Source organism: Modestobacter marinus, from assembly GCF_011758655.1.
Taxonomy (GTDB): Bacteria; Actinomycetota; Actinomycetes; order Mycobacteriales; family Geodermatophilaceae; genus Modestobacter; species Modestobacter marinus.
Window position 1 is genome coordinate 914252 of the sequence record NZ_JAAMPA010000002.1, and the last position, 114603, is coordinate 1028854.

At 75.2% G+C, this 114603-nt stretch carries 102 protein-coding genes and 1 pseudogene (2 of these 103 only partly in view); 49 read left to right on the top strand and 54 right to left on the bottom strand.

Annotated elements, in window-relative coordinates:
- Nucleotides 1–2137, top strand: partial view of an isoleucine--tRNA ligase gene (ileS, locus tag FB380_RS20290; protein ID WP_229682182.1) — the 3' portion only. The gene continues 1007 nt to the left of window position 1, outside the view; 2137 of the gene's 3144 nt are visible here — the last part of the coding sequence; the start codon falls outside the window, past its left edge; its stop codon occupies nt 2135–2137.
- Between the two features lie 106 nt (nt 2138–2243).
- On the opposite strand, the gene FB380_RS20295 is transcribed toward ileS, so the two are convergent.
- The 18 genes from FB380_RS20295 to mraZ form a co-directional block, all read right to left on the bottom strand.
- Nucleotides 2244–2960 carry a DivIVA domain-containing protein gene (locus tag FB380_RS20295; protein ID WP_166757061.1) on the bottom strand — a complete coding sequence of 239 codons (717 nt, stop codon included), beginning with the start codon at nt 2958–2960 and terminating at the stop codon, nt 2244–2246.
- A 97-nt stretch (nt 2961–3057) separates the two neighbouring features.
- Nucleotides 3058–3357, bottom strand: a complete 300-nt coding sequence (locus FB380_RS20300; protein ID WP_166757062.1) for a YggT family protein — start codon at nt 3355–3357, stop codon at nt 3058–3060.
- A 50-nt stretch (nt 3358–3407) separates the two neighbouring features.
- On the bottom strand, nt 3408–4223 hold the full coding sequence (locus FB380_RS25635; RefSeq protein ID WP_166757063.1) for a cell division protein SepF: 816 nt from the start codon (nt 4221–4223) through the stop codon (nt 3408–3410).
- A gap of 108 nt (nt 4224–4331) precedes the next feature.
- Nucleotides 4332–5051 carry a YggS family pyridoxal phosphate-dependent enzyme gene (locus FB380_RS20310; protein ID WP_166757064.1) on the bottom strand — a complete coding sequence of 240 codons (720 nt, stop codon included), beginning with the start codon at nt 5049–5051 and terminating at the stop codon, nt 4332–4334.
- 94 nt (nt 5052–5145) lie between these two features.
- Nucleotides 5146–5880, bottom strand: a complete 735-nt coding sequence (pgeF, locus tag FB380_RS20315; protein ID WP_229682183.1) for a peptidoglycan editing factor PgeF — start codon at nt 5878–5880, stop codon at nt 5146–5148.
- Between the two features lie 120 nt (nt 5881–6000).
- Nucleotides 6001–7302 (bottom strand): cell division protein FtsZ, encoded by a 1302-nt coding sequence (gene ftsZ / locus FB380_RS20320; protein WP_166757065.1) that lies wholly within the window; start codon nt 7300–7302, stop codon nt 6001–6003.
- Nucleotides 7303–7629: 327 nt separating this feature from the next.
- On the bottom strand, nt 7630–8298 hold the full coding sequence (locus FB380_RS20325; protein ID WP_229682184.1) for a cell division protein FtsQ/DivIB: 669 nt from the start codon (nt 8296–8298) through the stop codon (nt 7630–7632).
- Nucleotides 8299–8441: 143 nt separating this feature from the next.
- Nucleotides 8442–9902 carry a UDP-N-acetylmuramate--L-alanine ligase gene (murC, locus tag FB380_RS20330; protein ID WP_166757067.1) on the bottom strand — a complete coding sequence of 487 codons (1461 nt, stop codon included), beginning with the start codon at nt 9900–9902 and terminating at the stop codon, nt 8442–8444.
- Nucleotides 9899–11074 (bottom strand): undecaprenyldiphospho-muramoylpentapeptide beta-N-acetylglucosaminyltransferase, encoded by a 1176-nt coding sequence (gene murG, locus FB380_RS20335; RefSeq protein ID WP_229682185.1) that lies wholly within the window; start codon nt 11072–11074, stop codon nt 9899–9901. Before murG ends, murC begins: the two co-directional genes overlap by 4 nt.
- Nucleotides 11071–12732 (bottom strand): putative lipid II flippase FtsW, encoded by a 1662-nt coding sequence (ftsW, locus tag FB380_RS20340; RefSeq protein WP_166757068.1) that lies wholly within the window; start codon nt 12730–12732, stop codon nt 11071–11073. Before ftsW ends, murG begins: the two co-directional genes overlap by 4 nt.
- A gap of 7 nt (nt 12733–12739) precedes the next feature.
- Nucleotides 12740–14167: a UDP-N-acetylmuramoyl-L-alanine--D-glutamate ligase gene (murD, locus tag FB380_RS20345; protein ID WP_229682186.1), complete on the bottom strand. Its 1428-nt coding sequence runs from the start codon at nt 14165–14167 to the stop codon at nt 12740–12742.
- 2 nt (nt 14168–14169) lie between these two features.
- The gene (gene mraY, locus FB380_RS20350; protein ID WP_166757069.1) at nt 14170–15249 is read right to left on the bottom strand and encodes a phospho-N-acetylmuramoyl-pentapeptide-transferase; all 1080 of its coding nucleotides are present in this window, start codon (nt 15247–15249) and stop codon (nt 14170–14172) included.
- A complete protein-coding gene (locus FB380_RS20355; protein WP_166757070.1) occupies nt 15246–16676 on the bottom strand; it encodes a UDP-N-acetylmuramoyl-tripeptide--D-alanyl-D-alanine ligase in 1431 nt (476 codons plus the stop codon). The genes mraY and FB380_RS20355 overlap by 4 nt, the downstream gene beginning before the upstream one ends.
- A complete protein-coding gene (locus tag FB380_RS20360; protein WP_166757071.1) occupies nt 16673–18232 on the bottom strand; it encodes a UDP-N-acetylmuramoyl-L-alanyl-D-glutamate--2,6-diaminopimelate ligase in 1560 nt (519 codons plus the stop codon). Before FB380_RS20360 ends, FB380_RS20355 begins: the two co-directional genes overlap by 4 nt.
- 95 nt (nt 18233–18327) lie before the next feature.
- On the bottom strand, nt 18328–20052 hold the full coding sequence (locus FB380_RS20365; RefSeq protein WP_166757072.1) for a peptidoglycan D,D-transpeptidase FtsI family protein: 1725 nt from the start codon (nt 20050–20052) through the stop codon (nt 18328–18330).
- A 177-nt stretch (nt 20053–20229) separates the two neighbouring features.
- Nucleotides 20230–20997 (bottom strand): cell division protein FtsL, encoded by a 768-nt coding sequence (gene ftsL, locus FB380_RS20370; protein ID WP_166757073.1) that lies wholly within the window; start codon nt 20995–20997, stop codon nt 20230–20232.
- A complete protein-coding gene (gene rsmH / locus FB380_RS20375; RefSeq protein ID WP_166757074.1) occupies nt 20994–21971 on the bottom strand; it encodes a 16S rRNA (cytosine(1402)-N(4))-methyltransferase RsmH in 978 nt (325 codons plus the stop codon). Before rsmH ends, ftsL begins: the two co-directional genes overlap by 4 nt.
- A 400-nt stretch (nt 21972–22371) precedes the next feature.
- Nucleotides 22372–22806, bottom strand: coding sequence for a division/cell wall cluster transcriptional repressor MraZ (mraZ, locus tag FB380_RS20380; RefSeq protein ID WP_166757075.1), 435 nt, complete (start codon nt 22804–22806; stop codon nt 22372–22374).
- Between the two features lie 215 nt (nt 22807–23021).
- Here mraZ and FB380_RS20385 point away from each other — a divergent pair, with 215 nt between their 5' ends.
- The 4 genes from FB380_RS20385 (at nt 23022) to FB380_RS20400 (ending at nt 28838) form a co-directional block, all read left to right on the top strand.
- On the top strand, nt 23022–24071 hold the full coding sequence (locus FB380_RS20385; RefSeq protein WP_229682187.1) for an AAA family ATPase: 1050 nt from the start codon (nt 23022–23024) through the stop codon (nt 24069–24071).
- A 31-nt stretch (nt 24072–24102) separates the two neighbouring features.
- A complete protein-coding gene (locus tag FB380_RS20390; protein WP_166757076.1) occupies nt 24103–25455 on the top strand; it encodes a DUF58 domain-containing protein in 1353 nt (450 codons plus the stop codon).
- Nucleotides 25452–27806: a transglutaminase TgpA family protein gene (locus FB380_RS20395; protein WP_166757077.1), complete on the top strand. Its 2355-nt coding sequence runs from the start codon at nt 25452–25454 to the stop codon at nt 27804–27806. Before FB380_RS20390 ends, FB380_RS20395 begins: the two co-directional genes overlap by 4 nt.
- A 75-nt stretch (nt 27807–27881) precedes the next feature.
- Complete coding sequence (locus FB380_RS20400; protein ID WP_166757078.1) at nt 27882–28838, top strand: ribose-phosphate diphosphokinase; 957 nt, start codon at nt 27882–27884, stop codon at nt 28836–28838.
- A gap of 76 nt (nt 28839–28914) precedes the next feature.
- On the opposite strand, the gene FB380_RS20405 is transcribed toward FB380_RS20400, so the two are convergent.
- The 3 genes from FB380_RS20405 to FB380_RS20415 form a co-directional block, all read right to left on the bottom strand.
- Nucleotides 28915–29346 carry a DUF3040 domain-containing protein gene (locus FB380_RS20405; protein ID WP_229682188.1) on the bottom strand — a complete coding sequence of 144 codons (432 nt, stop codon included), beginning with the start codon at nt 29344–29346 and terminating at the stop codon, nt 28915–28917.
- 140 nt (nt 29347–29486) lie between these two features.
- Nucleotides 29487–30725, bottom strand: coding sequence for a DNA polymerase IV (locus tag FB380_RS20410; protein WP_229682189.1), 1239 nt, complete (start codon nt 30723–30725; stop codon nt 29487–29489).
- A 102-nt stretch (nt 30726–30827) separates the two neighbouring features.
- On the bottom strand, nt 30828–31547 hold the full coding sequence (locus FB380_RS20415; protein WP_166757079.1) for a permease: 720 nt from the start codon (nt 31545–31547) through the stop codon (nt 30828–30830).
- Between the two features lie 226 nt (nt 31548–31773).
- On the opposite strand from FB380_RS20415, the gene FB380_RS20420 reads away from it, so the two are divergent.
- Genes FB380_RS20420 through FB380_RS20430 form a run of 3 tightly spaced genes read left to right on the top strand, consistent with a single transcriptional unit; the run spans nt 31774 to nt 34383 of the window.
- Nucleotides 31774–32025, top strand: a complete 252-nt coding sequence (locus FB380_RS20420; protein WP_166757080.1) for a BatC protein — start codon at nt 31774–31776, stop codon at nt 32023–32025.
- A 2-nt stretch (nt 32026–32027) separates the two neighbouring features.
- The gene (locus FB380_RS20425) at nt 32028–33392 is read left to right on the top strand and encodes a cupin domain-containing protein (RefSeq protein ID WP_166757081.1); all 1365 of its coding nucleotides are present in this window, start codon (nt 32028–32030) and stop codon (nt 33390–33392) included.
- The gene (locus FB380_RS20430) at nt 33361–34383 is read left to right on the top strand and encodes a sucrase ferredoxin (protein ID WP_166757082.1); all 1023 of its coding nucleotides are present in this window, start codon (nt 33361–33363) and stop codon (nt 34381–34383) included. The genes FB380_RS20425 and FB380_RS20430 overlap by 32 nt, the downstream gene beginning before the upstream one ends.
- Before the next feature lie 18 nt (nt 34384–34401).
- Here FB380_RS20430 and FB380_RS20435 read toward each other — a convergent pair whose 3' ends face one another.
- Both FB380_RS20435 and FB380_RS20440 read right to left on the bottom strand, forming a co-directional pair.
- Nucleotides 34402–35595 carry an alkaline phosphatase family protein gene (locus FB380_RS20435; protein ID WP_166757083.1) on the bottom strand — a complete coding sequence of 398 codons (1194 nt, stop codon included), beginning with the start codon at nt 35593–35595 and terminating at the stop codon, nt 34402–34404.
- Nucleotides 35596–35615: 20 nt separating this feature from the next.
- Nucleotides 35616–36359, bottom strand: a complete 744-nt coding sequence (locus FB380_RS20440) for a class I SAM-dependent methyltransferase (protein WP_166757084.1) — start codon at nt 36357–36359, stop codon at nt 35616–35618.
- Between the two features lie 141 nt (nt 36360–36500).
- Here FB380_RS20440 and FB380_RS20445 point away from each other — a divergent pair, with 141 nt between their 5' ends.
- The gene (locus FB380_RS20445) at nt 36501–37262 is read left to right on the top strand and encodes a metallophosphoesterase family protein (RefSeq protein ID WP_166757085.1); all 762 of its coding nucleotides are present in this window, start codon (nt 36501–36503) and stop codon (nt 37260–37262) included.
- Nucleotides 37263–37600: 338 nt separating this feature from the next.
- Here the strand turns inward: FB380_RS20445 and FB380_RS20450 are convergent, their stop codons facing one another.
- From FB380_RS20450 to FB380_RS20460, 3 genes are read right to left on the bottom strand one after another with little or no spacing between them, the layout of a single operon-like run.
- Nucleotides 37601–41404, bottom strand: coding sequence for a DNA polymerase III subunit alpha (locus tag FB380_RS20450; RefSeq protein WP_166757086.1), 3804 nt, complete (start codon nt 41402–41404; stop codon nt 37601–37603).
- Nucleotides 41401–41916, bottom strand: a complete 516-nt coding sequence (locus FB380_RS20455) for an SAV_6107 family HEPN domain-containing protein (protein ID WP_166757087.1) — start codon at nt 41914–41916, stop codon at nt 41401–41403. The genes FB380_RS20450 and FB380_RS20455 overlap by 4 nt, the downstream gene beginning before the upstream one ends.
- Nucleotides 41916–42242: a DUF6504 family protein gene (locus FB380_RS20460; RefSeq protein ID WP_166757088.1), complete on the bottom strand. Its 327-nt coding sequence runs from the start codon at nt 42240–42242 to the stop codon at nt 41916–41918. Before FB380_RS20460 ends, FB380_RS20455 begins: the two co-directional genes overlap by 1 nt.
- Nucleotides 42243–42585: 343 nt before the next feature.
- Here FB380_RS20460 and FB380_RS20465 point away from each other — a divergent pair, with 343 nt between their 5' ends.
- The 7 genes and pseudogenes from FB380_RS20465 (at nt 42586) to FB380_RS20495 (ending at nt 48746) form a co-directional block, all read left to right on the top strand.
- Complete coding sequence (locus tag FB380_RS20465) at nt 42586–43113, top strand: YbaK/EbsC family protein (protein ID WP_166757089.1); 528 nt, start codon at nt 42586–42588, stop codon at nt 43111–43113.
- Nucleotides 43110–43703: a GNAT family N-acetyltransferase gene (locus tag FB380_RS20470; RefSeq protein ID WP_188959630.1), complete on the top strand. Its 594-nt coding sequence runs from the start codon at nt 43110–43112 to the stop codon at nt 43701–43703. The genes FB380_RS20465 and FB380_RS20470 overlap by 4 nt, the downstream gene beginning before the upstream one ends.
- Before the next feature lie 32 nt (nt 43704–43735).
- Nucleotides 43736–45361, top strand: a complete 1626-nt coding sequence (locus tag FB380_RS20475) for a phytoene desaturase family protein (RefSeq protein WP_229682211.1) — start codon at nt 43736–43738, stop codon at nt 45359–45361.
- Complete coding sequence (locus tag FB380_RS20480) at nt 45358–46176, top strand: carotenoid biosynthesis protein (RefSeq protein ID WP_166757090.1); 819 nt, start codon at nt 45358–45360, stop codon at nt 46174–46176. Before FB380_RS20475 ends, FB380_RS20480 begins: the two co-directional genes overlap by 4 nt.
- Nucleotides 46173–47393 carry a glycosyltransferase family 2 protein gene (locus FB380_RS20485; protein ID WP_166757091.1) on the top strand — a complete coding sequence of 407 codons (1221 nt, stop codon included), beginning with the start codon at nt 46173–46175 and terminating at the stop codon, nt 47391–47393. Before FB380_RS20480 ends, FB380_RS20485 begins: the two co-directional genes overlap by 4 nt.
- 89 nt (nt 47394–47482) lie before the next feature.
- Nucleotides 47483–48058: pseudogene (locus FB380_RS20490) on the top strand (peroxiredoxin family protein); the annotation flags it as partial.
- A 31-nt stretch (nt 48059–48089) separates the two neighbouring features.
- The gene (locus tag FB380_RS20495) at nt 48090–48746 is read left to right on the top strand and encodes a flavin reductase family protein (RefSeq protein ID WP_229682191.1); all 657 of its coding nucleotides are present in this window, start codon (nt 48090–48092) and stop codon (nt 48744–48746) included.
- A 70-nt stretch (nt 48747–48816) separates the two neighbouring features.
- On the opposite strand, the gene FB380_RS20500 is transcribed toward FB380_RS20495, so the two are convergent.
- Together FB380_RS20500 and FB380_RS20505 are read right to left on the bottom strand one after the other, a co-directional pair.
- Nucleotides 48817–49794 carry a carbohydrate kinase family protein gene (locus FB380_RS20500; protein ID WP_166757092.1) on the bottom strand — a complete coding sequence of 326 codons (978 nt, stop codon included), beginning with the start codon at nt 49792–49794 and terminating at the stop codon, nt 48817–48819.
- A 122-nt stretch (nt 49795–49916) separates the two neighbouring features.
- A complete protein-coding gene (locus tag FB380_RS20505) occupies nt 49917–50600 on the bottom strand; it encodes a CDP-alcohol phosphatidyltransferase family protein (RefSeq protein WP_166757093.1) in 684 nt (227 codons plus the stop codon).
- A 67-nt stretch (nt 50601–50667) separates the two neighbouring features.
- Between FB380_RS20505 and FB380_RS20510 the strand changes: the two genes are divergently transcribed.
- From FB380_RS20510 to FB380_RS20520, 3 genes are all read left to right on the top strand, one after another.
- Nucleotides 50668–51477 carry a lipase family alpha/beta hydrolase gene (locus tag FB380_RS20510; RefSeq protein WP_188959631.1) on the top strand — a complete coding sequence of 270 codons (810 nt, stop codon included), beginning with the start codon at nt 50668–50670 and terminating at the stop codon, nt 51475–51477.
- Between the two features lie 128 nt (nt 51478–51605).
- Nucleotides 51606–53207, top strand: coding sequence for a methyl-accepting chemotaxis protein (locus tag FB380_RS26095; protein WP_166757094.1), 1602 nt, complete (start codon nt 51606–51608; stop codon nt 53205–53207).
- Nucleotides 53208–53290: 83 nt separating this feature from the next.
- Complete coding sequence (locus FB380_RS20520; protein WP_166757095.1) at nt 53291–53905, top strand: hypothetical protein; 615 nt, start codon at nt 53291–53293, stop codon at nt 53903–53905.
- Here FB380_RS20520 and metF read toward each other — a convergent pair.
- Nucleotides 53898–54800: a methylenetetrahydrofolate reductase [NAD(P)H] gene (gene metF / locus FB380_RS20525; protein ID WP_166757096.1), complete on the bottom strand. Its 903-nt coding sequence runs from the start codon at nt 54798–54800 to the stop codon at nt 53898–53900. The genes FB380_RS20520 and metF overlap by 8 nt on opposite strands.
- Before the next feature lie 234 nt (nt 54801–55034).
- Between metF and FB380_RS20530 the strand changes: the two genes are divergently transcribed.
- From FB380_RS20530 to FB380_RS20540, 3 genes are read left to right on the top strand one after another with little or no spacing between them, the layout of a single operon-like run.
- A complete protein-coding gene (locus FB380_RS20530; RefSeq protein ID WP_229682192.1) occupies nt 55035–56165 on the top strand; it encodes a polyprenyl synthetase family protein in 1131 nt (376 codons plus the stop codon).
- Nucleotides 56166–56173: 8 nt separating this feature from the next.
- Complete coding sequence (crtI, locus tag FB380_RS20535) at nt 56174–57667, top strand: phytoene desaturase family protein (RefSeq protein ID WP_166757098.1); 1494 nt, start codon at nt 56174–56176, stop codon at nt 57665–57667.
- Nucleotides 57664–58614: a phytoene/squalene synthase family protein gene (locus tag FB380_RS20540; RefSeq protein ID WP_166757099.1), complete on the top strand. Its 951-nt coding sequence runs from the start codon at nt 57664–57666 to the stop codon at nt 58612–58614. Before crtI ends, FB380_RS20540 begins: the two co-directional genes overlap by 4 nt.
- A gap of 33 nt (nt 58615–58647) precedes the next feature.
- Here FB380_RS20540 and FB380_RS20545 read toward each other — a convergent pair whose 3' ends face one another.
- Nucleotides 58648–58971 (bottom strand): Rv2175c family DNA-binding protein, encoded by a 324-nt coding sequence (locus FB380_RS20545; protein WP_166757100.1) that lies wholly within the window; start codon nt 58969–58971, stop codon nt 58648–58650.
- 13 nt (nt 58972–58984) lie between these two features.
- Between FB380_RS20545 and FB380_RS20550 the strand changes: the two genes are divergently transcribed.
- From FB380_RS20550 to FB380_RS20565, 4 genes are all read left to right on the top strand, one after another.
- Nucleotides 58985–60139: an alpha-hydroxy acid oxidase gene (locus FB380_RS20550; RefSeq protein WP_166757101.1), complete on the top strand. Its 1155-nt coding sequence runs from the start codon at nt 58985–58987 to the stop codon at nt 60137–60139.
- Between the two features lie 181 nt (nt 60140–60320).
- A complete protein-coding gene (locus FB380_RS26100; RefSeq protein ID WP_166757102.1) occupies nt 60321–62342 on the top strand; it encodes a Stk1 family PASTA domain-containing Ser/Thr kinase in 2022 nt (673 codons plus the stop codon).
- A 10-nt stretch (nt 62343–62352) separates the two neighbouring features.
- A complete protein-coding gene (locus FB380_RS20560; RefSeq protein WP_229682193.1) occupies nt 62353–63252 on the top strand; it encodes a deoxyribonuclease IV in 900 nt (299 codons plus the stop codon).
- 213 nt (nt 63253–63465) lie between these two features.
- Entirely contained in the window at nt 63466–64605 is a 1140-nt protein-coding gene (locus tag FB380_RS20565; protein ID WP_166757103.1) for a S8 family peptidase, read from the top strand.
- Nucleotides 64606–64671: 66 nt separating this feature from the next.
- Here FB380_RS20565 and FB380_RS20570 read toward each other — a convergent pair whose 3' ends face one another.
- The 3 genes from FB380_RS20570 to FB380_RS20580 form a co-directional block, all read right to left on the bottom strand.
- Nucleotides 64672–66162, bottom strand: coding sequence for a GntP family permease (locus FB380_RS20570; protein WP_166757104.1), 1491 nt, complete (start codon nt 66160–66162; stop codon nt 64672–64674).
- 169 nt (nt 66163–66331) lie between these two features.
- Nucleotides 66332–67387 (bottom strand): threonine aldolase family protein, encoded by a 1056-nt coding sequence (locus FB380_RS20575; RefSeq protein WP_166757105.1) that lies wholly within the window; start codon nt 67385–67387, stop codon nt 66332–66334.
- Entirely contained in the window at nt 67387–68724 is a 1338-nt protein-coding gene (locus FB380_RS20580) for a class II 3-deoxy-7-phosphoheptulonate synthase (protein WP_188959632.1), read from the bottom strand. The genes FB380_RS20575 and FB380_RS20580 overlap by 1 nt, the downstream gene beginning before the upstream one ends.
- A 157-nt stretch (nt 68725–68881) precedes the next feature.
- Between FB380_RS20580 and FB380_RS20585 the strand changes: the two genes are divergently transcribed.
- Complete coding sequence (locus FB380_RS20585; RefSeq protein WP_166757106.1) at nt 68882–70999, top strand: methyl-accepting chemotaxis protein; 2118 nt, start codon at nt 68882–68884, stop codon at nt 70997–70999.
- Nucleotides 71000–71038: 39 nt separating this feature from the next.
- Here FB380_RS20585 and FB380_RS20590 read toward each other — a convergent pair whose 3' ends face one another.
- From FB380_RS20590 to FB380_RS20605, 4 genes are all read right to left on the bottom strand, one after another.
- Nucleotides 71039–71680: a hypothetical protein gene (locus tag FB380_RS20590; RefSeq protein ID WP_166757107.1), complete on the bottom strand. Its 642-nt coding sequence runs from the start codon at nt 71678–71680 to the stop codon at nt 71039–71041.
- A 179-nt stretch (nt 71681–71859) separates the two neighbouring features.
- The gene (locus FB380_RS20595; protein WP_166757108.1) at nt 71860–73071 is read right to left on the bottom strand and encodes a PucR family transcriptional regulator; all 1212 of its coding nucleotides are present in this window, start codon (nt 73069–73071) and stop codon (nt 71860–71862) included.
- Nucleotides 73072–73097: 26 nt separating this feature from the next.
- On the bottom strand, nt 73098–73604 hold the full coding sequence (locus FB380_RS20600) for a polyadenylate-specific 3'-exoribonuclease AS (RefSeq protein ID WP_229682194.1): 507 nt from the start codon (nt 73602–73604) through the stop codon (nt 73098–73100).
- A gap of 76 nt (nt 73605–73680) precedes the next feature.
- A complete protein-coding gene (locus FB380_RS20605) occupies nt 73681–74463 on the bottom strand; it encodes a lysophospholipid acyltransferase family protein (RefSeq protein WP_166757109.1) in 783 nt (260 codons plus the stop codon).
- 106 nt (nt 74464–74569) lie between these two features.
- Here FB380_RS20605 and FB380_RS20610 point away from each other — a divergent pair, with 106 nt between their 5' ends.
- From FB380_RS20610 to FB380_RS20620, 3 genes are all read left to right on the top strand, one after another.
- Entirely contained in the window at nt 74570–75349 is a 780-nt protein-coding gene (locus FB380_RS20610; protein ID WP_166757110.1) for an alpha/beta hydrolase, read from the top strand.
- A complete protein-coding gene (locus tag FB380_RS20615) occupies nt 75346–76038 on the top strand; it encodes a hypothetical protein (RefSeq protein ID WP_166757111.1) in 693 nt (230 codons plus the stop codon). Before FB380_RS20610 ends, FB380_RS20615 begins: the two co-directional genes overlap by 4 nt.
- A gap of 65 nt (nt 76039–76103) precedes the next feature.
- On the top strand, nt 76104–77348 hold the full coding sequence (locus FB380_RS20620; protein ID WP_166757112.1) for an ornithine cyclodeaminase, nickel-pincer nucleotide-dependent: 1245 nt from the start codon (nt 76104–76106) through the stop codon (nt 77346–77348).
- Nucleotides 77349–77402: 54 nt separating this feature from the next.
- On the opposite strand, the gene FB380_RS20625 is transcribed toward FB380_RS20620, so the two are convergent.
- From FB380_RS20625 to FB380_RS20640, 4 genes are read right to left on the bottom strand one after another with little or no spacing between them, the layout of a single operon-like run.
- Nucleotides 77403–78422, bottom strand: a complete 1020-nt coding sequence (locus FB380_RS20625) for an ROK family protein (RefSeq protein WP_166757113.1) — start codon at nt 78420–78422, stop codon at nt 77403–77405.
- Nucleotides 78419–79066, bottom strand: a complete 648-nt coding sequence (locus FB380_RS20630) for a hypothetical protein (RefSeq protein ID WP_166757114.1) — start codon at nt 79064–79066, stop codon at nt 78419–78421. The genes FB380_RS20625 and FB380_RS20630 overlap by 4 nt, the downstream gene beginning before the upstream one ends.
- Nucleotides 79063–80232 carry an ArsA family ATPase gene (locus FB380_RS20635; protein ID WP_208383714.1) on the bottom strand — a complete coding sequence of 390 codons (1170 nt, stop codon included), beginning with the start codon at nt 80230–80232 and terminating at the stop codon, nt 79063–79065. Before FB380_RS20635 ends, FB380_RS20630 begins: the two co-directional genes overlap by 4 nt.
- Complete coding sequence (locus FB380_RS20640; protein WP_166757115.1) at nt 80232–80663, bottom strand: SRPBCC family protein; 432 nt, start codon at nt 80661–80663, stop codon at nt 80232–80234. The genes FB380_RS20635 and FB380_RS20640 overlap by 1 nt, the downstream gene beginning before the upstream one ends.
- A 233-nt stretch (nt 80664–80896) precedes the next feature.
- Here FB380_RS20640 and FB380_RS20645 point away from each other — a divergent pair, with 233 nt between their 5' ends.
- Nucleotides 80897–82630 carry an AMP-dependent synthetase/ligase gene (locus tag FB380_RS20645; protein ID WP_208383715.1) on the top strand — a complete coding sequence of 578 codons (1734 nt, stop codon included), beginning with the start codon at nt 80897–80899 and terminating at the stop codon, nt 82628–82630.
- A gap of 21 nt (nt 82631–82651) precedes the next feature.
- Here the strand turns inward: FB380_RS20645 and FB380_RS20650 are convergent, their stop codons facing one another.
- The 4 genes from FB380_RS20650 to FB380_RS20665 all read right to left on the bottom strand — a co-directional run bounded on the left by FB380_RS20650 (nt 82652) and on the right by FB380_RS20665 (nt 86820).
- The gene (locus tag FB380_RS20650) at nt 82652–83785 is read right to left on the bottom strand and encodes a glycosyltransferase family 4 protein (protein ID WP_166757117.1); all 1134 of its coding nucleotides are present in this window, start codon (nt 83783–83785) and stop codon (nt 82652–82654) included.
- The gene (locus tag FB380_RS20655) at nt 83782–85065 is read right to left on the bottom strand and encodes a M48 family metalloprotease (RefSeq protein WP_166757118.1); all 1284 of its coding nucleotides are present in this window, start codon (nt 85063–85065) and stop codon (nt 83782–83784) included. Before FB380_RS20655 ends, FB380_RS20650 begins: the two co-directional genes overlap by 4 nt.
- 86 nt (nt 85066–85151) lie before the next feature.
- Complete coding sequence (locus tag FB380_RS20660; RefSeq protein WP_229682195.1) at nt 85152–86138, bottom strand: C40 family peptidase; 987 nt, start codon at nt 86136–86138, stop codon at nt 85152–85154.
- Between the two features lie 316 nt (nt 86139–86454).
- Nucleotides 86455–86820, bottom strand: a complete 366-nt coding sequence (locus FB380_RS20665) for a hypothetical protein (protein ID WP_166757120.1) — start codon at nt 86818–86820, stop codon at nt 86455–86457.
- Nucleotides 86821–87107: 287 nt separating this feature from the next.
- Here FB380_RS20665 and FB380_RS20670 point away from each other — a divergent pair, with 287 nt between their 5' ends.
- Both FB380_RS20670 and FB380_RS20675 read left to right on the top strand, forming a co-directional pair.
- Complete coding sequence (locus FB380_RS20670; RefSeq protein ID WP_229682196.1) at nt 87108–88970, top strand: DEDD exonuclease domain-containing protein; 1863 nt, start codon at nt 87108–87110, stop codon at nt 88968–88970.
- Nucleotides 88967–89257, top strand: coding sequence for an Lrp/AsnC family transcriptional regulator (locus tag FB380_RS20675; RefSeq protein WP_166757121.1), 291 nt, complete (start codon nt 88967–88969; stop codon nt 89255–89257). The genes FB380_RS20670 and FB380_RS20675 overlap by 4 nt, the downstream gene beginning before the upstream one ends.
- Nucleotides 89258–89335: 78 nt before the next feature.
- Here FB380_RS20675 and trpD read toward each other — a convergent pair whose 3' ends face one another.
- Nucleotides 89336–90382 carry an anthranilate phosphoribosyltransferase gene (gene trpD / locus FB380_RS20680; RefSeq protein ID WP_166757122.1) on the bottom strand — a complete coding sequence of 349 codons (1047 nt, stop codon included), beginning with the start codon at nt 90380–90382 and terminating at the stop codon, nt 89336–89338.
- Nucleotides 90383–90386: 4 nt separating this feature from the next.
- Entirely contained in the window at nt 90387–90809 is a 423-nt protein-coding gene (locus FB380_RS20685; RefSeq protein ID WP_166757123.1) for a hypothetical protein, read from the bottom strand.
- Between the two features lie 135 nt (nt 90810–90944).
- Here FB380_RS20685 and ctaE point away from each other — a divergent pair, with 135 nt between their 5' ends.
- From ctaE to qcrB, 4 genes are read left to right on the top strand one after another with little or no spacing between them, the layout of a single operon-like run.
- Nucleotides 90945–91559: an aa3-type cytochrome oxidase subunit III gene (gene ctaE / locus FB380_RS20690; RefSeq protein ID WP_166757124.1), complete on the top strand. Its 615-nt coding sequence runs from the start codon at nt 90945–90947 to the stop codon at nt 91557–91559.
- An 8-nt stretch (nt 91560–91567) separates the two neighbouring features.
- A complete protein-coding gene (gene qcrC / locus FB380_RS20695) occupies nt 91568–92449 on the top strand; it encodes a cytochrome bc1 complex diheme cytochrome c subunit (RefSeq protein ID WP_229682197.1) in 882 nt (293 codons plus the stop codon).
- Nucleotides 92446–93555, top strand: a complete 1110-nt coding sequence (qcrA, locus tag FB380_RS20700) for a cytochrome bc1 complex Rieske iron-sulfur subunit (RefSeq protein WP_188959633.1) — start codon at nt 92446–92448, stop codon at nt 93553–93555. Before qcrC ends, qcrA begins: the two co-directional genes overlap by 4 nt.
- On the top strand, nt 93555–95237 hold the full coding sequence (qcrB, locus tag FB380_RS20705) for a cytochrome bc1 complex cytochrome b subunit (RefSeq protein ID WP_166757125.1): 1683 nt from the start codon (nt 93555–93557) through the stop codon (nt 95235–95237). Before qcrA ends, qcrB begins: the two co-directional genes overlap by 1 nt.
- Nucleotides 95238–96595: 1358 nt before the next feature.
- Here qcrB and FB380_RS20710 read toward each other — a convergent pair.
- Nucleotides 96596–96997: a cytochrome c oxidase subunit 4 gene (locus FB380_RS20710; protein WP_166757126.1), complete on the bottom strand. Its 402-nt coding sequence runs from the start codon at nt 96995–96997 to the stop codon at nt 96596–96598.
- A 33-nt stretch (nt 96998–97030) separates the two neighbouring features.
- Nucleotides 97031–97903, bottom strand: coding sequence for an aa3-type cytochrome oxidase subunit II (ctaC, locus tag FB380_RS20715; RefSeq protein ID WP_229682198.1), 873 nt, complete (start codon nt 97901–97903; stop codon nt 97031–97033).
- 308 nt (nt 97904–98211) lie between these two features.
- On the opposite strand from ctaC, the gene FB380_RS20720 reads away from it, so the two are divergent.
- Genes FB380_RS20720 through FB380_RS20735 form a run of 4 tightly spaced genes read left to right on the top strand, consistent with a single transcriptional unit; the run spans nt 98212 to nt 101252 of the window.
- Nucleotides 98212–98577 carry a metalloprotease gene (locus FB380_RS20720; protein ID WP_166757127.1) on the top strand — a complete coding sequence of 122 codons (366 nt, stop codon included), beginning with the start codon at nt 98212–98214 and terminating at the stop codon, nt 98575–98577.
- Nucleotides 98567–98941: a DUF3817 domain-containing protein gene (locus FB380_RS20725; RefSeq protein WP_166757128.1), complete on the top strand. Its 375-nt coding sequence runs from the start codon at nt 98567–98569 to the stop codon at nt 98939–98941. Before FB380_RS20720 ends, FB380_RS20725 begins: the two co-directional genes overlap by 11 nt.
- 50 nt (nt 98942–98991) lie before the next feature.
- The gene (gene asnB, locus FB380_RS20730) at nt 98992–100926 is read left to right on the top strand and encodes an asparagine synthase (glutamine-hydrolyzing) (protein ID WP_166757129.1); all 1935 of its coding nucleotides are present in this window, start codon (nt 98992–98994) and stop codon (nt 100924–100926) included.
- Nucleotides 100923–101252, top strand: coding sequence for a hypothetical protein (locus FB380_RS20735; protein ID WP_166757130.1), 330 nt, complete (start codon nt 100923–100925; stop codon nt 101250–101252). Before asnB ends, FB380_RS20735 begins: the two co-directional genes overlap by 4 nt.
- Before the next feature lie 97 nt (nt 101253–101349).
- Here the strand turns inward: FB380_RS20735 and FB380_RS20740 are convergent, their stop codons facing one another.
- Entirely contained in the window at nt 101350–101706 is a 357-nt protein-coding gene (locus tag FB380_RS20740; RefSeq protein ID WP_036334939.1) for a HesB/IscA family protein, read from the bottom strand.
- Between the two features lie 204 nt (nt 101707–101910).
- Here FB380_RS20740 and FB380_RS20745 point away from each other — a divergent pair, with 204 nt between their 5' ends.
- Nucleotides 101911–102555 carry a DUF3043 domain-containing protein gene (locus tag FB380_RS20745; protein WP_166757131.1) on the top strand — a complete coding sequence of 215 codons (645 nt, stop codon included), beginning with the start codon at nt 101911–101913 and terminating at the stop codon, nt 102553–102555.
- Between the two features lie 101 nt (nt 102556–102656).
- Entirely contained in the window at nt 102657–103640 is a 984-nt protein-coding gene (locus FB380_RS20750) for an aldo/keto reductase family protein (RefSeq protein WP_166757132.1), read from the top strand.
- A 64-nt stretch (nt 103641–103704) separates the two neighbouring features.
- On the opposite strand, the gene FB380_RS20755 is transcribed toward FB380_RS20750, so the two are convergent.
- Nucleotides 103705–103917 (bottom strand): hypothetical protein, encoded by a 213-nt coding sequence (locus tag FB380_RS20755; protein WP_166757133.1) that lies wholly within the window; start codon nt 103915–103917, stop codon nt 103705–103707.
- Nucleotides 103918–104104: 187 nt separating this feature from the next.
- Here FB380_RS20755 and FB380_RS20760 point away from each other — a divergent pair, with 187 nt between their 5' ends.
- Both FB380_RS20760 and FB380_RS20765 read left to right on the top strand, forming a co-directional pair.
- On the top strand, nt 104105–104848 hold the full coding sequence (locus FB380_RS20760; RefSeq protein ID WP_166757134.1) for a DUF3618 domain-containing protein: 744 nt from the start codon (nt 104105–104107) through the stop codon (nt 104846–104848).
- A gap of 105 nt (nt 104849–104953) precedes the next feature.
- A complete protein-coding gene (locus FB380_RS20765) occupies nt 104954–106120 on the top strand; it encodes a YihY/virulence factor BrkB family protein (protein ID WP_166757135.1) in 1167 nt (388 codons plus the stop codon).
- Nucleotides 106121–106136: 16 nt separating this feature from the next.
- Here FB380_RS20765 and gcvT read toward each other — a convergent pair whose 3' ends face one another.
- Nucleotides 106137–107255, bottom strand: a complete 1119-nt coding sequence (gene gcvT / locus FB380_RS20770) for a glycine cleavage system aminomethyltransferase GcvT (RefSeq protein ID WP_166757136.1) — start codon at nt 107253–107255, stop codon at nt 106137–106139.
- A 68-nt stretch (nt 107256–107323) separates the two neighbouring features.
- Between gcvT and FB380_RS20775 the strand changes: the two genes are divergently transcribed.
- Nucleotides 107324–108841: a leucyl aminopeptidase gene (locus FB380_RS20775; protein WP_166757137.1), complete on the top strand. Its 1518-nt coding sequence runs from the start codon at nt 107324–107326 to the stop codon at nt 108839–108841.
- A gap of 68 nt (nt 108842–108909) precedes the next feature.
- Here the strand turns inward: FB380_RS20775 and FB380_RS20780 are convergent, their stop codons facing one another.
- Nucleotides 108910–109269 carry an oxidoreductase gene (locus FB380_RS20780; protein WP_188959634.1) on the bottom strand — a complete coding sequence of 120 codons (360 nt, stop codon included), beginning with the start codon at nt 109267–109269 and terminating at the stop codon, nt 108910–108912.
- A gap of 160 nt (nt 109270–109429) precedes the next feature.
- Here FB380_RS20780 and lpdA point away from each other — a divergent pair, with 160 nt between their 5' ends.
- The 3 genes from lpdA (at nt 109430) to FB380_RS20795 (ending at nt 113731) form a co-directional block, all read left to right on the top strand.
- Nucleotides 109430–110812: a dihydrolipoyl dehydrogenase gene (gene lpdA / locus FB380_RS20785; RefSeq protein WP_166757138.1), complete on the top strand. Its 1383-nt coding sequence runs from the start codon at nt 109430–109432 to the stop codon at nt 110810–110812.
- An 81-nt stretch (nt 110813–110893) separates the two neighbouring features.
- A complete protein-coding gene (gene sucB / locus FB380_RS20790; RefSeq protein ID WP_166757139.1) occupies nt 110894–112738 on the top strand; it encodes a 2-oxoglutarate dehydrogenase, E2 component, dihydrolipoamide succinyltransferase in 1845 nt (614 codons plus the stop codon).
- Nucleotides 112739–112825: 87 nt separating this feature from the next.
- Nucleotides 112826–113731, top strand: a complete 906-nt coding sequence (locus FB380_RS20795; RefSeq protein WP_166757140.1) for a TIGR01777 family oxidoreductase — start codon at nt 112826–112828, stop codon at nt 113729–113731.
- A gap of 357 nt (nt 113732–114088) precedes the next feature.
- Here the strand turns inward: FB380_RS20795 and FB380_RS20800 are convergent, their stop codons facing one another.
- On the bottom strand, nt 114089–114603 hold the final stretch of the coding sequence (locus FB380_RS20800) for a serine/threonine-protein kinase (RefSeq protein WP_166757141.1). The gene runs 1165 nt beyond the window's last position; only the last 515 of its 1680 coding nucleotides appear in the window; the start codon falls outside the window, past its right edge; the stop codon is at nt 114089–114091.

Here is a 114603-nt window from a genome sequence, read left to right on the forward strand (position 1 = left end):
CTTCACCGTCTGCCGGTCCTACGGCCTGCCGGTGGTCAACCCGATCGACTCGACCGGCCACTTCCTCGCCGACGTGCCGCTGGTCGGCGGGCACTTCTTCAAGGCCGCCGACCCGACCCTGGTGCAGGACCTCCAGGACCGGGGCGTGCTGTACCGGGAGCTGCGGTACGAGCACAGCTACCCGCACTGCTGGCGCTGCCACACGCCGCTGATGTACTACGCGCAGCCGTCCTGGTACATCCGCACCAGCCAGGTCAAGGACCAGCTGCTGGCGCAGAACGAGCAGACCAACTGGCACCCGGAGAACATCCAGTGGGGCCGCTACGGCGACTGGCTGAACAACAACGTCGACTGGGCGCTGTCCCGCGACCGGTACTGGGGCACCCCGCTGCCGATCTGGCGCAACGACGCCGACCCGAGCCGGATGGTCGTGATCGGGTCGCTCGCCGAGCTGTCCGAGCGCACCGGCCGCGACCTGTCCGACCTCGACCCGCACCGGCCGTTCATCGACGAGGTGACCTTCACCGTGCCGGGTGAGGAGGGCACCTACCGGCGGGTCCGGCAGGTCATCGACGCCTGGTACGACTCCGGGTCGATGCCGTTCGCCCAGTGGGGCGCACCGCACCGCAACGAGGCGGAGTTCGAGGCCGCGTACCCGGCGCAGTTCATCGCCGAGGCGATCGACCAGACCCGCGGCTGGTTCTACACGCTCATGGCCGTGGGCACGCTGGTGTTCGAGCAGAGCTCGTACGAGAACGTGCTCTGCCTGGGCCACATCCTGGCCGAGGACGGCCGGAAGATGAGCAAGCACCTGGGCAACATCCTGGAGCCCATGCCGCTGATGGACCGGCACGGCGCCGACGCCGTCCGCTGGTTCATGCTCGCCGGCGGCTCGCCCTGGTCGGCCCGGCGGGTCGGCCACGAGACGCTGTCGGAGGTGGTCCGCAAGGTCCTGCTGACCTACTGGAACACCGCCAGCTTCTTCACCCTCTACGCCGAGACCAACGGCTGGGACCCGACCGCCACCCCGGCCCCGCCGCGCGCCGAGCGGCCGCTGCTGGACCGCTGGGCGCTCGCCGAGCTGGCGTCGGTCACCGCGGGCGTCACCGACGCGCTGGAGCGGTTCGACACCCAGACCGCCGGGCGGCTGATCGCCGAGTTCGTCGACGACCTGTCCAACTGGTACGTCCGGCGCAGCCGGCGACGCTTCTGGGACGGCGACCCGGCGGCGCTGGGCACCCTGCACGAGGTGCTCGACGGTCTGACCCGGCTGATGGCGCCGTTCACCCCGTTCGTGACCGAGCGGGTGTGGCGGGACGCCGTGGTGCCCGGTGCGGCCGACGCCGTGGACTCGGTGCACCTGGCGAGCTGGCCCGCCGTCGACGAGGACGCCCGGGACGACGAGCTGGTGGCCCAGGTCGCGCTCGTCCGCCGCCTGGTCGAGCTGGGCCGGTCCGCCCGCACGGCCGGCAAGGCCCGGACCCGCCAGCCCCTGGCCCGGGCGCTGGTCGCCGCACCCGGGTGGGCGCAGCTGCCCCGCGACCTGGTCGCCGAGGTCGCCGAGGAGCTCAACGTCGCGGAGCTGACCGAGCTCGCCGCCGTCGACGGCTCGCTGGTCGACGTCTCGGTGAAGGTGGACTTCCGGGCGGTCGGGCGCCGGATGGGCAAGCAGGTGCAGGCCGTCGCGGCGGCCGTCGGCGCCGCGGACGCGGCCGAGCTGGTCGCCGCCTACCGGGCCGGCACGGCCACCGTGCCGGTCGACGGCGACGAGGTGCCGCTGCTCGAGGGCGACCTGGTGGTCACCGAGACCCCGCGCGAGGGCTGGACGGTGGCCTCGGCCGGGGGGCTCACCGTCGCCCTCGACTTGACCCTCACCCCGGAGCTGGAGCGGGCCGGGCTGGCGCGCGAGGTGGTCCGGCTGGTGCAGGACGCCCGCAAGTCCAGCGGGCTGGCGGTCAGCGACCGGATCGAGGTCCGGTGGACCGGTGAGGGCGCGGTCGCCCAGGCGCTCACCGAGCACGCCGCCCAGCTGGCCGCGGAGGTGCTGGCCACCGCCGTGCACGCCCAGCAGCCCGGCGACGGCGAGGGCCTCGAGGGCCCGGCGGGCGCCCGGGTCTGGATCTCACCGACCAGCTGACGCCGCTGGGGTGGGCCCGGTCGTCACCGGGCCCACCCAGGGGCACGACAGCACGAGGCCCCGCCGGACCAGGTCCGGCGGGGCCTCGTGCTCGCTACCAGGTGCGTCAGGCGCTGACGTGCTGGGTCTGGCGGCTGTTGGACGCCGGCTCGGCCGAGCCGCGGCTGTCCAGGTCGCGCAGGTGCGACTCCAGGTAGGAGCGCAGCCGGGTGCGGTACTCCCGCTCGAAGGTGCGCAGCTCGTCGACCTTGCGCTCGAGGCTGGCTTTCTTCTCCTCCAGGGAGCCCATCGCCTCCACGTGCTTGCGCTCGGCGTCCTGGGCCAGCGCGGTGGCCTTGGCCCGGGCCTCGCGCTCCATCGTGTCCGCCCGGGTGCGGGCGTCGCCCAGCATCGCGTCCGCGCGGCTCTTGGCCTCACCGACCATCTGCTCGCTCTTGGCCCGCGCCTCGGCCATCATGCGGTCGCTGCTGCTCTTGGCGGTGCCCACCATCTGGTCGGCCTGGGCCTTCGCCTCGTTGACGTGCCGCTCGGCCGTCTCGGTGGCCAGCGCCAGCATCCGGGAGGCGCGGATCGCGTCGTCCTCGCGGATCTGCGCCGCCTGGGCCGGCGGGGGCGGCGGGGCCGCGACCGTCATCGGCGCCGGCTCGGCCCGCTCCTCCCGCGCACCGGAGCCGCGCAGGTCGTTGTTCTCCTCGATCAGCCGCGCCAGCTCGGCCTCGACCACGTCGAGGAACGCATCGACCTCGTCCTCGTCGTAGCCACGCTTGCCGATCGGCGGCTTCTTGAAGACGACGTTGTGCACGTCGGCGGGAGTCAGTGGCATGCGGCTCACCTCAGGTCGGGCGGGAGGAACGGGAACGGAGCCGGATCGGCGGCGAACCGCTTCGGGTCCACACCCCGCTCGGGCACGGTACGACGGATCATGCGATGGAGTAGGCCAGGCTGCTCAGGATGTTGCGCAGGAGGATCACGCCGATCAGCAGCACCATAAACCCCAGGTCCAGCCGGATGGACCCGAGGTTCAACGGCGGGATGACCTTGCGCACCGCCTTGAGCGGCGGGTCTGTCGTCGCGTAGACGACCTCGAGCCCCGCGGCGACCAGACCCTGCGGGCGCCAGCTCCGGGCCAGCACCATCACCCAGTCCACGACGAACCGGGCGAAGAGGAGGATCAGGAAGACGAGCAGGATCGACGAGACGATCTGCAGAAGGAGAGCCACGGTCCTCGCTCGTTCGGGAGCACCTCGCGCCGGGGCGGAGGTGCGCGGGGTCAGGACTGGCTGAAGAAGCCGCCCTCACGGATGCGGGCCTTGTCCTCAGCCGTCACGTCGACGTCCTGCGGACTGAGCAGGAAGACCTTGGCCGTGACGCGCTCGATACTACCGTGCAGCCCGAACGTCAGACCGATGGCGAAGTCGACGAGCCGCTTCGCGTCGGCGTGCTCCATGTCGGTCAGGTTCATGATCACCGGCATGCCGTCCCGGAACCGCTCGCCGATGGTGCGCGCCTCGTTGTAGGAGGCCGGGTGCACCGTGGTGATGCGGTAGTTCTGCGGAGCGGGCGCCGACGCGGGGGCCGGGGCGGGCTCGGGAGCCGGGGCGGGCGTGACGGGCTCGCTCATGGCCAGGCCGGTCGCGGCCCCGGAGCCGCCGGCGGAAATCCGGCTGCGGCCCGCGGAGCCGGCCCCGGCGCTGCCGGCGGTGGACAGCCCGCCACCGGCCAGCCGCGCCGCGGTGCTGCCGCTGGACGGCGTGCCCGCCAGGCCGATCGTCCGGGGGGTGGCCGGCCGGCGCCCCAGGGAGACCTCGGGCTCGGGGGCGCGCTCCTCGACCGGCTCGTCGGCGAGGCGGACACCGGCGTACTCGGTGTCGTAGCCACCGCCGTACCCGCTGCCGTAGCCGTACCGCGACTCCTCCGCGACGGGGTCGGCGTCGTCGGCGGCATAGCGGTCGTACCCGCGGTCGTAGCCCCGGTCGTCCCGGTCGTAGTCGCTCTGACGTGCGGCGTAGCGGTCGTAGCCGCCGCGGGTGTCGTCGTCCTCGACGAGGCCGAGGTAGACCCCCATCCTCCGCATCGCTCCGGCCATCGGACGTCTCCCTCTGGTCTCGTCGGCGCTGGACGCCCCGCGCTGCAACAGGTGGCTGGGTGGTTCAGGTGGTGCTGGTGTGACTCGGGAGGGCGCACGGGTGGCGCGTCACTCCCCTGCATCGGAGGTTAGGGGGCGAGTCCCGAACAACGCAGTACCGACACGCACCACGGTGGCCCCAGCTGTCACAGCAGCCTCCAGGTCGCCGCTCATGCCTGCCGATGTCTCCGTGGCACCAGGATGATCGGCGCGCACCCGCGCGGACAGGGCGGCCAGCCGTTCGAACGCCGGGGCGGGCTCCTCGCCGCGCGGGGCCACCGCCATCAGGCCGCGCAGCCGGAGCTCCGGCGCCTCCGCGACCGCGTCCGCCAGGCTGGGGACGTCGACCGGCGCCGCGCCGCCCCGGCTGCCCAGCTCGCCCTCCGGCCCGCCCAGATCGACCTGGACGAAGACGTCCAGGACCCGCTGCTCGCGCTCGGCGGCGCGGGCCAGGGCCGTCACCAGCGGGGCCCGGTCGACCGAGTGCACCGTGGCGCCGAGGCGGACCACCGGGGCCACCTTGTTCCGCTGCAGCTGGCCGACCAGGTGCCAGCGCAGCCCGGGGACGGCGGGGTCCTCGGCCAGGGCCGCCGCCTTGCCGACCAGCTCCTGGACGCGGTTCTCGGCGAAGTGCCGCTGCCCCAGGGCGGCCAGGGCCCGGACGTCCTCGGCCGACCAGGTCTTGCTGACCGCCAGCAGCCGCACCTCGGCCGGGTCGCGTCCGGCCGCGCGGGCGGCGTCGTCGATCCGGGCACGGACGGCCCGCAGGTTGTCGGCGAGGGACGTCATGGCCCGATCCTGCCCGCCGGCCTGGCGGCCGTCCTCCTGCGAGGTCCGTCCAGCCCCGCCCCGGGCGCACCCGAGGCGGGGAGGACGGGTGCTCTCAGGAGCCGAGCCAGACGACGCCGGCCTGACGGCCGGTGACGCCGTCCCGGCGGTGGCTGAACAGGCGGGGGTCCTCGACGGTGCAGCGCGGGTCGTGCACGACCTGACCGACCCCGGCGCCGCGGAGCACCTCGGCCAGCCCGGCGCGCAGGTCCAGACCCGGCGTGCCGCGCCGGGTGCGGACCGCACTGGCCGGCGCGACCCGGGCCACGTCGGCCTGCATCTGTGCCGGCACCTCGTAGTCCAGGCCGCAGACGGCCGGGCCGAGCAGCGCCTCCACGTCGCCGGGGCGGGAACCCAGCCGGGTCATCGCCGCCAGCGTGGCCGGCACGACGCCGGCGCGCACCCCCTCCCGGCCGGCGTGCACCGCCGCGACCACGCCCGCGACGGGGTCGGCCAGCAGCACCGGCACGCAGTCGGCGACCAGCACGCACAGCACCAGCCCGGGGGTCGCGGTCACCAGCGCGTCGACGTCGGCCACCGGGTTCTCCTCGGCGTCCTCCACGATCGCGACGCCGGTGCCGTGCACCTGGGTCATCCACAGCAGCCGGTCGCCGGGCACGCCCAGCTCGCCGGCCAGCCGGGCCCGGTTGGCGGCCACGGCGTCCGGGTCGTCACCGACGTGGACGCCCAGGTTGAACGAGTCGTACGGCGCAGCAGAACGGCCGCCCCGCCGGTCGGTGACGACCCGTCGGGGCCGCACCGCCGAGAGGGCGGCCGAACTGTCACGCACGGTGACCTGCTGGAGCGGCCCCCGTGCAGGGGCCCGCCACGAGCGTGGTGACGTGCTGGAGCGGCCCCCCTGCAGGGACCCGGGGCGAGCCTGCGAGGCCCGGGGGGCAGGGGGGTCCTTTCACTGGCTGCGCAGGAACTCGGGGATGTCGAGTTCTTCCTCGAAGTCGTCGGTCGCGAGCGGCCGGCGGGCTCCGCCGGACTGCCCGGAGATCGGCGGCAGCGGGGGCACGGTGATCCCGCCACCCTGCGGTGCACTGCCGGGCTGCCCCGGTCGCGGCGCCGCGGGCGAGGAGGTCGCAGGTGCCGCCGCCGGGGCCTGCGGCGGTGCGGCCGGAGCCGGGGTGGCCGGCCGCTCAGCGGCCTGCGCCGGCGCCGGCGGCCGGGCCGCCGGAGGGGCACTGACCGGAGCCACCGGGGCGGCCGGCGCCGAGGTCGCCAGCGGCGTGCTGCCGGCGTCCTTGCGGGTGCCGGGCTTGCCGCCGTCGAACCCGGCCGCGATCACCGTGACCCGCACCTCGTCACCGAGGGCGTCGTCGATGACGGCGCCGAAGATGATGTTGGCGTCGGGGTGCGCGGCGTCGGAGACCAGTGAGGCCGCCTCGTTGATCTCGAACAGGCCCAGGTCCGACCCGCCGGAGATCGACAGCAGGACGCCGTGGGCGCCCTCCATCGAGGCCTCCAGCAGCGGCGAGGCGATCGCCTGCTCGGCGGCCAGCAGCGCGCGGTTGTCCCCGCGGGCACTGCCGATGCCCATCAGCGCCGACCCGGCCCCGGACATGACCGACTTGACGTCGGCGAAGTCCAGGTTGATCAGGCCGGGGGTGGTGATCAGGTCGGTGATGCCCTGGACACCGGAGAGCAGCACCTGGTCGGCGGTGCGGAAGGCGTCCATCACGCTGACGTTCCGGTCGCCCAGCTGCAGCAGCCGGTCGTTCGGGATCACGATGAGCGTGTCGCACTCGTTGCGCAGCTCCTCGATGCCCGACTCGGCCTGGACCGCCCGCCGCTTCCCCTCGAAGGAGAACGGGCGGGTGACCACGCCGATGGTCAGTGCGCCGAGCTTGCGGGCGATCGAGGCGACGACCGGCGCACCACCGGTGCCGGTGCCACCGCCCTCGCCCGCGGTCACGAAGACCATGTCGGCGCCCTTGAGCACCTCTTCGATCTCCTCGCGGTGGTCCTCGGCGGCCTGCCGGCCCACGTCGGGCTGGGCGCCGGCGCCCAGGCCGCGGGTGAGCTCGCGACCGACGTCGAGCTTGACGTCGGCGTCGCTCATCAGCAACGCCTGCGCGTCGGTGTTGATCGCGATGAACTCGACCCCCTTGAGGCCGACCTCGATCATGCGGTTGACCGCGTTCACCCCGCCGCCGCCGATGCCGACGACCTTGATGACCGCTAGGTAGTTGTGCGGAGGTGTCATGCCGCGCTCCCCAACTGGACCCTCATCCTTAGGTTAAGCCTTATAGTTATGTCAACTGAGTCGTTGTGTGGACGAAGTTAGGTGTGCCCATCCGGGGCAGCAAGCACCCTCCTCGGCTCGGCGTGTCCGTCGGGCGGGTTCTCACGAGGATCCCCCGGCACATCCGTCACTTCCCGCTCACTGGACGTGACGAACCGCCTGGTCAGCGTCTCCAGTTGTGCTCAAGACATCCCCGACCCCCGTCGGCACGCCCGGACGCAGGACGCGCACAGTCTTTTTCTCGACCGGGCGTGTCGGAGCGCCGCGGCAACCCGCCGGGACCCTCCCTCAGCGGAGGACGACGGCGTCGGGGGTGCTGACGTCGAGGGTGTCGGCCGGGTCGAGGGTGCCCTCCTCGATCTGGTCCAGCAGCGCACCCAGCACCTCGGCCTTGCGGTCGGTGCGCGCCGCGCTCCCCCAGCGCACCGACCGGCCGTCGGTCAGCGTCAGCGTGACGTCGTCGGCGGTGCGCGCGGAGACCCCGGTCACCTGGCGGCGGACGGCGTCCGGGAGGGCGGTGAGCGCGCCCAGCGCGGCGGTGGTGGCCGCGTCGTCCGGGCCGGGCTCGGGCACGTCGAGCGGGACGACGCCGTCCGGGGCCTCGCCGGTGATCGTGTCGAAGACCACGCCCTGGGCGTCGACCAGTCCCCGGGTGCCGCCCTGGTCCACGACGGCGACCGGCACCCGCTCCGCCAGGGTGACCACGACGGTCCCCGGCCAGCCGCGGGTCACCTCCACCGAGTCGACCTGGGGCAGCTGCGCCACCCTGGCGGTCGCCGCCTCGGTGTCCACCCGCACCAGCGGGGTGCCCTCCTCGATCCCGGCGACGGAGACGACCTGGGCGTCGGACAGCGCGACCGCCCCGTCGACCCGCACGGTGCGCACCGCCAGCAGCGGGCTGGCCAGCAGAACCCAGGCGACCAGCGCCACCACGAGGGCGGACCCGACCCCCAGCACGACCGACCGGCGGCGTCGCGACGCGGCGCGGCGGGCGCGACCGCGCCGGGCGCGCAGCGAGGTGACCGGTGCGGCAGCTCCCGCCGGGGTGGCGCCGCGCCGCGGTCTACGGGACCGGTCGCGGGTCGTCGACCCCGTACGGCTCACCGGAGGGGCTCCGGCCCGTCCTCCACCGCGTCCGCGAGCTCCGGCGGCGCCAGCGCCACCAGCACCTCGGGTCCGACCATCGACACGTCGCCGGCGCCCATCGTCACCACCAGGTCGCCCGGGCGGGCCCGCTCGGCCATCGCGCCGGCGGCCGCCGACCAGGACGGCTCGAAGGCGACGTGACCGGCGGGCAGCGGCACCGCGTCGGCGACCAGCGCGCCGGTGACCCCGGGCACCGGGTCTTCCCGGGCGCCGTAGACCTCCATGACCACGACCTCGTCGGCCAGGCCCAGCGCCTCGCCGAACCCGGCCGCGAACTGCGCCGTCCGGCTGTAGAGGTGCGGCTGGAAGAGCACCAGCAGCCGGCCCTCCCCCACCACCGCCCGGGCTGCCCGCAGCTGGGCGGCGACCTCGGTGGGGTGGTGGGCGTAGTCGTCGTACACCCGGACGCCGGCGGCGGTGCCCTTGAGCTCGAAGCGCCGGTGCACGCCGCCGAACCGGCCGAGTCCGTCGACCAGCCCGGCGGCCGGCAGCTCCAGCTCCAGCCCGGCGAGGAGTGCGGCCGCGCTGTTGAGCGCCATGTGCACCCCGGGCAGCCGGATGTGCACCGCGCCGATCTCCTGGTCGTCGAGGACGGCGGTGTACCGGGTGCCGTCCGGGCCGACCTCCAGGTCGACCAGCCGGAGGTCCGCACCGGCCGACTGGCCGTAGGTGCGGACCCGGGCCGGGGCGCCGATCGTGGCCAGCCGGGCAGCACCCGGGTCGTCGGCGCACAGCACCAGGAAGCCGTCGGCGGGGACGGTGCGCGCGAAGGTGTCGAACGCCGCCTCGACGGCGGCCAGGTCGCCGTAGTTGTCCAGGTGGTCGGCCTCGACGTTGGTGACGATGCCCCCGCGCGGGGCCAGCAGCAGGAAGGAGCGGTCGCTCTCGTCGGCCTCGGCGAGGAACACGTCGCCCTGACCGGCGTGCGCGTTGGAGCCGGACTCGTTCAGCGTGCCGCCGATGGCGAAGGACGGGTCGACGCCGCAGGCCTGGACGGCGACGGTCAGCATCGACGTCGTCGAGGTCTTCCCGTGCGTGCCCGCCACCGCGACGCTGCGCCGGCCGGCCATCACCGCCGCCAGCGCCACCGCCCGCGGCAGCACCCGCAGCCCGCGCTCCCGAGCGGCGACCAGCTCGGCGTTCTCGTCCCGGATCGCCGTGGAGACCACCACGGTCGCGGCCTCGCCCAGGTGCTCGGCGGCGTGACCGACCTCGATCCGCGCGCCGAGGGCGTCCAGCGCGCGCAGCGCCGGGGAGTCGCGCCGGTCGCTGCCGGACACCGGCACGCCGCGGGCGAGCATGATCCGGGCGATGCCGCTCATCCCGGCACCGCCGATGCCGATGAAGTGGACCGGGCCGAGCTCGTCCAGCGACGGGATGGGGCCGCGCCAGGCGGCGACGTCGTCGGCGCTCATCGGAGGGCCACCTCCCGGCCGGCGACCTGCAGCACGAGGTCGGCCAGCCGCTCGTCGGCGTCCGGGGTGCCTGCCGCGGCCGCGTGCTCGGCCAGCGCCGACAGCGCCTGCGGGTCGGTGAGCAACGGGAGGAGCTCCCGCTCGATCCAGGACGGCGACAGGTCGGCGTCGGCGACCAGCACCGACCCCCCGGCCTCGACCACGGGCAGCGCGTTGAGCCGCTGCTCGCCGTTGCCGATCGGCAGGGGCACGAACGCGGCCGGCAAGCCGACCGCGGAGAGCTCGGCGACGGTGACCGCGCCGGAGCGGCACAGCGCCAGGTCCGCCGCGGCGTAGGCCAGGTCCATCCGCTCCAGGTAGTCGACGACGACGTAGGGCGCCGACCCGGCCGGCCGGGCGGGAACCGTGACCTCGGTGTTCTTCGGCCCCCGGGCGTGCAGCACCTGCACCCCGGCGGCGGTCAGGGCGTCGGCCGCCGCGACCGCGGCCCGGTTCAGCGACGCGGCGCCCTGCGAGCCGCCGAACACCAGCAGGGTCGGGCGGTCGGGGTCCAGCCCGAACTCGGCGCGCGCCTCGCCCCGCCGGGCGGCCCGGTCCAGGCCGCTGATCGCCGTCCGCAGCGGCATCCCGACGTGCTCGGCGCCGCGCAGCGGCGTGCTCGGCACGGTGACCGCGACCCGGGCGGCGAGCCGGGCGCCGATCCGGTTGGCCAGGCCCGGCAGTGCGTTCTGCTCGTGCACCACGACCGGGACGCCGGCCCGGCGGGCGGCCAGGTAGGCGGGCAGGGCCACGTACCCGCCGAAGCCGACGACCACGTCGGCGCGGAGCTCGTCGAGCAGCTGCCGGGTCTCGGCGACGGCGCGCCACACCCGGCCGGGGACACGCAGCAGGTCTGGGGTGGGCTTGCGCGGCAGCGGCACCGGCGGGATGAGCCGCAGGTCGTAGCCGCGGGCCGGCACCAGCCGGGTCTCCATGCCGCGGGCGGTGCCCAGGCACGTGACCCTCGGGGTCCCTCCCCCGGCAGCGGTGCGGCGGGTGAGGGCGTCGGCGAGGGCGAGCATCGGCTCGATGTGGCCGCCGGTGCCGCCACCGGCGAGCACGACGTGCACCGGGTCGGCGCCGGACGGAGGCCCGGCCGGGCGGTCGCCGGGGGCGGGCTGGGATGAGGTCACTGCGGGCGTCCTGGCCGTTCGGTTCTCGGGGGGCGGGACCGCGGGACGGGCCGGCCCCGGGCAGCGGGCGGCTCCCCCGACCAGGGACGGTCGCGGAGCCCCTCGCGCAGGCCGGGCCCCGCAGCAGCCGGGGGCCGGCTGCGTCCGGTCGGGCGGTCACCGGGGTTCTGCCGGCGGTCGACAGTCTGCCGGTCCGCTCCGCCCCGGCGCGCGTCCGGGGTGGGCGCCGGCTGGTCGGGACGACGTCCCCGGGCCGGACCGACGGGCGAGGGGTCGCCCGGCACCCGGGCGACCGTCCGGCCGTTCCCGCGCCGGGGCGCCGCGGGCGGCGGGCCGGCGCGGCCCGCGGACCGGGCCTCCCGGCGCCGGCGGGAGGGCACCGGGTCGACCGCAGCCGAGGGCACGGGCGCCAGGAGGCGCGCCAACCGGCCGCGGCGCTGGCCCCGCTGGAAGGCGATCGCGGCCGGTTCGGCCCGGGCGAAGCGGACCAGCAGCCCGACGACGAAGAGGGTGAGGACCAGCGAGGTGCCACCGGCGGAGATCAACGGCAGCGTCACACCGGTCACCGGCAGCAGGCCCACCACGTAGCCCATGTTGATCACGGCCTGCCCGACCAGCCACACGATGATGGCGACGCTGGCCAGCTGGACGAAGCGGTCGGTGGACCGGCGGGCGATCCGGAAGCCGGCCCAGGCCAGGATGCCGTACAGGGTGACCACCACGAGGCAGCCGAGGAAGCCCAGCTCCTCGCCGATGATCGCGAAGATGTAGTCGGACTCCGCGTGCGGCAGGATGTTCCACTTCATCGCGCTGTTGCCCAGCCCGACGCCCCACACCCCGCCGGTGGCCAGCGCGTACAGCCCGCGGATCGCCTGGTAGCCGCCGTTCTCCGGATCGGCGAAGGGGTCCAGGAACGAGGTGATCCGGGCCATCCGGTAGCTGGCGAACGTGACCATCAGGACGACGGCCACGGCGGCGAGCGCGACGGCCCCGGCGATGTAGCGGCGGGACAGCCCACCGGCCCACATCAGCCCGGCCAGCACCAGCCCGAGGCTGACCACCGCACCCATGTCGGGCTCGGCGAGCAGCAGCAGCGAGACCAACCCGAAGACCGGCAGCACCGGCACGAGCAGCGACTGGACGGTCAGGTACTTCTCCCGCAGCGCGATCACGTGCGCGCCCCACAGGGCGAAGACCAGCTTGCCCAGCTCGGAGGGCTGGAAGTTGGTGAAGCCCAGGTCGAACCAGGCCCGCGAGCCGTTCAGCTTCAGCCCGATCCCCGGCACCAGGACCAGCAGCAGCAGCCCGAACACGCCGAGCAGCGCCCAGCCGGAGAACTGGCGGATGCGCCCGACCGGCAGGTGCATCGCCACCAGCATGGCGACCAGCCCGACCACGGCGAACGCGATCTGCCGGACGCCGGGCAGCCAGGCGGGCTGGCCGGCCTTGGCCGCCTCGATCGAGGAGGCGGAGAAGACCATCACCAGACCGATCGCCAGCAGCATGCCGGCCGCGCCGAGCACCAGGTGGGAGCTGGTCATCGGGCCGTCGACCCAGGCCGGGGCGCGCAGGCGCAGCCCCTCGCCGCGGGCCGCGGTGGGCTGCTCCTCCTCCCGGCCGGCACGGCGGGACGAGCGCTGCCCGGTGGTCGCCGTCACCGGCCGGTCACCCCAGCGCGCGGACCGCGTCGGCGAAGGCCCGGCCGCGGTGCGCGTAGTCGGTGAACACGTCCATCGAGGCCGCCGCCGGGGCGAGCAGCACGGTGTCCCCGGGGCGGGCCAGCCGGACGGCGGCCGCGACCACCTCACGCATCACACTGTCCCCATCCGTCACGGCGCCATCGTCGCCGCTGGGGACGACCGTGCGTGGGACCGACGGGGCGTGTCGCGCCAGCGACCGGGCCAGCACCTCCCGATCCCGGCCCAGCAGCACCACCCCGGCCAGCCGTGGGGCGACCGCGGCGACCAGCGGGTCGACGTCGGCGCCCTTGAGCAGGCCCCCGGCGATCCACACCACCCGCGGGTAGGCGGCCAGCGAGGCCCCGGCTGCGTGCGGGTTGGTCGCCTTGCTGTCGTCGACGAAGTCGATGCCGTCGACGCTGCCGACCAGCACGTTGCGGTGCGCGCCGCCGCGGAAGCCGGCCAGGCCCCGCCCGACGGCGGCCGCGTCGACCCCGGCGACCCGGGCGAGGGCCGCGGCGGCCAGCGCGTTGACCGTGTTGTGCGGCCCCCGCACCTGCAGGGCGTCCAGCTCGACCAGCACCTCACCGGCCGGCTCGGGGCTGAACGCGCGGTCGACGAGGGCACCGGCCCGGACGCCGAGCTGGCCGCGCGCGGGCTCGCCGAGGGTCACGGTGACCGGGTGCCGGTGGGCGGCGACCAGCGAGGACGCCACCGGGTCACCGGCGTCGGCGACCGCGACCGGCGCCAGCCGCAGCAGCTGGGCCTTGGCGTCGCGGTAGGCGTCGAACGAGCCGTGCCAGTCGACGTGGTCGTCGGCGACGTTCAACACGCAGGCACCGGCCGGGGCGATCGAGGAGGACCAGTGCAGCTGGAAGCTGGACAGCTCCACGGCGATCGCGTCATGGGCGGGGGCGCCGTCGGCGTCGCGGGCGGTGACCACCTCCACGAGCGGCCGGCCGACGTTGCCGGCCGCGACCGCCCGCCGCCCGCCGGCCTGCAGGACCGCCTCCAGCATCGTGACCGTCGTCGTCTTGCCGTTCGTGCCGGTGACGGCGTACCAGGGGGCCGGCTCCGCGCCGGGGGCCGCGATCCGCAACCGCCAGGCCAGCTCCGGCTCGCCGATGACCGCCACCCCGCGGGCGGCGGCGATCCGCAGCAGCGGGGAGTCCGGCCGCCAGCCCGGGGAGGTGACGACCAGGTCGACGCCCTCCGGGGGCTCACCGATCGCCCCGAGCCAGCGGGCGCCGGCCCCGACCAGCTCGGCCAGCACGGCGGGCTCGGCGGCGTCGGTGAGCAGGACGTCGTCCCCGCGGGCCAGCAGCACCCGGGCAGCTGCCGCGCCGGAAACGCCGAGCCCGGCGACCAGCACGGTGCCCAGCGGGCGCCCGGCCGTCTCGTTCGCAGGTGCCACGTCTACAGCCCCGCGACGGAGAGCCAGTCGGCGTAGAACAGCCCCAGCCCGAAGGCGACCGCCATCCCCGTGACCAGCCAGAACCGGACGATCACGGTGTTCTCCGCCCAGCCGGCCAGCTCGAAGTGGTGGTGCAGCGGGGCCATCCGGAAGACCCGCCGGCGGGTGGCCCGGAAGAAGCCGACCTGGATCACCACCGACAGCGTCACCGCGACGAACAGCCCGCCGAGCACGACCAGCAGCAGCTCGGTGCGGGTGACGATGGCCAGCCCGGCCATCAGCCCGCCCAGGGCCAGCGAGCCGGTGTCGCCCATGAAGATGCGGGCCGGCGAGGTGTTCCACCACAGGAAGCCCAGGCAGGCGCCCATCGCCGCGGCGGCCACCAGCGTGACGTCGAGCGGGTCGCGGACGGTGTAGCACCCGTCGACGACCCCTCCGGCGCAGTCGTTGCCGAACTGCCAGAACGAGATGACCACGTAGGAGCCGAACACCATCGCCGAGGCGCCGGCGGCCAGCCCGTCGAGGCCGTCGGTGAGGTTGACGGCGTTGGAGAACCCGGCGATGAACAGGTAGGCCAGCGCGACGAAGGCGACCGCCGGCAGGGTGAGCGGGGCGATGTCCCGGACGAAGGAGACCGTCGTGGTGGCCACCGCGGTGCCGTCCTCGCCGTCGGCGATCAGCGCGAGGACGGCGAAGGTGACCCCGATGACCAGCTGGCCGACCAGCTTCGCGGTCTTGTTCAGGCCGAGGCTGCGCCGGTACCGGATCTTGAGGTAGTCGTCGAGGAAGCCGACCGTGCCCAGACCGATGAGCAGGAACAGCAGCAGCAGGCCGGTGGCGGTGACGCCACGCCCCTCCTGGTTGATCACGAACAGGTGCGCCACCAAGTAGCCGACCACCGTGGCCAGCACCATCACGGTGCCGCCCATGGTGGGCGTGCCCTTCTTCGACAGGTGGCTCTCCGGGCCGTCGTCCCGGATCTCCTGGCCGAAGCCGTGCCGCCGGAAGGCCTTGATGGCCAGCGGGGTCAGCAGGATCGAGACCATCAGCCCGACGGCGGCGGCGACGAGGACGGACCTCATGCGACCACCTCCGGGCCGCCGTCGGCGATCAGGTCGGCGGCGAGCTCCTCGAGGCCGTAGCTGCGCGAGGCCTTGACCAGGACGACGTCGCCCGGCCCGACCACCTCGGCCAGCATCCGCCGGGCTGCTGCCCGGTCCGGCAGGTGCACGGACTCCTCCTGCTCTCCCCCACGGTCGGCTGCGCGACCCCGGGCGTCCAGTTCGGCCCGGGCGCCCGCGTGCACGCCGGCCGCGTCGGGACCGACGGCGACGACCAGGTCGACCCCGGCGCGCACGGCGTCCCGGCCCAGCTCCTCGTGCGCGGCCCCGGCGGTGTCGCCCAGCTCCCCCATCGCACCGAGGACGGCGATCCGGCGACGGCCGCGCAGCCGGCTGAGCGCGGCGAGCGCGGCACGCATGGACTCCGGGTTGGCGTTGTAGGCGTCGTTGACGACGGTCACGCCGTCGGCGCGGGTGGTGACCTCCATCCGCCAGCGGCTGCGGGGGGCGGCGGCCGACAGCGCGGCGGCGACCTGCGCGGGGGTCATCCCGGCGGCGAGTGCGGCGCCGGCGGCCGACAGCGCGTTGGCCACCTGGTGCAGCCCGACGACCTGGAGGGCGACGGGGTGCTCCTCGCCACCGGCGCGCAGGGTGAACCGCGGGCGGGCGGCGTCGTCCAGCGTCACGTCGGTGGCCCGGACGTCGGCGTCGGCCTCGACGCCGGTGGTCACCACGGTCGCCGCGGTGCGGGGCGCCATGCCGATCACCCGCGGGTCGTCGGCGTTGAGCACCGCGGTGCCCTCGACCGGCAGCGCCGCGACCAGCTCGCCCTTGCTGGTGGCGATCACCTCGGCGCTGCCGAACTCCCCGAGGTGGGCGGACCCGACGTTGAGCACGACGCCGATCGCCGGCCGGGCGATCCCGCACAGCCGGGCGATGTGGCCCGGGCCGCGCGAGCCCATCTCCAGCACCAGGAAGCGGGTGTCCGCGTCGGCGGAGAGCACGGTCAGCGGCAGGCCGATGTCGTTGTTGAACGACCCCTGGGGGCTGACGGTCGGGCCGGCCGCGGCCAGCACCTGGCCCAGCAGGTCCTTGGTCGAGGTCTTGCCGGAGGACCCGGTGATCCCGATGGTCACCAGCCCCGCCTCGACCAGGCGGCCGTGCACGGCCGCGGCCAGCCGGCCCAGGGCCGCGACCGGGTCGGCCACGACCACGCAGGGCAGCGCGGGGTCGGCCCGGGCGGTGAGCGCACCGACCGCGCCGGCCGCCGCGGCCGCAGGGAGGAAGTCGGCGCCGTCCACCCGTTCCCCGGGGAGGGCGACGAACAGGTCACCGGCGGCCACGGCGCGGGAGTCGACCAGCACCGCACCGGTGACCTCGGCCGCACCGTCCCCGACGAGCTCGCCGTCGACGGCCAGGGCCACCTCGGCCAGGGTCAACGAGATCACGCGTCCACCCCGGTGCGGGCGGCCAGCAGCTCGTGCAGCACCACGCGGTCGTCGAAGGGCAGCACCTGGCCCCCCACCTCCTGACCTCTCTCGTGGCCCTTGCCGGCCACCAGCAGCGTGTCACCCGGCCCGGCGAGCGCGACGGCGGCCGCGAGGGCCGCCCGCCGGTCGCCGATCTCCAGCACCTCGGCCCGCCGGTCGGCGGGGACGTCGTCGACACCGGCACGCATCGCCGACCGGATGACCGCGGGGTCCTCGGAGCGCGGGTTGTCGTCGGTGATCACGAGCACGTCGCTGGCGGCCGCCGCGGCGGCGCCCATCCCCGGCCGCTTGCCGGGGTCGCGGTCACCGCCGCAGCCCAGCACGGTGAGCAGCCGCCCGGGGGTCGCCGGGCGGAGCGCGGCCAGCGCGGTCCGCACCGCGTCGGGGGTGTGCGCGTAGTCGACGACGGCGACGAACGGCTGGCCGGCGTCCACCGGCTCCATCCGCCCGGGGACGACGGTGTCGGCGATCCCGGCCAGCGACGTCTCCGGCGGCACCCCGACGGCGTCGAGCAGCGCGACGGCGAGCACCGCGTTGGCCACGTTGAAGCTGCCCGGCAGCCGCAGCCGGGCCGGCCAGCTCCGCCCGCCGGGGCCGTGCAGCGTGAAGGTCGAGCCACCGGCGGGGACGGTGGCGACGTCGCCGGCCGACCAGTCCGCGCCGCCGGCGCCGAGCGCGGAGACGGTGACCGTGCCCGGGCGGACCAGCCGCCGTCCGGCCGGGTCGTCGACGTCGACCACCTCGACCGCGGCGCGGCCGTCGAACAGCAGCGCCTTGGCCTGGAAGTAGCTCTCCTGGTCGCCGTGGAAGTCCAGGTGGTCGCGGGAGAGGTTGGTGAACCCGGCGGCGGCGAAGCGCACCCCGCCGACGCGGCCCAGGACCAGCGCGTGGCTGGACACCTCCATGACCACCGCGCGCACCCCGGACTCGACCATCGTGGCCAGCAGCGCGTGCAGGTCGGCCGCCTCCGGGGTGGTGCGGACGCTGGGCAGCTCGGTGGTGACCGGTGCGCCGTCGGCGTCCCGGCCCCGGGTGCGGGTCTGCACCGTGCCGATCAGGCCGCTGGCCCAGCCGGCGGCGGCCAGGCCGGCCTCGACCAGGTAGCTCGTCGTCGTCTTGCCGTTGGTGCCGGTGATGCCGAGCACGGTCAGCTGCTCGCTGGGGCGCCCGTAGACCCGGGCGGCGACCGGGCCGAGCACGGCCCGTGGGTCGTCGGCCACGCAGACCGGCAGGCCGGCGGCCCGGGCCTGCTCCTCCCCCGCCGGGTCGGTGAGCACCGCGCGGGCGCCGCGCGCGGCGGCGTCGGCGGTGTACCGGGCGCCGTGCGTGCGGGCGCCGGGGAGGGCGGCGTAGAGGTCACCGGGGCGGACGTCGCCGGAGGCGTGGGTGACGCCGGTGACGGCCACGGCGGTCGCACCGGTGACCGGGGCGCCGACGAGGTCGGCGAGATCGGCGAGGGAGAGCGGGCGGTTCCCGGCTGGCCGGGACGCCGCCCCGGGCGCGGTCGGGGTCACGACGGTCCAATCTACCGGCGCGGAGGAGGACGGCCCGGTCACCCGCTGGCCCCGTGTCGCGCCGGTGGGCGGGCGACTCCCTGCGCCGGCGGGGTTCAGGGGACGGTGAGGGTGAAGTCCGGCCGCGGCGCGCCGGAGGGGACGACGCCGCCGGAGATCAGCGCGTACCGCATGACGTCGGCGAAGACGGGGGCGGCGACCTGGCCGCCCTCGGCGTCGCTGGTGGGCCGCTCGAGGTCGACGGCCACCACGTACTGCGGGTCGTCGGCGGGGGCGTAGCCGACGAAGGTGGTGAAGTAGCCGCCCCCGGCGTAGCTGCCCGTCTCCGGGTTGGCCCGCTGGGCCGTGCCGGTCTTGCCGGCGACCCGGAAGCCGTCGACCTCACCGAGGGGCGCGGTGCCCCCGGGCCCGACCACCGCCTCGAGCATGTAGGTCAGCTGGTCGGCGGTGGACTCGCTGACCACCCGCACGCCCTCGGGCTGCGGCACGTCGGTGACGGTGCCGTCCGCGGCGGTCACCGAGGAGACCACCCGCGGCTCGATCCGCACCCCGTCGTTGGCGAGGGCCTGGTACGCCGACGCCATCTGCAGGGTGGTCACCGAGACGCCCTGCCCGATCGGCACGTTGGCCGCGCGGCTCTCGGTCCACTCCGCGGAGTCCTGCAGGATGCCGGCGCTCTCCCCGGGGAGCTCGATGCCGGTGGTCGACCCGAGCCCGAAACGGCGGAGGTAGTCCTCGAGCGTGCTGTCGCCGATCTCCCGGGCCAGCATGATCGACCCGACGTTGCTGGACTTCGCGAGGATCCCGGTGACGGTGAAGTCGATCGGCTCGTGGTCGTGGGCGTCGGTGACCACGACGTCGCCGGCCTGGATGTGGCCGTCGACGTTGAGCACCGTGTCCTTGGTGGCCTTGCCCTCCTCGATCGCGGCGGCCAGGGTCACCGCCTTCAGCACCGAGCCGGGCTCGTAGACCTCGGAGACGACGGGGTTGCCCAGCAGGTCCGGGTCGGTGGTGTTGTAGCTGCCCGGGTCGTAGCCGGGGCAAGAGGCCATCGCCACCACCTCGCCGGTGTGCACGTCCTGCACGACGGCCGACGCGGTGGCGGTCGCCTCGTCGGCGCAGGCGGCGTCCAGCGTCTGCTGCACCACGAACTGCAGGTCCTGGTCCAGCGTCAGCTGCACGGTGCTGCCGTCGGTGGCCGGCTGGGTGTCGTCGATGCCCGAGGGGATCGGGTTGCCGACGCCGTCGACCTCGATCCGCTTCTCGCCGTCGATGCCGGCCAGCACGTCCTCGAAGGTCTGCTCGATCCCGGCGAGGCCGTTGTCCTCCTTGCCGACGAAGCCGACCAGCTGCCCGCCGACCGCCCCCGCCGGGTACAGCCGCACCGGGTCGTCCTGGAAGACCAGGCCGGCCTGGGTGGCCGCCGGCAGCTCGCGGATCTGGTCGGTGACGTCGGTGCTGACCTCGTCGGCCAGGACGACGTAGCGGCCCTCCCGGGAGAGCTTCTCGACCAGCTCGTCGACCGGGACGCCGAGCAGCGTGGTCAGCGCCAATGCCGTACGGGTGGGGTCGGTGACCAGCATCGGGTCGGCGGTCACCCGCTCGGCACCCACCGAGTAGGCGAGCACCTTGCCGTTCCGGTCGGTGATCTCCCCGCGGACGGCCTCGATCGGGTAGGTGCGCATCCGGTCGTTCTCGGCGGCCTGCGCGTAGGCGGCCCCGTCGACGCCCTGGAGCACCACGAGCTTGCCGACGACCACCACCAGCAGGGTGATCAGGAAGGCCAGCCCCCAGCGGTTGCGCTGGTCCCGCTGGGCCATCCCCAGCGGCTGGAGGCGGCGTGCCCCGGGCTCACGACGGGCGCCGGGCTCACGACGGGGTCCCGGCTCACGACGGGACAGCGGCACACCGCGCCCGGCCGGGCCGGTGGGCCGGACCGGGGTGCGACGGGCCCCGACCGGACGGTTCGGCGGGAGAGGACCTGCAGGCGGCACGGATCAGTCCCCGGGGGTCGGCGACGCGGGGTCGGTGGGCTCGGGGTCGGTGGGGGTGGTGGTGGACTCGGCGTCGGCGGGGGCGTCGGCGGCTGTCGACGGGGCCGTGCCGGTCCCGCCGGCCGCCGGGTCGGTGGCCTCCGGCTCGACGGGGGGCGTCGCCGGGGTGGCGCTGCCCAGCAGGACCGAGCTGCCGTCGGGCTGCAGCACCAGGTGCGCCGCGTCCCCCGGCGGGACCAGCCCGACCGCGGCCGCGGCGCGGGCCAGTTCGGCAGCAGTGTCGGCAGCGATCACCTGCTGCTCCAGCCGAGCCACGTCCTTGGCCTGCTCGGCCATCGCGACCCGCTGCTCGGTGGCCTGCAGGGAGTCCACGGCGATCGCGGTGTTCAGCAGCAGCAGGCCCAGCGTCGTGCCGACCAGCAGGGCGACGAGCACGACGACGAACGGCGCCCGGCGGCCGCGCAGCAGCGCCCGCCGGTTGCCGCGGGGCGCGCGGGCCGGGATGGGCCGGCTGGGCGGGACCAGCCGGAGCTGCGGGCCGCTCGGCACCGGCCCGCTGCGCCGGGGCAGGGCGGGGCGGGGCACGTGCACCGGGCCGGTGGTCGCCCGGCCGGTGGCCCGGGCGGTCCGCGCCGTCGTCGTCCGGGGGGTGCCGGCGCGGGTCGCCCCGGTGCGGGCGGTGCTGCCGTGCGGCGTGCGCGGGGTGGGCGTGCGCGGGGTGGACGAGCGGGGGCTGCTGCTCCGCGGCGCGGAGCGCGCCGGCTGGCTCATGCCGCCCGCCGGAGGCGCTCGGCGGCGCGCACCCGCGCCGACGCGGCCCGGGGGTTGGCGGCGACCTCGGCCTCCCCGGGTGCCTCACCGCCCCGGGTCACCAGCTTCAGCACCGGGGCGTGTTCGGGCATCGGGACCGGCATGCCGGGCGGCGTGCGGTCGGTGGCCTCTGCGGCGAGCGTCTGCTTCACGATGCGGTCCTCGAGGGAGTGGAAGCTGATCACGACCAGTCGGCCACCGATCGCGAGCGCGTCGATGGCGGCGGGCAGGGCCCGGGTGAGCACCCCGAGTTCGTCGTTGACCTCGATCCGGAGGGCCTGGAAGGTCCGCTTGGCCGGGTGGCCACCGGTGCGGCGCGTGGCCGCGGGGATCGAGGAGCGCACCAGCTCGGCCAGCCGGGCGGTGCCGGTGAACGGCTCCCGGGCGCGCTCCCGCTCGATGGCGGCAGCGATCCGGCCGGCGAAGCGCTCCTCGCCGTAGACCTTGAGCACCCGGGTCAGCTCGCCGCGGGAGTAGGTGTTGACGACGTCGGCCGCGGTGCGGGGCCCGGTGGGGTCCATCCGCATGTCCAGCGGCGCGTCGGTGGAGTAGCTGAACCCGCGGGTGGGGCGGTCCAGCTGCAGGGAGGAGACGCCGAGGTCGAACAGGACGCCCTGCACCTCGTCGACCCCCTGCTCGGCCAGCACGTCGGGCAGCTCGTCGAAGACCGCGGGCACCAGGGTGGCCCGGTCGGCGTGGCCGGCGGCGGCGATCCGGGCGGAGGCCTCGGCGCGGGCGTCGGGGTCCCGGTCCAGGCCGATCAGGCGGAGGCCCGGGTGGGCCGCCAACAGGGCCAGCGAGTGGCCGGCCAGCCCCAGCGTGCAGTCGACGAGGACGGCGCCCGGTGCGCTCAGCGCCGGGGCGAGCAGTTCGGTGACCCGGTCGAGGAGGACGGGGACGTGCAGCGCGGGCCCGGCGGCCTCGGGGCTGCTCATCGACTGCTCCTCTCGGGCGCGGGGGCGGACGGGACGGGGGCGGGCGGAGCTCACCGGTGGGCCGGGGGGAGGTGCGGCTCAACGGGTGGGTGGGCGGGTGGAACTCAGCGGGCGGGTGGAGCGCAGTGGGGAGTGTGGAGCGCAGTGGCGCGCGGGTGGGGAGCGGGCGGTGCGCTGCCCCGGCCCGCTGCCCCGCCGGGCTCGCCTGGCGCCGGGGAAGCGGTACCAGGTGGAGCCGGGCTGGGGCAGCCGGGCGGGGAGGGCGGTGGACGTCGAGCCGGGGGGAAGTCGGCTCGCTGTCCGGGTCCGGTCGAGCCGCGGGGAAGTCGGCTCGCCCGGGGTGGGGCGGGGTGGTGCGGTCGGGGTGCTGCGGTCCGGGTGGGGTGTGGTGGGGGTCGACTCAGGACAGGGTCGGCATCCCCTCGCTCTCCATGGCGGCGAAGACGGCCTCCTGCTCGGCCACGTAGGCGTCCCAGGTGGCGGAGTCCCAGATCTCGAAGCGGGTGTCCACGCCGACGACGACGACGTCGCGGTCGAGGCCGGCGTACTCCCGCAGGGTGGCCGGGATGGTGATCCGGCCGGTCTTGTCCGCCTCGACCTCGACCATCGAGCCGAAGCTCATCCGGGCGTGCATGCGGCCGGCGTTGGTGTCCGCCGGCGCCATGGACTTCAGCGCGGCGCTCTGCTCGGCGACCCGGGCCATGGTGAGGCCGTAAACGCAGCGCTCCTGGCCCTTCTTGATCACCATGCCGTCGGCCACCAGTTCGCGGTACCGGACCGGGAGGGCGAGCCGGCCCTTCTCGTCCAGACGCAGGGGGTAGCTGCCGACGAACACCGGATCACCCCCTGCATCAGTCCTCCTGTGGTCGTGCCGGGCACCATCCGTGGCCCCTGCCTCCCCATTGCGCGACACACTAACCCACTGGCCCCCACTGGACACCACTCCGCGCCGTGTCGCCCCCGCTCCTCCACCGGCCCCCACCGGGCTCCCCCAGCCACCGGAACCGGATCGGCCGCGCACCCCGCTGATCAGCACGTACCGTGAGCGGCGTGACCGAGGGCACGGCAGAGCTGCGGTCGGACCGGGGGGCGACGGAGCTGCGCTCCACCTCCCGGCTCGGCACCGGCCAGGACGCCGCAGCGATGCAGCCGGAGACCGATGTCGACGTGGCGGCCGAGGGGGCGCAGCTCGCCGAGGCGATCGGCCGGGTGGTCCAGGGCAAGCCCGACGTCGTCCGGCTGGCGCTGGTCGTGCTGCTCGCCGAGGGCCACCTGCTGATCGAGGACGTCCCCGGGGTCGGGAAGACCACCCTGGCCAAGGCGCTGGCCCGCACCATCGACGGCACGGTGCGCCGGATCCAGTTCACCCCCGACCTGCTGCCCAGCGACGTCACCGGCGTGGCCGTCTACGACCAGGAGTCCCGGGCGTTCGAGTTCAAGCCGGGCGCCGTCTTCGCCAACGTGGTCGTGGCCGACGAGATCAACCGCGCCTCCCCCAAGACCCAGTCGGCGCTGCTGGAGTGCATGGAGGAGCGGCAGGTCACCGTCGACGGGGTCACCTACGAGCTGGCCCGGCCGTTCATGGTGATCGCGACGCAGAACCCGCTGGAGATGGAGGGCACCTACCCCCTCCCGGAGGCGCAGCGCGACCGGTTCACCGCCCGGGTCTCGATGGGCTACCCGGACCGCGACGCCGAGCTGGCGATGCTCGGCGGGCGGGCCACCGTCGACCCGCTCACCGCGCTCGGCCCGGTGGTCGACGCCGGGCACGTGCGCACGCTGGTGGCCGCGGTGGGTCGCCTGCACGTCGCCGAGCCGCTGCGCCAGTACGTCGTCTCGCTGGTCGAGGCCACCCGCCGCTCCCCCGACCTGCGGCTGGGTGCCTCCCCCCGGGCGGGGCTGCAGCTGCTGCGGGCCGCCCGGGCCACCGCGGCGCTGGCCGGCCGCGACCACGTGCTCCCCGACGACGTCCAGGCCATGGCGGTGCCGGTGCTGGCGCACCGGCTGCTGCTGACCCCGGACGCGGCGCTGGCGCGCCGGGACGCCCAGCGGGTGGTCACCGACCTGCTCGCCACCGTGCCGGTCCACGGCGGCCGCTGACCCCGGCCGCCGCAGAGACGGACACCCGCCCATGGCCCGCACCCGGATCGCCGACGCCGCCTCCTCCCTCACCGTGCGCGGCCGCTGCCTGGTCGCCGCCGGCCTGACCCTGGCCGCGCTGGGCGCCCTGCTCGGCGAGCGGGCGCTGGTGCAGCTGGCCGTCTTCGTGCTCGCCCTGCCGGTGGTGTCGGCCGTCGGGATCGCCCGCCAGCGGTTCCGGGTCGCCACCCGGCGCACCGTCACCCCCGCCCGGCTGCCCCGCGGCGGGTCCGCCGACGTGCTGCTGGAGCTGGCCAACACCGACCGGCGCGCCGGTGGGCTGTGGCTGCTCACCGAGCACCTGCCGGTCGACCTGGGCGTCCGGCCGCGCTTCGTCGTGGAACGGCTGGCCAGCGGCAGCACCGCGCCGCTCCGGTACCGGCTGCACGGCTCCCGGCGCGGCCGGTACACCCTCGGGCCGCTGAGCCTGCGGCTGGTCGACCCCTTCGGCCTCGTGCTGCGCACCGCGACCGGCCACGACACCGCCGCGCTGCTGGTGCTCCCCCGGGTGGTGCCGCTGCACGGCGGCGGGACGCTGACCGGCGCCGGGGGCGACGGCGGCGAGGGCGCCCGCCGCTCCATCGCCGTGCACGGCGAGGACGACGTCAGCACCCGGGAGTACCGGCACGGCGACGACCTGCGCCTGGTGCACTGGCGCGCCACCGCCCGCACCGGCGAGCTGATGGTCCGGCTGGAGGAGCGACCGTGGCGCGCCGCGGCGACGGTGTTCGCCGACACCCGGTCGACCGTCCACCTGTTGGGGGGCCACGTCGACGGTCCCGCCGGTGACCCGGCCCCGCCGCAGGACACCCTGGAGTGGGTGGTGGAGGCCGCGGCCAGCATCGGCAGCCACCTGCTGCGCCGGGGCGCCGCGCTGCGGGTCGTGACCGACGGCGGCGAGCTCACCCCCGCCCTCGGCCGGGGACAGCTGGGCCCGGACGAGCTCCTCGAACGACTGGCCGGGCTGGGCGGTGCCCCCCAGCCCGGGCTGCAGCTGGGGGTGGAGGCGCTGCGCCGGTCGGGGGCCGACGGGCCGGCCATCTGCCTGCTGGGCCTCGTCGGCCCCGACGACGTCGCGGCGCTGGTCCGCGCCCGGTCGGGCCCGGGCCGGGACGTCGCCGTCCTGGTGGACGCGGCGGCCTGGCTGGACGGCGGGGCCACCCGGGGCCGGCGCCCGCTCAGCCCGGCCGCCCGGGCGGAGCTGTGCACCCGGCAGCAGCAGGCCGGCGACCTGTTCCGCGCGGCCGGCTGGCAGGTGGCCACGGTCGGCCCCGACCAGGGCGTGGCGCAGCTGTGGAGCCAGGTGGGCAGCCGGGCCGGCGCCGCGGGGGCGGTGCCGGCATGAGCGGGCAGGTCGACGAGCTGCCCCGGGCCACCCGCGGCGGGCCGGGCACCGGGATCGCCGTCGCGGTCGCCGTCGGACTCGGGGCGCTCGCGCTGGACCCGGTCTTCGCCGCCCGCACGTGGCTGCTGCCGGTGACGTTGGTCGTGGCGGCCGTCGGCCTGGGCGGGGTGGGGCTGCGGGCGCTGCTGGACCGGCTGGTCGACGCCGCCGCGGACGACTCCCCGTGGTGGTCCGGCCCGGCCCGGCTGGCGGTGCCGCTGGGCCAGGTGGCCCTGGTGCTCGTCGTCCTGACCGTCGTCTTCACGCCCGAGCGCGCCCGGGCGGGCGTGCTGCCGACCCTGGGCAGCCTCGCCGACCTGGCCGGGCTGCTCGCCGACGGCACCGCGGAGATCCAGGAGCAGACCACCCCGGCGCTGCCGCTGACCGGGCTGGTGGCGCTGACCACCGTCTTCGTCGCCCTGATCGCGCTGGCCGTCGACCTCCTCGCCGTCCCCGCCCGGCAGCCGGCCCTGGGCGGCCTCGGGCTGCTGGTCCTCTACTGCGTCCCGGTCAGCACCGTGATCGGGGAGGTCGCGCTGATCTCCTTCGCCGCTCCGGCCGCCGGGTTCGCCGTCCTGCTGTGGGCCGACCAGCGGGGGCGCCTGGTGGGGGACGGCCGGGGCGGCAGCGGGTCGCCGATGGGCACCGGCACCCTGCCGGCCCTGCGCACCGGCGTGGTGGCCCTGGTCGCCGGTCTGCTGGTGCCGGCGTTCGTGCCCATGCTGGCCGAGGGCTCGCTCGCGGCGGGGCTGGGCGGCGCGGGCACCGGCAACGGCGTGGGGACGGCGCTGGACCCGGTGGCGGAGATGGCCGGCCAGCTGTCCCTGCCCGAGCCGATCGACCTGCTGGCCCTCGACGCCTCGGTGGCCGACCCGGGGTACCTGCGCTCGGTGTCGCTGGACGAGTACAGCGGCGACGTCGGCTGGCGGATGAGCAACCTCGACGGCCAGGAGTCGATCGCGACCGAGGGGCCCCTGGCACCGCTCCCCGACGCGCGGTCCAGCCGTGCGGTGACGGGCCGGGTCACCGTGCTGGAGCACGACGACCGGTTCCTCCCGCTCCTGGACTCCCCGCTGTCGGTGCAGGTGCTGGGCTCCGAGGACGAGGACTGGCGCTTCGACCCCGCTGCCCGGACGGTCTTCGGCCGGGACGTGACCACCGGGGGGCTCTCCTACCGGTTCACCGCCCAGCAGCCACAGCCGAGCACCGCGGAGCTGGCCGCCGCGCCGCTGGACGCCGGCGACCCCCTGGTGCAGCGCTACACGGCCCTGCCGGACCTCGACCCCAGCGTCACGGCCCTGGCCGAGCAGCTGACCGACCCGGCGCAGTCGCCCTACGAGCGGGTCCGGGCGGTGCTCGGCCTGTTCACCGACCCGGCCAACGGCTTCACCTACAGCCTGTCCACCAGCCAGGGCACCACCGGCGACGACCTCGCCGACTTCCTCCGGCTCAAGCGGGGCTACTGCGAGCAGTACGCCGGTGCGATGGCCGTGCTGGTCCGGGCAGCGGGGGTGCCGGCCCGGGTGGTGCTCGGCTACACCCCCGGCCAGGCCGAGGAGGACGGCGAGCGGCTGGTCACCACCGACGACGCGCACGCCTGGGTCGAGGCCTGGTTCGCCGGCATCGGCTGGATCCCCTTCGACCCGACCCCGATCGCCGCCGACCGCGCCGTGGAGCTCCCCTGGGCGCCGCGCACCGACGCGGCCGACGACGACACCCCGGACTCGTTCACGCCGGGAGCCGACGTCCCGGTGCCGGCCGCGCCGACCGCCGAGCTGGACCGGGACGACCAGTACGTGCCCCCGCTGGCGCCCCAGGCAGCACCGCAGCAGGAGCTCACGCCGTGGCTGCTCGGGGCCACGGGCACCCTGGTCGTCCTCGCCCTGGCCGCGGTGCCGTTCCTCGTCCGCCGCCGGCAGCGCGCGGCCCGGCTGGCCGAGGGACGCCCGGGCGCCCTGTGGGACGAGCTGCTGGCGACCACCCTCGACCTCGGGGTCGAGCTGCCCGGCACCTCGACCGCCCGCCAGCTGGCCCGCGAGCTGGCCCATCGGCTCGCCGACACCGACCCGGCCGTGGTCGCGGCGGTGCGGACCCTCGCGCTGGCCCAGGAGCGGGCGGTGTACGGCCCGCCGGCGGGCCGGCCCGGCGCGGACCCGACGCTGCGCGGGGCGCTGACGACGGTGCGGCGGGCGTTGCTCCGCTCGGCCACCCGCGGCCAGCGGGTCCGGGCGGCGGTGTGGCCGGCCTCCACGCTGACGGCGGCCGCGGGCTGGGCGGCCGCCCGGGCCCCCCGGCGACCCCGCTCGGCCTGACCACGGGGCCGGAGCTGGTTACCGTGACCGGGTCGGTGTCGTCGTCACCGGCTCCCCCCAGCTGCGGAGTGCCCCTTGCGTGAGATCGCCGTCTTCGCCGGCAGTGCCCACCCCGAGCTCGCCGCGGAGATGTGCGCCCAGCTGGGCGTGCCGCTGCAGCCGGTGCGGATGACCCGGTTCGCCAACGACTGCCTCGAGGTGCAGCTGCAGGCCAACTGCCGCGAGCGCGACGTCTTCCTGGTGCAGCCGCTGGTCACCCCGGTGCAGGAGAACCTGGTCGAGCTGCTGCTGATGATCGACGCAGCCCGTGGTGCCTCGGCCGCCCGGATCACCGTGGTGATGCCGCACTACGCCTACGCGCGCTCGGACAAGAAGGACGCGCCGCGGATCTCCATCGGCGGCCGGCTGATCGCCGACCTCATGGTGGCGGCCGGCGCCAGCCGGGTGCTGGCCATGACGCTGCACTCCCCGCAGGTGCACGGCTTCTTCAGCGTGCCGGTCGACCACCTGCACGCCCTGCGGGAGCTGGCCGACCACTTCCGGGCCCTGGACCTCTCGCGCACCACCGTGGTCTCCCCCGACCTGGGGAACGCCAAGGAGGCCGCGGCCTTCGCCCGCCGGCTCGGGGTCCCGGTCGCGGCAGGGGCCAAGCAGCGGTACGCCGACGACCGGGTCAGCATCAGCGCGGTGATCGGGGACGTCGCCGACCGCGACGTCATCGTGCTGGACGACGAGATCGCCAAGGGCAGCACGGTGCTGGAGCTCATCGACCGGCTGCGGGAGGCCGGCGCCCGCACGATCCGGGTGGCCTGCACGCACGGCCTGTTCACCGCCGGTGCGCTGGAGCGGATCGGTGCCCAGTCCGACGTCGTGGAGATCGTCTGCACCAACACCGTGCCGGTGCCGGCCGACGCCTCGGAGAAGCTGACCGTGCTGTCGGTCGCGCCGGCACTGGCCCAGGCCGTGCAGCGGATCCACGACGGGGAGTCGGTCAGCGCGCTGTTCGACACGACGGCGACCCCGGAGGTCTGAGCCCGCCGGAGAGGCCAGCAGCCGCCGTCCCCGGACGGGACGGCGGCTGCTGGCTCAGCGGGTGGGCCGGCGTGCGCTACTGGTCGTAGCGGCGGCGGAAGCGCTCCTCGAGGCGGCCCTTCAGCGGCTGGCGGCGCGGCTTGGCGCTGCTGCTGCCACCGCGGCCGTTGCCCGCCGGGCGCCCGGCGGGGCCGGAGCCGGCCGGCACGACGCCGGTCGCGGCCTTGTAGTTCAGGACCCCGAGGACGGCGCCTCCGAAGGCCACCAGGAAGCCCAGCACGCCGAGGAAGACGTTGGGCACGGCCACACCGCCGACCACGACGGCCAGGCCGACGACCACCAGGACGGCGCCCAGCTGCAGCTTGCGGCGGGCCTTCTGCCGCCGGTCGCCCGTGCGGACGGTCGAGGCGAACTTCGGATCGTCATCGACGAGGGCGCGCTCGATCTGCTCCAGCAGACGCTGCTCGTGCTCGGAGAGCGGCACGTCGACCTCCAGGTACAAGTGCAAGAAACCACCGGCGGCAGTCCGCCCGCGGTGCCACCGAGGATACGAGCCGTTTGCGGCCTGCGAAAGGCGAGTCGCCGTCGACACACCCAGCTTGGTACCGGTCGCCGTCCCGCGGCGTCCTCGCCGGGCAGACGCCCAGCTCAGCGGGGCGGTCCCGGAGACGGGTCGCGCGCAACCCGTCCAGCGCCCGGCACCTGCCGGCGGCCGAGCAGGGTGGCCGGCCGGACGGCGCCGGCCCCGAAGCGCCGGGCGGCCCGGTCGGCGGCCAGCTCGGCGTCCCGGCGACCGTGCTCGCGCGCCCCCAGCTCGAGCTGGCGGGCGGTCGAACCGGCCTCCACCAGCCCCTCGGCCCGCACCCCGACCAGCCGGATCCGGGCCCGGTCCAGCCCCAGGGCGTCGAAGAGCGTGCGAGCGGTGTCGTAGAGCTCCTGGCCCACGTCGGTGGGGACCTTCAGCGTGCGGGAGCGGGTGATCGTGGTGAAGTCGGCGAACCGGATCTTCACGGTGACCGTGCGGGCGAGGTGACCGGTCGAGCGCAGCCGCCCCGCCGTCCGCTCGGCCAGGTGCAGCAGCTCCCGGTGGATCACCTGCGGATCGTCGACGTCGGTGCCGAAGGTCTCCTCGGCACCGGTGGACCGGTCGGGCTCGTCGGGGACCACCCGCCGGGAGTCACGGCCCCAGGCGAGCTCGTGCAGGTGGCTGCCGGCCGCCTGGCCCACCGCCCGCTGCAGGGTCCGGGCCGGCACGTGCGCCAGGTCGCCGACCGTGCGCAGGCCCAGCCGGAGCAGCACCTCCTCGGTCTTGGGACCGACCCCCCACAGGGCGCCGACCGGCAGCGGGTGCAGGAACTCCATGACCTCGGCCGGTGGCACGACCAGCAGCCCGTCGGGCTTGGCCCGGGTGGAGGCCAGCTTGGCCACGAACTTGCTGCCGGCCACCCCGACCGAGCAGGTGATCCCCTGCTCGTCGTAGACCCGGGCCCGGATGTACTCCCCGATCGCCACCGGGTCGCCCAGCCGGCGGCCGCTGCCGGAGACGTCGAGGAAGGCCTCGTCCAGGCTCAGCGGCTCGACCAGCGGGGTGAGGGAGCGGAACAGCGCCATCACCGACCGGGACACCTCGGCGTACAGGTCGAGGTCGCCGGGGAGCACGGTGGCCGTCGGACACAGGCGCAACGCCCGGGAGGTCGGCATGGCGCTGTGCACCCCGTACCGGCGGGCCTCGTAGGTGGCCGAGGTGACGACCCCGCGGTTGCCCACCCCGCCGACGATGACCGGCGTGCCCGCCAGCTCGGGGTGCCGACGCACCTCGACGCTGGCGAAGAAGGCGTCCATGTCGACGTGCAGCACCGTGCAGCCGGCAGCCCGGTCCCTGGTCACCGCACCCCCTGCGTCCCCGTGGATCGAACACCTGTTCGACCCACGGGGGACGATAGCGGGTCGGGCGCGGGGACCGTGGCAGGTCCCCGCGCCTGTCGCGGATCAGCGGGTGGTGGTCACCCGGTCGTCCGCGGTGTCCTTCTTCGACGGCCACATCTTGGCGCCGAGGACGCCACCGAGCGCCGACAGGAGGACGGCCACGCCCATCACCAGGACGGCCCAGCTGGCCACCGACTGGGCGTTGTCCACGACCGGGGCGAGCTGCGCGGCGGGGGCGTTGCTGTTCTGCTGCAGCACGCCGAGCTGGCCGACGACGTCACCGACGGCGCCCAGCACCGCGCCGCCGCCGAGCAGGCTGAGCACCAGGAACGTCGCCATGCCCAGCGCCCACACCAGGACGCCGTGCAGGATCCCGTCGCTCACGCCCCGCCAGATCGCCGAGGCCGCCGCGGTCAGCCCACCGAGGAAGAAGGCGCCCCACAGGATCGCCGTGCTGATCCAGTCGGCGTTGGAGCCGCCGGCGCCCTCGATGTCCCACCAGCCGAGGGCGAAGGTGATCAGGTTGAACAGGACGAAGGAGGAGACGGCCACGAGCAGGCCCGCCCACACCGGACCCCACCGGACCCGGTCCCGTCGCGGCGGGGCCACCGACACGTGCGTCGGCTCCTCGCGCCGCTCCACCTCGTGGACCGCCGGCTCGCGGAGCACCGGCTCGGCCCGCACCTCGCGGGTGGCGCCGACGGTCGTCTCCCGTGTCGCGTCGCTCCCCGGGGTGGTGGCTCCCGAGGTGGTGGCGTCTGTCCGTGCACGACTCTCTGTCATGACCCGTGTCCTCTCGTGCGTCGTCTGTGGTGTGCAGTCCTGGCATTGCCCACCGGCGAGCACTCCCACGTCGCCCGTCCGATCGTGACCGGATCGTCATCGGGCGGTGCGGGAGCCGGGACGCGCAGCCACACCCGCAGGCAGGTGTGGGCAGTCGATCATCGCGGTAGAACTGCTCTCAGGTGGTCGCCGGCCGGCGGCCACGAGGACGACGATCGGAGGAACCATGGCGTTCGACGACGACGACATGACCAGCACCGAGGGCCCCGCGGACTCGGGCGCGGGCGAGGGCACGCCGGGTCAGCACGACGGCGGTGCCGATGGTGGCGCCGACGGCGGCGCTGACGGCGGTGCCGATGGTGGCGCTGACGGCGGCGCCGATGGTGGTGCCGACGGCGGCGCCGAGGGCCCGGCCGACTCCAGTGCCGGCGGCGGCACCCCCGGCCAGCACGACGGCGGCGCGGACGGCTCGGCCTGACCGTGCTCGACCCTGAACGGCAGGACCGGGCGCCGTCCTCCTCGGAGGGCGGTGCCCGCTCCTGGGCGGAGAGCGCTGCCCGCCCGGCGCTGCGCCGCTGCATCCGGGTCGAGCCGGACGTGTTCGCCGCCGAGCACTGGTCCCGCCGCCCCCTGCTGTCCACCGCCGAGGAGCTCGGCGGCACCTTCACCGACCTGCTCGACCTCGACGCGGTCGACGAGCTGCTGAGCACCCGCGGGCTGCGGACGCCGTTCCTGCGGATCGCCAAGGACGGCGCCGTCGTCGACGCCAAGCGCTTCACCAGCCCCCAGGGCGCCGGTGCCGAGGTGGCCGACCAGGTCTCCTCCGACGCGGTGCTGCGCCTGTTCGCCGACGGGAGCACCGTCGTCCTGCAGGGCCTGCACCGGCTCTGGCCGCCGCTGATCGAGTTCGCCGGCCAGCTCGCCGCCGACCTCGGGCACCCCACCCAGGTCAACGCCTACGTCACCCCGCCGTCCTCGCGCGGGTTCTCCCCGCACTACGACGTGCACGACGTGTTCGTGCTGCAGGTCGCCGGGGAGAAGCACTGGACGATCCACGAGCCGGTGCTCACCGACCCGCTGCGCACCCACCCCTGGGCCGACCGGGCCGACGAGGTCGCCGCCGCCGCGCAGCGCCCGCCGGTGATCGACGCGGTGCTGCGCCCCGGCGACGCCCTCTACCTGCCCCGCGGCTACCTGCACTCGGCGGTCGCGCTCGGGGAGATCAGCGCCCACCTGACCGTCGGCGTGCACTCGGTGACCCGCTGGGGCGCCGTGGAGTCCGCGCTGGACCTGGTGCGGACCCTGGCCGCCGACGACCCCACGCTGCGCGGCTCGCTGCCGCTCGGCGTCGACCTGGCCGACCCCGCCGCCACCACCGAGGACGTCGCCGCGGTGCTGTCGGGCCTGCAGCGCTGGCTCGGCGAGGTCGACCCGGCCGCCGTGGCCGACGGGCTGCGGGCCCGCACCTGGGCGCAGGTGCGGCCGGCCCCGGTGTCGCCGCTGGCCCAGTCCGGCGCGCTCGCCACGCTGACCGCCGACACCGTGCTGCAGGTGCGGCCGCTGCTGCGCCTGCAGCTGCGCGAGCCGGCCGGCGGACGGGTCGCCCTGGTCGCCGGCCGCCGCACCCACGACCTGCCGGCCAGCACCCACCCGGCGCTGGCCGCGCTGCTGGACACCGGCGAGCTCAAGGTCGGTGACCTGCCCGGGCTGGACGCCGCCGACCAGCTCACCCTGGCCCGCCGGCTGGTGACCGAGGCGATCGCCGTCGTCCCGGGGGCCCGGCCCGGCGGTGCCCCCGGCGGGGCGGGGCACGATGGGGGCCGTGACGACCGCCCCGAGGCCTGACCGCGCGGAGGTCGACCCGCAGTTCTGCCAGGACCCCGGGGAGGCGACCGGGGAGATCGGCGCGCCCCGGTCGGCCCCGCCGGGCCGGCTGGACCCGGCTCGGTGCTCGGTGCAGGCGCTGCTGCGCGGTGACTCCCCGGTCGCGACCGCCCCACCGGCCCGCCGGTGGCTGCTGGTCGAGCAGCCCGGCCCGTGGGGCCGGGACGCGCTGCTGGAGTCCCGGTTCGACCGCGGGGTCGCCACGGAGCTGGCAGCCCGGGCGCGCGAGCTGGGGATGCGGATCCAGATGATCCGCCGGCCCGGTGAGCGGCTGGCCGACTCCGGCCGGCGCTGGGCGGTCGCCGACACCACGCCGGGCCGGGAGACGCTCCACTGGTCGACCCGGGAGTCCGACGCCGACCTGCTCACCCGACCCTGGGACGGCTCGGTGGGTGAGCCCACGCAGGTGCCGACCTACCTGGTCTGCACCCACGGGGCACACGACGCCTGCTGCGCGGTGCGGGGCCGGCCGCTGGCCCGGGCGCTGCCCGCCGGCGGCGTCCCGGCCGACGTCTGGGAGACCAGCCACCTGGGCGGTGACCGGTTCGCCGCCAACGTCGTCGTCCTGCCGTGGGGGTTCGTCTACGGCCAGGTGCCCGAGGACGGCGCGGAGCTGCTCGCCGCGCACGCGGCCGGCCAGGTCGCGCTGCCGTGGCTGCGGGGCCGGGCCGGGGTCGCGCCGGCGGCGCAGGCCGCCCAGCAGCACGCCCGAGCCGAGCTCGGGCTGCTCGGCGTGCACGACCTGCCCACCCGGCGGGTGGCGGTGCTCGAGGCACCGGCGGGCGGCGCCGAGCGGTTCGAGGTGACGCTGGCCGGCCCGGCCGGCGACGTGGTGGTCACCGTGGAGAGCCGGCTGTCGACCGAGGCGCACCGGCTCACCTGCGCCGCGGTCCGGCCGGGCCGCTGGCGCACCTGGCACCCGCTGTCCCTGCGGGTCGCCGCACCGGCCTGAGCCCGGGTCGGGCGGGCGTCAGTCCAGCGCGCGGCCGCGGACGGCCAGCAGCGGGATCGTCAGCTCCGCCGGGGTGAGCGAGCCGTGATACGCGGCCAGCATCGACCCGACCGGGTCCTGCTGAGCGTCGGTGAAGGCCCAGCTGCCCCGGGCGAGCGCGACGACGTCGCCGATCCGGTCGGCCAGCGCCGGGTCGACGGCACCGAACACCCCGCTCTCGACCGCCTCCGCCCGGCTGACCACCCAGGCTCGGTGGCCGAGCACCGCGCGCCAGGCGGCGAGCACGTCGTCGGCGGCCCCGGGCTCGGCGTGCACGTAGCGGGCCCGCGGTTCGCCGGCGAGCAGCCGCACGCCGTCGGTGAGCGCGGGTTCCTCGCCGATGTCGAGCCGGGTGTCGTCGGGGACGTCGACCATGCCGTGGTCGGCGGTCACCAGCAGCACCGCGTCGTCGGGCAGCCCCTCGGCCAGCTGCTCGACCAGCCGGTCGACGATGCCGAGCTGGGCGCGCCAGCTGGGCGAGTCGAGACCGCGGACGTGCCCGGTGAGGTCGAGCTCGGCGGTGTAGCCGTAGACCAGGCTGCGCCGGCCGGTGCGCAGCGCGGCGTGCATCCCGGCGACCAGGTCGCCGGGGCTGAAGGCGCTGGCGTAGTCGGCCCCGCGGTAGGCGGCGCGGGTGAGGCCGGAGCCGGCGAAGGTGTGCGGGGCGACGACGGTGCACGAGACGCCGGCGGCGGTGGCCTGCTCGAAGACGGTGGGCGCGGCCTGCCACTGCAACGGGTCGGGGTCGTCACCCCAGTGGACGTGGTTGAGGGTGCGGCCCTCGCCGGGCACCTCGGTGACGAAGCCGAGCACGCCGTGGCTGCCCGGGGGGAGGCCGGTGCCCAGGGTGACGAGGCTGACCGGGGTGGTGCTGGGGCAGGGCGCGGACAGCGTGCCGACGGGGCTGCCGAGCGCGTTGAGCACCGGCGCCTGCCGCGGGTGGGCGGCGACCAGCTCGGCACCCAGGCCGTCGACCAGCAGGACGGCGACCCGGCGGGCGCCGGCCAGGGCGGACGTCAGGTCGAGGGGGTCGACGGGCAGGTCACTGCGGCGCACCGGGACGCCGAGGGCGGAGGCGGCGCCGGGCAGGACGTCGGCGAGGGTGGCACCGCCGTACCGCGGCACCGCGAACTCCTCGGGTGCGCTCGTCGGCGCACCGGCTCCCCCGCTCATCGGCTCTCCGGCGGGCCGGGTCAGCCGGCGGCGGGCCGGGTGGCCAGGACGTGCAGGCCGGTGGCGACGTCCCGGTAGGGCGAGGTGCCGGCCAGCGCCAGCTCCAGGTCGCGCAACGCGGCCGGGTCGGCACCGGAGGAGGCGCCCAGCAGGTCGGCGACGACGGAGACGCCGTGCCACTCTCCCGGCTCCAGCCCGGCGCCGGCGAGCAGCGCGAGCAGCTCCTGGGGGTCGAACCGCCGGTGGGCGGGGGCGCTACGGCTGGGGGCCGGGTCGCGGTCGGCGAGCAGGGCACGGGCCTCGACCGGGTGCCCGCTGATCGCCCGCCCGAGGACGGCGCCGGCCCGGTTCGCGACGGCGAGGGAGAGCTGCGCGCCGGGGCGGAGCACGCCGGCGAGCTGCTGCAGGGTGCTGGCCGGCTCGTCGACGACCTCGAGCACGAAGTGGCAGAGCACCAGGTCGAAGAGGGCGCCGGACGGGAGCGCGGTGAGCATCCGGTCGCCGTCGCCCTGGACGCCGCGGACCCGGTCGGCCGCGCCGGCGGTGGCGGCCCGGCGGTGCAGCGTGGCCAGCGCGTCGGCGCTGGGGTCGACGACGGTGACCTGGTGGCCGAGGGCGGCGAGCGGGACGGCGAACATCCCGCTGCCGCCGCCGAGGTCGAGCACCTGCAGCGGGGTGCCGGCAGCGACGAGCGGGTCGAGCGCGGCCCAGATCGCCGCGGTGCGGGCCGGGGCCTGCGCGGCGGTGGCCGGAGGGGTCGTCACCCAGCGCAGCCTAGTGGCGGCCCGCTGCCCCCACCCGGCACCGTCCGGTGACGCTGCGGCACGCTCGCCCGCCGCCGTCCCGCGCCGTGCGCCCGCAGCGAGATCCGTTCCGGCGGGCCGCGGCCCGGGCAGGGTGACGGCATGGTGCGACGCGTCGCGGTGCTGTCCGACGTCCACGGGGTGCTCCCGGTGCTGGAGGCGGTGCTGGCCGAGCCGGCGGTCGCCGGTGCGGACCTGGTCGTGGTCACCGGCGACCACGCGGCCGGGCCGCAGCCGGTGGAGGTGCTGGACCGGCTGACCGGCCTCGGCGACCGGGTGCTGCTGGTGCGGGGCAACGCCGACCGGTGGCTGGCGACCCTGGCCCGCGGTGGCGACGTGCGCGTGCCGGACCCGGTGATCCGGTGGGCCGCGGCGCAGTTGCGGCCGGACCAGGTGGAGCTGCTCGCCGGGCTGCCGCACCCGGTGACCCTGGACGTCGACGGCTTCGGGCCGACGGTGTTCTGCCACGGCACGCCCCGGGACGACGACGAGGTGGTGCTGGTCGACACCCGACTGTCCCGGTGGGCCGAGGTGTTCGCCGACCTGCCGCCGGAGGTCGCGACGGTGGTCTGCGGGCACACGCACATGCCGTTCGTGCGGCTGGTGGACCGGCGGCTGGTGGTGAACCCCGGCAGCGTCGGGATGCCGTACGGGCGGGCCGGCGGGCACTGGGCGCTGCTGGCCGACGGGGCGGTGACCCTGCACCGGACGCCGGTCGACGTGGACGCCGCGGTGGCCCGGGTGGCCGCGGAGTCGGGTTACCCGGAGCGGCAGGAGTGGGCCGACCAGTACGTCCGCTCGGCGGCCAGCGACGCGGAGGCGCTCACCGTCTTCGGCCCCCGCGACGGCCGCCCGGGCAGCTGAGCGAGTGTCGGTCAGACGCCCGGAGGCAGTGGTCCGTCGGAAGGGAAGCGCCCGCTCAGCTGAGCCGAGCGGGCGATCGTCCGGAGGCAGTGGTCCGTCGGAACGGGGCCGCCCGCCCAGCTGAGCGACCAGCCGAACGGCGATCGTCCGGAGGCAGTGGTGCGTCGAACGGGGCCAGGGCCACCGCGCCGGTGGAGCAGCCGATCACCGAGTGCACGAGTCCGGCAGCCCGGAGCTGAGCGTGGTGGACATGGTCTGGCTCGCCTGGAGCGATGGACCCGCACAGCCCAGGAGCGATGGGTCCTGGGCCGTGCGGGTGCAACGGTGGGGCGGCCCCGTCAGTGGCCGGAGCTGCCGGGGCTGGAGTGCCAGAGCTTGCGCGGTGGCGCTGCTGCCGCGCGGCGGGCGGCGGTGGCGGCGTCCTCGCCGGCGGGCTTGATGTCGGCGTAGGGGGACATGCGGAAGCCGGTCGGGTGCACCAGCACCGGCCGCACCACCACCGGCCGGGACGCCCGGGACGCTGCGGCCCCGGCGATCGCCTGCTCGGTGTACTCCCCCGGCGCGGCCATCAGCTCCGCCACCGCCGCGAGCCCGCCGGTCTCCCAGGCCTCGTGCAGCGCGGGCAGCTCCCAGGCGCCGGTGGCCCGCATCGAGACACCCCGCGGCCCGGTACGCCGCATCACCCCGCGGACCACCAGCAGCCAGGAGTGGAAGACGGTGGCGGCGTAGGGCCCCTGCACGTCCTCGAAGAAGGTCGCGTCCGCGCAGCCGGTGCCGTCGTCCAGGGTCACGAACACCACCCGGCGGCCGGACCGGATCGGCGGGGTCTGGGTGGCCACCTTCACCCCGGCCACCAGCACCTCCGACCCGCTGCGGCACTGCAGCAGCTCCTCGGCCGGCACCGCACCGAGCGCGGCCAGGAACGGCCGGTAGAACTCGACGACGTGCCGGCTGGCGTCCAGCCCCAGCACCTCAAGCTCGGCGCGCACCCGCTCGGCGTCGGTGAACTCCGGCAGCCCGGAGGCGAGGAACTCCGGCTGCCCGGACCTCTCCTCGCCGGCCTCCTCACCCGCCCCCAGGTCGAACAGCCCGGGCTCGGTCTCCCCGGGCCCGGCGCCGAACAGGTCCAGCCCCAGCTGGCCGGTGCTGCTGGCGCGGGCACCGCTGCGGCTCCAGCGGTCCAGCTCCCCGATCTGCAGCAGCAGGTCGCGGCGGGTCAGCTGCTGACGCCGCCGCGCCGGCCGGCCGCCCTCGCTGTCGCGCACCCCGAACCCGTAGACGGAGTCGAAGCCGCCGGCCAGCACCAGCCGCTCCACCACCGGCCGGGACACCTTCGCCCGGTTCCAGAAGTCGGTCAGCGACCGGTAGGGCTGCCCGGCCTGGACCCGGGCGACCTCCTCGTCGTTGATCCCCTTCACGTCGGCGAGCGAGAGCCGGATGCCGTACCGCCCCGGGTCGGGCATCGACGCCGGCATCCACGACGGCCGGGTCCACGACCGGTTCCCGCCGTCCGGCTCGTCGCCGGCGGCTCCGTCGTCCATGCCGTCGTCCGTGCCGCCGCCGACCCGCTCGATCCGGTAGGTGCCGGCCGAGGCGTTGACGTCCAGGCCGAGCACCTGCACCCCGAAGTTGCGGGCGTCGTCGAGGATCAGCCGCTTGGGGTACATCCCCGGGTCGTGGGTGAGCACCCCGGCCAGGAAGGCCGCGGTGTGGTGGGTCTTCAGCCAGGCCGACTGGTAGGTCGGCAGCGCGAACGCCGCGGCGTGGGCCTTGCAGAAGCCGAACGAGCCGAAGGCGACCAGCACCTCCCACACCTGCTCGACCACCGCGACGTCGAAGCCCTCCGCCAGCGCCCGGGGCGCGAACCAGGCCTTGACCTCCGGGTGGGCGTCCTTCTCCCCCAGTGCCCGGCGTACCTCGTCGGCCTCGGCCAGGTCGCAGCCGGTCATCACCGACACGATCTGCAGCACCTGCTCGTGGAAGACCACCACCCCGGCGGTCTCCTCCAGCGCCGGCCGCAGCGCCGGGTGCAGGTAGACCGGGTCGCGCCAGCCGTTCCGGGCCATCAGGAACGGGGTGACCATGTCGCTCTTCACCGGCCCGGGCCGGAACAGCGAGATGTCGACGATGAGGTCCTCGAACGTCTGCGGGCCGAACTTGCCGACCAGCTCCCGCTGACCCGGTGACTCGATCTGGAACATGCCCAGGGTCCGGGTGCTGCGGATCAGCTCGAAGGTCGTCGGGTCGTCGCGCGGGACGGTGTCGATCTCGACCTGCTCCCCGTCGACCCGGGCCACCTCGTCCATCGCGTGCGCGATCGCCGACTGCATCCGGATGCCGAGCAGGTCCAGCTTGAGCAGCCCCAGCTCCTCGACGTCGTCCTTGTCGAACTGGCTCATCGGGTAGCCCAGGTAGCTGTTCTCCACCGGCGTGCGGTCGAGCAGCGTGGCATCGGAGAGCAGCACCCCGCACGGGTGCAGCGCGATGTGCCGGGGCAGCCCGTCGAGCCGGGCGACCAGGTCGAACAGCAGGTCCAGATCACCCGAGCCGCCGCTTCGCCTGGAGCCCAGCCGGCTGGCCCGCAGCTCCGGGAGGTCACGCAGCGCCGCGTGCACCTGGTTGGCCCGGATGTGCGGGAACGCCTTGGCCACCGCGTCGACCTCCGCCGGCGGCAGCCCCAGGGCGGCGCCGACGTCGCGGACCGCGTGCCGCACCCGGTAGGTGTCCATCATCGAGATGCAGCTGACCCGGGAGGCGCCGAAGCGCTCGATCACCGCGTCGTAGACCTCCATCCGGCGGGCGGACTCGACGTCGATGTCGATGTCAGGCAGCTGGTGACGCAGCGGGGAGAGGAAGCGTTCCATCAGCAGCCCGTACCGGATCGGGTCGACGTCGGAGATGCCCAGCAGGTAGGTGACCAGGCTGCCGGCGCCCGAGCCCCGGGCCGCGGCGCGGACCCGCAGCTCCTTGATCAGGGTGACCACGTCGGCGACGGTGAGAAAGTAGGAGGGGTAGCCGAGGGAGTCGATGACCGCCAGCTCCTCCTCCAGCCGCTCGCGCACCGCGGCCGACGGCGTCATCCCGCGCCGGCCGAACCCGGCCTCGCAGCGGGCCCGCAGCACCGCCGACGGGCCCATCCCCTGCTCGGCCGCGCTGGTGACCACGTCGAGCTCGGGATAGCGCACGGTGCCGATGCCGAGGTCGGCCCGGACGTCGACCGCGCACTGCTCGGCGACCCGGGCGGTGGTCTCCAGCAGGCGCAGGGCGGCGTCCCGGTCCGGCCCGGCCAGCTCCTCGGCCAGCAGCGCCATCTCCTTGCCCGACTTCAGGTGCCCCTCGGCGGTGCGCCGGTCGACGTGCCGCTGGCCCAGCGGCACCAGCCGGCGGGCGGCGTCCAGCACGTCGGCGGTCGGGGCGTCGAGGGCGTCGACGTAGCGGACGGCGTTGGTCAGCACCGCCGGCACCCCGGCCTCGGCCGCCAGCCGCAGCATCGCCTGGGCACGGGACCGGTCGCCCTGGCCGCGGTGGTGCACGACCTCGAGCACCAGCTGGCCGGGCCCGAACACCGATCGCCAGGTGGCCAGCCGGGCGTGCGCCAGGTCGGCCCGGCCGGCGGCCAGCGCACGGCCGACCGAGGACCCCGGCCCCAGCACCGCCAGCAGCCCGGCCGAGTGCGCGCCGGCCAGCGTCAGCGAGCTGACCGGCTCGCCGCGGGTGCCACCGAGGTGGGTGGCGCTGGTGAGCCGGCACAGCGACCGCCAGCCCGCGCCGTCGCGGGCGAGGAAGGTGACCCGGGGCAGCCGCGGGTCGACGCTGGCCCCGCCGCGCGCCGGGGCCCGGCGGCCGGCGGGGTGGGCGGCCCGGTGCCGGGCCGCGGCGGTGATCCGCCCGGGGGTCTGGTCACCCGGCTCGCCGCCGGCGACCGGGTCGACGGCGAGGTCGACGCCGAACAGCGGCCGGATGCCCGCCGACCGGCAGGCCAGGGCGAACTTGACCGCGCCGTACAGACCGTCGCGGTCGGTCAGGGCCAGCGCGCCCATGCCGTGCTCGGCCGCCCGGGCGACCAGGTCGGCCGGGTGGTTGGCGCCGTGCCGCATCGAGTACCCCGACGCGACGTGCAGGTGGACGAAGGGGTCGCTCACGAGGTGGGGCCGGAGCCGCGGTGGCCCGGGCTGCGCCGGTGCGAGCCGGGGTCGACCGCACGCAGGCGTGCGGGCGCCGGCGGTGCCGGGCGGCTGATCGTGGCCTCCACGACGCCGAGGAACGTGCCGACGTCCCGGACCAGGTCGTCGGCCTCCCGTTCGGTGACCGCGTGCGAGAGGCCCGCCTCGGCGGCGGCGCGCTTGGCCGCCCCGGCGGCGAAGAACGCGGCCCACTCCCCGAGCTCGGGGGCGACCTGACCGATCAGCACCCAGGCGCTGCGCGGCCGGCGCCGCCCGGACTCGGGCTGGGTGCGCGCGGCCAGCACGGCCGCCGCGGCGCGCAGGGCGGCCAGGTGCGCGGTCGCGTACCGCCAGGCCGCGTCCGGGCTGCTGGCGGCCTCGGCCAGCCCCCGATGGGCCTGACCGAGCAGCTGGGCGGCGGCCGCGGGCAGCGGCGGGAGCAACGGGAGCTGCCCGTCGGTGGCGGCCGGGAGGGCCCGGGCGGCGCCCATCAGTCGTGCACCCGGACGAGCAGCCACTGGTTGCCCGTCGGCTCCCAGGACAGGTCGAAGACGCCCGCGAAGCTCATCCGGGACCGGCCTGCGCGGACCGCCTCGACCCGCCAGACCTGCCGGGTGGCGACCAGCTCGGCCGACGCCCCACCCCCTCCGGCGGCATCGGGCTGCCACCACGGCGCGGTCTCCACCCACGAGTCGAGCAGCTCCCCCACCACGTACCGGGTCTGTCCGCGCCAGAACTCGGCCGGCCCCGACGGCCCCTGCTCGACCTGCACCTCTTCACCGACGCGGCCACCGGCCCCGGCGAGCACTCGGCTCATGTCAGACTCCGCAACTCGTCGCCCCTCCCGGCACCCCACCCCACCGGCCCGGCGGGGAAGCGCACGTCGGGGAAGGACGTGACGGCCCGGGCCGGCGAACGGGTCGCCGGTGTTCGAACAGGTGTTCGAACACCGATGAGTAGACCGGACCGGCCGGGGGTGGTCAAGCCGAACGGGCGTGTCGGCGTCCGTGTCGTTACAGCGACTGCACTCGTGGCGTCGGCGCTCCCTCGAGTCCGGGTCGAGGGTCGCCGTCGGCCTCGGCCGACGCCCGCTCACGGTCGGCAGCGGCCGCAGGTCCCGGGTGGCGCACGGCCCCGGGGCCGGTGGGAGGATCGCGGGCATGACCGCTGCGGAGACCCCGCACCACCCCCGGGTCGCCGAGGTCGAGCAGGTCCTGCGCGCCGCCGGCGTCGCCGGCGAGGTGCGCACCCTGCCCGACAGCGCCCGCACCGCCGCCGCCGCGGCCGCCCAGCTCGGCGTCGAGGTCGGGGCGATCGCCAACAGCCTGGTGTTCGACGCCGGCGACGTCCCGCTGCTCGTGCTCACCAGCGGCGCACACCGGGTCGACGAGGCCCTGGTCGCCGACCTCCTCGGCGTCCCGCGGATCACCCGGGCCACCCCCGAGTTCGTCCGCCGGCACACCGGTCAGGCGATCGGCGGGGTGGCCCCGGTCGGCCACCCGGAGCCGATCGGCACCCTGGTCGACGTCGAGCTCGCCCGGCACCCCCAGGTGTGGGCGGCCGCCGGGCACCCGCACACCGTCTTCCCCACCAGCTACGACGAGCTGCTGCAGCTCACCGCCGGCACCCCCGCGGAGGTCGGCCCCGGCCCCTCCCCGGCCGCCGCGGACGAGGAGACCTCCCGATGACCGGCACCACCCCCGCCACCCGGATCACCGAGCTGCCCGCCGGCTGGATGCGCGAGCACCTGCACGAGGCGCTGGCGATCTACGGGGCGGCGATGGGCTACGGCGACTCCGTCGTCGCCGGGCGGTACGGCTACGCCGTCCAGCACACCGAGCGGGAGGGGTTCCGCGCCGTCGGCGCCTTCGCCGAGGTGCGGCAGGACGACGGCACGGTCGGCGAGCGGCTGGTCGGCTTCGGCTACGGCTACGTCGTCGCCCCCGGCCAGTGGTGGCACGACCAGGTCCGCAACGCCCTGGACCGCCGGACGGCGAAGCAGTGGCTGCCCGGCGCGTTCGAGGTGTGCGAGCTGCACGTGCACCCCGACCGGCAGAGCCAGGGCCTCGGCCGACAGCTGCTGCACGCGCTGCTGGCCGACCTCCCCCAGCCGGCCGCCCTGCTGAGCACCCCGGACACCGACACCAAGGCCTTCCGGCTGTACCACGCCGACGGGTTCGTCGACCTGGCCCGCGGCTACCACTTCCCCGGCGACGCCCGTCCCTTCGCCATCCTGGGCGCGCGCCTGCCGCTCACCCGCCCGGCTGGGAAGGGCTGATCACCGTCGACAGCACCGCGGACGTCGTCGTCATCGGCTCCGGGCACAACGGGCTCGTCGCCGCCTGCCACCTGGCCCGGGCCGGGCTGCGGGTGGAGGTGGTGGAGTCCGACGAGGTGCTCGGCGGTGCCGTCTCCACCGTCGAGCGCTGGCCCGGCGTCCGGGTCGACCGCGGGTCCAGCGCCCACGTGATCATCCGGCACAGCGGGGTGGTCGAGGAGCTGGAGCTCGAGCGCTTCGGCCTCCGCTACGTCGACTGCGACCCCTGGGGGTTCGCCCCCGCACCGGTGCCCGGCGACCCCGGTCCCGACGGCCGGCCGCTGGTCTTCTCCGTCGACCTCGACGCCACCTGCGCCTCCATCGCCGCCGCCTGCGGGGACGCCGACGCCGCGGCCTACCGCCGGTTCGTCGAGGTGTGGGGGCCGCGCAGCGCCGCCGTCGTCCGTGCCTTCGGCGACCGGCCGGCGATGACCCGGCTGGTCCGGCACCTGTGGCCGGTCGGCGCCCCCCGGCGCGGCCAGCCGCGCACCCCGGGCGGGGAGATCGCCACCGACTTCCTCGGCTCCGGCGACGCCCTGCTCGACCGCTGGTTCACCAGCGAACGGCTCAAGGCCGCCCTCGCCTGGTTCGGCGCCCAGTCCGGGCCCCCCATGTCCGAGCCCGGCACGGCGGCGATGGTCGGCTGGGTGGCGCTGCTGCACGACGTCCCGCCCGGCCACCCGGTCGGCGGCTCGGGCGGGCTCACCCAGGCACTGGCCGCCCGGCTGGCCAGTGACGGCGGCCGGGTCACCCTCGGGGACGGCGCGGCCCGCCTCCTCGTCGACGGGCCGCCCGACGACCGGCGGGTCACCGGGGTGCAGACCGTCTCCGGGCGGCGGATCACCGCACCGGTGGTCGTCGCCGCCTGCCACGTGCTGGCCACCCGGGCGCTGGCCGGCGACGACGCCCCGCCCGCACTGGCCGAGGCCGACCCGCCGCTGGGCAACGGCTTCGGCCTGGTGCTGCGCTGCCAGACCGACGCCCTGCCGAACTACCCCGGCGCGGGCGAGGAGGCGCTGCAGGGCCTGCAGCTGCTCTGCACCGACCGGGCCCAGCTGGCCCGGGCGCACGGCGACTGGCTGGCCGGCGAGCTGCCCCGGGAGCCGGTCCCGCTGGCCATGTCCTTCTCCGCGAGCGACCCGACCCTGGCCCCGGCCGGCCAGCACGTGGTCACCATCTGGGGGCAGTGGTACCCCTACGAGCTCGCCGACGGGTCGGACTGGGCGGAGATCGCCGACCGGGCCGCCCAGCAGCTGATCGCCGCGGTCGACCGGTACGCACCCGGCTTCGGCGACTCGGTACAGCGGCTGTACGTGCAGACCCCGCTGAAGCTGGAGCAGGAACTGTCCCTGCTGCGTGGCAACGTCATGCACGTGGAGATGAGCCTGGCCAGCATGTTCGGCTTCCGGCCGACCCCGGCGCTGTCCGGTCACCGGGTGCCGGGGCTGGGCGGGCTGTACCTCACCGGCGCCTCCACGCACCCCGGAGGCGGGGTCTCCGGCAACTCCGGCCGCACCGCCGCCCGGGTGGTGCTGGCCGACCGCCGGCCGGCCGCCCGGCTGCGGGCCCGGCTGACGGGCGGTGCCGGGCGTCTCGCGCGCCGGAGGACGGCGGGGTGACCGGGGCGCTCACCGCACGCCGGCCGGGCACCGACCCGGCTCCCCTGCCCTGGCTGCCGCTCGCGCTCACCGTCGCGCTGCTGGGCACCGCGATCGCCTACCCGCTCAGCAGCGGCTCCGCCCGCGACGCGGTCAGCTGGACGATCGTCCTGCTGGGGTCGGCGGTCTCGGTCAGCCACGCCACGATCAGCCGTGGCGCCCGCACCGGTGCCGGGCTGCTCGTCCTCGTCGGCGTCGTCGCGGTGCTGTTCGAGGCGCTCGGGCTCAGCACCGGCTTCCCCTACGGCGAGTACCGCTACAGCGACATGCTGGGGCCGACGCTGCTCGGGGTGCCCTTCCTGGTGCCGCTGGCCTGGCTGATGATGGCCTGGCCGAGCTGGGTGCTCGCCGCCCGGCTGACCTCGCGGGTGCGCCCCGCCCGGCGCCGGGCCGCCCGGGTGGCGGGAGCGGCCTACGTCTTCGCCGGCTGGGACGTCGTGCTCGACCCGCAGCTGGTGCAGGCCGGCTACTGGCGGTGGGCGAACCCGGAGCCCGGCCTGCCCGGCATCCCCACCGTGCCGCTCACCAACCTCGCCGGCTGGCTGCTGGCCGGACTGGTGCTGATGAGCCTGCTCGACGTGCTCGTCGAGCGCACCAGCCGGCTCCCCCGGATCGGCGACGCTGCGCCGCTGCTCACGCTGGGCTGGATGGTGCTGGGCGGGGCGCTGGCCCACGCTGCCTGGCTCGACCTCCCGGGATCGGCGGTCTGGGGCGTCGTCCTGGCGGTGCCGGTGCTCGCCGTCCTCGCCGTCCAGGCGCGGCGGGGCCGCCGGTGAGCGCGGCCTGGCGCCGGCTCCTGCGGGTGTGCGCCGGGCTGTCCGTGGTCGCCGCCGTCCACGCCGCGCTGAACAGCCGGCTCCTCCGCCGGCCACCGGCCCTGCCCCGGCCGGTCGCCCGGCGGGTGACCGTGGTGGTCCCGGCACGCGACGAGGCCGACCAGATCGAGGGCTGCCTGGCCGCCGTGCTCGACCAGCGCGGGGTGCCCGGCCTGCGGGTCGTGGTCGTCGACGACGGCTCCACCGACGACACCGCCGCGCGCGTGGTGGGCGTGGCCGATCCGCGGGTGACGTTGCTGCCCGCCATCCCGCCCGGGCCGGGCTGGCTCGGCAAGCCGAACGCGTGCGCCCAAGGCGCCGCTGCCGCTCACCGGGCGCCCTCGGACGGCCGGGCACCCTCGGACCACCAGGCGACCACCGACGACCGGGCGACCACCGACGACGTGCTGGTGTTCCTGGACGCCGACGTCCGGCTGATGCCCGACGCGATCGCCTCCGCGGTCGCCCTGCTCGACGACGCGGCACTCGACCTGGTCTCCCCCTGGCCGCGGCAGCTCACCGGCAGCGCGGCCGAGCGGCTGGTCCAGCCGCTGCAGCAGTGGCTGTGGGCCACCCTCCTGCCGCTGCGGCTGGCCGAGCGGTCACCACGACCGTCGCTGGCGGCGGCCAACGGCCAGTTCCTGGTGGTCCGCCGGGCCGCCTACGACCGGGCCGGCGGGCACGGCGCCGTGCGCGGTGAGGTGATCGAGGACGTCGCACTGCTGCGCGCGGTCAAGGCCGCCGGGGGCCGGGGCGTCGTCGTCGACGGGTCGACGCTGGCCGCCTGCCGGATGTACGACGGCTGGCCGGGGGTCCGGGACGGCTACACGAAGTCGCTGTGGTCGGCGGTCGGCGGTCACCCGGCGGCGGCCGCCGGTGTCGCCGCCGGGCTCAGCGCCGTCTGGCTGCTGCCGCCGCTGGCCGCGCTGACCGGCTCCCGCGCCGGCCTGGTCGGCTACGCCGCCGGGGTGGTCAACCGGGCCGTGGTCGCGACCCGCACGGGCGGCCGGGCCTGGCCGGACTCCCTGGCGCATCCGGTGTCGATCGCGCTGCTCGACGTGCTGGTCGCCCGCTCGGTGGCCGGTCACCGGAACGGGTCGCTCCGGTGGCGCGGGCGCGCCCTCTCCCCCGCCGCCGCCCAGCGGGCCGACCTCCCAGCACCCATCCTGGGCAGATGACCAGCAGCGACCTCCTCAGCCTGCGCACCGACGAGCGCGCCGCACTCCTCTTCGTCGGGTTGCGCGGCGACTGGTAGCCCTACTGCTGCGCCCAGGCGGTCCGCCTGGCCCGGTCCCTGTCCCGCATCTCCGCCGCCGGCGCCGAGGTGGTGCTCGCCTCGGTCGATCCCCCCGAGGTGCAGCTGGCCATGGACCGCACCTGGCACCTGCCCTTCCGGTGGGCCAGCGACCCGGGCGGCACCCGGCTGGCCCAGCCCCTGGACGCCTGGGACACCGAGGCCTCGATCTTCCGGCCGGTCGTCATCGTGGTCGCCCCGGACGGCCGCGAGGTGTTCCGCGAACTGTCCCGGGACTTCACCGACCGCACCGACGACGAGCCGGTGCTGACCGCCATCGAGGCCCTGGGGCTCCCCGCGCTCCCCGAGCCGGCCCCCTGGGCGCCCGAGGGCGTGGTCCCGCACCCGTCGAAGCGCGTGTTCACGCCCAGCTCCTTCATCCCCTACTTCCGCGCGATCCGGTTCAACACGATGGCGCTGAGCCAGCGGATGGTCGACGAGCGGGACCGCGACCAGCTGGTCACCGAGCAGCGGATGGCCGAGTCCTTCCTCGCCACCTTCGACGAGTGGCGGGCCGAGCACCCGCCGGGCGACCAGGCCCGGGTCTGACCGGGGCGAACCGGTCGGCGACGATGAGCCGGTGACCGAGCAGAGCAGTCCGCCGCGCGTCTCCTTCGACCCGGCGGAGATGGAGACCTCGGCCTTCTACCGGGTGCTGAACTCGGTGGTGGTGCCCCGGCCGATCGCCTGGGTGTGCAGCCGCTCGGCCGAGGGCGTGCACAACCTGGCGCCGCACTCCTTCTACACGGTGGCCTGCGTCGACCCGCCGGTCGTCCAGTTCACCTCGGTGGGCCGCAAGGACTCGCTGCGCAACGTCGAGGACAGCGGCGAGTTCACCATCAGCCTCACCCCGGAGGCGCTGTTCGAGCAGGTCAACGCCACGGCGACGGACTTCCCGCCGGACCAGAGCGAGGCCGAGCACACCGGCGTCACCCTGGAACCCAGCGACCGGATCGCCACGATGCGGGTCGCCCAGTCGCCGGTGACCCTGGAGTGCGTGCTGCACGCGACGCTGCGGCTGGGCGACAGCACGGTGGTGTTCGGCCGGGTCGTGCACGTGTCGGCGTGGGACAGCGTCGTCCGGGACGGCCGGCCGCGGATCGAGCAGCTGCAGCCGCTGGCCCGGCTCGGCGGCAACGAGTGGTCGACCATCGGCGAGGTGAAGGAGATCCGCCGGATCCCCTACCGCAGCTGGAGCGAGGACCCGGCCATCGGCGACCGCCTGCGCGGCGGCTGATGGCGGACCCCGTCCAGAGGCTCGCTCGGGGCGAGCCTCTGGACGGGGCCGACGTCGCGCTCGTGGCCCCTCAGGCCGGCAGGAAGGGGGCCACCTCGTCGGCGGCGTCGGCGCCGAAGGCCTCGGCGAAGCGCTCCAGGAAGGGCGCCCGCGGCAGCGTGTACTCCTGGGTGCCGATCACCTCGACCGCGGCGGTGGCGACCGCGGACCCGACCTGGGTGGCGCGCTCGATCCCGAGCCCCCACTGGCGGGCCGCCACGAACCCGGCGCGGAGCGCGTCCCCACCGCCGGTCGGCTCCACCGGCTTGGTCTCCGGGACGGCGATCACCTCGATCGTCGGCTCGCCGGCCCGCTCGACGCGCACGCCCTTGGCGGCCTGGGTGGTGACCCAGGTGCCCACCCGGGCGAGCACCTCGGCGTCGTCCCAGCCGGTCTTCTGCAGCAGCAGGGCGTGCTCGTACTCGTTGGTGAACAGCAGGTCGGCGCCGTCGACGAGCTCGCGGATCATCTCCCCGTCGGCCCAGGCCAGCTGCTGCGAGGGGTCGGCGAGGAACGGGTAGCCCCGCTGCCGGCACTCCTGCGTGTGCTGCACCATCGCCGTCGGGTCGTTCGGCCCGACGATCACCAGGTCCAGGTCGCCGACCCGCGCGGCCACCGGGGCCAGCTCGATCAGCGACGCCTCGGACATGGCGCCGGAGTAGAAGGACGCGATCTGGTTGTTCGCCGCGTCGGTGGTGCAGACGAAGCGCGCCGTGTGCTTGAGCTCGGACCAGTGCACGCTGCCGGTGTCCACGCCGTGCCGGGTCAGCCAGGCGTCGTAGTCGGAGAAGTCGTTGCCCACCGCGCCGACCAGCACCGGGCCCTGCCCGAGCAGCCCGAGCCCGTAGGCCATGTTCGCCCCGGCACCACCGCGGTGCTGCACCAGGTCGTCGACCAGGAAGGAGAGCGAGACGTTCTCCATCTTGCCCTCGACGAACTGGTCGGTGAACTTCCCGGGGAAGGTCATCAGGTGGTCGGTGGCGATCGAACCGGTCACGACGACGGGCATGAGGGCGACTCTCTCCGGGGACGGCGGCCACCATCGGCCTGCGGACCCCGGCCGGGAACGGACGCCGGGGCGGGGAACAGCGTAGGAGCCGCGGGACGTCCCCGCCCGCGGAGGGAGGGCGGTCAGTCCGCGAGCGCGCGGCGCAGCTGGACGCCGAGCTGCGCCGTCCCGATGACGCCGAGCAGGCACCCGACCGCCGCCGCGGCGCTCACGCTGAGCTCGACGGCGTCGGCGCCCCAGGCGGTCACGTCCACGTCGATGAGCGAGACGACCCCGGCGCCACCGAGCCCGAGAGCCGCCATCGCCACCCGGCTGGGCCGTTCCCACACCGAGACGGCCCCCGTCTCGTGGACGCCGGCCTGCCCGGCGCGGGCCCGCAGGTAGTCCGGCAGCCAGCACAGCGCGCCGAAGGCCGCGGCCAGCAGGCCGGGGGCACCGGCGACCCAGAAGGCGAGGGCGTAGCCGACCTCGGTCAGCCGGTCGACGGCGGAGTCCAGCACGAACCCCCGCCGGGAGGCGCGACCGCCGGCGATGGCCAGGGCGCCGTCCAGGGAGTCCAGCAGGCCGGAGAGACCGATGAGCACCCCGGCCGCGATCAGCCAGGCCCCGCCGGCGGCGGCCGGGGCGATCGCGGCCAGCGCGACCAGCAGGCCCAGCGCGGTGGCCACCAGCGGGGAGAGCCGGGCCAGCGGCACCGCCAAGGCGTAGGCCAGCGACAGCCAGCCGCGCACCAGCCGGCTCTCGGCAGGGTCGGTGCCGCCGTGCCATCGTGACCAGGCCACCAGGTACTCGTCGCGGCTCAGCACGCTGTGCAGTCCACCACGATGCGCCGCGGCCGGTGGCGCCCTGCGCGCGAGCAGGGACAGTGGGCTGGTGCTCGCCGGCCTCCCCACCGCCCGCCGCCGTCTCCTCGTGCTGCTGGCCCTGGTCGCCGTGGGAGCCGTCGCAGCCCTCGTCGTCCTCCGGCTGACCGGAGCGGACGACGCCGCCCGGCCGGCCGCGGAGGACGAGGCGACCCCCGGCCCGGTCCTGCTGGTGCCCGGCTACGGCGGCTCGGTCGGCTCGCTGCAGACCCTCGCCGACCGGCTCGCCGCCGGCGGGCGGGACGCCACCGTCGTCCCCGTGCCGGGTGACGGCACCGGCGACCTCGCCGCCTCCGCCGCGGCCCTGGACACCGCGGTCGACGAGGCGCTCGCGCGCACCGGCGCCGACAGCGTGGACGTCGTCGGCTACTCCGCCGGCGGGGTGGTCGCCCGGCTGTGGGCGGCGGACGGCGGCGCGGAGCAGGCCCGGCGGGTGCTCACCCTCGGCTCCCCGCACCACGGCACCACCGTCGCCGACCTGGCTGCCCGGTTCCTGGCCGCGGAGTGCCCGGACGCCTGCCAGCAGCTGACCACCGGCAGCCCGCTGCTCGCCGAGCTGAACGCCGGCGACGAGACGCCCGCGGGGCCGGACTGGGTGTCGGTGTGGACGACGGGCGACGGGACCGTGACACCGCCGGCGTCGGCGGAGCTGGCCGGGGCGCTGAACGTCCCCGTGCAGTCGGTCTGCGCCGACGCCGAGGTCTCGCACGGCCAGCTGCCCGCCGACGCGCTGGTGCAGGCGATCGTGCTGGCCCAGCTGGCCGCCGGGCCCCCGGTGGAGCTCGGCCCGGCCGACTGCGCGCGGCTGCGCGCGGGATGACGGTTGCACGGCACACCCACTTCGGGTGACGCACAACCGGATCGGGCATCACGTGCAGTGCAGGGGTCATTACGGACAGCGAGGCGCCGCGACGGCGCCCCCTCGACCCGCAGCCCCGGAGGCCCCGCGTGCCCGCCACCCCGTTCCCGTCCCGCACCCGCTGGGGCATCACCACCAAGATCGTCGCAGCGGTCGGTACCGCGGTGCTCGTCGCCGTGCTGGTCGGCCTCCTCGGCCTGCGCAGCCTCGGCGACACGGCGGCGGCGACCACGTCCATGTACGAGGAAGAACTGGTCGGCACGGCGCAGGTCGAGGAGATGCGCTCGGCGTTCTTCGCCGTCCGGCTCGCCGGGACCAACTACGCGGTGGCCACCACCACGGCCGACCGGGCCCGGTACCTGGAGAGCCGGCAGGAGGCCTACGTCGCGCTCGACGGCGCAGCTGACCGGTACCTCGACACCAATCCGTCGACCGAGGGCACCGCTCTCGTCCAGCGGGTGCTGGCCGGGATCACCGACTACCGGGGCGCGATGGTCGGCCTCGACGCGCTGGCCGACCGCAGCGACCTCCCCGGCTGGTCGGCAGCTCGTGAGTCGACGGTCACCCCGATCGCCTCGGCGATCATCGGCGACCTCGACCGGCTCGCCGAGCAGCGGGCCACGAACGCTGCCGCGACCGCGGCTTCCGCGACCGACGAGTACCGGCACACCAGGACGGTCCTGGCGGTCGTCGCCGTCCTCGGCTCGCTCGCCGCGCTCACCGCCGGCACCCTCGTCGCCCGGGCGATCACCCGCGGCCTGCGCCGGGTGCAGGCCACCGCACAGGCCCTCGCCGCCGGTGACCTGACCCGCCCGGCGAACGTCTCCTCCCGCGACGAGGTGGGCCAGACCGCGGCCGCCCTGGACGGCGCCCTGGCCGAGCTGCGGACCGTGATGGGGTCGGTGGCCGGGTCGGCCGATGCGGTCGCCGCCTCCTCGGAGGAGCTCAGCGCCTCGGCGGCGCAGATCTCGGCCGCAGCCGAGGAGACCGCCGCGCAGTCCGAGGGGGTCTCCTCCGCCGCAGCGGACGTGTCGCGCAACGTCGACACCGTCGCGGTGGGCGCCGAGCAGATGGGCGCCTCCATCCGGGAGATCAGCAGCAACGCCGCCGAGGCCGTCCGGGTCGCCGCGAGCGCCGTCGCCGAGGCCCGGGCGACCACCGGGACGATCGAGGCCCTGGGCACCTCCAGCCAGGAGATCGGCGCCGTGGTCAGGACCATCACCTCGATCGCCGAGCAGACCAACCTGCTGGCCCTCAACGCCACCATCGAGGCCGCCCGGGCCGGCGAGGCGGGCAGGGGCTTCGCCGTCGTGGCCGATGAGGTGAAGGACCTGGCCCGGGAGACCGCCCGCGCCACGGAGGACATCGCCCGGCGCGTGGAGGCGATCCAGGGCGACACCGCCGGAGCCGTCGCCGCGATCGGCCGGATCAGCACGGTGATCGCCTCGATCAACGACTCCCAGCTGACCATCGCCAGCGCGGTGGAGGAGCAGACCGCGACGACGGGTGAGATGTCCCGGTCGCTGCAGGAGGCCGCCGGCGGGACCACGGAGATCGCCGGCAACATCGGCGGGGTCTCCGCGGCCGCCCAGTCGACGATCGAGGCACTCGGCCAGACCCGGGTCAGCGTCGACGAGCTGGCCCGGATGGCCGCCGGCCTGCGCGCGAGCGTCAGCCGCTTCACCTTCTGAGCGCGCCGTCCAGCGCCCCGGCCGCGGCCGGTCGGACGGTGTCCGACCGGCTCGGCGACCGGTGGCCACCTAGGGTCGCGGGCATGGCCGCCCCGATCAGTGACGCCGTGGTCGTCGACGTGCTCCGCCGCGTCGACCGCGGGCTGACCCCCCTCGCGCAGCGGCTGGGACGGCCGCCGCAGCTGCCGCCGGCCGAGCGCGCCGCCTGGTGGGCCGATCGGGCGAGCCGGGTGGCGGCCGGCGTCTCGGCCGCACCGCGGTTCGCCGGCAAGCTGGCCGACCTGCTGCCGCTGCAGAACACCGTCGGCTCGGCGGTGCAGGCCCTCGTCGTCCTGGGCGTGGCCGGCGAGCACGACGTCGACCGGCCCGCCGAGCGGGTGTCGTTGCTGGCCCGGGTGCTGCTGGACCGGGACCTGCCCGCCGACCGGGTCCAGCCGCTGCTGGACCGGACCCGCGGCGTCTACGTCGACGAGGCGCTCGGCGAGGACCGGTCCGGGATGCGCGGCGCCGCCCGCAGCCTGTGGCGGGCCGCCCGGCTGCTCAGCCGGGTCGACAGCGCCCTGGACGCCCGGCCGAAGGGCAAGCTCCGGCACCGGGCGATGGCCCAGTTCCCGGTCGTCGGGGTCGCCGGGGGCTACGCCGCCGAGCGGGAGGGGCTGCGCCGGGCCGCGCTGGAGGCCGGGGAACTGCTCAGCTGACCAGGTCGGCCCCGGCCAGGTTCGCGTACACCTCACGCGTCGCCGTGGACCGGTTCATGGTGATGAAGTGGATGCCGGGGACGCCCTCGTCCAGCAGCTGCCGGCACATCTGGGTGGCCACCTCGACGCCGAGCTCCCGCACCGCGCGCTTGTCCTCGGGACGGTCGCCGTCCAGGGCGGCGAACCGCTCGGCCAGCTCCGCCGGGAACGCCTGCCCGGACAGCTGCACGATCCGGCTGATCTGCCGGGCGTTGGTCACCGGCATCACGCCGGCGATGACCGGCACGTCACAGCCCCGGGCGGAGACCCGGTCCCGCAGCCGCAGGTAGTCCTCGACCCGGAAGAACATCTGGGTGATGGCGAAGTCGGCACCCGCCCGGCACTTGGCGACGAACATGTCGGTGTCGGACTCGAAGTCCGCCGACCGCGGGTGCCGCTCGGGGAAGGCGGCCACGCCGACGCAGAAGTCGCCGATGCCCTTGATCAGCTCCACCAGCTCCGCGGCGTACCGCAGGCCCTGCGGGTGGGCCACCCACTCCGCCTGCGGGTCCGCGCCCGGCGGGTCGCCGCGCAGCGCCAGCAGGTTCCGCACCCCCGCCGCCGCCAGCCGGCTCACCACGTGCCGGAGCTCGGGAACGCTGTGGTCGACCGCGGTCAGGTGCGCCAGCGGCAGCATCGTGGTGTCGGTGGCGATGCGCTCGGTCACCGACACGGTGCCCTCGCGGGTCGACCCGCCGGCGCCGTAGGTGACCGAGACGAACGAGGGCCGCAGCTGCTCCAGCTGGCGCAGCGCCGTCCACAGCTGCGTCTCGGCCGCCGCGTCCTTCGGCGGGAAGAACTCGAAGGACCAGGTGGGCCGCTCGGTCTGCAGCAGCTCGCGCACGGTGCCGGTCATGGCTCACGAGCCTACGGGCGCCCGGATCACACCCCGCGCAGCGACCGTCGCAGGTCCGTCCCGGATCGGTGCATCCACCGGCGGGGCTGCGGACGAAGGAACTGGACGACCGGCGGACGGCCCGCGACACGGCGGACCGGCGTGGCCGGCGGAGGAGGAGGCCCGATGGAGACCACGGCCGCACCAGCCAGGGTGAACGGGCAGCGTCCGATCACGGCGCGCGATACTGGCCCGGTGACCGCCGGGACGCAGCACCGTCAGCCACCCGCCCTGGTCCCGGCCCTGCCGGGAGCCGGGGACGTCGAGCGGGTCCGCGCAGCCGTCGCCGCCGCACTGGCCGGGTTCCTGGCCGAGCAGCGGCAGACCCTGTCCGGGATGGACGAGTCCCTGGTCCCGGTGGTCGACGAGGTCTGCGCGCTGGCCGAGGGCGGCAAGCGGCTGCGGCCGCTGTTCGCCTACTGGGGCTGGCGCGGGGCGGCGGCCGGCGCGGCCGGTGTCGCCGAGGCCGACGCCGACGTGCTGCGCGCCGTCGCCGCCCTGGAGTTCGTGCACGCCAGCGCCCTGGTCCACGACGACGTCATGGACGGCGCCCTGACCCGCCGCAACCGCCCCGCGACGCACATCGGCTTCGCCACCCGGCACGGCGACGCGGGCCTGCACGGCGACGCCGCCGGGTTCGGCATCGGCGCCGCGATCCTGGTCGGTGACCTGGCGCTGGTCTGGTCCGACGAACTGCTGCGCCGCTCGGGCATCTCCGCGCCCGCCCTGGCCCGCGCCCGCGGGGTCTGGGACACCATGCGCACCGAGGTCACCGCCGGGCAGTACCTGGACCTGCTGCGCGCCGACGGCGGGCTGCCCGGGCCCGGGGGCGCGCTGACGGTGGCCCGGTACAAGAGCGCCGGCTACACGGTGCAGCGGCCGCTGCAGCTCGGTGCCGCGATCGCCGGGGCCGGCCCCGACGTCAGCGACGCCTACACCGCCATCGGGCTCCCGCTCGGCGAGGCGTTCCAGCTCCGCGACGACGTGCTCGGCGTCTTCGGCGACCCCGCCGTCACCGGCAAGTCCGTGGACGACGACCTGCGCGAGGGCAAGCAGACGCTGCTGATCGCCCTGGCCGAGGAGCGGGCCGACGACGCCGGCCGGCGGCTGCTGGCCGGCGCCCTCGGCGACCCGGACGCCGGCCCGGAGCAGTTCGCCGCGCTGCGCACCCTCCTGGAGGAGACCGGGGCCCGCAGCCGGGTCGAGGAGCGGATCGCCGACCGGACCGCCGTGGCCCGCACGGCCATCGCCGCCGCCCCGATCAGCGACGAGGCCCGGGTGGCCCTCGACGCCCTCGCCGTCGCCGCGACCAGCCGCACCGCGTGAGGAGCACAGTGCGCACGGTGCCGGGGCGCACCGACCGGGTCGTCGTCGTCGGCGCGGGGCTGGCCGGCCTGTCGGCGGCGCTGCGGCTGCGCGGCGCCGGGCGGGAGGTCACCGTCGTCGACCGCTGTCCCGGCCCCGGCGGGCGGGCCGGCCGGGTCGAGCGGGCCGGGTACGCGCTGGACACCGGCCCGTCGGTGTTCACCGCCCCCGACCTGGTCGCCGACGCCTTCGCCGCGGTCGGCGAGACGATGTCCGACCGGCTGACCCTCACGCCGCTGGACACCACCTACCGGGCCCAGTTCGCCGACGGGTCGCACCTGGACGTGCACGCCGACCGCACCGCCTTCGCCGCCGAGGTGGAGCGGCTGTGCGGTGCCGGCGAGGCCGCGGCCCTGCTCCGCTACCTCGACGACCTCGCCGAGCTCTACGAGCTGCAGCTGCGCACCTTCATCGACCGCAACCTGGACTCCCCGCTGGACCTGCTGGGTCCCGAGCTGCTGGCGCTGGCCCGCCGCGGCGGGTTCCGCCGGCTGTCCCGGCACGTCGGGGACGCCTTCACCGACGACCGGTTGCGCCGGCTGTTCAGCTTCCAGGCGCTCTACGCCGGGGTCTCCCCGTTCCGGGCGATCGCCGCCTACGCGGTCATCGCCCAGCTCGACATCGGGGCCGGCGTCTGGCACCCGCAGGGCGGCATCGGCGCCGTCCCCCGGGCGATGGCCGCGGCGGCCGCCGACGCGGGGGTGGTCTTCCGCTACGGCACCGAGGTCGCCCGGCTGGAGCTGGCCGGGGACCGGGTCACCGGGGTGGCGCTCGAGGACGGCGACCTGCTGCCCGCCGACGCCGTCGTGGTGACCGCCGACGCCCCGCACCGGCTGGTGCCCGGCCTGCGCGGCCCGCGGCGCCCGGTCTACTCGCCGTCCTGCGTGGCGCTGCACCTGGGCGTGCGGGCCGAGCTGCCCGGCCAGGCGCACCACACGATCAGCTTCGGCGCGGCCTGGGAGCAGGTGTTCGCCGAGCTCACCCGCGACGGCCGGCCGATGAGCGACCCCAGCCTGCTGATCAGCATGCCGTCGGTCACCGACCGCTCGCTCGCCCCCGACGGCGGCCAGGTGCTCAGCGTGGTCGCGCCCACCCCGAACCTCGACCCCCGCAGCGGCGGCAACCCGGACCTGGACTGGCCGGCGCTGGCCCCCCGCTACCGCGAGGAGCTGCTGGCCACCCTGGAGGCGCGGGGCTGGACGGGGGTCGGCGAGGCGATCGAGGTCGAGGAGCTGCTCACCCCGGTCGACTGGGCCGCCCAGGGCATGGCCGCGGGCACCCCGTTCGCGCTGGCGCACACCTTCGGGCAGACCGGGCCGTTCCGCCCGTCGACCCTGCCCCGCAGCGGGCCGGAGAACGTCGTCCTGGCCGGTTCGTCGGTCCAGCCGGGGGTCGGCGTCCCCATGGTCGTCATCAGCGGACGGCTCGCCGCCGAGCGCATCACCGGTCCGGTGCCGGCATGACCGCCGTCCCGCCGCCCGGCCGGGCGGCGCAGCAGGCGGCGCTGGACGCGGCCTACGCGGTGTGCCGCGGGATCGCCGCCGAGCACGGCAAGTCCTACTTCCTGGCCACCCGGCTGCTCACCCCGGACCGTCGGGCGGCGATTCACGCCCTCTACGCCGCCGCCCGGGTGGCCGACGACATCGTCGACGTCGGCGCCGACCAGCCCGGCCGGGATCCCGAGGGCGAGCTGCTGGCCTGGTCGAAGGCGGCGCTGGAGGAGGTCGAGGCCGGCTGGTCCGACGACCCGGTCCGGCTCGCCCTGGTGCACACCTACCGCCGGTACGGCATCCCGATGGAGCACCTCGTCGACTTCCTCGCCGCGATGACCAGCGACCTCGACGTCACCGGCTACGCCGACCTCGCCGCGCTGGACCGGTACATGTGGGGCTCGGCGTCGGTGATCGGGTTGCAGGTGCTGCCGGTGCTCGGCACCGCGCCGGGGGTGACCCGGGAGGAGGCGGCACCGCACGCCATCGCCCTGGGCGAGGCGTTCCAGCTGACCAACTTCCTGCGGGACGTCGCCGAGGACGTCGACCGCGGCCGGGTCTACCTGCCGGCGGACCTGATGGCCGCGCACGGGGTGACCCGCGAGCAGCTGGCCGCCCGACGGCACTCCCCCGGCTTCACCGCGCTGATGCGGGAGATGGTCGCGGTCACCCGCCGTCGCTACGACGACGCGGCACCGGGCACCCCGATGCTGGCGCGGGAGTCCCGCGACTGCGTGCGCGCGGCCACCGACCTCTACGGCGGCATCCTCACCGAGATCGAGCGGGCCGAGTACCGGGTGCTGGACGGGCGGGTCCGGGTGTCCCGGCCGCGGCGGCTGGCCGTGTTCGCCCGCCGGCTGACCGCCGCCCAGCTGGCCAGGGTCGGCGCTCCCCGGCCCGTGGCCGCCCGCGCGGCGTAGGCCGGTCAGCCGGCGGCGACCACAGCGCCAGGTCTACAGCGCGAGGGCCTGGGCCCGGCGGGTGACCTCGGTGTGCCGGTCGTCGCGCAGCGCCTGCACCGGCGTGCCCGGGAGCGAGTCGTCCTCCCGGAACAGCCACTCGAAGGCCTCCTCGTCGGTGAACCGGCCGTCGTACAGCACGGTGAGCAGACCGGGCAGGTGCTTGAGGACCGCCCCGTCCTGGACGAAGTCCACCGGGATCTTGCTGTTGCCGCTGCCGGGCACGGCCATGAGCTTCCGCTCGGCGATCAGCTGGCGGACCTTGTTCGTCGAGACGCCGAGCTGCTCGGCGACCTCCGCGGGGGTGAAGGTGTCCATAGGCTGCCAGGGTATGGCGCACAGTGCAGGCCCGGCGAACGGTCCCCGGCTCAGCCAGCCGCAGCGGAGCGGCGATGCCCCCGCCACCCCCGACGCCCCCGGTCGCGAGCCGCCGTACCTGGACCTCGACGCGCTCGCCGAGCGCGCCCGGGAGCTGCTGCCGGCCGACGTCGCCGACTACTACGCCGGTGGCGCCGGCACCGAGACCACCCTGGCCGAGGCGCCGGCCGCCTGGCGGTCGTGGCGGCTGCGCCCCCGCGTGCTGCGCGGGGTCGCGACCGCCCAGCTGGGCACCACGCTGCTCGGCACGGAGGTGGCCACCCCGATCGGGGTCGCCCCCTGGGCCTACCAGGGGATGGCGCACCCGGACGGCGAGCTGGCCACCGCCCGCGGCGCGGCCACGACAGGTGCGCTGATGACCGTCTCGACCAGCGCGACCACCTCGCTGGAGGAGGTCGCCGCCGCCCGTCCGGCCGGACCCCGCTGGTTCCAGCTCTACCGGCTGCACTCCCCCGCCCACACCGACGAGCTGGCCCGCCGCGCCGGGCAGGTGGGCTACGGCGCGCTCGTGCTCACCGTCGACCTGCCGGTGCTCGGCCGCCGGCACCGCGACCTGCGGCACGACTTCGCGCTGCCCGCCGGGCTCCGGCTCGCCAACCACCCGCCGGTCACCGGGACCCAGCCGCCGCTGGCCGCCGCCGAGACGCCCACCTGGACCTTCGCCGACATCGGCCGGTTCGCCGACGTCTCCGGGTTGCCGGTGGTGGTCAAGGGCGTGCTGCGCGGCGACGACGCGGCCCGCTGCGTCGCCGCCGGCGCGGCCGCGGTGTGGGTCTCCACGCACGGCGGCCGGCAGGCCGACCCGGCGATCGCCAGCGCCGAGGCGCTGCCGGAGGTGGTCGCTGCGGTCGGGGACGAGGCCGAGGTCTACGCCGACGGGGGCATCCGCACCGGATCCGACGCGCTGACCGCACTGGCGCTCGGCGCGCGGGCGGTGTTCCTCGGCCGGCCGACGGTGTGGGGGCTGGCCACCGGGGGCGCCGACGGCGTCGCCCGGGTGATCAGCGGGCTGAGCGAGGAGCTGGCGCACACCATGGCCCTGTGTGGGGTCGACGACGTCCGGGCGGTGCCGCGCGACACCGTCGTCCGGCCGTGGCCCGGCCGGTGAACAGCCGGCCGGCGCGCCGTCCGGCCACAGGCGCCCCGCTGGCCACGGACGCCCCGGACCGACCACGTCCGGCGACCCCACGCGCCCACCTGGTCACTCCAGGCGCCTGGAGTCCAGACCGTGACCTGGCCGCCCGCGTCGTTCGGGCCGCGCGCCGCGATCCGCTCCTAGACTCGCCGACGTGGAGACCGTCGTGACCGACCCCGTGGTCGGCCTCGTCCTCGAGGGGCGCTACCGCCTCGAGGAGCGTCTGGCGCGGGGCGGCATGTCCACCGTCTACGCCGCCACCGACCTCCGCCTGCACCGCACCGTGGCGGTCAAGGTGATGGCCGAGCACCTGGCGCACGACCCCGCCTTCGTCGACCGGTTCACCCGGGAGGCCCGGGCCACCGCGATGCTCAGCCACGTCAACGTGGTGTCGGTCAGCGACCAGGGCAGCGACCAGGGCCTGGTCTACCTGGTCATGGAACTGGTGCGCGGCCGCACGCTGCGCGACCTGCTGCAGGCCCGCGGCCGGCTGACCGTCGCCGAGGCCTTCGCCGTCCTGGAGCCGGTGCTGGCCGGGCTGACCGCCGCGCACCGGGCCGGCATCGTCCACCGAGACATCAAGCCGGAGAACGTGCTCATCTCCACCGACGGCCAGGTCAAGGTCGCCGACTTCGGGCTGGCCCGCGCGGTGGCCGGCACCGGGCAGACCAGCCACACCGGCGGCGTCCTCATCGGCACGGTCGCCTACCTCTCCCCCGAGCAGCTCGAGCGCGGCCGCAGCGACGCCCGCAGCGACGTCTACGCCGCCGGCGTGATGCTCTACGAGCTGCTCACCGGTCACCCGCCCTACGCCGGGGACACCCCGCTGGCGGTCGCCTACCAGCACGTGCACCACGACGTGCCCGTGCCGTCGTCCGAGGTGGCCACCGTGCCGTGGCAGGTCGACGAGCTGGTCACCCGCACCACCCGGCGCGACCCCGCGGCCCGGCCGCTGGACGCCGGGGCCTTCCTGGCCGAGCTGACCGACCTGCGCGCCGACCTGGGCCTGGCCCGCGTCCCGGTGCCCACCGGCCTGCCGGCCGACAACCCGGCCACGCTGCGCCCCACCAACCGCCCGACCGCGCCCCGCCCCCGGCAGCCCAGCGCGCCGGGCGGGCGCGGCGGCGCCCCGCACACCGAGGTGCTCGGCGGCGGCCCGGTGGACCGCGGCCGCGGCACCACCGTCCTGCCGGGCATGGGGCCCGGGCCGACCACCGCGGTCGGCAACGCCCGCCCGGGCATCGGCCCGCGCCCGCCCGTCGTCCGCCCCGGGGTGCCGCCGCACATCCGCCGCCGCCGCGCCCAGCTGGGCATCGCGGTGGTGCTGCTGCTCGCGGTGACCATCGGGGCGATCGGCTGGTGGCTGGGCGTGGGGCGCTGGACCGAGGTCCCCGACCTGCTCAGCAAGGACCAGGACACCGCGGTCGGGCTGCTGCAGGAGGCCGGCCTGGACCCGGTGCTCGGCGAGGAGCAGTTCAGCGAGACGGTGCCGCCCGGCGCGGTGATCACCGCCGACCCGGCCGCGGGTGAGGCCATCCGCGGCTCGGACGTGGAGCTGGTCGTCTCCAAGGGCCCGGAGCGGTTCTCGGTCGACCCGGCGCTGGCCGGCCAGCCCGCCGACGCCGTCCTGGCCCAGCTGCAGACCCAGTTCCCCGACCTCGCCTTCACCACCGTGGACGACTACAGCGACGAGGTGGACCAGGGCAACGTCCTCCGCTTCGACCCCGTGCCGGGCACGGAGCTCAAGCGCGGGGACACCGTCACCGTCGTGGTCTCCTCCGGCCGGGCGCCGGTCGCGGTGCCCAACGTCGTCGGCCAGAGCCCGGACGCCGCCGAGAGCAACCTGGAGCAGCTGGGCTTCACCGTCCAGCGGGCCACCGGCCGCAGCGCCGACGTCGCCACCGGCGCGGTCATGGCGGTCAGCCCCGGTCCCGGCGCCGGCCGGCAGCCCTACGGCAGCACGGTGACGATCACCGTCTCCGAGGGCCTGCCCCAGGTCGCCGTCCCCGACGTCACCGGCAAGAGCCGGGAGGAGGCCGTCGCCACCCTCGAGGAGGCCGGCCTGGAGGCCGAGGTCACCCAGTTCTTCGGCAACCAGGTGCTGCGCCAGACCCCGGGAGCCGGTGAGGTCGTCGACCTCGGCACGTCGGTCACCATCCTCGTGACGTTCGGGTGACGCGCACCCCGTGACCTCCTCGCCTGCCGTGCTCCCCGCGATCGGGGCGCACATCCAGATCAAGGGCGGCCTGGCCAAGGGCGGGCTCGCCTACACCGACGCCGTGGGCGCCCGCGCCGTCCAGGTCTTCGTCGGCAACCCACGCGGCTGGCGCCCCAGTGCCGGCGACCCGGCGCAGGACGCCGCGTTCACCGCCGGGTGCGCCGAGCGCGGGGTGCCGTCGTTCATCCACACGCCGTTCCTGGTGAACGTCGGGTCCCCGAGCGAGGCGACGGTCGAGCAGTCGGTCGCCACCATCCGACACAACCTCGCCCGGGGCGCCCAGCTCGGCTGCGCCGGCGTCGTCGTGCACGCCGGCTCGGCGGTGGGCGCCGACCGGTACGACGCGGCGCTGGCCCAGCTGCACGAGCGACTGCTGCCGGTGCTCGACGAGCTGCCCGAGGGCGCGCCCCGGCTGCTGATCGAGCCGACCGCCGGCGGCGGCAGGTCGCTGGCGGCCACCGTCGAGGACCTGGGCCCCTACCTGGCCGCCCTCGACCACCACCCCGCCGTCGGCGTCTGCTTCGACACCTGCCACGCCTGGGCCGCCGGGCACGACCTCGCCACCCCGGGCGGGATGGCGGCCACCCTGGACGCGCTGGAGGCGACCGTGGGCCCGGGCCGGCTGGGGCTGGTCCACGCCAACGACTCGCTGGACGCGCGCGGCTCCACCCGCGACCGGCACACCACCATCGGGGCCGGCTCGATCGGCAGCGGGCCGTACGGGACCGGGCCCTTCGCCGAGCTGCTCACCCACCCGTCGATGGCCGGGGTGCCGGTGGTCGTGGAGACCCCCAGCGCCGACGACGGGCACGCCAGGGACATCGCGCTGCTCTGCGCGCTGCGCGACGGCGGCCTCGTCCCCGCCTGACCGACGCCCCCCACCGGCGGCATCGAACGCACGACGCCCGGCCGGACGACGCCTGGCCGAACGCGGCTGACCGGCGACGCGCCCGGGTGCCGGGACACACCGGGCGCAATCGATCCCACGGCCGCAGGCCTTCCGGAACCGAGACCCAGTGGTTTCACTCTCCGTGTCGGACTCGCAGCTGACTGCGATGTCCCTGGAGCGAGGAGAACCACCGTGCAGATCCGCAGGACCCTGGCCACCGCCGCCGTCGCCGCCCTCACCGTCACCGGGCTGGGCCTCACCACCGGCACCGCCGCCGCCGCACCGGGTGCCCCGGCCACCTACATCGTGAGCCTCACCCCCGGGTCGGTGCCGGCCTCGGTCGCCGCCCTGGCCAGCGACCGGCTGGGTGCACACGTCGACCACGTCTACACCGCGGCGCTGAACGGGTTCGCCGTCACGCTGCGCCCGGAGGTGGCCGATCGGCTCGCCACGCTGCCGGGTGTCGCGGCCGTCGAGCGGGACGCCCCGGTGCAGCTGCAGGGCACCCAGTCCGGCGCTACCTGGGGCCTGGACCGCATCGACCAGCGGGCACTCCCGCTCGGCGGCGCCTACAGCTGGACCGCCACCGGCGCGGGCGTCACCGCCTACGTCATCGACACCGGCGTCCGGCTGGCGCACGGTGACTTCGGTGGCCGGGCGGTCTCCGGGTACGACGCGGTGGACGGCGGGCGGGCCGACGACTGCAACGGCCACGGCACGCACGTCGCGGGCACCGTCGGCGGCGCGCGCCACGGGGTGGCCAAGGAGGTGCGCCTGGTCGCCGTCCGGGTGCTGGACTGCGCCGGGAGCGGCAGCAACGCCGGGGTCATCGCCGGCATCGACTGGGTCACCGCCCACCACCAGGCCGGCGCCCCCGCGGTGGCCAACATGAGCCTGGGCGGCGGCGCCAGCCGGGCGCTGGACCGGGCCGTGCAGCGCTCGATCGCCGACGGGGTCACCTACGCCGTCGCGGCCGGGAACGGGGACGCGTGTGCCGGGTCGCCGTCCCGGGTGGGTGCCGCCCTCACCGTCGGCGCCACCGACCGCAACGACGCACCGGCGTCGTTCAGCAACTACGGCAACTGCGTCGACCTGTTCGCCCCCGGCGTGGGCATCACCAGCGCCTGGTCCACCTCGGACACGGCCACCGCCACGATCAGCGGGACGTCGATGGCCACGCCGCACGTGGCCGGCGTCGCGGCGCTCTACCTGCAGGGCGACCCGGCCGCCTCGCCGGCCACGGTGGCCGACGCGATCACCGCGGCGACCACCCGGGACGCCGTCCCCACCACCCGCACCGCCGACAACGACCTGCTGTTCAGCACCTGGTGAGCCGGCGGGCCGGGTCGTCCGCGCGCGCGGGCGGCCCGGCCCCGGCCGGTGCACCGGAGGACGGCGCTAGACGACCAGGCTCAGCGCCCAGGCGATGGCGAAGCCGACCACCCCGATCAGGGTCTCCATCACCGTCCAGGTGCGCAGCGTCGTCTTCACGTCCATCTCCAGGAACCGGCCGACCAGCCAGAACCCGGAGTCGTTGACGTGGGAGAGCACGGTGGCGCCACAGGCGATGGCGATGACCACCAGCGCGGTGTCCAGCCGGGACAGGTCGTTCTCCGCCACCGCGGGGGCGATCAGCGCAGCGGTGGTCAGCAACGCGACCGTCGCCGAGCCCTGGGCGACCCGCAGGCAGGTGGCGATCACGAAGGCCGCGACGATCACCGGCAGGCCGATGGACTCCAGGCTGTCGGCCAGCGCGGTGCCGATGCCGCTGGAGCGCAGCACCCCGCCGAACATGCCGCCGGCGCCGGTGATCAGGATGATCGCCGCCACCGGGCCGATCGAGGAGTTGAGCAGGTCCTCGGTCTCGGAGCGGGAGAACCGCTCCCGGCTGAGCACCGTGGCCGCGACGAGCAGGGTGATCAGCAGCGCCACCGGCGTCTGGCCGAGCAGGGTGACCCAGTCCAGCCAGCCGGCCTCCCCGTCGACCGCACCGGCGGTGGCCAGGGTGTTGAAGCCGGTGTTGAGCAGGATGAGCACCAGGGGCAGGAGCAGCAGGGCCAGCACGGTGCTGAACTTCGGCGGCCCGGTCCGGGTCTCCGTCGTCGTCGCCGTCCCGGCGGCCACGGTGGCACCGCTGCCGCCGCGACCCGTGCCGCCACCGACCGGGCCGTCCACGTCGTCGACGTCGCTGTCGACCCGGGGGTCGTCGGCCTCGGACTTGCGGCCGGCGAGCGTAGAGGGGATCGGGACGTGGACCCGTGTGCCGATCCACCGGCTGAACAGGTAGCAGGAGATGAACCAGGTGGGCAGCCCGATGACCAGGCCGACGACGACGAGCAGGCCGATGTCGGCGCCCAGGATGTCCCCGGCGCCGACCGGCCCCGGGTGCGGCGGCACGAAGGCGTGCATGACCGCGAAGGCACCCGCCGAGGGCAGCGCGTAGAGCAGCACCGACCCGCCGAACCTGCGGGCGACGCTGAAGATGATCGGCAGGAAGACGACGAAGCCGGCGTCGAAGAAGATCGGGAAGCCGAACAGCAGCGAGGCCACGCCCAGGGCCAGCGGCGCGCGCTTCTCCCCGAACCGGTTGATCAGCGAGTCCGCCAGCACGGTGGCGCCACCGGTGACCTCGAGCAGCTTGCCGATCATCGCGCCCAGCCCGACCAGCAGCGCGACGGCGGCCAGGGTCGAGCCGAACCCGGCCAGCAGGGTGTCGATGACGTCCCCGATGGGGATCCCGGTCGCCAGCGCGGTCAGCAGGCTGACCAGCACCAGCGCCACGAAGGCGTGCACCTTGAACTTCATGATCAGGACGAGCAGGACGGCGACGGCGCCCACGGCGATCAGCAGCAGCGGCGTGGTGCCCAGGGCGGGTTCGACTTCTGGCACGGGAGACCTCTCAGAGTCGACGGCGGCGCGGTCTCGACCGCGGGCGCGGACGAGTGCACCACTGTGACAGCGGTGATCACCTGTCCGCGACCGCACAGCACGTCACGATCGGGTCTCGCCGGGCACCGCCCCGCGCGCCGGCCGGGCAGCCCTGACGTCGCCGCCGGGCTCAGCGCCCGGCGAGGTCGCCGATCACCTGGGTGAGCACCTTGGCGGCCCGCTCCACGTCGTCCCGGTCGACGTCCAGGTGGGTGACGAGCCGGACCCGCCGCGCGCTGACCTGGCCGACCAGCACCCCCTGGGCCCTGGCCGCCTCGGCGACGGCCGGGGCCGGCACGTCGTCGACGACCACCATGTTGGTCTCCACCGTCGCCGGGTCGACCCCGAGGCGCTCGGCGAGCAGCCGGGCGTGCTCGTGGTCGGTGGCCAGCCGGTCGAGGTGGTGGTCCAGGGCGTGGGCGGCCGCCGCGGCGAGCACCCCGACCTGGCGCATGCCGCCGCCGAGCCGCTTGCGCCACAGCCGGGCCGCCGCGATCCGCTCGGCGCTGGCGACCAGCACCGACCCGACCGGGGCACCGAGCCCCTTGGACAGGCACACCGAGGCGGTGTCGGCCAGCCGCCCGTAGGTGGCCAGCGGGACGCCGGAGGCCACGGACGCGTTGAAGACCCGGGCGCCGTCCAGGTGCACGTTGACCCCGGCGGTGCGGGACCACGCGAACAGCTTCTCCAGCTCGGCGAGGGGCTGCACCAGCCCGCCGCCGCGGTTGTGGGTGTTCTCCACGGCGATCGCGGCGGTCGCGGTGAGGTGCCAGTCGCCGTGCGGGCGCACCTGGGCGATCAGCTGGTCGGCCGAGAGCCGGCCGCCGTCGGAGACCACCGTGCGGGAGGAGAGCCCGAACAGCGCCGCCGCGGCACCCATCTCGTAGGTGAGCACGTGCGCGTCGGCGTCCCCGAGCACCTCCTGGCCGGGCTCGCAGACCAGCCGCAGCCCGATCTGGTTGCCCATCGTCCCGGACGGCACGAACAGCGCGGCCTCGTGGCCGAACAGCTCGGCGACCCGCTCCTCCAGCGCGTTGACCGTCGGGTCCTCGCGGTAGACGTCGTCGCCGACCTCGGCCTCGGCCATCGCCCGGCGCATCGCCGGGGTCGGCCGGGTCAGGGTGTCCGAACGCAGGTCCACCGCGTCGCCGCGGGTGGCTGGGCCGTCGGTGTCGATGCCGTACATCAGCCGCGCAGCATCTCGGTCACGAGGAACGCCAGCTCCAGCGACTGGCCGGTGTTCAGCCGCGGGTCGCACGCCGTCTCGTACCGGCTGTTCAGGTCGTCGTCGCTGATCTCCATGGCGCCGCCCAGGCACTCGGTGACGTCCTCACCGGTGAGCTCGACGTGGATGCCCCCGGGCCAGGTGCCCAGGCCGCGGTGCACGTCGAAGAAGCCCAGCACCTCGTCGACCACCCGGTCGAAGTGCCGGGTCTTGTACCCGCTGGGCGACTCGTGGGTGTTGCCGTGCATGGGGTCGCACTGCCAGACCACCTGGTGCCCGCTGGCGGTCACCTTCTCCACGATGCCGGGCAGGACGTCGCGGATCTTCCCGTTGCCCATCCGGCTGATCAGGGTGAGCCGGCCGGGGACGCCGTCGGGGTCCAGCCGCTCGACCAGCTCGGTGGCCTGCTCCGGCGTGGTGCCCGGACCGATCTTCACGCCGATCGGGTTGGCCAGCCGGGAGACGAACTCGATGTGCGCGCCGTCCATCTGCCGGGTGCGCTCCCCCACCCAGACGAAGTGTGCGCTCAGCGCGTACGGGCGGCCCTCGTACATCCGCGTGAGGGCGCGCTCGTAGTCCAGGATCAGTGCCTCGTGGCTGCTGTAGAGCTCCACCCCGCGCAGCGCCGAGTCGTCGACCCCACAGGCCTTCATGAACGCCAGTGCCCGGTCGATCTCCTGGGCGACGACCTCGTAGCGCACCCCCGCCGGGGAGCTGGCGACGAAGTCCTTGTTCCAGTCGTGCACGGCGTGCAGGTCGGCCAGACCGCCGCGGGCGTAGGCCCGGATCATGTTCATCGCGGCCGCGGAGTTCGCGTAGGCCCGCACCAGCCGGTTCGGGTCGGGGATCCGCTCCTCGAGCACCGGGTTCAGCGAGTTGACCATGTCGCCGCGGTAGGACGGCAGCCCGAGGGCGTCGGTGTTCGACGAGCGCGGCTTGGCGTACTGCCCGGCCACCCGGCCGACCTTCACCACCGGCACGCTCGCCCCGTAGGTGAGGACGACGGCCATCTGCAGCAGCGTGCGCGTCGTGGCCTGCAGGTGCGGCTCGGTGTTCAGGTCGAAGGTCTCGGCGCAGTCGCCGCCCTGCAGCAGGAACGCCTTGCCCTGGGCGACGTCGGCCAGCTGCTGGCGCAGGGTGTCCACCTCGGCCGGCGCCACGATCGGCGGCACGCTGGAGAGGGTGGACAGCACGGCGTCCACGGCGGCCCGGTCGGGCCACTCGGGCTGCTGGGCGGCGGGCAGCCCCCGCCACCGGTCCAGGTCCGGCAGGAGCGCGGCGGGTTCAGGGAGGCTCACCCCCTGAGGGTACGGCGCGCCGTCCCCTCTCCGGGACTCCTGTCCGGCTGGTGGGACGGGTGCCAGACGCGGCCGGTACGGAAGATCGACTGGGCTGCCGATGTGCTCTGCGGGGCGGGGACCTCTCCCGTCCGGGGAAGCAGGCCAGGGAGCACACGTGCGCACGGGGATCAGGGCGAAGGTGGTGGCGCTGGCGGTGGCCAGCGTCACCGTGACGGCAGCGGCCATGCTGGGGGTGAGCGCCTGGCAGAGCGGAGAGTTCGCCGACGACGCCGAGGCCGACGTCCGGGAGATGGTGCAGCACAGCATCGAGCAGACCGCGGACGGCGTGTACGACGTCGTCTCCAGCCAGGGCGACTCGATCGCCGCGACCGTCGACGACGACCTGGAGGTCGCCGGCTACGTCCTGGACCGGACCGGTGGGTTCGGGCTCGGTTCGGCCACCCGCAACACCGTCGCCTGGGACGCGAAGAACCAGGTGACCGGCGAGGTCGTCCCCGTCGCGCTCCCCCGCGTCGAGGTCGGCGGGACGTGGCTGGGCAAGAACGCCGACCCCGCGGTGCCCACCCCGGTCGTGGACCAGGTGCAGGCGCTGGTCGGCGGCACCGCGACGGTCTTCCAGCGGATCAACCCCGCCGGGGACATGCTCCGGGTCGCCACCAACGTGGTCAGCGCGACCGGCACCCGGGCCATCGGCACCTACATCCCGGCGGTCGGCGCGGGCGGCGCCCCGAACCCCGTGGTCTCCGCGGTGCTGGCCGGGCAGACCTACCGCGGGACGGCGTTCGTCGTCGACTCCTGGTACGTCACCGCCTACGAGCCGCTGCTCGACGCGAGCGGGCAGGTCGTCGGCATGCTCTACGTCGGTGCGAAGCAGGAGGAACAGCCCGCGCTGCGGGAGAGCCTGCAGACCACCGCCGCCGGGGAGAACGGCACCATCTGGGCCCTCGGGGGCACCGGCGACCGGGCCGGCACCGTGCTGATCAGCAAGGACGGCACGGCCGAGGGCACCTCCCTGCTGGAGGCCCAGGACGCCGACGGGAAGCCCTGGATCCAGGAGATCGTGTCGGCCGCCGTCGGGCTGGCGCCCGGTGAGCAGGCGACCGTCCGTTACCGCGACGCCGAGACCGGGACCCACACCGCCCAGGTCGCCTACTACGCACCCTGGGACTGGGTGCTGGTGGTCGACGCCCAGGACAGCGACTTCGCCGCCGCCGTCGAGGGGCTGGAGGACGGCCGCTCGTCCATGCTGACCGCACTGGTGGTCGCCGCCGTCCTGGTCGGGCTCGGCGGCCTCGCGCTCGCCTGGTGGCTGGGCCGGCGGCTGACCGCGCCGCTGGACACGCTGCGGCAGCGGATGGCCGAGATCGCCGACGGCGAGGGTGACCTGACCCAGCGGGTCGACGACTCCGCGCAGGACGAGGTGGGCGAGCTCGCCGGGGCCTTCAACCGGTTCGTCGACAAGGTGGCCGGCACGATCCGCGACATCGGCTCGGCCGCCGGCTCCCTCGCGGTCTCCGCCTCCGGCGTGGCCCGGGTGGCCGACGGGCTCAGCGAGCGGGCCGCCCGCAGCCGGGACCAGGCGCGGCACGCCCACCAGGCGGCCTCCGACATCAGCTCCGGGGTCACCTCGGCGGCGGCCGGGGCCGAGCAGATGGGGTCGGCGATCCGGGAGATCGCCCGCAGCGCCAGCGACGCCAGCCACGTCGGGCAGGGCGCGGTCGACCTGGCGGCCAGCACCGAGACCGCGATCGCGGCACTGGGCACCAGCTCGCGGGAGATCAGCGACGTCGTCAAGGTCATCTCGGCGGTCGCCGAGCAGACCAACCTGCTGGCCCTCAACGCCACGATCGAGGCCGCCCGCGCCGGTGAGGCCGGCAAGGGCTTCGCGGTCGTGGCCACCGAGGTCAAGGAGCTGGCCCAGGAGTCCTCGCGGGCCAGCGAGGAGATCCACAAGCGGGTGCAGTCGATCCAGGCCGACACCACCGCCGCGGTCGGGTCGATCAGTCAGATCGTCGCGGTCATCCGGGAGATGAACGACCACCAGACCACCATCGCCAGCGCGGTGGAGGAGCAGACGGCGGTCACCAACGAGCTGTCCCGCAGCGTCAACTCGGTGGCCGACGGGGCCACCTCGGTGACCGACACGATGAACGACGTGACCACCGACGCCGACCGCACCGCGGCCGACGTCGACTCCGCCCGCACGGCCGCCCGGGAGCTGGACCAGCTCTCCGGGGAGCTGACCCGGCTGATCAACGTCTTCACCGTCTGAGCCGGCGGGCCGCCGGCAGCGACCTGCTGCCGGCGGCCCTCAGCCGGCCGGGCCGCGCTGCCGGGGCAGGTCCGTCCCGGGGTCGGCCGGGCCGCCCTCCCCCAGCCACCGCGCCATGGCATCGGGGTCCCGGCGCACCAGCTCGTCCAGGATCAGCCCGCGGACCCGCACCAGCGCCGCGCGCTCCTGCGGGTCCGTCGTCGCCTGCAGCGGCGCGCAGGTGGCCCACCACTCCCGCACCAGCGCCTCGGTGGGCAGCACGCCGACGAAGTCGCGCAGCACCGCCACCCGCCGCGGGTCGGCCACCGTGAGCGGCGCGGAGTCCCAGTCGGCGATCCAGCAGCCGACCACGGTCGCCGCCAGCAGGACCATGCCGATCACCACCCAGGACCCCGTCGGGCCCAGGAGGCCGACACCGCCGGCGAACGGCACGGCCAGCGCCGAACCGGCGGACGCCCCCAGCACGGCCCGCCGGGCACCTGGCTGCGCCGGGAAGCCGGGGTGGACGAGGCCGGCGACCACGGCGGCGAAGGCACCGACCAGCGGCGCCAGCAGGAGCATCCGTGGGGCGGGGGTCACCAGCGCGCCGGGGAGGGCGATCCCCACGTACAGGACGACGAGCAGCAGCCGGGCCACCCGGACGCCGGCGCCCCCGCTGCCGCCTCGGGTCGACGTGGACACGGCCGCCTCCTCGGGCCACGGGCGGAGCCGACCACGGACGTGCGGCCGGCCGTGGACGGGAGGCCGGCCATGGACGCTCGCCGTCTCCCGACGGTGGCCCTGCTCCCGGGCGGCCGCACCGCCCTGACCGGGCACCGTCCTGCCGCACCTGGTTGCCGGGTCCCGGCAACCAGCAGCCCTCAGTCGACGACGAGCCGGCGCCGGGGCCAGCCGAGCATCCGCGCCCCGGTGACGGCGACCAGCAGTGCCAGGTGGTCGGCCGGGTCGGTGGCGTCGTGCCCGGTGAGCGTGTGCACCCGCTCGATCCGGTAGCTGACCGCCCGCACGCTCAGGTGCAGGGCGCGGGCGGTCGCCGCGGTGTTCCCGCCGGTGCCGAAGTAGGCGGCCAGCGTGCGCACCAGCGGCTCCGCCCCGCCCCGGGCGTCCACCAGCGGGCCGAGCACGGTCTGCACCAGGTCGGCCATCGCCGTCTCGTCGCGCAGCAGCACCCGGTAGACCAGCAGGTCCCGCGCGTGGACGACGGGCTGCGGCAGCTCCAGCCGGGCCGCGAGGTCGAGGGCGTCCAGGGCCTCCCGGTAGGAGCGCAGCACCCCGCGCGGGCCGGCGTGCGGTCGCCCGACCCCCACCCGCCACGACGACCGGTGGGTCTGCCGCGCGACGGCCCGGCCGACCACCTCGGCCAGCTCCTGCGGGCCGATCCCGGCAGCGCCCCGACCGTCGTCGGCGGGTGAGGAGAGCATGCACAGCAGCCGCCCGCCCTTGGCTGCGACCAGCAGGCCCCGGCCGTCGGTGCGGGCCCGGACCGCCGCCTCGACCCCGCCGGCCACGTGCATGCCCGAGTCGATCGGCCGGTCGGTCTCGGCGACCGTGACCACGTGCGTCGCGGTGAGCGACAGGCCGAACGGCTCCGCCCGCTCGACCAGCGACCCGACGTCGGACCGGCCGCTGAACAGGTCGTCGACGAACTCCCGCCGGTAGGCCTCCTCCCGGCGGACCACCTCGTGCTGGGCGTCCAGGTGGCCACCGGCCAGGGCGGCGAGCGCGGTGTCCGCGGCCCGCCAGACCACCTCGCCGATGCCCACCAGCTCCGCGGGCCGGACCGGCCGCGAGCGCACCTGGCCCAGCAGCGCCGGCAGCTCGGGCCACAGCCGCCGGGACGCCGTCATGTAGAGGTCGACCAGCGCCGGGAGCGGCACCCCCGCCCGCGCGGCCTCCCCGCCCAGCCGACGGCAGGACTCCTCCTCGGCGACGCTGAGCCGGCGCCCGGTGCGCGCCACGGCCAGCACCGCCGGCAGGTAGCCGTCCAGCAGCCCCGCCGGCGCCCCGTGCTCACCGGCCGCCGCCCGCGCGATGCGGGCCAGCGCCTCGTCCGGCGTCGCAGCGGCGTCCATCCGGCCAGTGTCGTGCCCCGGGCAGGTCAGCGGGGTGCCGCAGGACCTCCGGCCGCCTCGATCGCCTGCCAGCGGGTCAGGTTGTAGCGGGCGTCGACCAGGGCGTCGTGCGTCCCCGCGGGCTTGGGCGGCAGGGCCGGCCGGCCGGCGTCGTCCCACCGCTGGCGCAGCTCACGGGTGAACCGCGGGATCGGCCGCGGCAGCGCCGGCATCGCACCCCACAGCTGGGCCAGCGCGACGTGGTCGTAGGCGGCGAACCAGGCCCACAGCTCGATCTCCGCGCCGGGCGCGGTGAGGAAGGACAGCAGGTCGGCCCGGATCCGCTCCCGGCTGCGCCACGCCTTGTCCGCCGGGGAGGGCAGCTGGTCCAGCACGTTGCGGCGCACCCACGGGATCGCCCTGTCCGGGTCGAACTCGGTGCTGACGGCGTAGAACTCCCGGCCGGTCTCGTCGACCACGCCGATCGACACCAGGTCGATGGTGGTGCCGTCCTCGATGAACTCGGTGTCGTAGAAGTACCGCCGCACGCTCACCGGCACACCGTAGGCGTCGGCCCGATCACCGCCCGGCGCCGTCCCCCTCGCGCCGGACGCGGTGCCGGCCGGGTGCTCAGCCGGCCAGCGAGCTCGGCAGCCGGTCGGCGGCCTCGTGCGGCGGTGGCTGCAGGCGGGAGACCGCCTCGGTGGCGGTGACGCCGGTGGTGTCCATCGACTTCTTCACCTTGGCGCCGTAGAGGTCGACGTACTCCTGACCGGAGAGCTCCATGATCTCGTACATGATCTCGTCGGTGATCGACCGCTCGACGAAGCGGTCACCCGACAGCCCGTCGTAGCGGGAGAAGTCCAGCGGCTCCCCGAACCGCACGACCACCCGCAGCAGGTGCTCGCCGAGCCGGCGGCCGAGCCTCCCCGGCAGCGGCACCTTGCGCGGCTCGTACACCATCGCGACCGGGACGACGGGCGCCCCGGTCTCCAGGGTCATCCGGGCGATGCCGGTCTTGCCCCGGAACAGCCGCCCGTCGGGCGAGCGGGTGCCCTCCGGGTAGATGCCCAGCAGCTTGCCCCGGGTGAGGATGCGGATGCCGGTGCGGATGGCGTCCTCGGCCGCGGAGGCGTTGGTGCGGTCGATCGGCACCTGGCCGCTGCCGCCGAAGAACAGCCGCTGCGCGGCACCCTTGAGCCCGGTGCCGGTGAAGTACTCCGCCTTGGCCAGGAAGGTGACCCGGCGGCGCAGCGACAGCGGCATGAAGATCCAGTCCGCCGCCGACAGGTGGTTGCTGGCGATGATCGCCGCACCCGTCGCCGGCACGTGCTCGATGCCCTCGACGCGGGGCCGGAACACGAGCTTGACGATCGGGCCGACGGCCACGAACTTGAGGAACCAGTAGAACAACGCGCCTCCCTCAGCGACTGTCAGACTAAGGAGGCGCACAACACCACGACAATCTCGGCGGACAATCGCAGCCGACGCCGCACGGCCAGACCGATCCGGAGGACCGATGCCGCAGGCCGCACCGCTGATGCCCGGCGCCGACCCGTTCGACCTGCCGGGTGGGCCGGTGGGGGTGCTGCTGTGCCACGGGTTCACCAGCACCCCGCAGAGCCTGCGGCCCTGGGGCGAGCACCTGGCGGCCGCCGGCTTCACCGTCCGCTGCCCGCTGCTGCCCGGCCACGGCACCCGCTGGCAGGACGCCAACGCCAGCACCGAAGAGGACTGGTACCGCGAGCTGTCCGCGGCGCTGGACGACCTGCGCGGCCGGTGCAGCTCGGTGGTGGTGGCCGGGCTGTCGATGGGCGGCACCCTGGCGCTGCGGCTGGCCCAGCGCCGTCCGGACGACGTGGCCGCACTGGTGCTGGTCAACCCCTCGCTGCTCACCGAGCGGCGCGACGCCCGGCTGCTGCCGCTGCTGGCCCGGCTCACCCCGGCCTGGGCGCCGGTCGCCGGCGACATCAAGAAGCCGGGGGCCACGGAGCTGGCCTACCCCCGGCTGCCCACCCGGGCCGCGCTGGCACTGCGCCGGCTGTGGGCCGCCGTCCGCGCCGACCTGGGCTCCGTCCGGGCCCCGCTGCTGGTGTTCCGCAGCGTCACCGACCACGTCGTGGAGCCCGCCTCGGCCCGGGTGCTGCTGGCCGGCGTCGGCAGCACCGACACCACCGAGGTGCTGCTGCACGACAGCCACCACGTGGCCACCCTGGACAACGACGCGCCGATGCTCTTCGCCCGCTCGGTGGAGTGGATCCGGGACCGCGTGCCCGCGACCCGGGCGAGCAGCTCGTGACCCTCCCCCGCGGTCCGGGCCGAGGCCGCGGCCGCCGCGACAACGGGCTGGACGCCACGCTGTGGCACCCGCTGCGCGACGTCGACCCCCGGGTGGGCGAGCACCTGCTCGACCTGCTGGCCTCGGCCGGGATCGCCGCCTACCTCGAGCCGGCCACCGACGTGCAGCCCTACACGCGCAGCGTCTCCTTCCCCAGCCCGCCGTCGGACCGGTTGTTCGTCGACCGCGCCCAGCGCAGCGAGGCCGCCGCCGTCGTCGAGCGGCACACCGACGAACCGGCCACCCCCCGCCCCGTGCCGCCGCGGTCGGAGCGGGTCACCGACGACGACGCCGAGTTCGCCCGGATCGTCGCTGCCTTCGAGGCCGAGCACGGCCGGAACGTGGTGGCCGCCGAACCGCGGGACGACCCGCCCCCGCCACCGGCCGAGCGGACGGTGCTGGAGGCCTTCGACGACCACTACGAGCCGCCCCCGCCCCCACCGCTGCCGGTGCTGGCCCCGGCCTCCCTGTACGCCCTGCTGCTCATCTGCCTCGGCGCCGTGCTGCTCATCGCCCCGACCCGGGTGGGGCTGTCCATCGACCTCGGCCTGGTGCTCGGGGTGGCCGCGGTGGTCGGCGGCGTCGGCGTGCTGGTGTCCCGGATGCGGGACCGCGACGGCGACGACGGGGACAACGGCGCCGTCGTCTGAAGCGGCGCCCCGCCCCGGCGAGTTGGAGGCGGGATCAGCACGGGGCCGGTCAGTAGCCTGCGCGGATGAGCTCCTCGACGCACTCCGCCGTCGTCACCCTGAGCGGCCACCTGATGGACACCGGCATCCTCGCCCGGGTGCTCGACGACGTCCTCGAGTACGGCGGGGACTACCGGATCCAGAGCCTCGAGCTCGGCCGCGAGCACCAGGACGCCTCGCGCGCGCTCGTCGAGGTCAGCGCGAGCGGGCCCGAGCTCCTGGACCGGATCCTGATGCGCGTGCAGGTGCATGGCGCCAACGCCGTCGACCCGGGGACGGCGACCACCCGGCCCGCCCCCTCCGACGGCGTCTTCCCGGAGGACTTCTACTCGACCACCAACCTGGAGACCCTGGTCCGGCTGGACCGGGAGTGGCTGCGGGTGCAGCGCCCGGAGATGGACTGCGGCCTGGTCGTGGACGCCCCGGCCGGCGGGCAGGTGACCGTGCGCACCGTCCCGGTCAGCGACGTGCGGGCCGGCGAGGCCGTGGTGTGCGGCGCCCACGGCGTGCGGGTGGAGCTCCCCCCGCAGGCGCCCCGCGGCGACGAGGACGACTTCGGCTTCATGTCCTCCTCGGTGTCCAGCGAGAAGCCCCAGGCGCTGCTGGTCCGCCAGATCGCCGAGCGGATGCGGGAGGTCAAGGCCGCCGGGAAGCGGGTGCTGTGGGTGGGCGGCCCGGCCGTGGTCCACACCGGGGCCGCGCCGGCGATGGTCCGGCTGGTGCAGGCCGGTTACGTCGACGTCCTCTTCGCCGGCAACGCGCTCGCCACGCACGACATCGAGTCCGCGCTGTTCGGCACCTCGCTCGGGGTCGACCTGGCCAAGGGGTCGGGCGTGCCGCACGGCCACGAGCACCACATCCGCGCGATCAACACGATCCGGGCGGCCGGGTCGATCGCCGCGGCGGTGGAGAACGGCGTGCTCACCGGCGGGGTGATGCACGCGCTGGTGCAGGCCGGCAAGCCGTTCGTGCTGGTCGGCTCGGTGCGCGACGACGGCCCGCTGCCCGACGTGATCACCGACGTGATCGACGGTCAGCGGGCGATGCGCGCCGAGCTGCCCGACGTCGGCTTCGCGATCATGGTGGCCACGATGCTGCACTCGATCGCCACCGGGAACATCCTCCCGGCCTCGGTGCCGCTGGTCTGCGTGGACATCAACCCGGCGACGGTGACCAAGCTGGCCGACCGGGGCAGCGCCCAGGCGATGGGCATCGTCACCGACATCGGCCTGTTCCTCGAGCAGCTGGCCCGCGAGCTCGCCCCGGAGTGAGCGGCTGCCCCCACCCGTCCGCGTGCGGACCGGTGGGGGCGGCGGGGCCCTCCGTCAGCCCTCGCCGTCGGCCACCGCGCGGCGGACCAGGTCGGCGGCGCCGACCAGCCCGGCCTGCGCACCCAGCTCGGCGGCGGCCACCCGCGGTCCGGGCCGGAACCCACGACCGGGCAGCGCCCGCTCCAGGCGCTCCCGGGCCGGGGCCAGCACGGTCTCGCCGAGCACGCTCACCCCGCCGCCGATCACCACGACGTCCGGGTCGAGGATGGCCGACAGGTCGGCGATCCCCTGCCCCAGCCAGGTGCCGACCTCGCACAGCAGCTCGATGGCCAGCGGGTCGCCGTCGGCCGCGGCGCGGGCCACGACCTCCCCGGTCAGCCGCGCCGCGTTGCCGTCCACCCGGTCCAGCAGGTCGGCCGCGGCCGCCGGGGAGTGGTCGGCGACCTCGCGGGCGGTGTGGCCCAGGGCGTTCCCGCTGGCGTACTGCTCCCAGCAGCCGCGGTTGCCGCAGGCACACAGCCGGCCGTCGGGCACCACGCGCATGTGGCCCCACTCGCCGGCCACGCCGTGCGAGCCCCGCTGCAGCCGGCCGTCGATGACGATGCCCCCACCGATCCCGGTGCCCAGGGTGATCATCAGCATCAGGCTGCTGCCGCGGGCCGCGCCGTAGCGGTACTCCGCCCAGGCCGCGGCGTCCGCGTCGTTGCCCACCCAGAGCGGTCGCTGCAGCCGCCCGGCCAGGTCCTTGCGCAGCGCCTGGTTGCGCCAGGCCAGGTGCGGGCTGAACAGCACGGTGTCACCGGTGCGGTCGAACCAGCCCGCGGCGCCGACGCCCACCCCGACCAGCGGGCCGCCGTGGCGCTCGGCGAGCTCGTCGACCACGGACGCGATGGCGTCCTCGGTCGCGGTCACCGACTTGCCCGGGGTGGCCCGGCGGGCGGTGTCCAGGATGGTGCCGTCGGGGGCGACGACGCCGCCGGCGACCTTGGTGCCGCCGATGTCGATGCCCAGCGCGGGCAGCTGGGCGGCCCGGCCGGCCGTGACCGGGCCTCGTGTGTCGGGGGCGGCGGTCATGCGACGTCGATCCGCTGGACGGGGGCGGGGGCCGGGTGGGTCACGGTCTCCTCGGGAGGGACTGACGCGTCCGCGGTGCGGACGTCGGGGGCAGGGGCGCCGGGCGCGGCGACACTGCCGTCCGGGTTCGTGCGGGGCCGGTCGGCCGGTCGCGTGCTGGTCGGGGTGCCGGCGTCGCTGTCGGGGTGGGTGCCGGCCTGGCTGTCGGCCGGGTCCCCGGCCTGACCGTCGGCGTGGGCACCGGCCGGGCTCCCGGCGTGGGTGCCGGCGTCACTGCCGGCGTGGGTGCCGGCGTCACTGCCGGCGTGGGTGCTGGCGTGGGTGCCGGCGTGGGTGCCGGCGTGGGTGCGGAGCGCGGTGGCGGCGCTGGTGAGCACGTCGGCCAGCGCGTCGACCAGGTCCGGACGGCGTCCGCGCAGCGCCGCCAGGCCCTGGCAGACCGGGCACCAGCGGCACTCGTCCGCCGGCTGCGGCCCCGCCGTCGCCGCGTCGTCCTCGGGTCGGGGGGCGGCGGGCCGTGCGGCAGGGGCGCCCAGCAGGTCGCCCAGGACGTCGGTCACGCGCGTCCCGGCCGCGTGCTCCGCGGCCAGCCCCGCTGCCAGCCGGCGCACCTGCTCGACCCAGTCGGGACCGGGTGCGGTCACGCCCCGCTCCCCTCGGCCGCGGCGGCGGTGGCCAGCAGCCCGGCCGGCCACTGCGCCGGGTCGGGGACGAAGCGCACCTCCAGCACTGCCCGGGCGGTGCCCGGATCGGTCAGCGACCCGCCGGAGGCCGTGCACCGGCGGAGCAGTGCGTCCAGCGCGAGCGACCGGCGCACCCCGGCCGCGGTGACCACCAGGTCGTCGGCCCAGCGGGTCAGCTCGACCTCGCCGCGGCGGGCGAAGGGCAGCGGCACGTCGAGCAGCCACTCGCCGTCCACCCGGCGCGGCACCGCCTGCGGGACCGGCTGCACCGCCGTCTCCGGCACGGCGGCGCCCAGCGCGAGCAGGTCGGCGACGCCGGCGGGCGCGACCGCGGCCTCGGCCACTTCCTGCACCGGGTCCGTGAGCGCGCGGACCGAGTGCACCGCCTGCTCCTGCACCGCGGCCCGCCGCTGCCACCACTCCCCCGAGCCGTCCGGGAGCAGCCGGGCGACGGTGACCGAGGCGATCCGCTGACCGAGGACGCCCAGTGCGGTGGCCGCGTGCTGCAGGTGCTGGGCCGCGGCGGCATCGGGGCGCAGCACCAGGTGGACGGCGGTGCGCGCGGGGTCGGCCAGCGCCACGGCGTCGAGCAGCTCCTCCGTCGCCGCGGTGCCGGCGAGCAGCCCGGCGGTGACGCCCGCGCGGCCCGGCGTGGCGGCGGCACGCAGCGTGGCCAGCACCCGGAGCCGGGTCGGCGCGGCCTGGGCCAGCCACCAGCGCAGCGCCCCGGGGAGGCCGAGCAGCGCCGTCGCGGTCGCCGTCGGGCCGGGGTCGAGCACGACCACGTCGGCGTCCCCGTCCCGGAGGTGCCCGGCCAGGGCGGTGAGCAGGGCGAACTCGGTCACGCCGGGGAGCGGGACGACCGAGGTCGCCGGCGGCACGGTGAGCAGCGGCAGCGCACCGGCCAGCCGGCCGACGTGCCGGTCCCACAGCTCCTCCAACGCCGGCTGGGGGGCGACGACGTCGACGGTCACCCGGTCGGCCAGCTCGGCGATCCCGGGCGGCTGCCCGGTGAGCAGCACGCACCGGGAACCGGCCGCGGCCAGCCGGGCGGCGGTGGCCGCGGCGACGGTGGAGCTGCCGGCTCCCCCGGGGCCGGTCACGAGGAGGACCTGCACGGCGCGCATCAGCCCTCGACGCGCTTCTTGAGCTCCTTGAGCGCGGTGTCGAGGATGACCTTCTCGGCCTTGCGCTTGATCATCCCGAGCATCGGGATCGAGAGGTCGATCGTGATCGAGTACGTCACCGTGGTGCGCCCCCCGGCCTCGGCCAGGGAGTAGGAGCCGTCCTGCTGCTTCTGCATCTGGCCCTGCACCAGCGTCCAGTCGACCCGGCGGTCGCCGTCCCAGGTGTAGGCCAGGACGTAGTCGTCCTGGACCGCGCCGGCGTCGAGGACGAAGTGCACCCGGCGGGCGCGCCCGTCCGCCCCGGTCTCGAGCACGTCGACCTGCTTGGCTGCCGCCACCCACGACGGATAGGCCGGGAAGTCGGCGATCACGGCCATGACCTCGGCCGCGGACGCGTCGATGACGATCGACTGGGTGGACTGGTCAGCCATGGGGCGGAGGGTAGTCGTTGCCCACCCTCGGTCCCCCTCCTCCCGGGCCACCTCCCCCTGCCGAGGGCCGCTCGGCTACTCCGCGTCGGCTGTGCGGACTAGATTGGCCGCGGATCCTGGTCCGGAACGGCGGGGCGACGGAGCCCCCGGCCGGGCAGGACAGAGAGGACGGCGTGCGCGAACTGAGCGTTCCCCCCACCGCCAGCGTGGGGCCCGATGACGCCCTGACGGACATGGTCGCCACCAACGCGGCCGAGCACCCCGACGAGGTCGGGCTGCGGCGCCAACGGGCCGGTCAGTGGGTCGACGTCACCTACGCGGAGTTCGCCGCCGAGGTCGCCGGTGCCGCCAAGGGGCTGATCGCCGGTGGCGTGCAGGCCGGTGACCGGGTCGGGCTGATGGCCCGCACCCGCTACGAGTGGACCGTCCTCGACTACGCCATCTGGACCGCCGGCGCCGTCGTCGTCCCGATCTACGAGACCTCCAGCCCCGACCAGGTCGCCTGGATCCTGTCCGACTCCGGTGCCCGGGCGGTCGTGGTGGAGAGCCCCGAGCACGCCGCGGCCGTCGAGTCCGTGCGGGCGGAGGCCCCCGAGCTGGGCCCGGTCTGGGTGATCGACGACGGCGGACTGGCCACCCTGACCACCGCCGGCGCCGACGTGCCCGACAGCGAGCTGGCCGCCCGCCGGGCCAGCCTCTCCGCCGACAGCCTGGCCACCCTGATCTACACCAGCGGCACCACCGGCCGGCCCAAGGGCTGCGAGCTGACCCACGCCAACTTCCTGTTCGAGATCCGCAACGGCATGACGCTGCTGAGCCGGTTCATGAACCCCGACGGCTCGCTGCTGCTGTTCATCCCGCTGGCCCACGTGCTGGCCCGGGTGCTGCAGGTGGGCGCGCTCAACACCCGCACGGTCATCGGGCACACCGCCGACATCAAAGACCTGGTGGGCGACCTCGGGCGCTTCCAGCCGACGTTCGTGCTGGCCGTGCCGCGGGTCTTCGAGAAGGTCTTCAACGGCGCCAAGGCGAAGGCGGAGGCCGACGGCAAGGGCAAGATCTTCGACCGGGCCGCCGAGGTCGCCGTCAGCTGGTCACGCGCCCAGGACACCGGCGGCCCGGGGCTGGCGCTGCGGGTGCAGCACGCCCTGTTCGACCGGCTGGTCTACGGCAAGCTGCGCGCCGCGCTCGGCGGGCGCTGTGCCGGCGCCATCTCCGGCGGTGCACCCCTGGGCGAGCGGCTCGGCCACTTCTTCCGGGGCATCGGCGTCACCATCTTCGAGGGCTACGGCCTGACCGAGACCACCGCCGCCGCCGCCGTCAACCACGACGCGGCGCTGCGCGTCGGCACCGTCGGGCGCCCGCTGCCCGGGGTCGACGCGAAGATCGCCGACGACGGCGAGGTGCTGCTGCGCGGCGGCATCGTCATGCGCGGGTACTGGAGGAACGAGCAGGCCACCACGGAGGCCATCGACGCCGACGGCTGGTTCCACACCGGCGACATCGGTGAGCTGGACGAGCAGGGCTTCCTGCGGATCACCGGGCGGAAGAAGGAGATCCTGGTGACCGCGGGGGGCAAGAACGTCGCCCCCGCCGTGCTCGAGGACCGGCTCCGGGCGCACAAGCTGGTCAGCCAGTGCCTCGTCGTGGGCGACCAGCGGCCCTTCATCGCCGCACTGGTCACCCTGGACGTCGAGGCGCTGCCGGCCTGGCTGAAGGCGCAGGGCAAGGACGCCGACCTCAGCCCCCAGCAGCTGCGCGACGACCCGGAGCTGCTCGCCGAGCTGGACGCCGCGGTGGCCGAGGCGAACAAGGCCGTCTCGCACGCCGAGGCGATCAAGAAGTTCCGGGTGCTGGGCGACGACTTCACCGAGGAGAACGGCACCCTCACCCCCAGCCTGAAGCTCAAGCGGGCCGTGGTGATGAAGGAGTTCGGCGGCGAGGTCGAGGCCCTCTACGCGCGCTGACGCCCGGGCTCGGCTCCGCGCTCAGCGCGCGGGGTCGAGCAGGTCGGCGAAGGTCGACGCGATCGTCGTCCAGGACCAGCGCTGCTCGACCCACGCACGACCGGCCGCGCCCATCGCCCGGGCGCGCACCGGGTCGTCCAGCAGGTCGGCCAGCACACCCGCGACCGCGGCGGGCGACCGCGGGTCGACGACGTGCCCGGTCACGCCCTCCCGGACGGTCTCCGGCGCCCCACCCGAGGTGCCCGCGACGACCGGCCGGCCACAGGCGGCCGCCTCCAGGAACACCATGCCCAGCCCCTCGACGTCCAGCCCCCCGCGGCGGGTGCGGCACGGCATGGCGAACACGTCGCCGGCTGCGTAGTGGGCCGGCAGCTCCTCCGGCGCCACTCCCCCGGTCAGGACGACGGAGCCGGCCAGCCCGCGGTCGGAGACGGCGCGCCGCAGCGCCGGCTCCAGCGGGCCGCCGCCCACCAGCAGCAGCTTCGCGCGCGGATGGCGGGCCAGCACCTGCGCCCAGCCCGCGACCAGCACGTCCTGGCCCTTGCGCCGCACCAGCCGGGACACGCAGGTCACCACCGGGTCGTCGCCGAGGCCGTACCGGTCCCGCACGTCCGCCCCGTCGGCGTCCGGGGTGAACCGGTCGACGTCCACCCCGGGTGAGAGCTGGGCCAGCTCGGTCCGGTCCCCGAGGGCCGGGGCCAGCCGCCCGTGGGTGTACTCGCTGATGTAGGTCAGCACGTCCAGTCCCCCGGCGATGCGCTGCAGGAGCTGCCGGGCCGCCGGCAGCGCGACCCAGCCGGTCTCGTGGCCGTGCGTGGCGCCCACGAGGTGCTCGACCCCGGACCGCCGCAGCGCCGGCGCCAGCAGGCCGAGCGGTGCCGCCGCGCCGAAGAACGCCGTCCGGCAGCCGTGCTCGCGGGCCAGCCGGGCCGCCGTCCGGGCCACGCCCGGCGTCGGCAGCAGCATGCCGGTGGGCGCCCGCACCACCGGATAGGGCAGGGCGGCGTCGTGCGCGGCGGAGCCGGGGTGGTCCGAGGCCAGCACGACCAGCGACTCCGGCGGCCGGGTGGCCAGCAGGGCGGCGACGAAGGTCTGGATGCCGCCCTGCCGCGGCGGGAAGTCGTTGGTGACGACCAGCGTGCGGCTCCCGCTCACCGGTCCCGCACCGCGACCCAGTCGGCGGCGAAGGCGATCCGCTGCGGCACCGTGGGGTGCGAGCCGAACGCCCACTGCCAGATCGCCGGCGGATCGGGGTCGTTGAGGTTGGCGCCCCCCAGGGCCTGCTGCACCGCCACGAAGGACCCCGGGTCCTGGGTCAGCTCCAGCGCGTGCAGGTCCGCGCGCGCCTCGATGTGCCGGGAGACCAGGTTCTGCACCGGCGTCGACACCAGCGTGCCCAGCGAGAGCAACAGGAGCAGCAGGCCGACGACCGCCCCGTCCCCGGGCCCCTCCGCACCGGCCCGGCGCAGCAGCGGGGTGGAGCCGAGCAGCCAGCCCAGCAGGGCGACGCCGGCGCCGGCTCCCAGCGCACCGATCAGCGTGCCGGTGAGCACGTCGTCGTTGGCCACGTGCCCGAGCTCGTGGGCGGCGATCGACTCGATCTCCGCGTCGGGCCGCTGGTCCAGCAGCGTGTCGTAGACGACGATCCGCCGCGTGGAGCCGAAGCCGGAGACGTAGGCGTTCAGCGCGGTGGTGCGCCGGCTGGCGTCGGCGACCAGCACGTCCTCCACCGGGGTGCCGCTGCGCTCGGCCAGCGCGATCAGCTCCGTGCGCAGCGGGCCCTCCGGCATGGACTCGAAGCGGTTGAAGGCCGGCTCGATCACCAGGGGGTACAGGAACGACCCGAGGACGACCAGCGCGGCGGCCGCCCCACCCGCCCACGCCCACCAGGTGCGCGGAGCCCGCCGGGCGAGCGCGACCAGGGCCAGCAGACCCAGGGCGGTCAGCCCGGCGGAGATGCCGAAGGAGGTGGCGACGTCCCGCGCCCACAGGCCCCAGCCGCGGGTGGACAGGCCGTAACGGTGCCGGATGACCTCGCCGTAGACCGACAGCGGCAGGGTCAGCAGCCGGCCGACGAGCAGGAGGGCGATCGAGCCGAGCAGCACCTGCCACACCCAGCCACCGCCCAGCGGCCGGGCGACGGCCCGGGCGGTCGCCGCACCGGCCCGGGTGAGCCCGAAGACCGCCGAGACGACCAGGCTCAGCAGCAGCGACGTCAGCGAGGCCGGGCGCAGCGCCGCGGCGAAGGCCTCCGCCCGGGCCACCTGTTCCGGGCCGAAGGCGGCGCCCGGGTCGACGGGGGTGCGCCCGCCCGGCGGCACGGGCAGCACGTCCCACGGCGTGGCCAGGGCGATCACCGCGACCAGCGCAGCACCGAGCACCGCGGCCACCAGCAGGGCCGCTCGGCGGGACCCGCTGGTCCCTCCCGGGCTCATCCGTGGGCTCTCGGACCGGACGGGAAGGGCACGGCGCCGAGCTTAGGCAGGCTGCCTGTGGCCCGGCTGGCAGGCCGGACGGCCGTTCAGCCGAGGAAGCGGCGCGCCCCGGCGTAGCCGGCCATGTCGACGCTGGTGACCTGCACCGGGACGCCGAAGGTCGCGGCGTGCACCATCTGCCCGCCGCCGATGTACATGCCCACGTGGCTGACCGGGCTGCGGAAGAAGACCAGGTCGCCGGGCTGGAGCTCGCTCCGGGAGACCGCCGTCCCCATCTGCGACTGGAGGCGGCTGGAGTGCGGCAGGGTCACCCCCGCAGCGGCGTAGGCGTACTGGGTCAGGCCCGAGCAGTCGAAGGCGTCCGGGCCGCCGGCCGCCCACACGTACGGGTCGCCGAGCTGCGCCATGGCGGTGTCCACGGCGACCTGCGCCGAGGAACTGGTGGCCACCACCTCCGCCGGGGCCTCGAGCACCGGCCCGGCGTGCTCCTCGACCACCTCCTGCTGCTGCACGACGGTCAGGGCGTCGTACTGCGCCTGGTAGTCGTCGACCCGGGCGGTGAGGTCGCGCTGCCGCGTGGCGACGTCCTGCAGCGTCTGCTCGGCGGCCGCGGCGGCCGCCTCCGCCTGGGACTGCGCCTGCGCCGCCGCGGTCGCCGCCGCGGTGACCTGGGACAGGATCTCGTCCGTGTGCCCGGCGATGCTGTCCAGGGTGGTCACCTGGGAGAGGAACTCGTCCGGCGACCCACTGGTCATCAGGGCGTTGAAGCGGGACAGGTTCTCCCCGGTGAAGGCGCTGCGGGCGACCCGGCGCACCTGCTCGTCCAGGGCGGCCAGTCGCGCCTGCGCCTCGGCGACCGTCCGGGCCGCGGCGTCCGCGGCTGCCCGCTGCTGTTCCAGCGTCTCCTGCGCCTCGTTGAACTGCTCGGTGACGACCTCCAGCTCGTGGGTCGCGTCAGCGGCCAGCTGGGTGGCCTGCTCCGGGCTGGTCGCCTCGGGGACCTGGGCGCCGGGAGCTGCGGCGGCGTCGCCCGGCAGGACCGCCAGCGTCAGGCTCGCGGCGACGACCGCCACGACCCCGATGCCGAACCGACCGGCGAGACGGCCGGGACGCGCGCGCCCCGGGGTGCCGGCGGCGGCGGTCGAGCGTGCTGTCAGGGCGCGGGGCTGAGGGTTCGCCACGGGCGGCGGACTCCGTTTCATGCACTCGGACCACGGCGCACCACCCGGATGGGGACGGTGCGGCTGCGGTGTCCGACCGAGGCCACCCTCTGTGGTGGCTTCGTCTCGCTCAGACACGACGACCGTATGTCCGTGACCGGATCGAGACCTAGACCCGTCAAACCTCGAACCGACCCCAGGACCTGACAAATCACAGGGGTGCGATTTGTCAGCTCACGTGCCGGTCCCCGTGGGACGACGCATCCTGATGACGCAACGGCGGAACGAGCCCGAAGTCTGCCAAGGCCCGGACGGCTTGCTGCTCCACGTCGTCCCACTCGACGACCGGACGCGTCGCCTCCGTCTCGCTCCGGTCAGGGGCGCTCTCGGCCACCGCCTCCCCCGGTGCGGCAGCGGCCACCCGCACCTCCTCACCGGCCGGCACACCGGCGGACACCCCCGGTCGGCGCCGGGTGAGCGGCACGACGGTGGGCGAGCTCCCCCGCCAGTCCGGTGGGGCGCCCAGCAGGACGGTCACGACGCAGTCGTCGCAGCCCTGACCGCGGACGGTGCAGGTGTCGCAGTCGATGAGCACGGCGGCTCTCCTTGTCTCCTCTGGTCCAGACACCGCGGACCGTAGGAGCGACCACCGACAGTTCTGCCCGGCTCCCGGTCCGGGACGCCCGGGCGGGGCGTCGGCGAACCGGCCGCCTCCCCCGGGCTCGCGAGGACCGACGGCTGCGCGGCGTGGCCTCCCGGGGACTGTCGGACCCCCGACCTAGCGTCCGCCCCGTGCCGCCCGTACCCGTCCCGCCGTCAGCACAGCGACCTACGCCCCCGGCGGTCCTCCCGCCCGGCGCCGGCCCGTCCCGGTGGCGGCAGGTGGCGCTGCCGAGCGGTCACCGCACTCAGGAGGAGCCACGGTTCCACCAGGCGACGATCGACGACCTGGGCACCCAGCTGGCCGGCGTCACCTTCGTGGTCGTCGACCTGGAGACCACCGGGGGCTCGCCGAAGGACAGCGCGATCACCGAGATCGGGGCGGTCAAGGTCCGCGGCGGCCAGGTGCTCGGCGAGTTCCAGACCCTGGTCGACCCCGGTCACGAGATCCCGCCCTACATCAGCGTGCTGACCGGGATCACCTCGATGATGGTGGCCGCCGCGCCGCGGATCGACGCGGTGCTGCCCGCCTTCCTGGAGTTCGCCCGCGGCGCCGTCCTCGTGGCGCACAACGCCCCCTTCGACCTGGGCTTCCTCAAGGCGGCCTGCGAGGAGAGCGGGGTGCTGTGGCCGGCGTTCGCCTCGGTCGACACCGCCGTCCTGGCCCGCCGGCTGCTCACCCGCGACGAGGTGCCCAACTGCAAGCTGGCCACCCTCGCGCCCTACTTCTCCACCTCCACCCAGCCCTGCCACCGCGCACTGGACGACGCCCGCGCGACCGTCGACGTCCTGCACGGGCTCTTCGAGCGCCTCGGGCCGCTGGGCATCACCTCGCTGGAGGAGCTGACCGGGCTGACCCGCCAGGTCGACCCGCAGCGCCGCCGCAAGCGCCACCTCGCCGAGCACGTCCCCTCCGGTCCCGGGGTGTACGTCTTCCGCGGCCCGGGCGACGAACCGCTCTACGTCGGCACGTCCGGCGACCTCCGCAGCAGGGTGCGCAGCTACTTCTCCGCCGGTGAGCAGCGCAGCCGGATGACCGAGATGATCACCCTCGCCGAGCGCATCGAGGCACTGCCGTGCGCGCACGACCTGGAGGCCGCCGTCCGGGAGCTCCGGCTGATCGCCGAGCACAAGCCCCGGTACAACCGGCGTTCCCGGTTCCCCGAGCGCGCGCTGTGGGTCCGGCTGACCGACGAGCCGTTCCCCCGACTGTCGGTGGTGCGCCGGGTGCGGCCGGCTGCCGGCGCGTTCCTCGGCCCCTTCCCCGACCGGCGGGCCGCCGACGCCGCCGTCGCCGCCGTGCACGAGTCCCTGCCACTGCGGCAGTGCACCTCCCGCCTGTCGCTGACCGTGCTGGGCAGTGCCTGCGCCCTGGCCGGGATGGGCCGGTGCGGGGCGCCGTGCACCGGCGACCAGACCCGGGAGGAGTACGCCTCGATCGCCGCCGTGTTCCGGGCGGCCGTCGAGTCCGACCCCCGCGACCTGGTCGCGCCGTTGCTGCACCGGGTCGAGCGGCTGGCCGAGGAGGGCCGGTACGAGGAGGCAGCCGTGCTGCGCGACCGGGTGGCCGTGCTCGTCCGGGCGGTGCGGCGCCGGCAGCGCCTGGAGTCGCTGGCCACCGTCCCGGAACTGGTCCTCGCCCGACCCGACGGCGCCGGGGGCTGGCAGCTGGCGGTGGTCCGCCGTGGCCGGCTGGTCGCGGCCGGCGTCGCCGAGCGGGGGCGGTCCGTCCGCGGCCACCTGGCCGACCTGCGCGCCACCGCCGAGACCCCGACCGGCCCGGACGACGAGCTGGCCGCCTCCGTCGACGAGACGGAGCTGGTGCTGCGCTGGATGGAGAAGCCCGGCACCCGCCTCGTCGACCTGACCGGCACGCTGGCCAGCCGCACCCCCGGCACGGGTGGGTACAGCGGTTTCCTCGCCCAGGTGGACGCCGGCCGCGCCGACCGGGACCCCTTCGCCGACACCCGGTCGCTCAGCACCCGCAGCCAGCCGGACCGGGTCACCCCGGGCGCCCCGGCGACCGGCGGGCGCACTCCCGGACGGCGCGGCCGGGTCGCGACCGGGCTAGCATCCCGGGCGTGATCACCGCCATCGTGATGATCGATGCCGCCACCGACTCGATCGCCGAGGTGGCCGAGGCGATCGCCGCGCTGCCCGGGGTCAGCGAGGTCTACTCCGTCGCCGGCGACGTCGACCTGGTCGCGCTCGTCCGGGTGCACGAGTTCGAGGAGATCGCCCAGGTCATCGCCGGGCGGATCAACAAGGTTCCCGGCGTCGTCGACACGGCCACCCACATCGCCTTCCGCGCCTACTCACGGCACGACCTGGAGGCCGCGTTCTCGATCGGCTTCGAGTCGACCGACCAGTAGGTCACCCCGGCTCGTCAGGTCACCCCTGCACCGTTCCCGGCGCTCGCGCTGCTCCCGGCCGGAAGGTGACCGGGTCCGTCAGCCGCGGGCTGCGCGGCTGACCCGCACCCAGTCGGCCAGCTTCGCGGCCGCCCTGCCGTCGTCCACGGCGGCTGCTGCGCGTTCCAGCCCGGCACCCAGCGCGTCGTGCAGCCGGGCGCCGCGCGGGTCGAACGCGGCGAGGGCCCCGGCCGCGTTGAGCAGCACCGCGTCCCGGACCGGCCCCGGCTCACCGGCCACCAGCCGACGGACCACCTCGGCGTTGACCTCGGGACCGCCGCCGCGGAGGGCGCCCGGCGCGGACACCGGGATGCCGAGGGCCGTCGGGTCCAGCCGCTCGGCCACGACCTCGCCGTCACGCACGACCCACACCGCCGAGGTGGTGCTGGTGGTGAGCTCGTCGAGCCCGTCGTCCCCCCGGAAGACCAGCGCACGGGTGCCCCGGTCGGCGAGCACCTGGGCCAGCACCGGGGCCATCCGGGTGTCCGCACAGCCGATCGCAGCCGCCACCGGGCGAGCCGGGTTCGTCAGCGGGCCCAGGAAGTTGAAGACCGTGCCGATCCCCAGCTCCCGCCGCGGCGCGGCCGCGTGCCGCATCCCGGGGTGGAAGACCGGGGCGAAGAAGAAGCCGATCCCCGCCTCCCGCACGCACTGCGCGACCGCGGGGGCAGGCAGGTCGATGACCACCCCGAGCGCCTCGAGGACGTCGGCGGTGCCCGAGGCCGACGACGCGGCCCGGTTGCCGTGCTTGGCCACCGGGACACCGGCCGCGGCGGTGACGATGGCGGCCATCGTCGAGATGTTCACCGTCTGGGCACCGTCGCCGCCCGTGCCGACGATGTCGACGCAGTCCACCGGCAGCTGCACCGGGGTCGCCTGGTCCAGCATCGTCGCGGCGAGCCCGGCGACCTCCTCCGGCGACTCCCCCTTGGCCCGCAGGGCCACCACGAAGCCGGCGACCTGGGCCGGGGTCGCCTCCCCGGTCATCACCTGGCGCATCGCCCAGCGGGTGTCCTCGGCGGCGAGGTGCTCGCCCCGGGTGAGTCGGGTGAGCAGGCCGGGCCAGGTCGGGATGGCGGACGTCATCTGGTCAGCGACGGACGGCCGGGCGCTGCGCTGCCCGGTCGCGGAGCAGCCCAGCGACGACCTCGGGGGCGGTCAGCGGGTCGATCGGGTAGGCCAGCGTGGCGTCGGCCATCGACCAGTGGGCCAGCCAGCGGTCCGCCTGCCGGGCGATCAGCACCACCAGCTGCGGGCAGTCGGCGATCTCGTGCTTGAGCTGGCGGCTGATCCCCATGCCGCCGGTCGGCTGGGCCTCGCCGTCCAGCACGCAGAGGTCGACGCCCCCGCGGTCGACGGCGGCGACCACCTCGTCGGCGGTGGCGCACTCCAGGTACGTGACCGGCCCCACTCCGGGAGCCGGCGCGCTGCCCAGGGCCGTCCGGACGGCGGTGCGGACCTCGGCCCGCTGGCTGAAGACCAGCACGGTGGCCGGTACGGCGTCGGGGCTCACCCGCGCGAGCCTAGTGCCCGCAGGCGGAGGGGAGGGAAGGCGACGTGCCGGACCCCCCGGAGGTGGCCGGAGCGGGTGCGCCACGCCCACGTACCCCACGTCGTGGGGCGGCTGTCCCGATGCCATGATGAGCGGGTGACAACGGCCCCCGTGGCGAGCAGCACCTTCGACACCTCGCGGGTGCACTCCCTGACCCGACCGAACATGGTCAGCGTCGGCACGATCGTCTGGCTCGCCAGTGAGCTGATGTTCTTCGCCGGCCTGTTCGCCATGTACTTCACCGCCCGCGCCCGCGCCGAGGACGGCTGGCCGCCGGAGCCGACCGAGCTGAACGTGCCGTACGCGCTGACCTTCACGCTGATCCTGGTCGCCTCGTCGGTGACCTGTCAGTACGGCGTCTTCGCAGCTGAGATCGGCAACGTCTACGGCCTGCGGCGCTGGTTCACCATCACGTTCGTGATGGGGCTCGTCTTCGTGCTGGGCCAGATGTGGGAGTACCGCACCCTGGTCGTCGACCACGGCACGACCATCTCCTCCTCGGCCTACGGGTCGGTGTTCTACCTGACGACGGGCTTCCACGCCCTGCACGTGATCGGTGGCCTTATAGCCTTCGTCTTCGTGCTCATTCGGTCCACCATGGGCCGTTTCACCCCTGCCCAGGCGACCTCCGCGATCGTGGTGTCCTACTACTGGCACTTCGTCGACGTCGTGTGGGTGGGCCTGTTCATCACGATCTACCTGATCAAGTAGGGAACCGGGTGTCCACCACGAACGCCTCGTCCGAAGCCCCTCTCGAGGGCGGTCGCCGCGGGCTGCTGCGCCGCCGGCCGGCCGTCGGCACGCCGGCCGCCGCCGCCCGTGACCGGCGCCGCTCCAAGCAGCGCCGCCGCCTGGCCAACGTGGCCGGGTTGATGGCCGCCCTGATCCTGACCGGGATCGGCTACTCCGCTCTCGCGCCGGGCGCCAGCGCCGCCGACGAGCTGACGGAGAGCGAGTCCGTCGCGGTCGAGGCCGGCCGCGAGCTGTACACCCTCAGCTGCATCACCTGCCACGGCTCCAACCTCCAGGGCGTGGAGGACCGCGGCCCGTCGCTCATCGGCGTCGGGTCGGCCTCGGTCTACTTCCAGGTCTCCACCGGGCGCATGCCGCTGGTCCGCCAGGAGGCCCAGGCGCCCGAGCACCCGGTGATGTTCACCGAGGCGGAGATCGCCCAGCTGATGGCCTACGTCCAGGCCAACGGCGGCGGCCCGACCGTCCCGTCGGGCGACCTGCGCGACGGCGAGCTGGCCGAGGGCGGCGAGCTGTTCCGGCTCAACTGCGCCTCCTGCCACAACTTCGTCGGTGAGGGCGGCGCGCTCTCCTCCGGCAAGCGGGCGCCGTCCCTGGACGGCGTCACCGACGCGCAGATCTACGCGGCCATGCTGACCGGCCCGGAGAACATGCCGGTGTTCGGCGACAACCAGCTGACGCCGGAGGAGAAGCGCTCGATCATCGACTACGTGCAGACGATCCAGGACCAGGCCGACCCCGGTGGCGCCGCGATCGGCCGCGCCGGTCCGGTCGCCGAGGGCCTGGTCATCTGGGTCGCCGGTGTCGGCGCCCTGCTGTTCGGGATCTTCTGGATGGGGACGAAGGCGTGAGCACGACGGACAAGCACCCCGGTTCGGCCGGCAGCGACACCGCCGGTCCCGCCCACGGCGGGCCGGACGACGACTACTCGCCGGCACAGCTGGCGGCCATGGACCGCACGGAGCTGGACCGGCTGGGTGCCCGCTACGACGGCGTGGAGGTGCTCCACGTCGAGCCCGGCCCCGTGCCCGGTTCGGCCGTGGAGAAGCAGGCCACCCGCCAGGTGACCATGTGGTTCGCCCTCGGCGCGATCTTCGCCGTGGCCTTCCTGGTCGTCTACGCCGGCTCCGGCTGGTTCCTCCCCAGCTGGGAGTGGGAGGTGGGGGCGGATGCCTGGAGTGCCTTCTTCACCCCGCTCCTCGGCCTGACGATGGGCCTGTCGCTGCTGTGCATCGGCATCGGCCTGGTCCAGTACGTCAAGAAGCTCCTGCCGCACGAGACGGCGGTCCAGGACAAGCACGACGGCTCGCACTTCGACCGGGTGACCACCGGGGCGACCCTGATGAGCGGCCTGGACAAGTCCGGGCTCCCCCGCCGCAAGCTGCTCCTGGGCACGCTCGGCGCGATGGGCGCTGCGGCCGGCGCCATGATCATCGCCCCGCTCGGCGGGCTGATCAAGAATCCGAACACCGGCAACCCGCTCGGTACCACCTCGTGGGCCGAAGGGGTCCGTCTCCTGCGCGACGACGGCACCCCGATCCGTCCCGGCGACCAGCAGCCGGGCTCCCTGGAGACGGTCTTCCCGGCCGTCGAGGGCGGCAACCGGCAGGCCGACGCGGCCACGATGCTGATCCGGCTGCGTCCGGAGCAGCAGCTCAGCGACGAGCCCCGGGAAGGCCAGGCGGACTTCTCCTACGGCGACTACGTCGCCTACTCGAAGATCTGCACGCACGCCGGCTGCCCGGTGTCCCTCTACGAGCAGGAGACGGGCCGCATCCTCTGCCCGTGCCACCAGTCGCAGTTCCTGGTGACCGCCGGGGCGAAGCCGGTCTTCGGCCCGGCGACCCGCGCGCTCCCCCAGCTGCCCATCACGGTCGACGACGAGGGCTACTTCGTGGCACGGAGCGACTACATTGAGGCAGTCGGCCCCACCTACTGGAACCGGGAACGGATCTGATGGCCACCACCACGGCGGCGCCTGGTGCGCCGACGAGCAAGATCGGGCAAGCAGCCCTCGAGGTCGACGACCGGCTGATCGTCGCCGGTCCGCTGCGCCGGACCCTGAACAAGGTCTTCCCCGACCACTGGTCCTTCCTGCTCGGGGAGATCGCGCTCTACTCGTTCGTCATCCTGCTGCTCTCCGGCACGTACCTGACGTTCTTCTACGACGCCACCATGCAGGAGGTCGTCTACGAGGGCGTCTACGCACCGCTGCGGGGCGTGGAGATGTCGGCCGCCTACGAGTCGACGCTCGGGCTCTCCTTCGACGTCCGCGGCGGTCTGCTGATCCGGCAGATCCACCACTGGGCCGCCCTGCTGTTCGTGGCCTCGATCGTCATCCACCTGCTGCGGATCTTCTTCACCGGCGCCTTCCGGCGTCCGCGTGAGACCAACTGGCTGATCGGCGTCGTGCTGCTGGTCCTGGCGCTGCTCATGGGCGTCACCGGCTACTCCCTCCCCGACGACCTGCTGTCGGGCACGGGCCTCCGGATCATCAGCGCGATCATCCTGTCGCTGCCGGTCATCGGCACCTGGGCGCACTGGGCGGTCTTCAACGGCGACTACGTCGGCATGGACATCATCGGACGGTTCTACATCGTCCACGTGCTGATCATCCCGGCGATCCTGCTGGCGCTGATCGCTGCGCACCTGCTGATCCTGGTCAAGCAGAAGCACACGCAGTTCCCGGGTGCCGGTCGCACCGAGCACAACGTGGTCGGGAACCGGCTTTTCCCCGCGTTCGCCGGGAAGGCGACCGCACTGTTCTTCATCGTCTTCGGGCTGTGCGCCGCCCTGGGCGGTCTGGTGCAGATCAACCCGATCTGGCTGTGGGGCCCGTACAACCCGGCACAGGTGTCGGCCGGTTCGCAGCCGGACTGGTACATCGGCTTCCTCGACGGGTCGACCCGGCTCTTCCCGGCCTGGGACATCAACCTCCCCGGCGACTACACGATCCCGGCCCTGTTCTGGCCCACGGTCGTCGGCGCCGGCCTGATGTTCACCGTGCTCGCGCTCTACCCGATGATCGAGCGCAAGCTCACCGGGGACACTGCATCGCACCACCTGCTGCAGCGCCCCCGCGACGTCCCCGTCCGGACGTCGGTGGGCGCGATGGCCCTCACGTTCTACGTGGTCCTGTGGATCTCGGGTGGCAACGACCTGATCGCCGACAAGTTCGACATCAGCCTCAACGCCATGACCTGGTTCGGTCGGATCGGGTGCCTGGTGCTCCCGCCGTTCGCCTACTGGATGACCTACCGCCTGTGCCTGGGGCTCCAGCGGCACGACCGCGAGGTGCTCGAGCACGGCATCGAGACCGGGGTCATCCGCCGGCTCCCCAGCGGGGAGTTCATCGAGGTGCACCAGCCCCTCGGCCCGGTGGACGAGCACGGCCACGGCCAGCTGGCCTACGGCGGTGCCTCGGTGCCCAAGCGGATGAACCAGGTCGGCGGTGCACGCCGGGCGATCAAGGGCTTCTTCAAGCCGATCGAGGAGCCGGCGGAGGTGCAGCGGCAGGCAGAGCTGGAGGCCCGCGGCCTCGAGGCAGAGCAGGCCGACCGTCACTCCCTCACCTCCGGGCGCCCCTCCGAGGGGGGTCGGCCCTCCGAGGGTGGACGGCCGCAGGCTCCGCGCGACTGATCGACGAGCACCACCAGCAGGGCCCCGACGGCATCGTCCGTCGGGGCCCTGCTGCTTTCCGCCCGCTCCTCCGTCGCACAGCACGGCGTCGGACGAGTCGAGGCAGGACCCCGGTTTGCGCTGAGACAGCGGCCGGGGCCGCCGCGGCCGTCCCACAGGGCTGCTGACCGACCCGGAGCGGTTCCTTCTGCGCCCGCTCATCGGACCCATGAGGCCGCTCGTTCACTGCCGGTCGAGCCGGCATCACAGGCCGCCCTCCCGCCGGTCGAGCCAGCCCCACAGGCCGCCCTGCCGCCGGTGGAGGCGGACCCCCACAGGCCGCTCCCCTGCCGCCGGTCGAGCCAGCCCCACAGGCCGCCCTGCCGCCGGTGGAGGCGGACCCCCACAGGCCGCTCCCCTGCCGCCGGTCGAGCCGAGCTGACCCCCACAGGCCGTCCCTGCTGCCGGTCGAGCCGGCGTCACGGGCTGCTCCCGCGACTCGCAGTGGGGGTGGCGTTGAGGGCGGTCGCCTGTCGGCTGCCGACGAGGGCAGTGACCGGCACGTCGTCACCCAGCCGCGTCACCGCGATCGGGCTGAGCGCCCTTCGCAGCCCGTCGTGGAACTGACGTCGCCACACTCACCGGCGGGACGTCCGCGTCCAGCGCCCGGTACGGGACGCCGACCAACGCCGTCGACGCCGGCCTGGTGCGGCGCTCGGGCTCGGCCACCGGAACCGTTCCCCGAAGGCGGCCAGATGACCCTGAGGCTCCCCGCGGGCCGCCGCGTCGCGAGCGCAGCCGGCAGTCAGCGGACGACCGGACCAGTCGGCCAGGAAGGCGTTGCGCACCCCGGCGACTCGGCCTTGTCCGGCACCCGTGCCGGTAGGCGTGGCGACAGACCTGCTCGGTGCCCGCGCCAGCGGGACGCCCATGGCACTCGTCTCAGTGACGAGCTGGACCAGAGGCTGGCGGGCGGCCTCGGGACATCACGGCGGTACCGCCAGCGGTGCGACGCAGCCAGACCGTGAGAGCTGGGCATGGCGCGCTCCGGACTGCCGTGTCGCGAGGGTCGCGGCGTCCCGTACAGGGTGCCCCCGGCTGCCGTCGCGAGAGTCGCGGCGTCGCGTACAGGATGCCCCCGGCTGCCGGCGCGAGAGCGCCACGGCAAGCCGGTCAGGGTGCCTCCTGCTGCCGTCGCGCGAACGCCACGGCAAGCCGGTCAGGGTGCTTCTTGCTGCCGCGCGAGCGCACGGCAAGCCGGTCAGGGTGCGTGCCGGGTGCCGCCTCCCCCGGCCGGCCACAGCCGTTCGGGGGCACGACGCAGAGCGGGGCTCCTCCCACTGGGAGGAGCCCCGCTGAGCGGTGCAGTGCGGTGTCGATCAGCTGTGCGCGTTCTGCCCGACGTAGTACTCGAAGAGCAGGCCACCGATGGTCACGATGAGCGCGACGGCCCCGATGATGACCAGCCACGGGTACCAGAAGGCGAGCGCCAGGCCCATGATCCCGGCGGAGAACGCGAGCCCGAACGGCCAGTAGCTGGCCGGGCTGAAGAAGCCCAGCTCACCGGCGCCGTCGGCGATCTCGGAGTCCTTGCGGTCCTCGGGGCGGGCGTCGATGCGACGGCTCACGAACCAGAAGAAGCCACCGATCAGGGCGGTGAGGCCACCGGACAGCGCGAGCGCCGTGGTCCCGATGGGCTCCCGGGCCCAGACGCCGTAGACCACGGCGGTCACGAGGCAGAAGACCGTGATCAAGTTGAAGATGAGCGCTTCGACCTTCACGGCCGTCCCTCCAGCTGGTGCGGGGTGATCGGGTCAGTCATCCGAGGCCACCGCCTGCTCGCGCTGGGGCGCGAACGGCTGCGTGGAGACCGCGTTGCCCGGCTCGTCGATGAGCACCAGGGCGTCGTAGACCGACAGCCCCTCCTCGCGCGCCGCGAGGTAGTCCTCGTACGCCTCGGGCGAGACCGAACGCAGCTCGAAGTTCATGAACGCGTGGTAGGTGCCGCACAGCTCGGCGCAGCGGCCGACGTAGGCCCCCTCCTCGCGGACGGTGACCTCGAAGACGTTGTCCCGGCCGTTGTCCTGGCCCGGGATGATGTCGAGCTTGAACAGGAACTCCGGCACCCAGAAGGAGTGGATGACGTCGGCCGAGTTGAGCTCGAAGCGGATCGTCTGGTCGGTGGGGACCACCAGGATCGGGATCTCCGTGCTGGTGCCGACCGTCGACACGGCCTCACCGCCCGCGGTCTCCGTCTCGGGGTAGACGAACTGCCAGTTCCACTTGAATGCGTTGACCTGCACCGTGACGTCGGGGTCATCGCTGACGTCCCGGACCTCGTTCTGGGTGTTCACGGTGAAGAAGAAGAGCACCGCGATGATCAGGAACGGGATGATCGTGTAGACGACCTCGAGCGGGAGGTTGTAGGCCGTCTGCCGGGGCAGCTCGTCCCCGCGCTTCCGGTACCGGATGGTCGCGTAGGCGATGAGCGCCCACACCGCGATGCCGACCACCAGGGCGGCGATCGTCGAACCGATCCACAGGTCGTGCATGCGCTCGGCCTGGTCGGTGATGCCCTCGGGCCAGCCCCAACTGAGCCAACTGCCCGTGACGTCGCACCCGCTGAGCGTCAGCGCTCCCAGGAGACCGAGCCCGGCGACCTTCGCCAGCTTGCTGCGTCGAGCCACTGCCCGCTGCCTCCTCATCCCCCGCGTGACGACGCCACGCGGTCTCACCGGCGGGTGCTCCTCGGTTGCCCGACGGGCTTCGCCCACCCCGACCACAGTCTCGCCGAGACTAGCCGACCCCGCCCGTCGTCCCGGGGGCGGGAGGACCGTCCCGGCGGGTCGCCCGGGGAGGCCGGCCGGACACCCCCGGCGCAGTCCACCGGCGGGCCGCGGGCCGGAGGTCCGCCGGGCGGTACGGGCACCGACGTGCTCCGGGCCACGCCGCGGGCGACGGCCCGCCGTCGGTCCCGGCGGTTACAGTCGCGGGCGTGTACCGACGCCTGCTCAGCCCCGGGTGGCTCTTCATGCACCTGGTCGTGGTGGCGCTCTTCGTGATGACGTTCTTCCTCGGCTACTGGCAGCTGACCAAGGCCGAGGCCGGCGGCGGTGCCGTCAACTGGAGCTACGCCCTCCAGTGGCCGCTGTACGGGTTCATGGGCCTGGGCTTCTACCTCAAGATGTGCAAGGACGAGCTCGCCCGCGACCCTGCGGACGACGAGCCCGGCGCCTCCCTGGTGCTGTACCAGCGGCCGCGGATCGACACCACGGGCGACCCGGAGCTGGCGGCCTACAACGCCTACCTCGCCGAGCTCAACGAGAAGGCACTCCGGCCGCGGAGCGACAGTGACCGCTGACCGGGCCACGGCCCCGTCCCGGCTGCCGCGCGCCCTCGCCCGCCGGGTCGGACAGGACGTCCCCGCGGCACTGACCCGCTACCGGGTCATGGCCTGGATCGTCAGCGTCCTGCTGATCGCCCTGGTGCTGGTCGCCGTCCCGCTCAAGTACCTGGCCGACGTCACCGGCCCGGTGTCGGTCATCGGCACCGCGCACGGCTGGCTCTACGCGATCTTCTTCGTGACCGCCTGCGACCTGGCGCTCCGCGCCCGGTGGTCGATCAAGGGCTCGGTGCTCGTCCTCGTGGCGGGCACCATCCCGATCCTGTCCTTCGTCGCCGAGCGGATCGCCACCCGCAAGACCCGCGCCGGCGAGCGCGTCTGACCACGGGGCTCCCCGCCCCCGCCCTCCCCCACCTCCTGGAGACCTCCCGCATGTGCGGCCTGCTGGCCTACCTGTCCACCGACGCCGAACGGGTCGACGAGCAGACGGTCTCCGGGGTGCAGCACGCGCTGCGCTGCCTGCGCCACCGCGGTCCCGACGACCGCGAGCTCTGGTCGGACGCGCACGCGGTGCTCGGCTTCAACCGGCTGGCGTTCATCGACATCGAGGGCAGCCCGCAGCCGATGCCCTACGCCGAGGGCCGGTACCGGATCGTCTTCAACGGCGAGATCTACAACTACCTGGAGCTGCGCGAGGAGCTCAAGGCCGCCGGCGCGACGTTCGCCACCGAGGGCGACACCGAGGCGATCGTCGCCGGCTACCACCTGTGGGGCGAGGCGATCGTGCCGCGACTGCGGGGCATGTTCGCGTTCGTCATCTGGGACACCGAGACCGGGACGGCGTTCGGCGCCCGCGACGCCTTCGGCATCAAGCCGCTGTTCACCGCCCGCCTGGCCGACGGCGGCCTGGTCTTCAGCTCGGAGAAGAAGGCCCTGCTGGAGCTGCTCGGCGGCACCCCCGGCGCCGGCGGCGTCGACGCGGCCTCGCTGCAGCACTACCTGACCCTGCAGTACGTCCCCGAGCCCGCCACGATGCACCGGGGCATCCGGCGGATCGAGAGCGGCACGAGCTTCACCGTCGTCGACGGCGAACTGCACACCTCCCGCTGGTTCCACCCGAGGTTCCGGCCCACGCCGGTGACCCCGGGCGGCGAGCAGGCGCTGTTCGACCGGATCGCCGAGGTGCTCGACGACTCGGTGGCCAAGCACATGCGCGCCGACGTCACCGTCGGGTCGTTCCTCTCCAGCGGCATCGACTCCACGGCCGTCGCGGCGCTGGCGCACAAGTACAACCAGGACCTGGTGACCTTCACCGTCGGCTTCCAGCGCGAGGCCACCTCGGAGGTGGACATCGCCGCCGAGTCGGCGGCGATCCTGGGGGTCCGGCACGTCCCGGTCGAGATCACCGCGCAGGAGTTCGCCGACGCGATCCCCGCGGTCGTCTGGTACCTGGACGACCCGGTCGCCGACCCGGCGCTCGTGCCGCTGTACTTCGTCGCCCGCGAGGCCCGCAAGCACGTCAAGGTCGTGCTCTCCGGTGAGGGCGCCGACGAGCTGTTCGGCGGCTACACGATCTACCGGGAGCCCCTCAGCCTCGCCTGGGCGTCGACGCTGCCGGCCGCCGGCCGGCGGGCACTGGGCGGGCTGTCCCGGCTGGTGCCCGAGGGGGTGCGCGGTCAGGACCTGCTGCGCCGTGCGTCGATCCCGCTCGAGGAGCGGTACTACGGAAACGCCCGCAACCTCAACGCCGACGAGCTGCTGCAGCTGCTGCCCGGGCGGGACCCGGACCTCTCGCACGTCACGGTCACCGAGGCGCTCTACCGGCAGACCCGCGAGGCCGGCTACGACGACGTGACGGCGATGCAGTACGTCGACCTGTTCACCTGGCTGCGCGGGGACATCCTGGTCAAGGCCGACAAGATGACGATGGCCAACTCCCTGGAGCTGCGGGTCCCGTTCCTGGACCCCGAGGTCTTCGCCCTGGCCAGCAGCTTGCCGCTGGAGATGCGGGTGCCCCGGCGCGGGGACGCCACGAAGTACGCGCTGCGTCAGGCCATGCGGCAGATCGTCCCGCCGAAGATCATGAACCGGCGCAAGCTCGGCTTTCCGGTGCCGACGGCGGAGTTCCTGGCCGGCCCGCTGCACGAGTGGGCCCGGGCGATCGTGAAGGACAGCCAGACCGACGAGTGGCTGGACCGCGACCACGTGCTCGGCCTGCTGGACCGGCTGCGCGACGCCGACGTGCCGAGCAAGCGGATCGCCCGGCAGGTGTGGGAGGTGCTGGTCTTCATGGTCTGGCACGGCATCTTCGTCGAGGAACGGATCACCCCGGAGATCCCCGAGCCGGTGTACCCGGTCCGGCTGTGACCGGCCGCCGGCGAGCCGGCCTGGTCGTCGCCGCACTCGCGGCGGCCGGGCTGCTCGCCGGCTGTTCCGGGGACGACGGCGCATGCCCGGACGACCCGGGCGCCTGCGCCACCACACCGCCGTCCCCCGCGACGACGTCGGGCACCGAGCCCAGCCTCAGCGCCGGCCACCTCGAGTCCCGCACGCCGTCCGTCGACCCGTCCGCGATCCCGGTCCCGTCCCCGACGCCGGTCCCCGGGACGCTGGTCCCCGAGACGCTGACCCCGCCCGCCCCGGCGCCGTCCGGCGGGCTGCCGATCCCGGTCCCCTCGGGCTCGGTCGACTGAGCGGGACCCCGCGCGGCAGCGGGAGATCCGGCCTGAGACGCGACGAGGCCCGGACCCCCCTCAGGGGGACCGGGCCTCGTGGTCGATCAGGCGACGATCAGTGGAAGCTGTCGCCGCAGGCGCAGGAACCGCCGGCGTTCGGGTTGTCGATCGTGAAGCCCTGCTTCTCGATGGTGTCGACGAAGTCGATCGTCGCGCCGCTGAGGTACGGGATGCTCATCCGGTCGACGATCACCTCGACGCCACCGAACTCGAAGGTCTGGTCGCCGTCGAGGAAGCGCTCGTCGAAGAACAGCTGGTAGCGGAGACCCGAGCAACCACCCGGCTGCACCGCGATCCGCAGCCGCAGGTCGTCGCGACCCTCCTGCTCCAGCAGCGTCTTCACCTTGAGGGCGGCGGGGTCGCTGAGGATGACGCCGGTGGCGCCGGGGGCCTGCGTGTCCTGCACGGTCATGTCGTGGTCCTCCCACACTCGAGGGTGTCCTGCTCGGCCCGCCACGGAGGGCGGGCTCTCAGAACGGCCAACACCGCCGTGGCGGAGCTGCTTCCCACTGTACGGCGCGAACGCCGCCCGGGGCGGTGCGCACACCGCTCGCCGGGGGGACACCCCCGGCCGCGGGACCCTGGTGGGGCCCGCCGTCCACGTAGACTCGCCGTCGTGAAGCTCCGCCTGCCCGGCCGCCGCCCCGCCTCCGACCCGGCGGCGGACGCCGCCACCACCGTCACCTTGCACGGGTCGACGGCGGTCACGACCGCGCACGGGCCGACAGCTGTCGGCACGGCGGGCAAGGGCCGCCCCACCCCGCGCCGCAACGAGGCCCAGGGACGGCGCAGTGGGCCGGTGCCGCCGCCGCCGACCACGCGCAAGGAGGCCTACAAGCGGATGCGCGAGCAGCAGGCCGCCGGGCGCGGGAGTGCCCGGGCCGCCGCCGCCCGTGGTGACGACAGCTCCCTCCCCGCCCGCGACCGCGGCCCGGTGCGCCGGCTGGTCCGCGACGTCGTCGACGCCCGCCGCAACGCCGGCAGCTTCTTCCTGGGCGTGGCCGCCCTGGTGCTGGTCGGCTACTTCATCCCCGTCCCGGCCGTGCAGAGCTACACGGTGTTCGTCTGGTTCGCCTTCTTCCTGGTGATCATCGGCGACTCGTTCCTCCTGGGCCGCCGGATCAAGGCGAAGGTCACCGAGCGCTTCCCGAACACCGACCAGAAGATGCGCAGCCTGGTCTGGTACGGCGTCAGCCGGGCCACGATGATCCGCCGCTGGCGCTTCCCGAAGCCGCAGGTGCCGCTAGGCGCCGAGGTCTGAAAAAGGACCCTCCTGTCCCCCACCCCTCGCTCCGCTCGGGGCGGGCCCCTACAGGAGGGCCGAACGGATTGTTGAGCACTGCTAACGACTACGGTCGAACGGTGCAGACACGACGCCTCGGCCGTTCCGGCCTGACCATCTCCGAGATCGCCTACGGCAACTGGCTGACCCACGGCAGCCAGGTCGAGGAGGACGCCGCCCACGCCTGTGTGCGCGCCGCTCTCGACGTGGGGATCACCACGTTCGACACCGCCGACGTCTACGCCGGCACGAAGGCCGAGTCGGTCCTGGGGCGTGCGCTGGCCGGCCAGCGCCGCGAGGGCCTGGAGATCTTCACCAAGGTCTACTGGCCGACCGGCCCGGGGGCCAACGACCGCGGCCTGTCCCGCAAGCACATCACCGAGAGCTGCAACGCGTCGCTGAAGCGGCTGCAGACCGACTACGTCGACCTCTACCAGGCCCACCGGTACGACTCCTCGGTGCCGCTGGAGGAGACGATGACCGCCTTCGCCGACCTCGTGCGGCAGGGCAAGGTCCTCTACCTGGGCGTCTCGGAGTGGCGGGCGGAGGAGATCGCCGCCGCCGCCGAGCTGGCCCGCGAGCTCAAGGTGCAGCTGATCAGCAACCAGCCGCAGTACTCGATGCTCTGGCGGGTGATCGAGGCCGAGGTCGTGCCCACCAGCGAGGAGGCGGGCCTCTCCCAGATCGTCTGGTCGCCGCTGGCGCAGGGCGTGCTCACCGGCAAGTACCTGCCCGGCCAGCAGCCGCCGGCCGACAGCCGCGGCGGGCACGCCACCGCGGGCGGCTCGATGCAGAGCTACCTGGACGACGAGGTGCTCACCCGCGTCCAGGAGCTCCGGCCCATCGCCGACGACCTCGGGCTGTCGATGGCGCAGCTGGCGATCGCCTGGGTGCTGCAGAACCGGAACGTGGCCGCGGCGATCATCGGCGCCAGCCGGCCCGAGCAGGTGCACGACAACGTGGCGGCCGCCGGCGTCCAGCTGCCGGCCGAGGTGATGAGCCGCATCGACGCGGCGCTGGGCGACGTCGTCGAGCGCGACCCCGCCAAGACCTCCCGGGGCTGACGGAGGACCCGTCCTCCTCCGGACGGGCGGGAGGGGCAGGCGCCGGTCGGGCGCCCGCCCCTGGTCAGCTGGCCGCCAGGCCCATCGGGCCGTAGACCCGCTCGCCGTCCTCCTGCAGCGTCACGGTGGCGACCCCGCGGTCCAGCAGGTCGCGCCAGGCCTCCCCCAGCCAGGACTCCGCGTCGCCCTGGTTGTCGCACTCGGGCACCTCCACCCCGAGCGTGGCAGGGTCGATCGGCGTCCCCGAGGGGTCTTCCAGCTGCCAGGTCCAGCTCATGGCGGCAGGCTAGCCATCTCGCGCCCCCAGGGCAGCCCCGGACCGCGCGAGACCGCGCCGGCCGCACCCACGATCTTGGTTTACGGGGTAAGCCCCCGGGCATGGTGAGGCCACCATCCACGCCCGACACCGCGGAGTCACAGATGAGCCAGCCCACCACGGGCGCCGGCGTTCGCCGAGCCCCCCGATGACCGGCGCCGACGAGACCGGGTCGGGCCGCCCTGCCGGCGCCAACGAGCCCGACGCGATCCGTGCCGACATCGAACAGACCCGCGAGCACCTCAGCCGCACGGTCGACGAACTGGGCCACCGGCTCGACGTCCCAGCCCGCGCCCAGGAGCGCGTCGACCAGGCCAAGAGCTCGGCGCTGGAGACCGCCAACCGGACAAAGGACACCGCCGTCGAGACGTACCGGGAGAACCCGCCGGCCGTCGTCGGTGGCGGCGTGGCCGTCCTGACCGCGGTCATCGGGTTGCTGACCTGGCGCCGTCGCCGCCGGCGGACCGCCGAGGAACGGGCTGCGGCCAAGCAGGCCGCCCGTCGGGAGGCTGCGGCCAAGAAGGCGGCCGAGCAGTCGGCCAAGCGCGCCGGCAAGAAGCGGGCGGCGGCCCGCAAGGAGGCCGCCAAGCGCGCGGAGGCCCGCCGGAAGGCCGCCGCCACCCGCCGGAAGGCCGCCGCCACCCGCCGGAAGGCCGCCGCCACGGCCCTGGCCGCGCGCACGCGCACGGCCACGGGCCAGCTGTCCGCGCGGCAGCAGGCCGCCGCGAAGCAGCTGTCCGCGAGCCAGCGGGCCGCCGCCGCCCGTCTCCGGGCCGGCGAGCGCGTCGCGGTGGCGCAGGTCTCGGCCACCCAGCGGGCCGCCGCCCGGCGCCTGCCTCGCCGTCGCTCCGGCTGGCGGCGGAGGCTGGCCGAGCTGAGCTCCCGCCGGTGAGCCCCGTCTGAGCGAACGGTCCCCCTGCCGGCCGGTCCCGGCCCGCAGGGGGACGTCGTAGGTCCACCGATCCACCCGCACGCCCGAGACAAGGGGACCAGACCGATGGTCGACAACGGCCGGCCCGGCAGCGCCGTGGACAACATCCGCACGCGGGTGCAGGAGAAGGCCGAACGGCGGGCCGCCATGCGCGCTGCCGAGGCCCGCGAGGCCGGACGCGACGGCGGGGCCAGCGGCGCCTCCTCCGCGGCCGTCGTCCGCGGCGAGCAGCGGGAGGCCGCCCGCCCGGCGCCGGAGGTGCCCGAGTCCGAGGAGATGCCGGGCATCCACGCCGACAAGCCCACGGAGATCCCGCCCCGCGGCTGGGTCCAGGTCCTCAAGCGGTCCTGGGCGGAGAACAACGCCGACAACATGCCGATCATCGCCGCCGGCGTGGCCTTCTTCGCCTTCCTCTCCATCTTCCCGGCGCTGATCGCCACCATCTCGATCTACGGCCTCGTCGCCTCCCCCGAGCAGGTCAGCACGCAGATCGAGTCGCTGTCCGACCAGCTCCCGGAGAGCGCGCAGAGCATCCTCACCGAGCAGCTGACCGCCATCACCAGCAACGCCGGTGGCGCGCTGACCTTCGGGCTGATCGCCTCGGTGCTCGGCGCGCTGTGGACGGCGTCCGGCGGGGTGAACAACCTGGTGAAGGCGGTGAACATCGCCTACGACGAGGTCGAGACCCGCAACTTCCTCAAGCTCCGCGCGCTGTCCCTGGCGCTCACCCTGGGCGCGATCGTGTTCGTGCTGCTCACCTTCGCGCTCATCGCCGTGGTCCCGGTCGTGCTCGACGTCCTGCCCCTGGGCGGCGTCGGCACGGTCCTCGCCCAGGTCGTGCGCTGGGTGCTCCTGCTGGCCGTGGTGATCGGCTCGCTGGCCGTCGTGTACCGGGTCGCCCCGGACCGGGACGCCCCGAAGCTCCGCTGGGTGAGCCTCGGGTCGTTGGTGGTCACCGTCGTCTGGGCGGTCGTCAGCGTCGCGTTCAGCTTCTACGTCAACAACTTCGGCAGCTACAACGAGACCTACGGGGCCATCGCCGGCGTCATCGTGCTGATGCTGTGGCTGTACCTGACCTGCTACCTGGTGCTGCTGGGCGCGGAGATCAACGCCGAGACCGAGCACCAGACGGCCAAGGACACCACGCAGGGCGAGCCGCAGCCCATGGGCAAGCGGGACGCCGTGGTCGCCGACGAGGTGCCCGACCCACCCGTGCCGGCCAAGTCCAAGTGACCGGCCCGCGGGTGGCTCAGCGCACGTGCGAGGCGACGAACGGCGGCCGGCGGACGACGACCGCCTGAGGCCGTCCCCGGACGTCGACCGCGACCTCCGCCCCCTCGGCGACCCCGGCGGACCGGTCCAGCAGAGCCAGGGCGATCCCGGTCCGCAGGGTCGGGGAGAACGTGCCGCTGGTGACCTCGCCGATCCGCGAGCCGTCGGTGCCGAGCACCACCATTCCGGGCCGGGGGATGCCGCGGCCGGGTGCCTGCAGCCCCCACAGCTGACGGGCCGGGCCGGCCTCCTTCTCCGCCAGCAGCGCCTCGCGCCCCCAGAACGCGCTCTTGCCCCAGCCCACGGCCCACCCGGACCGCGCCTGGTTGGGGGTGATGTCCCGGGACAGCTCGTGGCCGTGCAGCGGGTACCCCATCTCGGTGCGCAGCGTGTCCCGGGCGCCGAGCCCGCACGGGCGGATCTGCTCGGGTACGCCGGCGGCCAGCAGGGCGTCCCACAGCTGCCCGGCCCGCTCCGCGGCGACCAGCAGCTCGTACCCGTGCTCGCCGGTGTACCCGGTGCGGCACACGGTGATCTCGTCGCCACCGGAGCCGGGCGTCTCGGCGAACGACATGTACGGCAGCTCACCGGGCAGGCCGACGGCGGCCAGCACCTCGGGTGAGCGCGGTCCCTGCAGGGCCAGCACGGCGACCTCGGTGTGCCGGTCGGTGACGGTGACCCCCGCCGGCGCCTCGGCCGAGAGCCGGGCCAGCACGTCGGCCGCGTTCGCCGCGTTGGGCACGAGCAGCACGTCGTCCGGCCCGTGCAGGTAGGCGATCAGGTCGTCGACCACGCCGCCGGCCTGCGGCTGGCCGTCGGCGACACAGCACAGCGTGTACTGGGCCTGCCCGGGGCCGATCTTGCCCAGGTCGTTGGTCAGGCAGGAGTTCACGAAGTCCGCGGCCCCCGGGCCACGCACCGTCGCGGTGCCCAGGTGCGAGACGTCGAACAGCCCGACACCCTCCCGGACCGCGGTGTGCTCGGCCAGCACGCCGCCACCGGTGTACTCGATCGGCATGGACCAGCCGCCGAAGTCGGCGAACTTGGCGCCCGCGGCGACGTGACGGTCCTGCAGGGGCGAGGTCAGGGGGCTCACCGCCAGCACGCTAGTGGTCGGGACCTGCCGGTCGTACGCCGTCCTCACCACCTCCTTACGATCGACGGGTGCCGCCTACGATCTCCGCCACCGACCGCCCGCTCGAGAAGCTGACCGCCGACGCCGTCGTCGTCGGTGTCGGCAAGGGCCCGGCCGGCCTGCTGTCCACGCCCGGCGCCGACGCGGTCGACCGGCTCCTCGGTGGCCGGCTCCTCGCCGCGCTGGCCGACCTCGGCGCCCGCGGGGCCGAGGACGAGGTCACCAAGCTGCCCACCTTCGGCCAGGGCCCGTTCCCGGTCGTGGCCGTGGCCGGGCTGGGTGCCCCGCAGGCCGACGGCTCGTACCCGGCGGAGGCGGTCCGCCGCGCCGCGGGTGCCGCCAGCCGCGCACTGACCGGCCGCAGCTCCCTGGTCAGCCTGCTCGCCGCCGTGGGCGGCGCGCCGGACGCCGACCGGCTGCACGCCGTCGGCGAGGGCTCGCTGCTGGGCGCGTACGAGTTCACCGCCTACAAGTCCGACCTCCCGGCCGACCGTCCCACCCCGCCGTCGGCGGTGGAGCTCGTCGTGCCCGACGCCGGCGCCGCCAAGGCGCCGCTGGCCCGCGTGCGCGCGGTCGCCGACGCCGTCGCCCTGGTCCGCGACCTGGTCAACTCCCCGCCGAACGACCTGTACCCGGCCGAGCTCGCCGCGCGTGGCGCGGCCGCAGGCAAGAAGGCCGGGCTGTCGGTCGAGGTGCTCGACGAGAAGGCCCTGTCGGCCGGCGGGTACGGGGGCATCCTCGCCGTCGGCGGCGGTTCGGCGCGCGGCCCGCGGCTGCTGCGCCTGGAGTACAAGGGCAAGAAGGCCAGGACGAGCGTCGCGCTGGTCGGCAAGGGCATCACCTTCGACAGCGGCGGCATCTCGATCAAGCCCGCCGCCAAGATGGAGGACATGAAGAGCGACATGGCCGGCGCCGCGGCCGTGATCGCCACCGTCTGCCTGGTCGCCGAGCTCGGCCTCCCCGTCGACGTGACCGCCACCGTGCCGATCGCCGAGAACATGCCCAGTGGCACCGCCTACCGCCCGGCCGACGTGGTCACCTTCCGCAACGGCAGGAAGGCGGAGATCACCAACACCGACGCCGAGGGCCGCGTGGTGCTCGCCGACGCCATCTGCCGCGCCGTCGAGGACTCCCCCGCCCACCTGCTGGAGACCTCCACGCTGACCGGTGCGCAGCTGGTCGCCCTGGGCACCCGCACCGCCGGCGTGATGGGCAGCGACGACCTGCGGGACGCCGTCGTGGCGGCCAGCCTGCGCAGCGGGGAGCCGATGTGGGCGATGCCGCTGCCACCGGAGCTGCGGCGCGGGCTGGACTCCCCGATCGCGGACCTGGTGAACGCCAACGCCGACCGGATGGGCGGGATGCTGGTGGGCGGGCACTTCCTGTCCGAGTTCGTCCCCGCCGGCCTGCCCTGGGCGCACATCGACGTCGCCGGCCCGGCGTACAACACCGGGTCCCCGTGGGGCTACACGCCCAAGGGCGGCACCGGCGTCCCGGTCCGCACCCTGCTCGCCACGATCGAGGACCTCATCGCCGACGCCGGCTGACCGACCCTGCGCAGGCGGGCCCCGGCGAGCACCATCGCCAGGGGCCCGCCCGCCCGGCGGGGCCCCCGCTACAGCTTGTCGTCGTCCCGCTGCCGGGAGCTCCAGTCGCGCATGCGCTGGGGATAGCCGGTGATCTGCGCGTCGTAGACCGGGACGGCGAGGTCCCGGGACAGCCTGCGGGCGGTCTCCGGGCCGTCGATCCGCCGACGCGTCCACTCCCCGTCGGCGGCGACCAGCAGGATCGTCGTCTCGGTCACCGCGGTGCGGGGCTCGACGTAGCCCTCGACGCCCCGCCGGGTGGCGACGAACTGCTCCAGGTGGCTCAGGTCCGCCGACCCGGACGCGCGGTCGAGCGTGCCGCGCCGGCCACGGCCGGCCGCTCCGGCTCCCCTGCCCCCGCGCCCCCGCAACCGGTCGATCAGCCCCATCGCACTGCCTCCGTCCTCGCCGGCCACGGACTGCACCGCGACGCCATTGCACGGAGCAACGGAGCATCCGAACGCGCCGTTCCCGGGAGTGGCAGGATGGGCACGCGCAGGATCGACGTGCCCGGAGAAGCTCCGGGCCACCCAGCACTGAGGAGCAGCCGTGAGCGCACCGACCACCCCCGCTGACCTGGTCATCCTCGGTGGTGGCTCGGGTGGCTATGCCGCCGCACTCCGGGCCGCCGAGCTGGGCATGTCCGTCGTCCTGATCGAGCGCGACAAGGTGGGCGGCACCTGCCTGCACCGCGGCTGCATCCCCACCAAGGCCCTGCTGCACACCGCCGAGGTCGCCGACAACGCCCGCGAGGGCGAGCAGTTCGGCGTCAAGTCGACCCTCTCGGGCATCGACATGGACGGGGTGAACGCCTACAAGGACGGCGTCATCTCCAAGAACCACAAGGGCCTGCAGGGCCTGATCAAGAGCCGCGGCATCAACTACGTCAGCGGCGAGGGCCGGCTGGTCTCCCCGACCGCCGTCCAGGTCGGCGACCAGACCTTCGAGGGCAAGCACGTGCTGCTGGCCACCGGGTCCTACGCCCGCTCCCTGCCCGGCATCGAGATCGACGGCACCAAGGTCATCACCAGCGACCACGCGCTGAAGCTCGACCGGGTACCGACCTCGGCGATCATCCTCGGCGGCGGCGTGATCGGCTGCGAGTTCGCCAGCGCCTGGAAGTCCTTCGGCGTCGACGTGACCATCGTCGAGGGCCTGCCGCACCTCGTCCCGCTGGAGGACGAGTCGTCCTCCAAGCTGCTGGAGCGCGCCTTCCGCCGCCGCAAGATCGACTTCTCCCTGGGCAGCCGGGTGGCCGGCGTGCAGACCACCGCCGACGGCGTGAAGGTCTCCCTGGAGAACGGCAAGGACTACGAGGCCGAGCTCGTGCTCGTCGCCGTCGGCCGCGGCCCGGTGAGCGAGGGCCTGGGCTACGAGGAGGCCGGCGTCGCCATGGAGCGCGGCTACGTCCTGGTCGACGAGTACTGCCAGACCAACGTGCCGACGATCTCCGCCGTCGGCGACCTGATCCCCACCCTCCAGCTGGCCCACGTGGGCTTCGGCGAGGGGATCCTGGTGGCCGAGCGCCTCGCCGGCCTGCCGGTCGTGCCGATCGACTACGCGGGCGTCCCGCGCGTCACCTACTCCGAGCCCGAGGTCGCCTCCGTCGGCCTGACCGAGGCCCAGGCGAAGGAGAAGCACGGCGAGGTCGAGGTCGCCACCTACGACCTGGCCGGCAACGGCCGGGCCGCGATCCTGAAGACGGCCGGGGCGGTCAAGCTGATCCGCGTCGCCGGGAACGGGTCGGTCGTCGGGGTGCACATGGTCGGCAGCCGGGTGGGCGACATGATCGCCGAGGCCCAGCTGGTCTACAACTGGGAGGCCCTGCCGGAGGAGGTCGCCCAGCTGATCCACCCGCACCCGACGCTGAGCGAGGCCCTCGGCGAGGCGGCGCTGGTCCTGGCCGGCAAGCCGCTGCACGCGCACAGCTGACGCACCACCCGCTCGGCACCACCTGCCCGACCAGCACCATCCGTTCAACACCACCCCACGACCTGAGGAGACCTGCCTTCGATGCCGACGTCCGTCACCATGCCCGCCCTGGGCGAGAGCGTCACCGAGGGCACGGTCACCCGCTGGCTGAAGCAGGAGGGTGAGCAGGTCGAGGTCGACGAGCCCCTCCTGGAGGTGTCCACCGACAAGGTGGACACCGAGATCCCCTCTCCGGCGGCCGGGGTGCTCACCAAGATCGTCGTCGCCGAGGACGAGACCGTGGAGGTCGGCGCCGAGCTGGCGGTGATCGGTGGCGGGGACGACGGCGACGCCGGCGCCCCGGCCGAGGAGGCCCCTGCGCAGGAGTCCCCGGCCGAGGATGAGCCCGCCCAGGAGGAGCCCGCCGAGGAGGCACCTGCCGAGCAGGCGGCCCCCGCGGCAGCCGAGCAGGACGGCGACTCCGGCGGCGACGGTGGCGGCGAGGGCACGTCGGTGACGATGCCGGCGCTGGGCGAGAGCGTCACCGAGGGCACGGTCACCCGCTGGCTGAAGCAGGAGGGCGACCAGGTCGAGGTCGACGAGCCCCTCCTGGAGGTCTCCACCGACAAGGTGGACACCGAGATCCCCTCCCCCGTCGCGGGTGTGCTCACCAAGATCGTGGTGGCCGAGGACGAGACCGTGGAGGTCGGCGCCGAGCTGGCCGTCATCGGTGGCTCGGGTGGCGGTGCCGCGAAGGCCGAGTCCGCGCCGAAGGCGGAGCCCGCACCCAAGGCAGAGCCCGCCCCGAAGCCGGAGGAGCCGAAGGCCGAGGCGGCGCCGAAGGCCGACCAGCCGACCCCGGCCGAGGCCAACACCGACAGCGGCCAGCCCGGCGCGGACTACGGCTCGGGCGGGACCATGCCGACCCAGTCGCCCACCGACCAGCCCTCCCCCGCGGAGGCCGTCGCCCCGGCTTCCAAGCCCGCGCCCGCCTCGGCACCCGACGGCGGCGGCGCCTACGTCACCCCGCTGGTCCGCCGGCTGGCTGCCGAGCAGGGCGTCGACCTGGCCTCGGTCACCGGCACCGGTGTCGGCGGCCGGATCCGCAAGCAGGACGTCCTCGCGGCGGCGGAGGAGTCCAAGAAGCCGGCCGCTGCCCCGGCCGCCGCTTCCTCCGGCGGTGCCCGCACCCCCTCGCCGGCCGCGACACCGGACTCCTCGCTCCGCGGCAACACGGAGAAGCTGTCCCGGCTGCGCACCGTCATCGCCAAGCGGATGGTCGAGTCGCTGCAGATCAGCGCGCAGCTCACCACCGTGGTCGAGGCGGACGTCACCCGGATCGCGAACCTGCGCAACCAGGTGAAGAACGACTTCGCCGCCCGCGAGGGCGTCAAGCTGTCGTTCCTGCCGTTCTTCGCCAAGGCCGCGGTCGAGGCCCTGAAGGCGCACCCGGTGGTGAACTCCTCGGTCGACCTGGAGGCCGGGACGGTCACCTACCACGACGCCGAGAACCTGGGCATCGCCGTGGACACCGAGCGCGGCCTGCTGGTGCCGGTCATCCGCGGTGCCGGTGACCTGAACGTGCCCGGCATCGCCCGGAAGATCGCCGACCTCGCCGAGCGGACCCGCACCAACAAGGTCACGCCGGACGAGCTGGGTGGCGGCACGTTCACGCTGACCAACACCGGCAGCCGGGGCGCCCTGTTCGACACCCCGATCATCAACCAGCCCCAGGTCGCCATCCTGGGCGTCGGTTCGGTGGTGAAGCGCCCCGTGGTGGTGCAGGACCCGGAGCTCGGCGAGGTGATCGCCGTCCGGTCGATGGTCTACCTCGCCCTGAGCTACGACCACCGGATCGTCGACGGCGCCGACGCCGCCCGGTTCCTCACCACGGTGCGGGAGCGGCTCGAGGGCGGGCAGTTCCAGGGCGACCTGGGCATCTCCTGATCCAGCGATGAAGGGCCCCGGCTCCGGCCGGGGCCCTTCGTCGTCTCCCCCGGTGCTGGTCTGCGCGCTGATCTGAAGGAGCACTCGATGAAGGTGGCGGTCACCGGGTCCTCCGGGCTGATCGGATCTGCGCTCGTCCGGTCGCTGGTGACCGACGGGCACGAGGTCCTGCGGCTGGTCCGCCGCACCCCGCGCACCGCGGACGAGCACCGCTGGGAGCCGGCGCACCGCCGCCTGCCCGACGGCCTCCTGGACGACGTGGACGCCGTGGTGAACCTCGCGGGCGTCGGGGTCGGTGACCGGCGCTGGACGGAGAAGCACAAGCAGCAGGTGCTGGACAGCCGGGTCGACAGCACGACCACGGTGAGCCAGGCCCTCGCCGAGGCAGCCGCAGCCGAGCCCGGTCGTGACCGGGTGCTGCTGTCGGCGTCCGCCGTGGGCTGGTACGGCGACACCGGCGAGCGGGTGGTCGACGAGACGGTCCCGGCCGGCGAGGACTTCCTGGCCCGGGTCTGCGTCGCATGGGAGGCGGCGACCGCACCGGCGGCCGCCGCCGGGGTCCGGGTGGCGTCCCTGCGCACCGGGCTCGTCCTCGGCCCGGGGGGCCTGCTGGGGCGACTGCTCCCGCTGTTCCGCCTCGGACTGGGCGGCAAGCTCGCCTCGGGCCGGCAGTACATGCCCTGGATCAGCCTGCAGGACGAGGTGGACGCGATCCGGTTCCTGCTCACCGCGCCGGTGTCCGGCCCGGTCAACCTGACCGCGCCCAGCCCGGCCACCAACGCGGAGTTCACCGCGGCGCTCGCTGAGGTCGTGCACCGGCCGGCGGTGTTCACCGTGCCCGGGTTCGCGCTGCGGTTGGCCCTCGGCGAGTTCGCCGACGTCGGGGTGCTGGCCGGCCAGCGCGCCGTCCCCGAGGTGCTGCGGTCGGCCGGGTTCGAGTTCACGCACGAGGACCTCCGGGCGGCACTGCAGGCCGCCGTCGCCGCCCGCTGACCTCCTGGCCCCACTGCGGCCCGCCGCACGCACGACTTCTGGGCAGGGCTGCACGCCACCGTCACGACCGTTCACCTCCGGGATCCGCTGCGGTCCCCGCCACCGCCGGTCTGCCTCCGAGCCGCACTGCGGCTCGTCATCACCGCCGGTCTGCCTCCGAGCCGCACTGCGGCTCGTCATCACCGCCGGCTCACCCACCGGCCGCCCTGCGGCGCCGTCATCGTCGCCACTCCACCTCGAGACCGCCCCGGGCTCGCCAACGCCCGCCACTTCACCTCGAGGCCGCGCTCCGGCCATCCGTCGCAGACCGCTCACCGCCAGGCGGCTCTGCAGGCCACCGTGCCGCTCGCTCATCCCTCACCCGGCCAGCCGGGCATCGGCGATGCGCCAACCGGACGCCGTGCGCGCCAAGACCAGCTGCACGGTGGCCTCGCCGCGGGCGGGCACCTCGGCGACCACCGGGGCGCCCGGCGCGTCGGCGCGGAGCACCCGATAGTCCGGCAGCTCGTCGACCACCTGCACGTCGAACCGGGTCGGCCCCTGGGCCGTCACCTCGACGAGGCGGACCAGCCGGGGCGCGAAGCCGTCGAGCCGCTGACCGGCCGCGACCAGCTGCGCCACCTGGTCGGTGTCGCGGGACAGCGATGCGCTGTCGGGCGCGTGCACCTCCGCCAGCGCCGTCGGGTCGGCGTCGGTGAACGCCGTGGTCCGCCGGTGGTAGAGGTCGGTGAGCACCGCCACCCACTCGGCGTCCCCGGCCGGCGTCGCGGTGCGGTCGGCCGGCGATGCCTCCCCGCCACCCACTGGGTCCCCCGGGTCGGTCGGTGCCGCGGACGGAGACCCAGGAGGGGCGACGCTGCTCGTCGCAGCGG

Excerpts from the sequence above, each read along its gene's own strand:
- FB380_RS20465 (WP_166757089.1), top strand. The coding sequence starts at position 42,586 with ATGACCGCTGCGGAGACCCCGCACCACCCCCGGGTCGCCGAGGTCGAG.
- FB380_RS20420 (WP_166757080.1), top strand. The coding sequence starts at position 31,774 with ATGGCGTTCGACGACGACGACATGACCAGCACCGAGGGCCCCGCGGAC.
- FB380_RS20520 (WP_166757095.1), top strand. The coding sequence starts at position 53,291 with ATGGCCGCCCCGATCAGTGACGCCGTGGTCGTCGACGTGCTCCGCCGC.
- murC (WP_166757067.1), bottom strand. The coding sequence starts at position 9,902 with ATGAGCGCCGACGACGTCGCCGCCTGGCGCGGCCCCATCCCGTCGCTG.
- FB380_RS20550 (WP_166757101.1), top strand. The coding sequence starts at position 58,985 with ATGGCGCACAGTGCAGGCCCGGCGAACGGTCCCCGGCTCAGCCAGCCG.
- FB380_RS20545 (WP_166757100.1), bottom strand. The coding sequence starts at position 58,971 with ATGGACACCTTCACCCCCGCGGAGGTCGCCGAGCAGCTCGGCGTCTCG.
- FB380_RS25635 (WP_166757063.1), bottom strand. The coding sequence starts at position 4,223 with ATGGCCGGAGCGATGCGGAGGATGGGGGTCTACCTCGGCCTCGTCGAG.
- FB380_RS20500 (WP_166757092.1), bottom strand. The coding sequence starts at position 49,794 with ATGCCCGTCGTCGTGACCGGTTCGATCGCCACCGACCACCTGATGACC.
- FB380_RS20740 (WP_036334939.1), bottom strand. The coding sequence starts at position 101,706 with ATGACCGTGCAGGACACGCAGGCCCCCGGCGCCACCGGCGTCATCCTC.
- FB380_RS20755 (WP_166757133.1), bottom strand. The coding sequence starts at position 103,917 with ATGAGCTGGACCTGGCAGCTGGAAGACCCCTCGGGGACGCCGATCGAC.
- FB380_RS20390 (WP_166757076.1), top strand. The coding sequence starts at position 24,103 with ATGGCCCGCACCCGGATCGCCGACGCCGCCTCCTCCCTCACCGTGCGC.
- FB380_RS20795 (WP_166757140.1), top strand. The coding sequence starts at position 112,826 with ATGAAGGTGGCGGTCACCGGGTCCTCCGGGCTGATCGGATCTGCGCTC.
- FB380_RS20645 (WP_208383715.1), top strand. The coding sequence starts at position 80,897 with ATGGTCGCCACCAACGCGGCCGAGCACCCCGACGAGGTCGGGCTGCGG.
- FB380_RS20460 (WP_166757088.1), bottom strand. The coding sequence starts at position 42,242 with ATGAGCCGAGTGCTCGCCGGGGCCGGTGGCCGCGTCGGTGAAGAGGTG.
- FB380_RS20430 (WP_166757082.1), top strand. The coding sequence starts at position 33,361 with ATGGGGGCCGTGACGACCGCCCCGAGGCCTGACCGCGCGGAGGTCGAC.
- metF (WP_166757096.1), bottom strand. The coding sequence starts at position 54,800 with ATGACCGGCACCGTGCGCGAGCTGCTGCAGACCGAGCGGCCCACCTGG.
- FB380_RS20310 (WP_166757064.1), bottom strand. The coding sequence starts at position 5,051 with ATGACGTCCCTCGCCGACAACCTGCGGGCCGTCCGTGCCCGGATCGAC.
- FB380_RS20780 (WP_188959634.1), bottom strand. The coding sequence starts at position 109,269 with ATGGGGCTGATCGACCGGTTGCGGGGGCGCGGGGGCAGGGGAGCCGGA.
- trpD (WP_166757122.1), bottom strand. The coding sequence starts at position 90,382 with ATGACGTCCGCCATCCCGACCTGGCCCGGCCTGCTCACCCGACTCACC.
- ftsZ (WP_166757065.1), bottom strand. The coding sequence starts at position 7,302 with ATGACACCTCCGCACAACTACCTAGCGGTCATCAAGGTCGTCGGCATC.
- FB380_RS20365 (WP_166757072.1), bottom strand. The coding sequence starts at position 20,052 with ATGGCCCAGCGGGACCAGCGCAACCGCTGGGGGCTGGCCTTCCTGATC.
- mraY (WP_166757069.1), bottom strand. The coding sequence starts at position 15,249 with ATGAGGTCCGTCCTCGTCGCCGCCGCCGTCGGGCTGATGGTCTCGATC.
- asnB (WP_166757129.1), top strand. The coding sequence starts at position 98,992 with ATGTGCGGCCTGCTGGCCTACCTGTCCACCGACGCCGAACGGGTCGAC.
- FB380_RS20415 (WP_166757079.1), bottom strand. The coding sequence starts at position 31,547 with ATGACAGAGAGTCGTGCACGGACAGACGCCACCACCTCGGGAGCCACC.
- FB380_RS20295 (WP_166757061.1), bottom strand. The coding sequence starts at position 2,960 with ATGCCACTGACTCCCGCCGACGTGCACAACGTCGTCTTCAAGAAGCCG.
- sucB (WP_166757139.1), top strand. The coding sequence starts at position 110,894 with ATGCCGACGTCCGTCACCATGCCCGCCCTGGGCGAGAGCGTCACCGAG.
- FB380_RS20470 (WP_188959630.1), top strand. The coding sequence starts at position 43,110 with ATGACCGGCACCACCCCCGCCACCCGGATCACCGAGCTGCCCGCCGGC.
- FB380_RS20635 (WP_208383714.1), bottom strand. The coding sequence starts at position 80,232 with ATGCGCGCCGTGCAGGTCCTCCTCGTGACCGGCCCCGGGGGAGCCGGC.
- FB380_RS20760 (WP_166757134.1), top strand. The coding sequence starts at position 104,105 with ATGACCGGCGCCGACGAGACCGGGTCGGGCCGCCCTGCCGGCGCCAAC.
- qcrB (WP_166757125.1), top strand. The coding sequence starts at position 93,555 with ATGGCCACCACCACGGCGGCGCCTGGTGCGCCGACGAGCAAGATCGGG.
- FB380_RS20540 (WP_166757099.1), top strand. The coding sequence starts at position 57,664 with ATGACCGCCGTCCCGCCGCCCGGCCGGGCGGCGCAGCAGGCGGCGCTG.
- FB380_RS20575 (WP_166757105.1), bottom strand. The coding sequence starts at position 67,387 with ATGTACGGCATCGACACCGACGGCCCAGCCACCCGCGGCGACGCGGTG.
- FB380_RS20765 (WP_166757135.1), top strand. The coding sequence starts at position 104,954 with ATGGTCGACAACGGCCGGCCCGGCAGCGCCGTGGACAACATCCGCACG.
- FB380_RS20595 (WP_166757108.1), bottom strand. The coding sequence starts at position 73,071 with ATGGACGCCGCTGCGACGCCGGACGAGGCGCTGGCCCGCATCGCGCGG.
- FB380_RS20640 (WP_166757115.1), bottom strand. The coding sequence starts at position 80,663 with ATGGCTGACCAGTCCACCCAGTCGATCGTCATCGACGCGTCCGCGGCC.
- FB380_RS20610 (WP_166757110.1), top strand. The coding sequence starts at position 74,570 with ATGCCGCAGGCCGCACCGCTGATGCCCGGCGCCGACCCGTTCGACCTG.
- FB380_RS20445 (WP_166757085.1), top strand. The coding sequence starts at position 36,501 with ATGGTGCGACGCGTCGCGGTGCTGTCCGACGTCCACGGGGTGCTCCCG.
- FB380_RS20625 (WP_166757113.1), bottom strand. The coding sequence starts at position 78,422 with ATGACCGCCGCCCCCGACACACGAGGCCCGGTCACGGCCGGCCGGGCC.
- FB380_RS20655 (WP_166757118.1), bottom strand. The coding sequence starts at position 85,065 with ATGAGCCCGGGAGGGACCAGCGGGTCCCGCCGAGCGGCCCTGCTGGTG.
- rsmH (WP_166757074.1), bottom strand. The coding sequence starts at position 21,971 with ATGAGCAGCCCCGAGGCCGCCGGGCCCGCGCTGCACGTCCCCGTCCTC.
- FB380_RS20435 (WP_166757083.1), bottom strand. The coding sequence starts at position 35,595 with ATGAGCGGGGGAGCCGGTGCGCCGACGAGCGCACCCGAGGAGTTCGCG.
- FB380_RS20395 (WP_166757077.1), top strand. The coding sequence starts at position 25,452 with ATGAGCGGGCAGGTCGACGAGCTGCCCCGGGCCACCCGCGGCGGGCCG.
- FB380_RS20620 (WP_166757112.1), top strand. The coding sequence starts at position 76,104 with ATGAGCTCCTCGACGCACTCCGCCGTCGTCACCCTGAGCGGCCACCTG.
- ftsL (WP_166757073.1), bottom strand. The coding sequence starts at position 20,997 with ATGAGCCAGCCGGCGCGCTCCGCGCCGCGGAGCAGCAGCCCCCGCTCG.
- FB380_RS20455 (WP_166757087.1), bottom strand. The coding sequence starts at position 41,916 with ATGGGCGCCGCCCGGGCCCTCCCGGCCGCCACCGACGGGCAGCTCCCG.